At 68.6% G+C, this 115,086-nt stretch carries 94 protein-coding genes, 1 tRNA gene, 3 rRNA genes and 1 pseudogene; 58 read left to right on the forward strand and 41 right to left on the reverse strand.

Features of this window, described 5'->3' with window-relative positions; all coding sequences use genetic code 11:
* Positions 1 to 80 precede the first annotated feature (80 nt).
* From hemL to OHA03_RS16450, 8 genes are all read left to right on the forward strand, one after another.
* Entirely contained in the window at positions 81 to 1,388 is a 1,308-nt protein-coding gene (gene hemL, locus OHA03_RS16415) for a glutamate-1-semialdehyde 2,1-aminomutase (protein ID WP_267004590.1), read from the forward strand.
* Entirely contained in the window at positions 1,385 to 2,071 is a 687-nt protein-coding gene (locus OHA03_RS16420; RefSeq protein ID WP_267004591.1) for a histidine phosphatase family protein, read from the forward strand. The genes hemL and OHA03_RS16420 overlap by 4 nt, the downstream gene beginning before the upstream one ends.
* Before the next feature lie 191 nt (positions 2,072 to 2,262).
* Positions 2,263 to 3,507 (forward strand): hypothetical protein, encoded by a 1,245-nt coding sequence (locus tag OHA03_RS16425; RefSeq protein ID WP_267004592.1) that lies wholly within the window; start codon positions 2,263 to 2,265, stop codon positions 3,505 to 3,507.
* Between the two features lie 67 nt (positions 3,508 to 3,574).
* Positions 3,575 to 4,186 carry a TlpA disulfide reductase family protein gene (locus OHA03_RS16430; protein ID WP_093776288.1) on the forward strand — a complete coding sequence of 204 codons (612 nt, stop codon included), beginning with the start codon at positions 3,575 to 3,577 and terminating at the stop codon, positions 4,184 to 4,186.
* A gap of 31 nt (positions 4,187 to 4,217) precedes the next feature.
* Entirely contained in the window at positions 4,218 to 4,955 is a 738-nt protein-coding gene (locus OHA03_RS16435) for a cytochrome c biogenesis CcdA family protein (protein ID WP_078852814.1), read from the forward strand.
* Between the two features lie 5 nt (positions 4,956 to 4,960).
* Positions 4,961 to 6,706: a cytochrome c biogenesis protein ResB gene (locus OHA03_RS16440; protein ID WP_267004593.1), complete on the forward strand. Its 1,746-nt coding sequence runs from the start codon at positions 4,961 to 4,963 to the stop codon at positions 6,704 to 6,706.
* Positions 6,703 to 7,788 carry a c-type cytochrome biogenesis protein CcsB gene (gene ccsB / locus OHA03_RS16445; protein WP_267004594.1) on the forward strand — a complete coding sequence of 362 codons (1,086 nt, stop codon included), beginning with the start codon at positions 6,703 to 6,705 and terminating at the stop codon, positions 7,786 to 7,788. Before OHA03_RS16440 ends, ccsB begins: the two co-directional genes overlap by 4 nt.
* Positions 7,789 to 7,846: 58 nt before the next feature.
* Positions 7,847 to 8,386 (forward strand): SRPBCC domain-containing protein, encoded by a 540-nt coding sequence (locus OHA03_RS16450; protein WP_267004595.1) that lies wholly within the window; start codon positions 7,847 to 7,849, stop codon positions 8,384 to 8,386.
* A gap of 22 nt (positions 8,387 to 8,408) precedes the next feature.
* Here OHA03_RS16450 and OHA03_RS16455 read toward each other — a convergent pair whose 3' ends face one another.
* From OHA03_RS16455 to OHA03_RS16475, 5 genes are all read right to left on the reverse strand, one after another.
* Positions 8,409 to 9,974, reverse strand: coding sequence for a hypothetical protein (locus OHA03_RS16455; RefSeq protein WP_267004596.1), 1,566 nt, complete (start codon positions 9,972 to 9,974; stop codon positions 8,409 to 8,411).
* Positions 9,967 to 12,105 carry a hypothetical protein gene (locus OHA03_RS16460; protein ID WP_267004597.1) on the reverse strand — a complete coding sequence of 713 codons (2,139 nt, stop codon included), beginning with the start codon at positions 12,103 to 12,105 and terminating at the stop codon, positions 9,967 to 9,969. Before OHA03_RS16460 ends, OHA03_RS16455 begins: the two co-directional genes overlap by 8 nt.
* 129 nt (positions 12,106 to 12,234) lie before the next feature.
* On the reverse strand, positions 12,235 to 13,200 hold the full coding sequence (locus OHA03_RS16465) for an isopenicillin N synthase family oxygenase (protein WP_267004598.1): 966 nt from the start codon (positions 13,198 to 13,200) through the stop codon (positions 12,235 to 12,237).
* Positions 13,193 to 13,672: a nucleoside deaminase gene (locus tag OHA03_RS16470; protein WP_267004599.1), complete on the reverse strand. Its 480-nt coding sequence runs from the start codon at positions 13,670 to 13,672 to the stop codon at positions 13,193 to 13,195. The genes OHA03_RS16465 and OHA03_RS16470 overlap by 8 nt, the downstream gene beginning before the upstream one ends.
* A gap of 150 nt (positions 13,673 to 13,822) precedes the next feature.
* Entirely contained in the window at positions 13,823 to 14,227 is a 405-nt protein-coding gene (locus OHA03_RS16475; protein WP_267004600.1) for a PLD nuclease N-terminal domain-containing protein, read from the reverse strand.
* 88 nt (positions 14,228 to 14,315) lie between these two features.
* On the opposite strand from OHA03_RS16475, the gene OHA03_RS16480 reads away from it, so the two are divergent.
* Positions 14,316 to 15,773 carry a menaquinone biosynthesis decarboxylase gene (locus OHA03_RS16480; RefSeq protein ID WP_267004601.1) on the forward strand — a complete coding sequence of 486 codons (1,458 nt, stop codon included), beginning with the start codon at positions 14,316 to 14,318 and terminating at the stop codon, positions 15,771 to 15,773.
* Positions 15,770 to 16,687, forward strand: coding sequence for a menaquinone biosynthesis prenyltransferase MqnP (mqnP, locus tag OHA03_RS16485; protein WP_267004602.1), 918 nt, complete (start codon positions 15,770 to 15,772; stop codon positions 16,685 to 16,687). Before OHA03_RS16480 ends, mqnP begins: the two co-directional genes overlap by 4 nt.
* On the opposite strand, the gene OHA03_RS16490 is transcribed toward mqnP, so the two are convergent.
* Positions 16,677 to 17,285, reverse strand: a complete 609-nt coding sequence (locus tag OHA03_RS16490; RefSeq protein WP_267004603.1) for a rhomboid family intramembrane serine protease — start codon at positions 17,283 to 17,285, stop codon at positions 16,677 to 16,679. The two genes, mqnP and OHA03_RS16490, sit on opposite strands and share 11 nt — an antisense overlap.
* Before the next feature lie 140 nt (positions 17,286 to 17,425).
* On the opposite strand from OHA03_RS16490, the gene OHA03_RS16495 reads away from it, so the two are divergent.
* Positions 17,426 to 18,088: a UbiX family flavin prenyltransferase gene (locus OHA03_RS16495; RefSeq protein WP_030928013.1), complete on the forward strand. Its 663-nt coding sequence runs from the start codon at positions 17,426 to 17,428 to the stop codon at positions 18,086 to 18,088.
* Positions 18,089 to 18,111: 23 nt separating this feature from the next.
* On the opposite strand, the gene OHA03_RS16500 is transcribed toward OHA03_RS16495, so the two are convergent.
* Positions 18,112 to 18,246, reverse strand: coding sequence for a hypothetical protein (locus tag OHA03_RS16500; RefSeq protein ID WP_267004604.1), 135 nt, complete (start codon positions 18,244 to 18,246; stop codon positions 18,112 to 18,114).
* Between the two features lie 132 nt (positions 18,247 to 18,378).
* Between OHA03_RS16500 and OHA03_RS16505 the strand changes: the two genes are divergently transcribed.
* The 4 genes from OHA03_RS16505 (at position 18,379) to OHA03_RS16520 (ending at position 21,148) form a co-directional block, all read left to right on the forward strand.
* Positions 18,379 to 18,834 carry an Lrp/AsnC family transcriptional regulator gene (locus OHA03_RS16505; protein ID WP_030928011.1) on the forward strand — a complete coding sequence of 152 codons (456 nt, stop codon included), beginning with the start codon at positions 18,379 to 18,381 and terminating at the stop codon, positions 18,832 to 18,834.
* Positions 18,835 to 18,935: 101 nt separating this feature from the next.
* The gene (mqnE, locus tag OHA03_RS16510; protein ID WP_267004605.1) at positions 18,936 to 20,099 is read left to right on the forward strand and encodes an aminofutalosine synthase MqnE; all 1,164 of its coding nucleotides are present in this window, start codon (positions 18,936 to 18,938) and stop codon (positions 20,097 to 20,099) included.
* Positions 20,100 to 20,239: 140 nt separating this feature from the next.
* Complete coding sequence (locus tag OHA03_RS16515; RefSeq protein ID WP_267004606.1) at positions 20,240 to 20,764, forward strand: GNAT family N-acetyltransferase; 525 nt, start codon at positions 20,240 to 20,242, stop codon at positions 20,762 to 20,764.
* Between the two features lie 87 nt (positions 20,765 to 20,851).
* Positions 20,852 to 21,148, forward strand: coding sequence for a DUF4229 domain-containing protein (locus tag OHA03_RS16520; protein WP_267004607.1), 297 nt, complete (start codon positions 20,852 to 20,854; stop codon positions 21,146 to 21,148).
* Between the two features lie 261 nt (positions 21,149 to 21,409).
* Here OHA03_RS16520 and OHA03_RS16525 read toward each other — a convergent pair whose 3' ends face one another.
* Entirely contained in the window at positions 21,410 to 22,855 is a 1,446-nt protein-coding gene (locus tag OHA03_RS16525; RefSeq protein WP_267004608.1) for a recombinase family protein, read from the reverse strand.
* A gap of 66 nt (positions 22,856 to 22,921) precedes the next feature.
* On the opposite strand from OHA03_RS16525, the pseudogene OHA03_RS16530 reads away from it, so the two are divergent.
* Together OHA03_RS16530 and OHA03_RS16535 are read left to right on the forward strand one after the other, a co-directional pair.
* Positions 22,922 to 23,071, forward strand: a pseudogene (locus OHA03_RS16530) (dicarboxylate/amino acid:cation symporter); the annotation flags it as partial.
* A 270-nt stretch (positions 23,072 to 23,341) separates the two neighbouring features.
* Positions 23,342 to 23,977 carry a TetR/AcrR family transcriptional regulator gene (locus tag OHA03_RS16535; protein WP_267008065.1) on the forward strand — a complete coding sequence of 212 codons (636 nt, stop codon included), beginning with the start codon at positions 23,342 to 23,344 and terminating at the stop codon, positions 23,975 to 23,977.
* Between the two features lie 11 nt (positions 23,978 to 23,988).
* Here OHA03_RS16535 and OHA03_RS16540 read toward each other — a convergent pair whose 3' ends face one another.
* Both OHA03_RS16540 and OHA03_RS16545 read right to left on the reverse strand, forming a co-directional pair.
* Entirely contained in the window at positions 23,989 to 24,858 is an 870-nt protein-coding gene (locus OHA03_RS16540; RefSeq protein WP_267008066.1) for a MaoC family dehydratase, read from the reverse strand.
* A 5-nt stretch (positions 24,859 to 24,863) separates the two neighbouring features.
* Positions 24,864 to 26,192, reverse strand: a complete 1,329-nt coding sequence (locus OHA03_RS16545) for a 3-oxoacyl-ACP reductase (RefSeq protein ID WP_267004609.1) — start codon at positions 26,190 to 26,192, stop codon at positions 24,864 to 24,866.
* An 86-nt stretch (positions 26,193 to 26,278) separates the two neighbouring features.
* On the opposite strand from OHA03_RS16545, the gene OHA03_RS16550 reads away from it, so the two are divergent.
* The 3 genes from OHA03_RS16550 (at position 26,279) to OHA03_RS16560 (ending at position 30,684) form a co-directional block, all read left to right on the forward strand.
* Positions 26,279 to 27,547: an acetyl-CoA C-acetyltransferase gene (locus tag OHA03_RS16550; RefSeq protein WP_267004610.1), complete on the forward strand. Its 1,269-nt coding sequence runs from the start codon at positions 26,279 to 26,281 to the stop codon at positions 27,545 to 27,547.
* A gap of 114 nt (positions 27,548 to 27,661) precedes the next feature.
* The gene (locus tag OHA03_RS16555) at positions 27,662 to 29,584 is read left to right on the forward strand and encodes a long-chain fatty acid--CoA ligase (RefSeq protein ID WP_267004611.1); all 1,923 of its coding nucleotides are present in this window, start codon (positions 27,662 to 27,664) and stop codon (positions 29,582 to 29,584) included.
* 338 nt (positions 29,585 to 29,922) lie between these two features.
* Complete coding sequence (locus OHA03_RS16560) at positions 29,923 to 30,684, forward strand: class I SAM-dependent methyltransferase (RefSeq protein ID WP_267004612.1); 762 nt, start codon at positions 29,923 to 29,925, stop codon at positions 30,682 to 30,684.
* An 11-nt stretch (positions 30,685 to 30,695) separates the two neighbouring features.
* On the opposite strand, the gene OHA03_RS16565 is transcribed toward OHA03_RS16560, so the two are convergent.
* Entirely contained in the window at positions 30,696 to 31,133 is a 438-nt protein-coding gene (locus tag OHA03_RS16565) for a VOC family protein (RefSeq protein WP_267004613.1), read from the reverse strand.
* 279 nt (positions 31,134 to 31,412) lie between these two features.
* On the opposite strand from OHA03_RS16565, the gene OHA03_RS16570 reads away from it, so the two are divergent.
* The 6 genes from OHA03_RS16570 to OHA03_RS16595 all read left to right on the forward strand — a co-directional run bounded on the left by OHA03_RS16570 (position 31,413) and on the right by OHA03_RS16595 (position 39,562).
* Positions 31,413 to 32,360, forward strand: coding sequence for an LLM class F420-dependent oxidoreductase (locus OHA03_RS16570; RefSeq protein ID WP_267004614.1), 948 nt, complete (start codon positions 31,413 to 31,415; stop codon positions 32,358 to 32,360).
* An 11-nt stretch (positions 32,361 to 32,371) separates the two neighbouring features.
* Complete coding sequence (locus tag OHA03_RS16575; protein ID WP_267004615.1) at positions 32,372 to 33,157, forward strand: SDR family NAD(P)-dependent oxidoreductase; 786 nt, start codon at positions 32,372 to 32,374, stop codon at positions 33,155 to 33,157.
* A gap of 114 nt (positions 33,158 to 33,271) precedes the next feature.
* On the forward strand, positions 33,272 to 34,393 hold the full coding sequence (locus tag OHA03_RS16580) for an LLM class flavin-dependent oxidoreductase (protein ID WP_267004616.1): 1,122 nt from the start codon (positions 33,272 to 33,274) through the stop codon (positions 34,391 to 34,393).
* 156 nt (positions 34,394 to 34,549) lie between these two features.
* Positions 34,550 to 36,289 carry an amidohydrolase family protein gene (locus OHA03_RS16585; protein WP_267004617.1) on the forward strand — a complete coding sequence of 580 codons (1,740 nt, stop codon included), beginning with the start codon at positions 34,550 to 34,552 and terminating at the stop codon, positions 36,287 to 36,289.
* Positions 36,286 to 37,749: an aldehyde dehydrogenase family protein gene (locus tag OHA03_RS16590; RefSeq protein WP_267004618.1), complete on the forward strand. Its 1,464-nt coding sequence runs from the start codon at positions 36,286 to 36,288 to the stop codon at positions 37,747 to 37,749. Before OHA03_RS16585 ends, OHA03_RS16590 begins: the two co-directional genes overlap by 4 nt.
* A gap of 247 nt (positions 37,750 to 37,996) precedes the next feature.
* Positions 37,997 to 39,562: an APC family permease gene (locus OHA03_RS16595; protein WP_267004619.1), complete on the forward strand. Its 1,566-nt coding sequence runs from the start codon at positions 37,997 to 37,999 to the stop codon at positions 39,560 to 39,562.
* Positions 39,563 to 39,598: 36 nt separating this feature from the next.
* On the opposite strand, the gene OHA03_RS16600 is transcribed toward OHA03_RS16595, so the two are convergent.
* A complete protein-coding gene (locus tag OHA03_RS16600) occupies positions 39,599 to 40,018 on the reverse strand; it encodes a siderophore-interacting protein (RefSeq protein WP_267004620.1) in 420 nt (139 codons plus the stop codon).
* Positions 40,019 to 40,114: 96 nt separating this feature from the next.
* Here OHA03_RS16600 and OHA03_RS16605 point away from each other — a divergent pair, with 96 nt between their 5' ends.
* On the forward strand, positions 40,115 to 42,790 hold the full coding sequence (locus tag OHA03_RS16605) for a GNAT family N-acetyltransferase (protein WP_267004621.1): 2,676 nt from the start codon (positions 40,115 to 40,117) through the stop codon (positions 42,788 to 42,790).
* A 153-nt stretch (positions 42,791 to 42,943) separates the two neighbouring features.
* Here the strand turns inward: OHA03_RS16605 and OHA03_RS16610 are convergent, their stop codons facing one another.
* Positions 42,944 to 43,594: an endonuclease gene (locus OHA03_RS16610; RefSeq protein ID WP_267004622.1), complete on the reverse strand. Its 651-nt coding sequence runs from the start codon at positions 43,592 to 43,594 to the stop codon at positions 42,944 to 42,946.
* The gene (locus OHA03_RS16615; protein WP_267004623.1) at positions 43,591 to 44,229 is read right to left on the reverse strand and encodes a DNA polymerase ligase N-terminal domain-containing protein; all 639 of its coding nucleotides are present in this window, start codon (positions 44,227 to 44,229) and stop codon (positions 43,591 to 43,593) included. Before OHA03_RS16615 ends, OHA03_RS16610 begins: the two co-directional genes overlap by 4 nt.
* A gap of 208 nt (positions 44,230 to 44,437) precedes the next feature.
* On the opposite strand from OHA03_RS16615, the gene OHA03_RS16620 reads away from it, so the two are divergent.
* A complete protein-coding gene (locus tag OHA03_RS16620) occupies positions 44,438 to 45,781 on the forward strand; it encodes an MFS transporter (RefSeq protein ID WP_267004624.1) in 1,344 nt (447 codons plus the stop codon).
* Positions 45,782 to 45,810: 29 nt separating this feature from the next.
* Here OHA03_RS16620 and OHA03_RS16625 read toward each other — a convergent pair whose 3' ends face one another.
* From OHA03_RS16625 to OHA03_RS16635, 3 genes are all read right to left on the reverse strand, one after another.
* A complete protein-coding gene (locus OHA03_RS16625; RefSeq protein ID WP_267004625.1) occupies positions 45,811 to 46,335 on the reverse strand; it encodes a hypothetical protein in 525 nt (174 codons plus the stop codon).
* Positions 46,313 to 46,642: an alpha/beta hydrolase gene (locus OHA03_RS16630; protein WP_267004626.1), complete on the reverse strand. Its 330-nt coding sequence runs from the start codon at positions 46,640 to 46,642 to the stop codon at positions 46,313 to 46,315. The genes OHA03_RS16625 and OHA03_RS16630 overlap by 23 nt, the downstream gene beginning before the upstream one ends.
* A gap of 461 nt (positions 46,643 to 47,103) precedes the next feature.
* The gene (locus OHA03_RS16635) at positions 47,104 to 47,292 is read right to left on the reverse strand and encodes a hypothetical protein (RefSeq protein ID WP_267004627.1); all 189 of its coding nucleotides are present in this window, start codon (positions 47,290 to 47,292) and stop codon (positions 47,104 to 47,106) included.
* A gap of 7 nt (positions 47,293 to 47,299) precedes the next feature.
* Here OHA03_RS16635 and OHA03_RS16640 point away from each other — a divergent pair, with 7 nt between their 5' ends.
* Together OHA03_RS16640 and OHA03_RS16645 are read left to right on the forward strand one after the other, a co-directional pair.
* Positions 47,300 to 48,868, forward strand: a complete 1,569-nt coding sequence (locus OHA03_RS16640; protein ID WP_267004628.1) for an IS1182 family transposase — start codon at positions 47,300 to 47,302, stop codon at positions 48,866 to 48,868.
* A 242-nt stretch (positions 48,869 to 49,110) separates the two neighbouring features.
* Positions 49,111 to 50,598: an IS4 family transposase gene (locus OHA03_RS16645; protein WP_267000869.1), complete on the forward strand. Its 1,488-nt coding sequence runs from the start codon at positions 49,111 to 49,113 to the stop codon at positions 50,596 to 50,598.
* A 108-nt stretch (positions 50,599 to 50,706) separates the two neighbouring features.
* Here the strand turns inward: OHA03_RS16645 and OHA03_RS16650 are convergent, their stop codons facing one another.
* Positions 50,707 to 52,251 (reverse strand): CehA/McbA family metallohydrolase, encoded by a 1,545-nt coding sequence (locus tag OHA03_RS16650; protein ID WP_267004629.1) that lies wholly within the window; start codon positions 52,249 to 52,251, stop codon positions 50,707 to 50,709.
* Positions 52,252 to 52,432: 181 nt separating this feature from the next.
* Here OHA03_RS16650 and OHA03_RS16655 point away from each other — a divergent pair, with 181 nt between their 5' ends.
* The 3 genes from OHA03_RS16655 (at position 52,433) to OHA03_RS16665 (ending at position 54,503) form a co-directional block, all read left to right on the forward strand.
* Positions 52,433 to 53,278, forward strand: a complete 846-nt coding sequence (locus tag OHA03_RS16655; RefSeq protein ID WP_267004630.1) for an LLM class F420-dependent oxidoreductase — start codon at positions 52,433 to 52,435, stop codon at positions 53,276 to 53,278.
* A gap of 425 nt (positions 53,279 to 53,703) precedes the next feature.
* Complete coding sequence (locus tag OHA03_RS16660) at positions 53,704 to 54,150, forward strand: SRPBCC domain-containing protein (RefSeq protein ID WP_267004631.1); 447 nt, start codon at positions 53,704 to 53,706, stop codon at positions 54,148 to 54,150.
* Entirely contained in the window at positions 54,147 to 54,503 is a 357-nt protein-coding gene (locus OHA03_RS16665; RefSeq protein ID WP_267004632.1) for a helix-turn-helix transcriptional regulator, read from the forward strand. Before OHA03_RS16660 ends, OHA03_RS16665 begins: the two co-directional genes overlap by 4 nt.
* 127 nt (positions 54,504 to 54,630) lie before the next feature.
* Here the strand turns inward: OHA03_RS16665 and OHA03_RS16670 are convergent, their stop codons facing one another.
* Positions 54,631 to 56,223, reverse strand: a complete 1,593-nt coding sequence (locus tag OHA03_RS16670; protein ID WP_267004633.1) for a phosphodiester glycosidase family protein — start codon at positions 56,221 to 56,223, stop codon at positions 54,631 to 54,633.
* A 266-nt stretch (positions 56,224 to 56,489) separates the two neighbouring features.
* On the opposite strand from OHA03_RS16670, the gene OHA03_RS16675 reads away from it, so the two are divergent.
* Both OHA03_RS16675 and OHA03_RS16680 read left to right on the forward strand, forming a co-directional pair.
* The gene (locus OHA03_RS16675) at positions 56,490 to 59,072 is read left to right on the forward strand and encodes a bifunctional FO biosynthesis protein CofGH (protein WP_267004634.1); all 2,583 of its coding nucleotides are present in this window, start codon (positions 56,490 to 56,492) and stop codon (positions 59,070 to 59,072) included.
* 222 nt (positions 59,073 to 59,294) lie between these two features.
* Positions 59,295 to 60,410, forward strand: coding sequence for an ADP-ribosylglycohydrolase family protein (locus OHA03_RS16680; RefSeq protein WP_267004635.1), 1,116 nt, complete (start codon positions 59,295 to 59,297; stop codon positions 60,408 to 60,410).
* Between the two features lie 95 nt (positions 60,411 to 60,505).
* Here the strand turns inward: OHA03_RS16680 and OHA03_RS16685 are convergent, their stop codons facing one another.
* The 5 genes from OHA03_RS16685 to OHA03_RS16705 all read right to left on the reverse strand — a co-directional run bounded on the left by OHA03_RS16685 (position 60,506) and on the right by OHA03_RS16705 (position 65,821).
* A complete protein-coding gene (locus tag OHA03_RS16685; RefSeq protein ID WP_267004636.1) occupies positions 60,506 to 62,077 on the reverse strand; it encodes a sodium:solute symporter family protein in 1,572 nt (523 codons plus the stop codon).
* Positions 62,078 to 62,428: 351 nt separating this feature from the next.
* Positions 62,429 to 63,211: an SDR family oxidoreductase gene (locus tag OHA03_RS16690; RefSeq protein WP_267004637.1), complete on the reverse strand. Its 783-nt coding sequence runs from the start codon at positions 63,209 to 63,211 to the stop codon at positions 62,429 to 62,431.
* Positions 63,212 to 63,281: 70 nt separating this feature from the next.
* Complete coding sequence (locus tag OHA03_RS16695) at positions 63,282 to 64,124, reverse strand: recombinase family protein (RefSeq protein ID WP_267004638.1); 843 nt, start codon at positions 64,122 to 64,124, stop codon at positions 63,282 to 63,284.
* 58 nt (positions 64,125 to 64,182) lie between these two features.
* Positions 64,183 to 65,535, reverse strand: a complete 1,353-nt coding sequence (locus tag OHA03_RS16700) for an IS4 family transposase (protein WP_267004639.1) — start codon at positions 65,533 to 65,535, stop codon at positions 64,183 to 64,185.
* Between the two features lie 97 nt (positions 65,536 to 65,632).
* The gene (locus OHA03_RS16705; RefSeq protein ID WP_267004640.1) at positions 65,633 to 65,821 is read right to left on the reverse strand and encodes a hypothetical protein; all 189 of its coding nucleotides are present in this window, start codon (positions 65,819 to 65,821) and stop codon (positions 65,633 to 65,635) included.
* A 7-nt stretch (positions 65,822 to 65,828) separates the two neighbouring features.
* Between OHA03_RS16705 and OHA03_RS16710 the strand changes: the two genes are divergently transcribed.
* Entirely contained in the window at positions 65,829 to 67,397 is a 1,569-nt protein-coding gene (locus OHA03_RS16710) for an IS1182 family transposase (protein ID WP_267004641.1), read from the forward strand.
* A gap of 23 nt (positions 67,398 to 67,420) precedes the next feature.
* On the opposite strand, the gene OHA03_RS16715 is transcribed toward OHA03_RS16710, so the two are convergent.
* A complete protein-coding gene (locus OHA03_RS16715; protein WP_267004642.1) occupies positions 67,421 to 67,873 on the reverse strand; it encodes a recombinase family protein in 453 nt (150 codons plus the stop codon).
* 176 nt (positions 67,874 to 68,049) lie between these two features.
* On the opposite strand from OHA03_RS16715, the gene OHA03_RS16720 reads away from it, so the two are divergent.
* From OHA03_RS16720 to OHA03_RS16730, 3 genes are all read left to right on the forward strand, one after another.
* Positions 68,050 to 68,898 carry a hypothetical protein gene (locus OHA03_RS16720; protein WP_267004643.1) on the forward strand — a complete coding sequence of 283 codons (849 nt, stop codon included), beginning with the start codon at positions 68,050 to 68,052 and terminating at the stop codon, positions 68,896 to 68,898.
* Positions 68,899 to 69,031: 133 nt separating this feature from the next.
* The gene (locus tag OHA03_RS16725) at positions 69,032 to 69,448 is read left to right on the forward strand and encodes a hypothetical protein (RefSeq protein WP_267004644.1); all 417 of its coding nucleotides are present in this window, start codon (positions 69,032 to 69,034) and stop codon (positions 69,446 to 69,448) included.
* The gene (locus tag OHA03_RS16730) at positions 69,445 to 71,820 is read left to right on the forward strand and encodes a tetratricopeptide repeat protein (protein ID WP_267004645.1); all 2,376 of its coding nucleotides are present in this window, start codon (positions 69,445 to 69,447) and stop codon (positions 71,818 to 71,820) included. Before OHA03_RS16725 ends, OHA03_RS16730 begins: the two co-directional genes overlap by 4 nt.
* 96 nt (positions 71,821 to 71,916) lie before the next feature.
* Here the strand turns inward: OHA03_RS16730 and OHA03_RS16735 are convergent, their stop codons facing one another.
* From OHA03_RS16735 to OHA03_RS16745, 3 genes are all read right to left on the reverse strand, one after another.
* Positions 71,917 to 72,120 carry a DUF397 domain-containing protein gene (locus OHA03_RS16735; RefSeq protein ID WP_267004646.1) on the reverse strand — a complete coding sequence of 68 codons (204 nt, stop codon included), beginning with the start codon at positions 72,118 to 72,120 and terminating at the stop codon, positions 71,917 to 71,919.
* A gap of 197 nt (positions 72,121 to 72,317) precedes the next feature.
* The gene (locus tag OHA03_RS16740) at positions 72,318 to 73,175 is read right to left on the reverse strand and encodes a helix-turn-helix transcriptional regulator (protein WP_267004647.1); all 858 of its coding nucleotides are present in this window, start codon (positions 73,173 to 73,175) and stop codon (positions 72,318 to 72,320) included.
* Positions 73,176 to 73,389: 214 nt separating this feature from the next.
* Positions 73,390 to 74,112, reverse strand: coding sequence for a GPP34 family phosphoprotein (locus OHA03_RS16745; protein ID WP_267004648.1), 723 nt, complete (start codon positions 74,110 to 74,112; stop codon positions 73,390 to 73,392).
* 194 nt (positions 74,113 to 74,306) lie between these two features.
* On the opposite strand from OHA03_RS16745, the gene OHA03_RS16750 reads away from it, so the two are divergent.
* The 6 genes from OHA03_RS16750 to OHA03_RS16775 all read left to right on the forward strand — a co-directional run bounded on the left by OHA03_RS16750 (position 74,307) and on the right by OHA03_RS16775 (position 81,706).
* Positions 74,307 to 76,805 (forward strand): D-alanyl-D-alanine carboxypeptidase, encoded by a 2,499-nt coding sequence (locus tag OHA03_RS16750; RefSeq protein WP_267004649.1) that lies wholly within the window; start codon positions 74,307 to 74,309, stop codon positions 76,803 to 76,805.
* A 185-nt stretch (positions 76,806 to 76,990) separates the two neighbouring features.
* Entirely contained in the window at positions 76,991 to 78,874 is a 1,884-nt protein-coding gene (locus tag OHA03_RS16755) for an MFS transporter (protein WP_267004650.1), read from the forward strand.
* A 96-nt stretch (positions 78,875 to 78,970) separates the two neighbouring features.
* Complete coding sequence (locus tag OHA03_RS16760; RefSeq protein WP_267004651.1) at positions 78,971 to 79,924, forward strand: adhesin; 954 nt, start codon at positions 78,971 to 78,973, stop codon at positions 79,922 to 79,924.
* 66 nt (positions 79,925 to 79,990) lie between these two features.
* A complete protein-coding gene (locus tag OHA03_RS16765) occupies positions 79,991 to 80,272 on the forward strand; it encodes a hypothetical protein (protein WP_267004652.1) in 282 nt (93 codons plus the stop codon).
* Between the two features lie 154 nt (positions 80,273 to 80,426).
* Positions 80,427 to 80,882 carry a hypothetical protein gene (locus OHA03_RS16770; RefSeq protein ID WP_267008067.1) on the forward strand — a complete coding sequence of 152 codons (456 nt, stop codon included), beginning with the start codon at positions 80,427 to 80,429 and terminating at the stop codon, positions 80,880 to 80,882.
* On the forward strand, positions 80,879 to 81,706 hold the full coding sequence (locus tag OHA03_RS16775; protein WP_267004653.1) for an isocitrate lyase/phosphoenolpyruvate mutase family protein: 828 nt from the start codon (positions 80,879 to 80,881) through the stop codon (positions 81,704 to 81,706). The genes OHA03_RS16770 and OHA03_RS16775 overlap by 4 nt, the downstream gene beginning before the upstream one ends.
* Positions 81,707 to 81,716: 10 nt before the next feature.
* On the opposite strand, the gene OHA03_RS16780 is transcribed toward OHA03_RS16775, so the two are convergent.
* A complete protein-coding gene (locus OHA03_RS16780; RefSeq protein WP_267004654.1) occupies positions 81,717 to 83,162 on the reverse strand; it encodes an FG-GAP and VCBS repeat-containing protein in 1,446 nt (481 codons plus the stop codon).
* Positions 83,163 to 83,423: 261 nt separating this feature from the next.
* Positions 83,424 to 86,312, reverse strand: coding sequence for a BTAD domain-containing putative transcriptional regulator (locus tag OHA03_RS16785; protein ID WP_267004655.1), 2,889 nt, complete (start codon positions 86,310 to 86,312; stop codon positions 83,424 to 83,426).
* A gap of 237 nt (positions 86,313 to 86,549) precedes the next feature.
* On the opposite strand from OHA03_RS16785, the gene OHA03_RS16790 reads away from it, so the two are divergent.
* Positions 86,550 to 87,125 (forward strand): hypothetical protein, encoded by a 576-nt coding sequence (locus tag OHA03_RS16790; RefSeq protein ID WP_267004656.1) that lies wholly within the window; start codon positions 86,550 to 86,552, stop codon positions 87,123 to 87,125.
* Positions 87,126 to 87,218: 93 nt separating this feature from the next.
* Here OHA03_RS16790 and OHA03_RS47835 read toward each other — a convergent pair whose 3' ends face one another.
* Positions 87,219 to 88,559: a chaplin family protein gene (locus tag OHA03_RS47835; protein ID WP_323181217.1), complete on the reverse strand. Its 1,341-nt coding sequence runs from the start codon at positions 88,557 to 88,559 to the stop codon at positions 87,219 to 87,221.
* A gap of 695 nt (positions 88,560 to 89,254) precedes the next feature.
* On the opposite strand from OHA03_RS47835, the gene OHA03_RS16805 reads away from it, so the two are divergent.
* Complete coding sequence (locus OHA03_RS16805) at positions 89,255 to 89,617, forward strand: hypothetical protein (protein ID WP_267004657.1); 363 nt, start codon at positions 89,255 to 89,257, stop codon at positions 89,615 to 89,617.
* A gap of 473 nt (positions 89,618 to 90,090) precedes the next feature.
* Here OHA03_RS16805 and OHA03_RS16810 read toward each other — a convergent pair whose 3' ends face one another.
* Positions 90,091 to 90,462, reverse strand: coding sequence for a hypothetical protein (locus tag OHA03_RS16810; RefSeq protein WP_267004658.1), 372 nt, complete (start codon positions 90,460 to 90,462; stop codon positions 90,091 to 90,093).
* A gap of 221 nt (positions 90,463 to 90,683) precedes the next feature.
* Complete coding sequence (locus tag OHA03_RS16815) at positions 90,684 to 90,890, reverse strand: hypothetical protein (RefSeq protein WP_267004659.1); 207 nt, start codon at positions 90,888 to 90,890, stop codon at positions 90,684 to 90,686.
* A 98-nt stretch (positions 90,891 to 90,988) separates the two neighbouring features.
* Here OHA03_RS16815 and OHA03_RS16820 point away from each other — a divergent pair, with 98 nt between their 5' ends.
* The 5 genes from OHA03_RS16820 (at position 90,989) to rrf (ending at position 99,967) form a co-directional block, all read left to right on the forward strand.
* Positions 90,989 to 92,392: a hypothetical protein gene (locus OHA03_RS16820; RefSeq protein WP_267004660.1), complete on the forward strand. Its 1,404-nt coding sequence runs from the start codon at positions 90,989 to 90,991 to the stop codon at positions 92,390 to 92,392.
* Between the two features lie 544 nt (positions 92,393 to 92,936).
* On the forward strand, positions 92,937 to 94,142 hold the full coding sequence (locus OHA03_RS16825) for an ISAs1 family transposase (RefSeq protein ID WP_267004661.1): 1,206 nt from the start codon (positions 92,937 to 92,939) through the stop codon (positions 94,140 to 94,142).
* A 679-nt stretch (positions 94,143 to 94,821) separates the two neighbouring features.
* Positions 94,822 to 96,347: ribosomal RNA gene (locus OHA03_RS16830) — 16S ribosomal RNA — on the forward strand.
* A gap of 302 nt (positions 96,348 to 96,649) precedes the next feature.
* Positions 96,650 to 99,771, forward strand: a 23S ribosomal RNA gene (locus tag OHA03_RS16835).
* A 79-nt stretch (positions 99,772 to 99,850) separates the two neighbouring features.
* Positions 99,851 to 99,967 (forward strand): 5S ribosomal RNA (gene rrf / locus OHA03_RS16840).
* The 16S, 23S and 5S rRNA genes sit together here, the layout of an rRNA operon.
* Before the next feature lie 340 nt (positions 99,968 to 100,307).
* On the opposite strand, the gene OHA03_RS16845 is transcribed toward rrf, so the two are convergent.
* From OHA03_RS16845 to OHA03_RS16870, 6 genes are all read right to left on the reverse strand, one after another.
* Positions 100,308 to 101,126: a hypothetical protein gene (locus tag OHA03_RS16845; protein WP_267004662.1), complete on the reverse strand. Its 819-nt coding sequence runs from the start codon at positions 101,124 to 101,126 to the stop codon at positions 100,308 to 100,310.
* An 808-nt stretch (positions 101,127 to 101,934) separates the two neighbouring features.
* Positions 101,935 to 102,363: a hypothetical protein gene (locus OHA03_RS16850; protein ID WP_267004663.1), complete on the reverse strand. Its 429-nt coding sequence runs from the start codon at positions 102,361 to 102,363 to the stop codon at positions 101,935 to 101,937.
* Between the two features lie 2,438 nt (positions 102,364 to 104,801).
* Positions 104,802 to 104,990, reverse strand: a complete 189-nt coding sequence (locus tag OHA03_RS16855; protein WP_267004664.1) for a hypothetical protein — start codon at positions 104,988 to 104,990, stop codon at positions 104,802 to 104,804.
* 516 nt (positions 104,991 to 105,506) lie between these two features.
* Complete coding sequence (locus OHA03_RS16860) at positions 105,507 to 106,061, reverse strand: hypothetical protein (RefSeq protein ID WP_267004665.1); 555 nt, start codon at positions 106,059 to 106,061, stop codon at positions 105,507 to 105,509.
* 176 nt (positions 106,062 to 106,237) lie between these two features.
* Entirely contained in the window at positions 106,238 to 107,470 is a 1,233-nt protein-coding gene (locus tag OHA03_RS16865; RefSeq protein WP_267004666.1) for an XRE family transcriptional regulator, read from the reverse strand.
* Between the two features lie 156 nt (positions 107,471 to 107,626).
* A complete protein-coding gene (locus OHA03_RS16870) occupies positions 107,627 to 107,998 on the reverse strand; it encodes a winged helix-turn-helix domain-containing protein (protein WP_267004667.1) in 372 nt (123 codons plus the stop codon).
* A 174-nt stretch (positions 107,999 to 108,172) separates the two neighbouring features.
* Here OHA03_RS16870 and OHA03_RS16875 point away from each other — a divergent pair, with 174 nt between their 5' ends.
* The 5 genes from OHA03_RS16875 to OHA03_RS16895 are packed head-to-tail and all read left to right on the forward strand — an operon-like array spanning position 108,173 to position 111,591.
* On the forward strand, positions 108,173 to 108,427 hold the full coding sequence (locus OHA03_RS16875; protein ID WP_267004668.1) for a hypothetical protein: 255 nt from the start codon (positions 108,173 to 108,175) through the stop codon (positions 108,425 to 108,427).
* Positions 108,424 to 108,813 carry an XRE family transcriptional regulator gene (locus OHA03_RS16880; RefSeq protein WP_267004669.1) on the forward strand — a complete coding sequence of 130 codons (390 nt, stop codon included), beginning with the start codon at positions 108,424 to 108,426 and terminating at the stop codon, positions 108,811 to 108,813. Before OHA03_RS16875 ends, OHA03_RS16880 begins: the two co-directional genes overlap by 4 nt.
* Positions 108,814 to 108,839: 26 nt before the next feature.
* A complete protein-coding gene (gene repSA / locus OHA03_RS16885) occupies positions 108,840 to 110,252 on the forward strand; it encodes a replication initiator protein RepSA (RefSeq protein WP_323181330.1) in 1,413 nt (470 codons plus the stop codon).
* A gap of 2 nt (positions 110,253 to 110,254) precedes the next feature.
* Complete coding sequence (locus OHA03_RS16890; protein ID WP_267004670.1) at positions 110,255 to 110,464, forward strand: excisionase family DNA-binding protein; 210 nt, start codon at positions 110,255 to 110,257, stop codon at positions 110,462 to 110,464.
* A complete protein-coding gene (locus tag OHA03_RS16895) occupies positions 110,464 to 111,591 on the forward strand; it encodes a site-specific integrase (protein ID WP_267004671.1) in 1,128 nt (375 codons plus the stop codon). Before OHA03_RS16890 ends, OHA03_RS16895 begins: the two co-directional genes overlap by 1 nt.
* A gap of 81 nt (positions 111,592 to 111,672) precedes the next feature.
* Here the strand turns inward: OHA03_RS16895 and OHA03_RS16900 are convergent.
* A tRNA-Arg gene (locus tag OHA03_RS16900) sits at positions 111,673 to 111,745 on the reverse strand.
* Between the two features lie 193 nt (positions 111,746 to 111,938).
* On the opposite strand from OHA03_RS16900, the gene OHA03_RS16905 reads away from it, so the two are divergent.
* The gene (locus OHA03_RS16905; protein WP_267004672.1) at positions 111,939 to 113,693 is read left to right on the forward strand and encodes a class I adenylate-forming enzyme family protein; all 1,755 of its coding nucleotides are present in this window, start codon (positions 111,939 to 111,941) and stop codon (positions 113,691 to 113,693) included.
* Between the two features lie 27 nt (positions 113,694 to 113,720).
* Here OHA03_RS16905 and OHA03_RS16910 read toward each other — a convergent pair whose 3' ends face one another.
* Positions 113,721 to 114,998, reverse strand: coding sequence for a M6 family metalloprotease domain-containing protein (locus tag OHA03_RS16910; protein WP_267004673.1), 1,278 nt, complete (start codon positions 114,996 to 114,998; stop codon positions 113,721 to 113,723).
* Between the last annotated feature and the right edge of the window lie 88 nt (positions 114,999 to 115,086).

Here is a 115,086-nt window from a genome sequence, read left to right on the forward strand (position 1 = left end):
GGAGATCACGCTTCCTGCTCACTGGCGGCCGGATTTCCGGCCCGGCCCCCCGACCCCCCGAATCGCAGATCAGGACCAAAGTGCCGTATTCATACGAAGCCCCAGTTTCGCAGACGCTTTTCGACCGCGCGTCCCTCGTGACGCCCGGCGGCGTGAACTCTCCCGTACGCGCCTTCCGGGCCGTGGGCGGTACGCCCCGCTTCATGGTGTCCGGTACCGGTCCGTACCTCACCGACGCCGACGGTCGTGAGTATGTCGACCTCGTGTGCTCGTGGGGGCCGATGATCCTCGGCCATTCCCACCCCGAGGTCATCGCCGCAGTCCAGGAGGCTGTCGCCCGCGGCACCTCGTTCGGTACGCCCGGTGAGGGCGAGGTCGCGCTCGCCGAGGAGATCGTGGCCCGGATCGAGCCGGTGGAGCAGGTGCGGCTGGTGTCGTCCGGCACCGAGGCGACCATGTCCGCGATCCGGCTGGCGCGCGGGTTCACCGGCCGCGCGAAGGTCGTGAAGTTCGCCGGCTGCTACCACGGGCACGTCGATGCGCTGCTCGCCGCCGCCGGGTCCGGGGTCGCGACCTTCGGTCTTCCGGACACCCCCGGGGTCACGGGCGCGCAGGCCGGCGACACGATCGTGCTGCCGTACAACGACCTGGAGGCCGTGCGGACCGCGTTCGCCGCGCACCCCGGCGAGATCGCCTGTGTGATCACCGAGGCGTCGCCGGGCAACATGGGCGTCGTGCCGCCGGTGGACGGCTTCAACGCCGGGCTCAAGGAGATCTGCGCCGCCAACGGTGCGCTGTACATCTCCGACGAGGTCATGACCGGATTCCGTACCTCGAAGGCCGGCTGGTTCGGCGTCGACGGGGTGCGGCCCGACCTGATGACCTTCGGCAAGGTCATGGGCGGCGGCTTCCCGGCCGCGGCCTTCGGCGGGCGCGCCGATGTGATGGCGCACCTCGCCCCGGTCGGCCCCGTGTACCAGGCGGGCACCCTCTCCGGTAACCCGGTCGCCACCGCCGCCGGGCTCGCCCAGCTGCGGCTGCTCGACGATGCTGCGTACGCGAAGGTCGACGCGGTCTCCGCGGAGATCCAGGCCCTGGTGAGCGAGGCGTTCACCAAGGAGGGCGTCGCGCACACGGTGTCCGCGGCCAGCAACATGTTCTCCGTGTTCTTCACGGACCAGCCGGTGCGGAACTACGAGGACGCCAAGAAGCAGGAAGCCTTCCGCTTCACCGCCTTCTTCCACTCGATGCTGGCGCAGGGCGTCTATCTGCCGCCGTCCGCGTTCGAGTCCTGGTTCGTCTCCACCACCCACGACACGCAGGCCGTCGAGCGGATCGCCGCCGCGCTGCCCGCCGCCGCCCGTGCCGCATCGGAGGCCACCGCATGAGCCCGGCCGACAAGGACATCACCGTCGTCCATCTGATGCGTCACGGGGAGGTGCACAACCCCGAGGGTGTGCTCTACGGGCGCCGCCCCGGCTACCACCTCTCCGAGCTCGGCCGGCAGATGGCCGACCGGGTGGCCGAGCACCTGGAGAAGCGCGACATCACCCATGTCGTCGCCTCCCCGCTGGAGCGCGCCCAGGAGACGGCGACACCGATCGCCAAGACGCACGGCGTCGACCTGGCCACGGACGAGCGGCTGATCGAGGCGGCCAACGTCTTCGAGGGCAAGACCTTCGGGGTCGGCGACGGCGCGCTGCGCAAGCCGGACAACTGGAAGCACCTCACCAACCCGTTCCGCCCGTCCTGGGGCGAGCCGTACATCGAGCAGGTCGTACGGATGATGGGCGCCCTCGACGCCGCGCGCGACGCGGCCCGCGGGCACGAGGCGGTCTGCGTCAGCCATCAGCTGCCGATCTGGATCGTCCGGAGCTTCGTCGAGCGGCGGCGGCTCTGGCACGACCCGCGCAAGCGGCAGTGCACGCTCGCCTCGCTGACCACCTTCACGTACCAGGGCGACAAGATCGTCTCCGTCGGCTACACCGAGCCGGCCCGCGATCTGGTGCCTGCGCATCTGCTGGCAGGTGCCAAGCCGGTGAAGGGGAAGTCCAAGGCGTTCGGCGCCTAGATCCTTCTCTCTGCCAACTCTGCGGGCCCCGCCGATCCTTCGGCCGGGGCCCGCGCCGCGTCCGGCCGGCTTCGGGTCGGGTCGCGCCAGGAGTCATGCGCCGATCGGCGGAACCGCCGTGCTGTTTCACCCATCTAAGCCTTTGCCAGTTTGTATGGAGTTGGGCCAAAACGACCGCAGATGGGGACGCCATGCGCGATATCAGCCGAAGGAGTCTGCTCACAGCCGGACTGGGAGCAGCGGCTGCCATCGGGATGGCGGGCTGCGGTTCCCCGGACTCCGCCGTGAGGGGCGGGTCGAGCCCCGGGGAGCGGGCGGGCGGCAAGGCCGAGGGAAGCGGTGCCGGGGACGACGACGTGCGGGAGATCGGCGACGGTTCCACCGCTGACACCGGAGCGCAGCCGAACCAGCCTTCCGCGCCGGTCCCGCTGGAACCCGGGCAGACCCCGCCGCAGTTCGTGATCTTTTCCTGGGACGGGGCGGGCGAGGTCGGCACCGGGCTCTTCGCGCGTTTTCTCGAACTCGCCAAGGACCACGACGCGTCGATGACCTTCTTCCTCTCCGGGCTCTATCTGCTGCCCGAGTCGAAGAGATCCCTGTATCGACCGCCGAACAACGCCATCGGCGCCTCCGACATCGGGTATCTCACCGATGACCACATCAAGGCGACGCTGGACCAGGTGCGCCGGGCCTGGCTCGACGGTCATGAGATAGGCACGCACTTCAACGGGCATTTCTGCGCCGGCTCCGGATCGGTCGCCCACTGGACGCCCGGCCAGTGGGAGAACGAAGTCGATCAGGCGGTCTCCTTCGTCACCGAATGGCGCACCAATACTGGTTGGACCGATCTCGACCCGCTGCCTTTCGACTACCGCAAGGAACTCATAGGCGCCCGCACGCCCTGTCTGCTCGGCCAGGACAATCTGCTGCCCACTGCGCGCAAACTAGGGTGGCGCTACGACGCGAGTTCGCCCGGCGGCACCCAGATCTGGCCGGAGAAGCGCCAGGGGCTGTGGGATCTTCCGCTCCAGGGCATACCGTTCCCCGGGCACTCGTTCGAAGTGCTGTCGATGGACTACAACATCCTTGCCAACCAGTCGAAGAACTCCACCCAGGGAATACCGTCGCGCTTTCCGGCCTGGCGTGAGCAGGCCATACAGTCGTACCTCGCCGGTTTCGAGCGGGCGTACAAGACGAATCGTGCGCCCTTCTACATCGGCAACCACTTCGAGGTGTGGAACGGCGGCATCTATATGGATGCGGTCGAGGAGACCATCAAAAGGATCGCGGGGAAGCCGGATGTGCGGCTCGTCTCGTTCCGGCAGTTCGTCGACTGGCTCGATGTCCAGGACCCGGCCGTGCTTGCGAAGCTCCGTACCCTCGAGGTCGGCGAGTCGCCCGGCGGTGGCTGGAACACCTTCTTTAAACAGGCCTGACAACGGTCTTTACGGGCACCGAGGGGGGTGCGCAAGATCCCCGAAACCGCCATGCGAAACTTTTCACATGAGCTTTGGCCGCGCACCCCGACGCCGCTTCACCCTGCTCGCCGCCCCCGCAGCGGCCGCCGCACTGGCGCTGACCCTGACCGCCTGCGGTGGTGACGGCAACAAGGCCGGCGGTGGCGGCAACTCCCACTTCGTCACCGGCAGTGGCGGGATCTCCACCGTGGCCAAGGCGGACCGCCAGGACGCGCCGAAGCTCGACGGAGCGACGCTGGACGGCAAGCCCCTCGACGTCGCCGACTACAAGGGCAAGGTCGTCGTACTGAACGTATGGGGCTCGTGGTGCGGCCCCTGCCGGCTGGAGGCCAAGCACTTCGCGAAGGTGTCGAAGGAGACCGCGAGCCAGGGTGTCCAGTTCATCGGGATCAACACCCGGGACGCCGAGAAGGGCCCGGCGGTGAACTTCGAGAAGGACAACAGCATCACCTACCCGAGCTTCTTCGACCCGATCGGCAAGCTCATCCTGCGCTTCCCCAAGGGCACGCTGAACCCGCAGGCCATTCCGTCGACCGTGGTCATCGACCGGGACGGGAAGATCGCGGCCCGCACCCTCGTCGCCCTCGACGACGTCAAGCTCCACAAGATGATCGACCCGCTGATCGCGGAGAAGTGATCACGTGCTCACGCTCGCCGCGACCACGGGCATGAACACGACCGTGTTCAACGGGGCCCTTCTGGTGGCCCTGCCCATCGCCGTACTCGGCGGACTGGTCTCGTTCTTCTCGCCGTGCGTGCTGCCGCTGGTGCCCGGCTACCTCTCGTACGTCACCGGGGTCAGCGGGACCGATCTGGCCCAGGCCAGACGGGGGCGCATGGTCGTCGGCGCCTCGCTCTTCGTACTCGGCTTCTCCGCCGTGTTCGTCTCCGGTGGCGCGCTCTTCGGCTATTTCGGGCAGCGGCTGCAGGATCACAGCGAGGTCATCTCCAAGATTCTCGGCGTCCTGATGATCCTGATGGGCGTCTTCTTCATGGGGCTCATGCCCTGGATGACCCAGCGTGAATTCCGCATCCACAAGCGGCCGGTGTCCGGCCTCGCCGGAGCGCCGCTGCTCGGGGTGCTGTTCGGGGTCGGCTGGACGCCGTGCCTCGGCCCGACGCTCACTTCTGTGCAGACGCTCGCCCTCGAGCAGGGGACCGCCGGGCGCGGGGCCGTACTGACCCTGGCGTACTGTCTCGGACTCGGCCTGCCGTTCGTGCTGGCCGCAGTCGCCTTCCGCAAGGCGCTCGGTGCCTTCGGATGGGTCAAGCGCCACTACGTATGGGTCATGCGGATCGGCGGCGCGATGATGATCGTGACCGGACTGCTCCTGCTGACCGGTGTGTGGAGCAGCATGATGCAGGAACTGCAGGGCTGGTCCAACGGCTTCACGGTGGGGATCTGAGTTCCATGAGCAACACCAAGACCGACGCGGCCGAAGAGCGCGCGAACGAGCGCGAGCGCGAGAGCCGACAGGAGCGGGAGAACGCGGCCGAGCTCGGCGCGGCCGGCTCGCAGCTCTCCACGGCACCGCGCGAAGAAGCCCTGGCCGCACTGCCCGCCATGGGCGTCATCGGCTGGGCGCGCTGGTTCTGGCGCCAGCTCACCTCGATGCGGGTCGCGCTGATCCTGCTCTTCCTGCTCTCGCTCGGGGCCATCCCCGGCTCGCTGATCCCGCAGAACAGCGTGGACGAGCTGAAGGTGCAGACCTTCAAGGAAGCCCACACCACCGTCACGCCGATCTACGAGAAGCTCCAGTTCTTCGACGTCTACAGCTCGGTGTGGTTCTCCGCGATCTACATCCTGCTGTTCGTCTCCCTCATCGGCTGCATCGTGCCGCGCACCGGCCAGTTCGTCGGCCAGCTGCGCAGCCGCCCGCCGGGCGCCCCCAAGAGGCTGACCCGGCTGCCCGCGTACACGACGTGGCGCACCGACGCCGAGCCGGAGCAGGTCCGCGAGGCCGCGCTCGCGATGATGCGCAAGCGGCGCTTCCGGGCGCACGCGGACGGCGATGCGGTCGCCGCCGAGAAGGGCTATCTGCGCGAGGCCGGGAACCTGATGTTCCATGTCGCGCTGATCGTCATGCTGGTCGCCTTCGCCACCGGGCAGCTCTTCAAGTCCGAGGGCGGCAAGCTGATCGTCCAGGGCGACGGTTTCTCCAACACGCTGACCCAGTACGACGACTTCAAGTCCGGATCGCTCTACGACACGGACTCGCTCGCCCCGTTCAGCTTCACCCTCGACAAGTTCGTCGGCACGTACGAGCGCAACGGTCCGCAGGTCGGCACCCCACGCAAGTACGAGGCCCACGTCACGTACTCCGAGGGCGCGTACGGCAAGCCGAAGAAGGCCGTCATCAAGGTCAACGAGCCGCTGGTGGTCGACGGCTCCAAGGTCTATCTGATCGGGCACGGCTACGCCCCGGTCGTCTCCGTCAAGGACGGCAAGGGCAAGGAGGTCTACAAGGCCGCCGTTCCGCTGCTGCCGATCGACAGCAATGTCACCTCGACCGGTGCGATCAAGGTGATGGACGGTTACCGCGACAAGAACGGCAAGAAGGACCAGCTGGGCTTCCAGGCGTTCTTCGTGCCGACGTTCGCGGGCAACGGCAAGGGGACGATGTTCTCCCAGTTCCCGGCCGCGGACTTCCCGGTACTGGCCCTCAACGGGTACCACGGCAGCCTCGGTGTCGACTCCGGTCTGCCGCAGAACGTGTACCAGCTGAACACCTCGAAGATGGAGGCGTTCAAGGACAGCAAGGGCGACAAGCTGAAGCAGCGGCTGCTGCCCGGCGAGACGATGAAGCTGCCGGACGGCGCCGGATCGATCACCTTCGAGGGCATCGAGCAGTGGGCCAGCTTCCAGATCTCGCAACAGCCCGCCAGCGGCTGGGCGCTCACCGGAGCCATCGGGGCCATCGCCGGTCTGGCCGGGTCGCTGTTCATCCAGCGGCGCCGGGTCTGGGTCCGGGCCGTACGCGGAGCGGACGGCGTCACCGTCGTCGAGATGGCGGGCCTGGGCCGCAGCGAGTCCGCGAAGCTTCCCGAGGAACTGGCCGATCTCGCGGTCACACTCCATGACATGGCGCCCACCGCGCCCGACGACGCATCCGCCGAAGCACTTTCCGAAGAACCTGCCGAAGGGGCTGAGAAGTGAATCTCGCCGCCGCAACCAACGAGAATCTGGCGCACACCAGCAATGTGCTGATCTATTCGTCGATGGCCGTCTACACCATCGCCTTCTTCGCGCACATCGCGGAGTGGGTGTTCGGCAGCCGCAGCAAGGTCGGCCGCACCGCCGCCGCGCTGACCGGGGCCGCCGACGCCTCCTCGGCGAAGATCCAGGTCCAGGTCGCGCAGAAGGGCGGCGCCACCGCCGTACTGGACCGTCCGAAGATCATTACGCGTTCCGCCGCCGGTTCGCGTGACGTCCCGGACGGGCCCGGCGCCGCCGGCGGCACGTTCAAGGGCGATCTGTGGGGGCGGATCGCGGTCTCCATGACCGTGCTCGCCTTCCTTGTCCAGGCCGCCGGGGTCGTCGCCCGCGCGCTGTCCGTGCAGCGTGCCCCCTGGGGCAACATGTACGAGTTCTCGATCACCTTCTCCACGGTGGCCGTCGCCGCGTACCTGATCCTCCTCGCGCTGAAGAAGAACGTCCGCTGGATGGGCCTGCTGCTGGTCACGACCGTCCTGCTGGACCTCGGCATCGCGACCACCGTGCTCTACACCTCCAGCGACCAGCTGGTGCCCGCACTGCACTCGTACTGGCTGTGGATCCACGTCTCCACCGCCATCATCTGCGGTGCCGTCTTCTACATCGGTGCGGTCGGCACACTGCTGTATCTGTTCCGCGACAGCTACGAGAGCAAGCTCGCGAACGGCGTCGAGCCCGGCTCGTTCGCCCAGTCCGTGCTGTCCCGGCTGCCCGCCGCGGCGACCCTCGACAAGTTCTCGTACCGTGTCAACGCCGCCGTCTTCCCGCTGTGGACGTTCACGATCATCGCCGGTGCGATCTGGGCGGGCGACGCCTGGGGCCGCTACTGGGGCTGGGACCCCAAGGAGGTCTGGTCCTTCATCACCTGGGTCGCGTACGCCTGCTACCTGCACGCCCGCGCCACCGCAGGCTGGAAGGGCCGCAAGGCCGCCTACCTGGCGCTGATCGCCTTCGGCTGCTGGCTCTTCAACTACTACGGCGTGAACATCTTCGTCACCGGCAAGCACTCCTACGCCGGCGTCTGAGCCTCCCGCCCTCATCCGTACGGGTGCGGAACCCGCCCCGTCGGGCCACGCTGGAATCATGAGCGACACGCACACAGTGGTCGAACGTGGTGCCGCAGAGACCGACGGCGACCGCCACATCCTGCGGTTCACGCTCCGGCTGCCCCACTCCGTGTCACGGGTGTGGGCAGCCGTTGCCAGTTCCGACGGGCTGCGGGACTGGCTCGCCGCCGCCGAACCGTTCGAACCGCGCATCGGCGGTGCGATCACGCTGCGCTGGCTCAACACGGACCGGGACGGGAACGCCACGGTCGCCTCCGGCACCGTCACCGCCTGGGACATCGAGCGGGTCGCCGAATACACCCTCGAAGGGGTGCACGGCCGGATCCGCTTCCACCTGGAGCCGCCACGCGGCGACCATGTGGTGCTGCGCTTCACCAATGAGTTCCGCGGCGACGACGCGCTGCGACTGGACTGCCTGGCGGGCTGGCACAACCACTTCGAGTACCTGGTGGAGGCGCTGGACGGGCGTCCTGCCGACTGGTCCGCCTGGACGCTCACGCGATGGCAGGAGCTGCGGGACGGATACGCGGCGGACGGCGGCCGGGGCAGGGACTGACGGTCCGGGCGGCGGTGGGCGGTCAGGGTGCGGACGACGGGGGCAGGCAGTTCCGCGCCGGGGGCTTCCCCTCCGGCCAGGCGATCGCCACGAACCGCTGCGAGGCGTCCTCCCGCGCCAGCTCCACCACCGGCACCGCCTTGTTGTACGGGTTGCCGTGGTTGTCCAGGCAGATCCAGCCGCTGGCCCCCGACACCCGCAACGACGCCTTCACCCGTGGCCACTGCTCGCCCACGTCAGCGGGCTCCGGAAGGTGCTTGCCGCCCGTGGTCGCCTGCCGGATGCCGTGCACGGCCGTCGCCATTGCGTCGTACGCGATGATCACCTGGCCGTCGGTCAGATCCTGGTGACCGGTCGGGCCGATCGGACCCACCGGCTTCTTCCCTACCACCTCCAGCAGATCCAGGAACTCCTGGTAGTCCGCGGGGGAGCCACCCGTCCTCTCCTTCGCCCCGCCCTTTTCCGCCGCCCAGGCGTCCGGGTGCGCGAGCGAGGCGTAGCGGACCGTCACCTTCCGGCGCAGCGTGTTCCGGTCGAGCTTCTTGTCGCCGCCGAGATACGAGCCCTCGTCGCCGGTGAGTACGGTGAACGCCCGGTCCTGACAGCCGCGGGCCCCGAGCGCGTTGATGAACTGCCGCAGTTGCGTGTGGCGCCCGGCGAAGAACACCGTCTCCGCGCCCGAGTCGCAGATCAGATGCGTGATCTGCTGGAACGTGTTGGCCGTGGTGCCCTCGTCGGTCGGGTCCTTCGGCGAGGTGAAGAGCTGCGGCTCGTACCGGGTGCCCTTCACCAGCGAGGCGAACGCCGCCTTCAGCGTGTCCGTGTAGTGGTCCCCGGTACGGGTGTCCTGGACCAGCAGCGCCCTGTCGGCCCGCACCTTGCCGAACTGGGCGAGGGCGCGCGCCTCGTCCCGGTTGGTCGGGGAGACCCGGGCCAGCCCCGGGAACGGGTCGCCCTTCGGGCCGTTGGCTATGTCGTCAGCGGTGATCGTCGAACCGACGACCGCGATGCGCGCGGAGGTCAGCTCCTTGACCGCCGACTTCACCTGCGTACTGCTGGTGGCGACCCCCGACACGGCCCGCAGCCGGTCCGGGGCACCCGTCATCGTCTTGAGACGGTCCACCGTGGGACGCCAGAGCAGGTTGTTCTTCCCGGTGTTGGCGAGCAGCAGACGGATCTTCGGCACCTGGTCGTTCGACAGATGGTTGGCCCGGTACTGCTCGGCGAACGCACCTTGCAGCTCCCGCCGCATCTTCGTGCCCATCGATCCGTCGGTCGAGGTCAGGGGCAGCAGCAGCGCGACCGACACGTACCGGCCCGGCTTCAGTCCGGCGTTCTCCCGCCCGATCGCCGCGGCGACATCGGTCAGCTTCGGCATCCCGAAGCCGTAGCCGGAGCCGGAGACACCGATGCACTCGTCACTGCCCTGCGGACGCTCGACGCCCGGCACGCACCGCCGGTTCTCCGGGGCGGTGAGCCGGCTGATGCCGTACCACCCCGAGGTGATCACGAGCGCCCCCACCACGATCGTCGTGACGAGCTTCTGCCGGGCCGTGTACCAGACGCGATAACGCAGCGGATTACGCATACGAGCCACTGTCCCCCTGTGTCCGTCCTGGTCCGTGCGCGCCGGCCGGCGGGTGGACCGGCGGCCCCGGTGGCATGGAGAGCGGCCGCCACGCCCTGATGTCCTGCGGCCAGTGCGTCGCCGCGTCCCAGAGCACACTGTTGCCCGTCGGATGCCTGCCGGACAGCTGCCGCAGCTCGAACGCCATCTTCTCGGTCACCTCGTCGTCCGGCAGCGCCAACGGATCGGAGAGCAGCCAGACGGCGTGCAGCAGCCGGCGCAGCTGCAGCTGGAGTTCCGTCGCCCGCTCGTCGAGCCCGGCGAGCCCCGTCTCCTCGTCCGGCGACACATCGGCCGGTTCCTGCCCCAGGGCGATCGCCCGCCGCGGATCGGGGCCGGAGCTGCCGGGCGCGCGCGGATACGGCGCCGCGGCGATGAACCGCAGTGCGCCCAGCCAGCGCATCACGTCGGTGAGCGCGAACTGCACCCGTAGATGGGTCACACACGCCCCGGCCCCGCCCAGCACCAGCTCCTGGTGCAGGCGGTGCGGGACGCTCGGGAAGCTGCCCCCGGGCACATAGGCCGCGCGGAGCGACTCGTGCACCGCACGCCACATCGCGTAATGCGGATGGTCACCGTCCTGGAACCGCAGCCGGTGCAGCAGCAGCGACCGCAGCAGCGGATCGGCGACGAAGTAGTCGGGGCCGACCTGCCAGTCCTGCGCCCGCAGCACATCCCGTACGAGCAGCGCCACATCGCCGTCCATCGAGACCCCGCGCAGCCGCGTCCTCGCCAGCAGCCGGGCGGACTCCTCGCCGTGCGCGGCGGCCAGCACACTCAGGACGTCCGGACGCTGCCCCGGCAGCAGCTGCTTCAGCAGCTCGTCCGCCACCCGCACCGGTGGCCGGTCCTCCCGCAGTTCCACCGTGCGGTCGAACAGCGCCCCGGGCACCAGTGCCGCCGGTTCCCCCGCCTCGCCCGCCGCCTGCGCGAACAGCGCCACCCCGAGCGGGCGCCCGCCCGTCAGCCGGTGCACACCGCGGGCCAGTCCGGCCGGGGTGCGGCCCGCCGGATCGAACCGGTCGAACGCCGCCTGCACCTGCGTGGCGCTCAGCGGGGTGAGGTCCACCGCGAGGATCCCGGACGTCACCTCCGTGGACCTGGCCCAGTGCGAAGCGTGCGCCACCTCGGGCAGCCGGTGCCGCACCGCATGGCTCAGCCCCTCGTGGTCACGGGCGCGCGACGAGGCGAACACGGCGATCTGATCGCGACCCCCGGCGCCGCGCTGCCGCAGCAGCGGCTCGACCAGCTGCCGCCCCAGCGCCGTGTGCGCATTGTCGAGCAGCAGCACCGGACGGCCCCGGCGGGCGCCGCGCGCCATACCCCGGTAGGCCCGGACCAGGTCCTCGACCAGCGCCAGCACCAGATGGTCCTCGGCCCGGCGGCGCAGATCACCGCCGCGCTCGAAGTCGACGGCCAGCTGTCGCAGCCCGATCCGGCCGTTGCCGCCCGCCTGCGGATAGCTCCCGTACCAGTCCGCCGACCGTCGCTGGAACCGGCTGAACGTCTCCTCCAGCACCGTCTCCACGGTCGCCTCCGCGACCAGCCCCGCCAGCGGAACCATCGAGTCGAACGCGCTCGCCGCCAGCTTCGTCAGCACCTTCGCGACCCAGCCGGTCGCCGCGCCCCCCTTGGTGTCGACCGTGGCCAGCACCGGACCGAGCGACTGGAGATCCCGCTGTGCCCGGGTGTCGTCCTCCCGGCTCCAGGAGATCGAGGCGACCGCCACCAGCCCGAGACTCAGCCGCGGGAACTGCACCGGCCGCGCTCCATGCACCCGCACCGTCAACTGCGCTGCGAGCTCCGGCAGTGCGCCGGTGACCGGGGTCCAGCCGGGGCCGGGGTCCTCGGGCGGGACGACCGCCTCGCAGTCGACCAGGGCGACCGGGGTGATCTCCCGGTACACATGGCGCAGCTGCTTGAGTACCGCGGTCTTGCCCATGCCGCGCCCACCGGTCAGCACGACGACGGGCGGATCGTCGCGGTGCTCGTAGGCGGCCCTGGCGGAGCCGGTAGGGGTGAGACCTGTCAGACGCGCCGCAAGTCCGTCGTTGCCGAAGATCGCCTCGCGCCCGTACAGCTCTCTGTCCACAGCACCCCCAGCGCCGACACCACTTCTGAACTGTCACACCGTCAACATCAGGATATCGATGGCGTGTTGGAGGGGAGTGAAGATTTTCGAACGATACGGGGGGTGCCGTCGGCCGGCCGCGGACTCTCGTCAGCCGACGGAGATCGCGTCCAGTTTCGCGCGCAGATACGTGTGGGAGTCCACCGGCTCGTGGGTGACCCGGCCGGTCGGCGCGGGCACCGACTCGACCGTGGTGCGCGGGTCGCACTCATAGAAATAGACGAGCGACATCAGCTCCTCGGCGGGGGCGTCGGAGGGCGGCGGCAGCACCCGGTGCCGGCCCGAGCGCCAGCGGTCGCCCGTCCAGCGTGCCATCAGGTCCCCGATGTTTATGGTGAAGGCCTCGGGGTCGTACGGGGCGTCCTCCCAGCCGCCGTCGTCCGTGAAGATCTGCAGCCCGCCCTTGCCGGCCTGCCGGTCGAGGACCGTGACGGTACCGAAGTCGGTGTGCGGGCCGATCCGGAACTGACCCGGCTCCGGCTCCCCGACCACCTCCGTGCCCGGATACCAGTTGATGTTGAAACCCCAGGTGGGATGCGTGGTGTGCCGGGTGAAGAAGTCCTCGGGCTCACCGAGCGCCGCACCGAGCAGCTCCAGCAGCCGGTCCGAGAGCGTCCGCATCTGCGCGAGGTACTCCGTCACCGGGGCCCTCAGTCCGGGCGCCTCACGGGGCCAGGTGTTGGGCAGGAACCACTCGGCGTCGATCGCCGGGTCGCCGGTGGGGTCCTCGGCGGCGAAGGAGAGCGACTCCTTGAGGTCCGGGGGCGTCTGCGTACCCTCCGCACAGCCGTTGGCCTCTGCGCCGGGGCCGAGCCAGCCGCGGCCGCCGACCTTGACGGCGTACGGCTCCTTCACCGCGGCGGGCAGCCGGAAGAACCCGCGTGCGGCGTCGCGGATCGCGGTCCGCGGAGCGGGGTCCACGCCGTGCCCGGTGACCAGCAGGAAGCCCGCCGCCCGTAGCGCCGCGTCGACAGTCGCGGCGGTCTCGCGGCGGACCTGGGCGTCGCCGGAGAGCCACGGCCGCAGATCGATGGTGGGAATCGTGGGCTCACTCATCGCCGATGTCCTCGTTCCATACATCCGGGTGGTCCTGGATGAAGGCGCGCATCATGGCGGTGCACTCGGCGTCGTCGAGGAGCACGACCTCGACGCCGTGCCGGGCCAGCCAGTCGTGCCCGCCGTGGAAGGTGGCCGCCTCGCCGATGACCACCCTGGAGATCCCGAACTGGCGGACCAGGCCGCTGCAGTACCAGCACGGCGAAAGAGTGGTCACCATCGTCGTGCCACGGTACGAGCGCTGCCGCCCGGCGGCACGGAAGGCCGCGGTCTCCGCGTGCATGGACGGATCGCCGTCCTGGACGCGGCGGTTGTGACCGCGGCCGAGGAGCGAGCCGTCCGCCCCGTACAGCGCGGCGCCGATCGGAATGCCGCCCTCGGCCAGTCCGGCGCGGGCCTCCGCGACGGCGGTCGCGAGGCGCTCCCTGTCGACGTCACGGCCGGTGCCCTCGGCGTCGCCCCTGCCCTTCATGCCGTTCACTCTCCCGGTCACGGAACAGCGGGGCAACATGCCGTCCCCGGTCGCTCTTCGTCCTCGGCCGCCGGACGGGCCCGATTTCCGAGCGGGGCCCGGCCCTGGAACGCGAACCGACAGCTGCTGTATCCGTGAACCCGCGTGCGGTTACGAGGCGGGCGGAGCGGACCCCTCCGGCCCGGCCCCGCTCTCGCGGCGCTTGAGCTCCTCCTCGCGGCGGCGCAGATCCGCCTCCCAGTCCTTGAGGAGCGACTCGTCCTTCTTGTTCTCCTCCTTCAGAGCCTTCAGGAATTCCGGATTGTCGTCCGGCGCCACCCACTCATGGCGGTGGTTGCGGTGCCATTCCGACGGCGTACGGCCCCCGGCGGGCGCGTGGCGCATCTTGCCCGCGCCGAGCCACACGAGCGGGCCCACGATCCAGAACAGCAGAATGATGAAGACCCAGGCGATCTTCGGCAGATGCTTGGCCTCGTCCTCCGGGGTGTTCAGGCAGTCGATGAACGCGTAGATCGTCAGTGCCAGAGGCAGGAGATAGATCAAGGCCCGGAACATGGTGAAGGGTCCCCCCGCGAAGAGATGGCGGGGCGCTGTCCCGCCCCGGTGACGGGGCCAGGGTAGCCCGTGGCCGATACTTGTCCGCATGGCTTACGACGATCTTCGTTCCCTCCTCCGGGCGCTGGAGCGCGAGGGCGAGCTCAAGCGCATCAAGGCCGAGGTCGACCCCTATCTGGAGGTCGGCGAGATCGTCGACCGGGTGAACAAGGCGGGCGGGCCCGCGCTGCTCTTCGAGAACGTCAAGGGCGCGTCCATGCCCCTGGCCATGAATGTCTTCGGGACCGACCGACGGCTGCTGAAGGCGCTCGGGCTGAAGTCGTACGCCGACATCAGCGACAAGATCGGCGGCCTCCTCAAGCCGGAGCTGCCGCACGGCTTCGTCGGGGTGCGCGAGGCGTTCGGGAAGCTCGGCTCGATGGTGCACGTACCGCCGAAGAAGGTGAAGTCGGACAACGCCCCCGTGCAGGAGGTCGTCCTCACCGGCGACGACGTGGACCTGGATCAGCTGCCTGCACTCTTCACCTGGCCCGAGGACGGCGGCTCCTTCTTCAACCTGGGGCTCACCCACACCAAGCACCCGGAGACCGGCGTACGGAACCTGGGGCTCTACCGGCTCCAGCGCCACGACCGGCGCACCATCGGGATGCACTGGCAGATCCACAAGGACAGCCGCAACCACTACCAGGTCGCCGCCAAGCGCGGCGAGCGGCTGCCCGTCGCGATCGCGTTCGGGGCGCCGCCCGCGGTGACGTACGCCTCCACGGCCCCGCTGCCCGGGGACATCGACGAGTACCTCTTCGCCGGATTCATCCAGGGCAAGCGGATCGAGATGGTCGACTGCAAGACAGTGCCGCTGCAGGTCCCGGCGCACGCGGAGGTCGTCGTCGAGGGGTGGCTGGAACCCGGGAAGATGCTTCCCGAGGGGCCGTTCGGCGACCACACCGGGTTCTACACGCCGCAGGAGCCCTTCCCCGCGCTCACCATCGACTGCGTGACCATGCGGAAGCGTCCGCTGCTCCAGTCGATCGTGGTGGGCCGGCCGCCGACCGAGGACGGCCCGCTGGGGCGGGCCACCGAGCGGTTCTTCCTGCCGCTCCTGAAGATCATCGTGCCGGACATCGTGGACTACCACCTGCCCGAGTCCGGCGGCTTCCACAACTGTGCGATCGTCTCGATCGACAAGAAGTACCCGAAGCACGCCCAGAAGGTGATGAGTGCCATCTGGGGCGCGCACATGATGTCGCTGACCAAGCTGATCGTCGTCGTGGACTCCGACTGCGACGTCCACGATCTGCACGAGGTCTCCTGGCGGGCGCTGGGCAATACCGACTACGCCCGGGACCTCACCGTCACCGAAGGCCCGGTCGACCATCTCGACCACGCCTCCTACCAGCAGTTCTGGGGTGGCAAGGCGGGCATCGACGCGACGAAGAAGTGGCCCGAGGAGGGCTACACCCGGGACGGGGGCTGGCCGAACATGGTCGAGTCCGACCCGGAGACGGCGGCGAAGGTCGACCGCCGGTGGAAGGAGTACGGGCTGTGAGTGCGGCCGAAGCGGCGCTGGGCCCCGGGCCCGCGCAACCGACCGGCAGGGTCAAGGCGTTCTTGCGGCTCGTGATGATCGAGCACTCGGTCTTCGCGCTGCCCTTCGCCTACATCGCCGCGCTGAGCGCGATGTTCCAGCTCGACGAGAACATCCACTGGGGGCGGCTGCTGCTCATCACCGTCGCGATGGTCGGGCTGCGCACGTTCGCGATGGCCGCGAACCGGATCATCGACCGCGAGATCGACGCCCGGAACCCACGTACCGCCAACCGTGAGCTGGTCACCGGTGCCGTCACCGTGAGGTCGGCGTGGACGGGTGCGCTCGTCGCCGTCGTCGTCTTCCTCGGGGCCGCCGCCCTGCTGAACCCGCTCTGTCTGGCGCTCGCGCCGATCGCCGTCGTACCGATGGTCGTCTACCCGTACGGCAAGCGGTTCACCCACTACCCGCACGCCATCCTCGGTATCGCGCAGGCCATGGGGCCCATCGGCGCCTGGCTCGCGGTCACCGGCAGCTGGTCGTGGGACGCGGTGATCCTCGGCCTCGCGGTCGGTGTCTGGATCGGTGGCTTCGACCTGATCTTCGGCTGCCAGGACGTCCAGGCGGACCGCGCGCACGGCGTGCTCTCGGTCCCGGCCCGCTTCGGCATCCCTGCGGCGCTCTGGGGTGCCCGGGTCTGCCACGCGGTGACGACCGGCCTGCTGGTCTGGTTCGGGCTCGCGACCGGTGTGGAGCTCTTCTACTGGATCGGCATGGTGATCGTCGCCGTGGCGTTCGTGTACGAGCACCGCGTGGTGCGGCCGCACGACCTGTCCCGGCTGAACCGGGCGTTCTTCTCCGTCAACGGGTTCATCGGGATCGCGCTGTTCGCATGCGCCCTGCTGGATCTGCTGGTGCGCGGCCTCACACCGTAGAAGCAGGGGGCACGGGGCGGGTGGCGCGGCGCGGGCGGCGGAACGCGAACGCCGCGCCCACCCCTCCGATCAGCCCGAACAGATGGCCCTGCCAGCTGATCCCGGAGTCGGTCGGCAGGACGCCCCACAGCAGTGAGCCGTAGACCACGGCGATCACGACGCCCACCACTATGTCGAGCGGTCTGCGGTCGACGAAGCCGCGGACCAGCAGGTAGCCGAAGAGGCCGAAGACGACGCCGGACGCGCCGAGCGTGACCGTGTGCGGCGGCGCGGTCAGCCAGACGCCGAGGCCGCTGGCAATGATCACGGTGAGGACGACGGCGGCGAAGCGGCGTATCCCGCCGAGGGCGGCGATGAAGCCGAGGATCAGCAGCGGGAGGGTGTTGGAGGCGACATGCTCCCACCCGCTGTGCAGGAACGCGGCGGGCACGATGTCGAGGAGCTCGCCCGGCTCGCGCGGGGTGATGCCGTAGGTGTCGAGCGCCTGGCCGGTCGCCTTGTCGATGGATTCGAGCACCCACAGCAGTGCGATCCAGCCCAGCATCAGCGCGCCGGCCGTCAACGCCCGCGCGGAGGTGCCTGTACGGGTACCGGTCATGGCCGCCCCCCTGTCCGTTCACAGCCGTCCGCGGCCCTGTCCCTGGCCTGTCCTTCATCTGTCGGAACGCCCGAAACCCCTCGCTCGGTTCCGCAGGCCGTGCGCCGGATAGGCTCGGGTGTGTGGAATCCGGGACTTCAGTGAGTCAGCAGCAGCGGCAGCCTTGGATTGTCGGGGTTTCCGGTGCTTCGGGCACACCATTCGCCGCTGCCGTGCTGCGTGGTCTGCTGGCCGCGGGGGAGAGCGTCGATCTGGTGGTGAGCCGGGCCTCGCGGCTGACGCTGCTGGACGAGACCGGGATCGCCTTCCGTGACGCGCACTGGCAGGAGGACCTGCGGAGCTGGCTGGCGCGCGGGGCGGACGGGAAGCCGCACACCTTCGATGTGGAGGTCGACCGGGTGCGGCACTGGGCGGCCGGTGATCTCGCGGCCGGGCCGTCCTCGGGCTCGTACCCGGCGAAGGGGATGCTGATCGTGCCGGCCTCGACGGCCTGTGTGGCCGGAGTGGCGCTCGGGCTTTCGAAGGATCTGCTGCAGCGGGCCGCGAGCGTGACGCTCAAGGAGCGGCGGAAGCTGGTCGTCGCGGTGCGCGAGACTCCGCTGAACGGTCAGACACTCAAGCATCTGGTGGCCCTGGACGAGGCGGGCGCCGTGGTGCTGCCCGCCTCTCCGGCGTTCTATGCGGGCGCGACGCACATCCAGGACCTGGTGGACTTCGTCGCGGGGCGGGTGCTCGACGCGGCAGGGGTGCCGCATCGGCTGTACCGCCGGTGGGAGGGGGAGCTCGGTGGCTCCCGTGACTGAGGCCGGGCCGGTGGGGCCGGGGGTCAGCGCTTCTTCGGGGCGCGCTGGATGCGGGTCTTGTCGACCTCTCGCGCGGCGGCGGGCTGGTGGGCACGCGAGCGGTTGGCCAGGTCCTGCAGCTCGCGCATCCGGGCGTAGGCCATCTCGATCGTGTACACGGTGTCTTCACTCCTGAGGATTCGAAAGAACTTCTTTGAATATCTGAAAGATCTGCAGGGCATGGACCCTGTATGCCTTAGATTCTATACGTAAACTCGCGGTACTGCTGAACAATGGAAGGTTTCAGTCATATGGACGCGGTGGACAGGCAGCTCATCCAGGCCCTCAGGGAGAACGGCAGGGCCTCGTACGCCGAGCTCGGGCGGCTCGTCGGGCTCTCCGGGCCCAGCGTCACCGACCGCATCAACCGGCTGGAAACCGCCGGTGTCATCACCGGCTACCGCGCCACCGTCGACGCCGCTTCGCTCGGTCTCGGGGTCACCGCCCTGATCGGCATCTCGCTCTCCGACGCCGCCGACCACGAGGACGTCGCACGCCGGCTCAAGGACCTCGCGGAGATCGAGGACTGCTGGTTCATCGCGGGCGACGACTCGTACATGCTCAAGGTGCGCGTCGGTGACGTCGACGGCCTGGAGAAGACCATTCGCAGGCTCAGCGGTACGAAGGGCGTCTCCCGCACCCGCACCACGATCGTGCTCTCCACGAAGTGGGAGAACCGGGTCGGGGAACTTCCCGAGGAGTCGTAGGCGTAACGTGGTGGAGCCCCCGGGTGACCGGGGGTTCCACCGGGTGTCCGGGGGAGCGCACGTATCGCACAGCACGTCAGAGACATCTGGGAGGCAGCCGCATGGACGTCGGGCTCAAGCGCGAGCTGGAGGAGAAGGTCCGCGCAGGGGAGCGGCTGACCCGTGAGGACGGCATCGCCCTCTACGCGTCGGACGATCTGGCCTGGCTCGGCGGCCTCGCCCACGAGGTGCGCACGCGCAAGAACGGCGACGTCGTGCACTTCAACGTCAACCGGCACCTCAACATGACGAACGTGTGCACCGCGTCGTGTGCGTACTGCTCGTTCCAGCGCAAGCCGGGCGAGAAGGACGCGTACACCATGCGCATCGAGGAGGCCGTCCGTCTCGCGAAGGCGATGGAGGGCGAGAACCTCACCGAGCTGCACATCGTCAACGGGCTCCACCCCACGCTGCCGTGGCGCTACTACCCGCGCTCCCTCAGCGCGCTGAAGGAAGCCCTTCCGCAGGTCTCCCTCAAGGCGTTCACCGCCACCGAGATCCACCACTTCGAGACCATCTCCGGGCTCTCCGCCTCCGAGATCCTCGACGAGCTGATCGAAGCCGGTCTGGAGTCGCTGACGGGCGGCGGCGCGGAGATCTTCGACTGGGAGGTCCGCCAGCACATCGTGGACCACAACACCCACTGGGAAGACTGGTCGCGCATCCACCGCCTCGCGCACGAGAAGGGTCTGAAGACCCCGGCGACGATGCTGTACGGGCACATCGAGGAGCCGCGTCACCGCGTCGACCATGTGCTGCGGCTGCGTGAACTGCAGGACGAGACCGGCGGCTTCCAGGTCTTCATCCCGCTGCGCTACCAGCACGACTTCGTCGACATGAAGGACGGCAAGGTCCGCAACAAGCTGCAGGCGCGGACGACGATGGCGACCGGCGCCGAGGCGTTGAAGACGTTCGCCGTCTCGCGTCTCCTCTTCGACAACGTCCCGCACGTCAAGGTCTTCTGGGTGATGCACGGGGTGCAGACCGCCCAGCTCGCGCTCCAGCACGGCGCGGACGACATGGACGGTTCGGTCGTCGAGTACAAGATCACGCACGACGCGGACAACTACGGCACGCCGAACAAGCTCGGCCGCGAGGACCTGCTGGACCTGATCCGGGACGCCGGCTTCCGCCCCGTCGAGCGGAACACCCGGTACGAGATCATCCGCGAGTACCCGGGGCCGGACGCGGAGCGCCGCGAGTCGCCGCAGCCGATGCGGGTCTGACGCGGCCGGTTCGCTCCGCCGTCGAACTGCCCGGCGCGGATCTCTCTGTACGAAAGCCCCGGCCGCCGTCCCCGGCCGGGGCTTTCTCGCGTTGTGGACGGTGTTTGAGGCAACGGTGCTGTAATGGCTAATCTGCCGCTATGGCGCTTACATTTGAGGTGGATCCCAAGTTCGACAGCACTCTGCGGGACGGCATCTGCGCACTCTGGGCCGATGTCTCCAACGCGGGTGGTGCCGTCGGCTTTGTGCCACCCGTCACCACCGAGGACGTCCGGCCCGAGCTGGTCAAGCACCTCGTCTCGATGGCCGAGGGCCGCACCCGGCTGCTGGTCGGCTACGACGAGAAGGGCGCCGTCGCCGCCACGGCCTTTCTCGTCCGCAACACCCACCGGCTGATGTCCCACTGGCTCTGGCTCTACACGGTGATGGTCCACCCCGGTCACCAGGGCAAGGGCTACGGCCGCGAGCTGATGACCGCCGCGGCGGATGCCGCCCGCGGGACCGACGGGATAGAGGCCATCCGCCTCACCTGCCGGGGCGGCACCGGGGCCGACCGCTTCTATGCGACGTGCGGATACAAGGAGGTCGGCCGGGTGCCCGGCGCGATCCGGGTTGCCGACGGGGACGACCGCGACGACATCATCATGCTGCTCCCGCTGGGGTGACTCGCGGGCCCGCCCGCCGAAGTGATCGAATTCGGGGCATGCTTCACTGGTCGGGCAGGGTTGTCGTACGTAGAGAGAAGGCCAGCCGTGTCCGCTGCCAAGCCGAGCGCAACGATCCGGTACACGCTGATGCGCCTCAGCATCTTCGTCGGCTGTCTCGCCGTCGTCGCGGTGGCTGTCACCTACGGTCTGCTGCCCTCCGGGCTCGGCGGATCCAACGTCATGTGGGTCATCCTGCTCGCCCTGCTGCTCTCCGCACCCCTCAGCTACATCCTGCTGCGCAAGCAGCGCGACGAGATGTCCGCACAGATCGCCCCCAAGATCGACCGCGCCAAGGCCCGGCTGGCGGCGAACCAGGACCAGGAGGACGGCGTCGCCCCGTAGTGCCGCGGTGTCGCGGTACCGCGTGAAGCCCGCGTGAGGGCGAGGTAAGGGTTACGTAAGGTTCCTTGCACGCGCATCGCATTCGTTCGAAGCCCCAGTGCCGGAGCACGCGCTCCTGTGCTGGGGTTTCTGCGTTCCGTCTCACGGGACGCGACAGCCAGCGACGATCGCAGCGAGGCGCCCATGGCTGATGTCCCCACGCAGCCTCTACCTGACTGGGTCGCAGAGATCCTCAACCACCGGGTTCCAGTGTCAAGCCGATCAACCGTCCGAAGAACCCTCGCCAGCCGCGCCGGCCGGGGTGACCTCAATCGATGTGATCTCGGGAGGCCTACGCCGACCGCGGCCGATGCTGAACACGTCAACGTGGTCGATCACCGTCGCCGCGATGGCTCGGCGGCGCTCAAGGTTTTCGATGTCGTCGTCCTTCCAGATTGTTAGTACGTCGGTCTCGGCGCGGGATCGGCGGATGACCATCGCGGCCTCGCGGGTACGCAGAGTCTGGACTTCCTCACGGAGGTGGGCCAGGGAGTCGAAGTAGTCCTCATCCTCCATCTGCCCTTCCTTCCAACGGGTCCGAAGTGCACGGATGCGCGTCTCCAACAGGCCGATCTCGCCCGTGAGGTCCTCGGCCGGCACTTCCTCCTGCTGAGGGATCCGCGCCTTGAGGGCCGCTTCGACCACCTCGTTGAGCCGCTCCTCGATCCATACGTACTTGCGGCTGACCTTCCCGCAACCAAGGCGGCCGTCCTTGCCTCGCTGGCCCGAGTGACAGAACGTCCGCCGGAATGTCCGCCCCTGGATGGTTGCCCACTGGACGCGCAGGGCCGACCCGCAGTATCCGCAGCGGAGGAATCCGGAGTACAAATGTTTCCGCTTGCCGGAGCCCTGCGCCGCCGGTGTGGCTCGGCTGTCGAGTAGGGCCCGGACGTTCTCCCACTGCTCCCGAGTCAGTGGAGCGCCGTAGATGCTGTCTCCGATGTCCTGACCCTTGTAGGTGACGATTCCGCCGGTCCGCTCGGACCGGTACACGCGCTTCACGGACTGGATCGTCCAAGCGCCACCCTGCGGGGTCGTAGCTCCCTCGGAATTCCAGTAGCGAGCCACGTCACCAGGCGTCTTCGGGATTCGATCCATCAGCATCCGACAGCCCTCGCGGATGAGCTCGGCCTCGGCTTCGTCCAGCTCCTGGAAGTGTGAATCCGTCTTGAAGCCGAACTGCCTCCTCCCGCCTGCGTGCGGCTTGCCCTGCTCCCTGCGCTGCAGAAGCGAGTTGTTGATCCGCTCCGACATGCGCTCGGTCTCCTGCTGAGCCACGGCGCCCTTGATCGTCAGGATCATGCGTCCGTTGGCGGTCGACGTGTCCTCGCCCTCTGTCGTGGCGAACGCGAAACCGTGTTCCTTCTGCACCTCCAGGAAGCTGGTCAGTTCGCTGATCCGGCGCGTCAGCCGGTCGATGGAGTAGACGGCGATGCCGTCGATGAGGCCGTCGCGGACGTCGCGGAGCATCTCCGTGTACTGGGGGCGGTGGCGCTTGCTGGTGGTAGACGCCGACACGTCGTTCTCGGGGTAGAGCTTGAGGACGCCCCACCCCATTCGCTCGCACAGCTCCCGGCACGCCTTCTCCTGGCGCTGGATGCCGAGCTCCTGGCCCTTGCGGTCCTTGCTGATCCGGACGTAGATCCCTACACGCTTCGGCTTGGCCATGTCCCACCCCCTGGTCGCGGACGACGTAACTGCACTCTGACCAACGTGCATACACACAATGTGGTTACGTACGTGGCCGGCCAGGCGCTGGTCCCGGTGATTGTCTCGGCACGCGAGAAGATCCTCGACCTCGACGCGTACAACTCGGCCTCGTCCTCCCCGGTCGACGACGAGGTGCGCGACGCGGAGCCGGTGAGCGTGCCGGTCGCCGCGTGACGGCCACACCTTCGGCGAGCGCCCCCGGCCCTTCGAGGACCGGGGGCGCTCGCTGTTGTACGCGTACGAACGGGCCGGCATCGATGCCCCACCGCAGGGGGAGCAGGAGCGCGGGAGGACGTGACTTTCGGTGGAGGGTGAAACCGGCCACTGGACGGCCCGGGAAGGCTTCTCCGTACGACGCGTGAGGAGCCTGCGCCGTAGTCTTTCCGAGGAGTGGCGCAGTGGGGTGGGAGGAAGTCGGACGTGGGTGCTGTGAAGAGCAAACGGATGCCGCGTGCCGTGCGCGAGCAGCAGATGATGGACGCCGCGGTGCAGACTTTCGGGCAGCGTGGCTACCGGGCCGCCTCGATGGACGAGATCGCGGAGCTGGCCGGCGTGTCCAAGCCGTTGGTCTATCTGTACCTGAATTCCAAGGAGGAGCTCTTCACCTCCTGTATCCAGCGCGAGGCAAAGGCGCTGGTCGCAGCGGTGCGGTCGGGAGTGGAGCCGGGGCTGCCGGCGGACCGGCAACTGTGGGCCGGGCTACGGGCATTCTTCGCGCACACCGCGGAGAACCCGGACGGCTGGGCGGTGTTGCACCGGCAGGCACGTACGCACGGGGAGCCGTTCGTCACCGAGGTCATGGTGATGCGGGACGAGATCGTTGCGTTCGTGACGGGTCTGATCGGCGCCGCGGCGCGCGAGGCGCACCACGATCCGGCGCTCCCCGACCGCGATGTGTCGGGCCTGGCGCAGGCGCTCGTGGGGGCCGCGGAGTCGCTCGCCGGCTGGGCGAACGACACCCCGGGCGTCTCGGCGAAGGAAGCCGCGGCCACGCTGATGAACTTCTCGTGGGCCGGCCTGGAGAACCTCATGCACGGCCGCCCGTGGGCGCCGCGGGCCCAGGTGGCCGCCCGCACATAGCGGCCGGCCGGTCAGGACCGCGGCTGCACACCGTCCCGTGCCGTCGACCCGGTGAGGTGGACGCGGCCGCCGCTGCGGAGCTGGAAGGCGGTGCCTGCGCCGTCCACCGCGTACGTCACGGTCGCCGGGAGCAGGACGGGGGCCCTGAAGTCGGCCCGGACGTAACTGATCCTGCCCGGTTCGGCGGACTCGGCCAGACAGCGGGCGACCGTCCACATGCCGTGTGCGATGGCCCTCGGGAAGCCGAACAGCCGGGCGGTGAGCGGATACAGGTGGATCGGGTTCCGGTCACCCGAAGCGGCGCCGTAGCGACGGCCCAGATCGCCGGGCAGCCGCCACTCGGCGACGGCGGGGAGTTCGACCGCGGGGAGGGCGGGGGGCCCGGCCTCGGGAGCGGGCGAGGCCCCGCGTGTCGAGTGGCGGGAAAGATAGCCGCTGCGGGACTCCCACACCAGCTCGCCGCCCGATCGCGCCTCGGTCACCATCGTCACCTCGGTGCCCCGCCGATGGGGCGCCAACCCATCCGCGTGCACGCTGAGTTCGAGCATTTCCGTGGGGTGCGGCGCCCGGTGCCGGGTGATCTCGATCCATGTGTGGACCAGCCCGACAACGGGAAGCGGGAAGCTCCGTCCGGTCATCAGCCGCATCGCGAGCGGGAAGCCCAGCACATGGGGGTACGTCAGCGGCAGCGGGCCCGACTCGGAGAAGCCGCAGATCCTGCTGTACGCGGCGAGGGGGCCGGGTGCGATCCGTACGTCCCGGACGACCAGGCGGTCGGCAGGCAGCGCGGCGCCGGGCCGGCCCGCCCGCTTGAATGGGGACGTGACGGCGCCCCGCACCAGTGATGCCGTCAGACCCCGGGAAGTGGCAGTGGCCGACATCGACGTCACGCCCCGAGCAGGCTCTGGCCGCAGACCCGCACGACCTGGCCGTTCACGGCCGCCGAAGCGGGCTGGGCGAACCATGCGGTCGTCTCCGCGACATCGACCGGAAGGCCGCCCTGGGCGAGGGAGTTCATCCGGCGGCCCGCCTCCCGGATGAAGAGGGGGACGGCGGCGGTCATCTTGGTCTCGATGAAGCCGGGGGCGACCGCATTGACCGTGACGCCGTGGTCGGCGGCGGCTCGCGGGGCCAGGGAGCGGACCAGGCCGATGATGCCCGCCTTGCTGGCCGCGTAGTTCGTCTGACCGTTGTTGCCCGCGATGCCGGCGATGGACGCGGTGGCGACGATCCGGCCGCCCCGGTTGATGGTGCCCGCCTCGAGCAGCGCATCCGTGGTGCGCAGCACGCTGTCGAGGTTGACCTCGACGACCTGGGCCCAGCGGTCGACGGGCATGTTGGCGAGCCGCCGGTCGCGGGTGATGCCCGCGTTGTGGACGAGAATGTCCAGGCCGTCGGGGGCCGCGGCGGCGATCCGCTCGGCGGCGTCGTCCGCGGTGATGTCGAGCGGCAGTGCCGACGCACCGAGCCGGTCGGCGGTACGCGCCAACTCGTCCCGGGACTGCGGGACGTCGAGGCAGATGACCTGCGCTCCGTCCCGTGCCAGGACCGACGCGACCGAGGCGCCGATGCCCCGCGCCGCACCGGTGACCAGCGCGGTGCGTCCGGCGAGCGGCGCGGCCGGGTCGGCGGCCGGACCGGGTGCGGCGCCGGTGAGTTCGACGACCTGGCCGCTGATGTACGCGGACCGGGGGGAGAGCAGGAACCGGAGGGTGGATTCCGCCGAAGCGGCCGCATCCGGTTCGATCCGGAGCAGCTGGACGGTGGCGCCCCTGCCGATCTCCTTGCCGAGCGAGCGCACGAACCCTTCGAGAGCCTGCTGGGCGGCCGCCTGATGATGGTCGTCCGCCGACGGCCGTACCCCGACGATCACGATCCGGCCGCCCGGCGCCAGCGAACGCACGACAGGATGCAGCGCGGCGTGCACGTCCCCGAGCCCGGCTGCGGTGGCAACTGCCGTCGCGTCCACCACGATTCCCGCAGGGCGGGGTGCCTGTCCGGCGCTCCGGACCACCGTGAGGCCGGTCGTGGCGAGAACCGCACCCAACTCCTGTGCGACGGCGGAGTCCCCGGCCGTGAGGTGCAGCAGCGGGCCGTCCAGTGACTGCGTCTCCAGCGACCAGCGGCGCAGCCGCGCCGGCTGCGGAAGACCGAGCTTCCGGGTCAGAAATCGGCCGGGTGCTGTGCCGGTGAAGTGCAGATAGCGGTCGGCCATTGTCCAGACTCCCTGCGCGGTCGTAGATTTTACTGCGGAGTAAGGTTACTCAAGAGTCAGGAGCAGGTCGAGATGAGTTGGTCGAGATGATCCCTCTTGCTCTCCCGCAGCCGCGCCGGGTCGCGGTCATCGGCGGAAGCCGCATCCCGTTCGCGCGCTCCGACGGCCCGTACGCACACTCCTCCAACCAGGAGATGCTCACCGCCGCGCTGAACGGTCTGGTCGAGCGGTTCGGGCTTCAGGGGCAGCAGGTCGGCGAGTTCGTCGCAGGCGCCGTCCTCAAGCACAGCCGGGACTTCAACCTGGCCCGCGAGACCGTCCTCGGCTCGGCGCTCGACCCGCGCACCCCCGCGTACGACATCCAGCAGGCCTGCGGCACCGGCCTCCAGGCCGTCATCGCCGCCGCCAACAAGATCACGCTCGGCGCGGTCGACTCCGCGATCGCGGGCGGCACGGACACCACGAGCGACGCACCCCTCGGCGTCAACGACCAGCTGCGCAGACTGTTGCTGGCGGCCCGGCGGGCCAAGTCGACCGGCGGACGGATCAAGGCACTTACGGGGATACGGCCCCGGCATCTCGTCCCCGACATCCCGCGGAACGCCGAACCCCGCACCGGGCTTTCGATGGGCGAACACGCGGCGATCACCGCGCGTCGGTGGGACATCGGCCGCGCCGAGCAGGACCTTCTCGCCGCCACCAGCCACCAGCGGCTCGCCGCCGCGTACGAACGGGGCCTCCTGCACGACCTGGTCGTCCCCCACCTCGGCCTGGCCCGCGATCAGAACCTCCGCCCCGGCTCCACCGTGGAGAAACTCGCCACCCTGGAGCCGGTGTTCGGCGCCGACCACCCCGACGCGACGATGACCGCGGGCAACTCGACCCCGCTCACCGACGGCGCCGCCACCGTGCTGCTGGCGAGCGACGAGTGGGCCGAGGCGCACGGCCTGGAGCCGCTCGCGTATCTCTCGCTGTACGAGACCGCCGCCGTCGACCACGTGGGCGGCGATGACGGGCTGCTGATGGCTCCGGCATACGCCGTACCGCGGATGCTGGAGCGCGCCGGGCTCACCATCGAGGACTTCGACCTCTTCGAGATCCACGAGGCCTTCGCTTCCCAGGTGCTCGCCACCCTGGCCGCCTGGGAGAAGCAGGGGCTCGCCCCGGTCGACCGGGACAGGCTCAATGTGGCCGGATCGTCCCTCGCCACCGGGCATCCGTTCGCCGCGACCGGAGCGCGGATCGTCGCCACCCTCGCCGAACTGCTCGCCGAGCGGGAAGCCCCGGGCCGCGGGCTGATCTCGATCTGCGCCGCGGGCGGCCAGGGAGTCACCGCGATCCTGGAACGCCCCTGATTCCCAAGCCCTTTCAGCGATCGCGTACAACTTCAAGCCCGCTCGGCGGCCGAGGACGAAACGGCCGCCGGACGGACCGGCCGAACCGCCGTTCCCCCTGTTGAGGAGCCGCTCGTGTCCACGCCAGCCTCTGCCCCCGCACCTGCCGCGACGCCCGCCGTACCCGCCCTGGTCGAGCCGACGAAGGTCAGGGCGGCGGACGGATCGGTACGGCAGGTCTCCGTACCGCCGATCGCGCCGCCCGTCCGGCGCGGGTCGCTCGCCGAGATCCCGTTCGACAACGCCCGCGAGGCCCCGGGCGACGCCGTCCTCAGCCGCAAGCAGCCGGACGGCAGCTGGCAGGACGTGACGGCCGAACAGTTCGCCGGCGAGGTGCTTGCCGTCGCCAAGGGCCTGATCGCGGAGGGCCTGCGGGCCGGCGACCGGATCGCGATCATGGCCCGTACGACGTACGAATGGACGCTGCTCGACTTCGCGGGCTGGGCCGCCGGACTCGTCACCGTCCCCATCTACCCCACGTCGTCCGCCTTCCAGGCCCGCTGGATCCTCCAGGACTCGGGCGCCGTCGCCTGCGCCGTGGAGACGGCGGACGAGGGCCGGCTGATCAGCCAGGAACGTAAGCAGCTCGGCGATCTCGCCCACCTGTGGCAGTTCGACACCGGCGCACTCGGCCGGCTGAAGGCGCTCGGCAGGGACGTCCCCGACGAGGCGGTCGCCGCCCGCCGGGCCACCCTGGAACCGGAGACACCCGCCACCCTCATCTACACCTCGGGCACCACCGGACGCCCCAAGGGCTGCGTCCTGACCCACGGCAACTTCTTCGCCGAGGTCGACAACGCCATCGAACTCCTCCACCCCGTCTTCAAATCGGTCAGCAAGGAACCGGCCTCGACCCTCCTCTTCCTGCCGCTGTCGCACGTCTTCGGGCGGATGGTCGCGATCGGCTGTCTGCGCGCCCGGGTCCGGCTCGGTCATGCCCCGTCCATCCGGACCGAGGACCTCCTCGCCGACCTGGCGGGCTTCCGGCCCTCGTTCCTGCTGGCCATCCCGTACGTACTGGAGAAGGTCTACAACACCGGCCGGGCCACCGCCGAGAAGATGGGCCGTGCCTCGTCGTTCGACCGCGCCGCGAGGATCGCCCAGCGGTACGGACAGGCCGTCGAGGCCGCCGAACACGGCACGGGACCCGGACCGGGCTGGGGCCTGCGGGCCGCCCGGGCCCTGTACGACCCGCTGGTCTACCGCCGCATCCGGGCGGCCCTCGGCGGACACGTCCGGTACGCGATCTGCGGCGGCTCCCCGCTCGGGCGCCGGCTCGCATCCTTCTACGCGGGCGCGGGCATCGAGATCTTCGAGGGGTACGGGCTGACGGAGACCACTGCCGCCGCCACCGTCACCCCACCGCTCAAACCGCGCCTCGGCACGGTCGGCTGGCCGCTGCCGGGCACCGCCGTGCGGATCGCGGACGACGGCGAGGTGCTGCTCAGCGGCGGGCAGGTGTTCCGCGGCTACTGGGACACCGAACGCGGCGCGCCCGTCCCCGCACTGGACGGCGGCTGGTTCGCCACCGGCGACCTGGGCGCCCTCGACGAGGACGGCTACCTCACCATCACCGGCCGCAAGAAGGAAATCATCATGACGACGGGCGGCAAGAACGTCGCCCCGGCGCCGCTGGAGGACTGGCTGCGCGCCCACCCGCTGGTCAGCCAGTGCATGGTGGTCGGCGACAACCGCCCGTTCATCACCGCCCTGGTCACCCTGGAGCCTGACGGGCTCCTGCACTGGCGGCAGATGCGCAAGAAGCAGGACGTGCCGATCCGGGAACTGGTGGCGGACGAGGAGCTGCGCGGTGCGCTCCAGCGCGCGGTCGACGAGGCCAACCGCCTGGTCTCGCGCGCCGAGTCGATCCGCAAATTCGTCGTGCTGCCGGTGGACTTCACGGAGGAGGGCGGGCATCTGACGCCGTCGCTGAAGCTGAAGCGGGATGCGATCCTGCGGGACTTCGAGGCGGAGATCGAGGCGCTGTACCGGAGGTAGGCGGACGATCCCGGCGGGGCGGACCGGGCAGACCGGGCGGCCGGGCAGGCCGGTTCGGGACGATGTGGAGCGGCTGGGAGGGCCCGGCGGGGTACCGAGCCCGACGACGCGTGGCTGCCATGGAATTCGTTGAGAAACCTGCGTGAGCGTGACCGGGAATGCCACCGTGACGACCTTCGGCAAGGGCGTGGGCGACCGTGCGGGACGGTTGTGGGTGAGGCCCCCGCCGCTCCCGGACGGCCCGCCCGGACGTCCCTTCGTGGCCTTTCCATACGATCGCTGAGCTGGGCTTTTGTGTCGTTCGGCACTACCGTTTCCCCATCGTGGAAGGGGATCCGATGGACCGGAACATACGCACGATCGACGACGTCCTGAAGCTGATGGACGGCCTGTTCGCGCCGGAGGCCGATCGCTGGACGGCGGACGGGGCCGGCTGGTGGGACGGGTTCTACGGCGACCGCTCGAAGCCGGTGCCGTTCTTCGTGGCGAAGCCGGACGAGAACCTGGTCTCGTACCTCGACCGGTCCTTGATCACGCCGGGCCGGGCGCTCGACCTCGGGTGCGGCCCCGGCCGTAACGCTGTCCATCTCGCCTCTCTGGGTTTCCAGGTGGACGCCGTCGACCTCTCCCCGGCAGCCATCTCCTGGGCCGAGGAGCGCGCCCGTGAGGCCGGGGCCGACATCCGGTTCCGCTGCGGTGACGCCTTCGCACTCACCGAGGCCGAGTCGGGCGGCCCGTACGACCTGGTTTATGACTCCGGCTGCTTCCACCACCTGCCGCCGCACCGCCGCATCAGCTATCTCGCCCTGCTCGACCGCGCCCTCGCCCCCGGCGGCCACCTCGCCCTCACCTGCTTCGCAGCCGGAGGGATGGGCTCCGAACTCTCCGACGCGGAGTTCTACCGCCAGTCCGGCCTCCACGGCGGACTCGCCTACACGCCGGAGTCCCTGCGCCGGATCTTTTCCGACCTGACGGAGGTCGAACTGCGCCGCATGCATGACGAGCCGCCCGAGTCGCCGTACTTCGGTGAGCCGTTCCTGTGGACGGCCCTGTTCCGCCGCGACGCGCAGACACCGGCCGGTGGGTCACCCACGGTGTGACGGAGCCGGAGTCAGAGCACGCAGAACTCGTTGCCCTCCGGGTCGGCCATCTCCACGTGATCGGGGCGGCCGTCCATGTCGTGCTCGCGCACCACGGTCGCGCCGGCGGCGGTCAGGCGCGCGACCGTCTCGGTCACGCGCGGCCACCGCACCTCCCACGGGGTCTCGCGGCCGCCGCCGGCCTGTACGTCCAGGTGCACGCGGTTCTTCGCCACCTTCGGCTCCGGCACCTTCAGGAAGGACAGTGTCGGCCCCACCCCGTCCGGATCCGACAGGTAGGCGCCGTCGTCCCACTCCTCCTCCGGGATGCCGTGGTGGGCGAACCATTCCTCCCAGCTCCCGAAATCGGGGGGCGGAGGCTTCGGCACGTAGCCGAGGGCGAGCGCCCAGAATTCCGCCAGCCTGGCCGGGTGCGCGCAGTCGAGCGTCACGGTCCACCTGGTCGACATGGTTCCTCCTGGGTCCGGGGCGATGAGGGGGACCGTATCGCGCGCCTCTGACACCCGGGCGGCACCGGCCTCGCGCCGGGCGTGATCTCGATCGACCGAGGGTGGTACCGGTTTCGACCGCCGGCCACGGCTGTCCGGCGACCACCCCGGGCGATGGATCCGCTGTTCTCCCCTTCCTCTTGTCTGATGCACCGTCAGGTACGACGATGGCACCCGCCTCGAAAAATGACGGAACGTCAGATCAGGTCGGGGCGGACACGGAGGAAGGGAGGCGACCCGGTGCCGATACTGCCCGCCGGGCGGCTGTCGTACGGGATGCAGCTCCCGGTCCAGTCGCAGAGCACCATCTATACGGAAGCGTGGGAGGCCTCGGCCGGGCCCGGTGATCTCGCCGAGATCGCCCGCACCGCCGACCGCACCGGCTTCGCCTATCTGGCGAGCTGCGACCACGTCGCGATCCCTCGGCGGCTCGCCGAGGTCATGAGCACCGTCTGGTACGACCCGGTGGCCACCCTCGCCTTCCTTGCGGGGATCACCGAACACGTTCTGCTGATGAGCCATGTCGCCGTCGTCGGGCTGCGCCACCCGCTCGCCACCGCGAAGCAGTACGCCACCCTCGACCATCTGTCCGGTGGCCGGCTGATCCTCGGGGTCGGGGCCGGGCATGTGCGGGAGGAGTTCGAGGCGCTCGGGGCGGACTTCGACGGGCGCGGCGGTGTGCTCGACGAGACCATCGACGCGCTGAAGGCCGCGCTCGGGCCGGAGGAGTACCCGGAGTTCGCCGGGGAGCGGTTCTCGTTCAGCGGGCTGGGGCAGCGGCCGCGGCCCGCGCAGGAGCGGGTGCCCGTCTGGGTGGGCGGTTCCTCGCCCGCCGCGCTGCGCCGGGCCGCGCTGCGCGGGGACGGCTGGCTGCCGCAGGGGGACCCCAGGGACCGGCTGCCGCAGCAGATCGCCGGCGTGCGGGCGTTGCGGGAGGAGGCCGGTATCGAGGAGCCGCTGGTTGTCGGTGCCATCACCGAGCCGCTGTACGTGGGGGAACCGGCGTGGGCCGTGGGGCGGCGCACGCTCAGCGGGAAGCCGGAGGCCCTCGCCGAGTCGCTGCGCGCGTACGGGGCGATGGGCGTGCACCAGATCCAGGTGCGGTTCCGTAGCCGTAGCCGTAGCGAACTGACCGATCAGATGGCGGCGTTCGCCGCCGATGTCGCTCCATACCTCGACCAGCAGTAGGGAGTAGGGACATGGGCAAGCTGGATGGGCGCACCGTCCTCATCAGCGGCGCGGCGCGCGGGCAGGGCGAGCAGGAGGCGCGGCTCTTCGTCGCCGAGGGCGCCCGGGTGGTGATCGCCGATGTGCTCGACGACCAGGGGGAGGCCCTGGCGAAGGAGCTGGGGGAGGGGGTCGCCCGGTTCGTGCATCTCGATGTGAGCCGCGAGGAGGAGTGGCGGCGCGCCGTGGCCGCCGCCAAGGACGCCTTCGGGAGGATCGACGGTCTGGTCAACAACGCGGGGATCCTGCGGTTCAACGAGCTGGTGTCCACGCCTCTGGAGGAGTTTCAGCAGGTCGTGCAGGTCAACCAGGTCGGCGCCTTCCTGGGGATCAAGAACGTCGCGCCCGAGATCGAGGCCGCGGGCGGCGGGACCATCGTCAACACCGCCTCGTACACGGGGCTCACCGGGATGGCCTTCGTGGGGGCGTACGCGGCGACCAAGCATGCCGTGCTGGGGCTGACCCGGGTCGCGGCGGTCGAGCTCGCGGCGAAGGGGATACGGGTCAATGCCGTCTGCCCCGGGGCCGTGGACACCGCCATGACCAATCCGGCCGCGCTGGACCCGGCCGCGGACCCGGAGGAGTCCAGGGCGGCGGTGGCCGGGCTGTACAAGAAGCTCGTGCCCCTCGGGCGGATCGGGAAACCGGAGGAGGTGGCGGCCCTGGCGCTCTTCCTGACCTCGGACGACTCCTCGTACATCACCGGGCAGCCGTTCGTCATCGACGGCGGGTGGCTGGCAGGTGTCAGCCTTTTCTGAGGGCGTCAATAGCTGACGGGACGTCAGCTATTGACGGGTCGGACCGTCGGTGGAACAGTCGGTCGCATCACAATCTGACGATGTGTCAGAAATGATTGAGGACGGTGAACCCCCTTGGAATTCGGGCTGTTTGTACAGGGGTACGTACCCGCCGCGCGCGCCGAGGTCGACCCCGAGGCGGAGCACAAGGCGCTGATCGAGGAGACCGAGTACGTCATCCAGGCGGACAAGTCCGGCTTCAAGTACGCCTGGGCCTCCGAGCACCACTTCCTGGAGGAGTACTCGCATCTCTCGGCCAACGACGTGTACCTGGGATACCTCGCGCACGCCACCGAACGGATCCACCTCGGCTCCGGCATCTTCAACCCCCTCGCCCCCGTCAACCACCCCGTGAAGGTGGCCGAGAAGGTCGCCATGCTCGACCATCTGTCGGAGGGGAGATTCGAGTTCGGCTCGGGGCGCGGGGCCGGCAGCCACGAGATCCTCGGGTTCATGCCGGGCGTCACCGACATGAACCACACCAAGGAACTCTGGGAAGAGACCATCGCCGAGTTCCCCAAGATGTGGCTCCAGGACGAGTACGTCGGCTTCCAGGGCAAGCACTGGTCGCTGCCGCCCCGCAAGATCCTGCCGAAGCCGTACGGGAAGTCGCACCCGGCGATGTGGTACGCGGCCGGGTCGCCGTCCTCGTACGCCATGGCCGCCAAGAAGGGGCTCGGCGTGCTGGGGTTCAGCGTGCAGAAAGTCTCCGACATGGAGTGGGTCGTCGATTCGTACAAGACGGCCGTCAAGGACGCGGAGCCGGTCGGTGACTTCGTCAACGACAACGTCATGGTGACGTCGACGGCCATATGCGCCGAGACGCACGCCGAGGCCGTGGAGATCGCGGTCGGCGGCGGGCTCAACTACCTGCAGTCGCTGCTGTTCCGCTACCACGACACGTTCCCGAGGCCCGAAGGCATTCCGGAGTGGCCGGAGCTGCTGCCGGAGTACAGCGAGGAGATCATCGAGCTGCTGATCGCCGAGGAGCTGATGATCTGCGGTGACCCGGACGAGGTGCTGCGCCAGTGCCGGCGGTGGGAGCAGGCGGGGGCGGATCAGTTGAGCTTCGGGCTGCCGATCGGGATCAGCCGTGAGGACACGATGAACTCGATCCGGCTGATCGGTGAGCATGTGATTCCGAAGATCGATACGGATCCGGTGCACCGGACGACGCGGTTCCGCACGGCGGCCTAGGCGGGGGCTGCCTGCCCCCGGATCCCCGCTCCTCGATCGCCGGAGGGGCCTGAGCTGGAGCGGCGTCTTCCCGGACCGCCGCTCCGCGAGCCGGGGTGCGTACCGCGGTCGTACGCACCCCGGCTGCATCCCGTACAGATCAGAAGGGAACCCGACATGCTCGACCACCTCATCCGCGGAGCGACGGTCGTGGACGGCACCGGTGCTCCCTCGTACGTCGCCGACCTCGGCATCCGCGACGGCCGCATCGCCGTCATCGCCGAACCCGGCACCCTCACCGAGGAGGCCGTGACCTCGGAGGACGCCACCGGACTCGTGCTCGCCCCCGGCTTCGTCGACCCCCACACCCACTACGACGCCCAGCTCTTCTGGGACCCGTACGCCACCCCGTCCATGAACCACGGCGTCACCACCGTCGCCGGTGGCAACTGCGGGTTCACCCTCGCCCCGCTCCACCCCGACCGGCCCGACGACGCCGACTACACCCGCCGCATGATGTCCAAGGTCGAAGGGATGGCCCTCAAGGCCCTGGAGGAAGGCGTCGACTGGTCCTGGTCCACCTTCCGCGAATACCTCGACGCCCTCGAAGGGCGGATCGCCGTCAACGCCGGGTTCATGGTCGGCCACTGCGCCCTGCGCCGGCACGTCATGGGCGCCGACGCGGTCGGCGGACAGCCCGGGCGCGCCCAGCTCGACGCGATGCTGCGGCTCCTCCACGACGCCATGGACGCCGGGGCCTGGGGGCTCTCCACCACCCAGTCCGCCACCCACTCCGACGGCGACGGCAAGCCCGTCGCCTCCCGGCACGCACTGCCCGAAGAGCTCCTCGCTCTCTCCCGCGCCGTCGGCGAACACGAGGGCACCCAGCTCGAAGCGATTGTCGCGGGCTGCCTCGACCAGTTCTCCGACGACGAGATCGACCTCCTCGTCGACATGACCGCCGCCGCCGGCCGCCCCCTCAACTGGAACGTCCTCACCGTCGACGCAGCCGTCCCCGAACGCGTACCGCGCCAGCTCGTCCCCAGCGAACGCGCCCGCCGCGCGGGCGGCCGGATCGTCGCCCTCACCATGCCGATCCTCACCCCCATGAACATGTCGCTCGGCACCTTCTGCGCCCTCAACCTCATCCCCGGCTGGGGCGAGATCCTCTCCTTCCCCGTCCCCGAACGGATCGAGCGGCTCCGCGACGCCTCCACCCGCGCCGAGATGCTCCGCCGCGCCGACAGCAAGGAGGCCGGTGTCTTCCGGCGCCTCGCCGACTTCGGCCGGTACGTCATCGGAGACACGTACAGCGCGGCGAACGAGGGCCTCAGCGGGCGCGTGGTACGCGACATCGCCGCCGAGCGCGGCCAGGACCCGTTCCACTGCCTCGTGGAGATCTGCGCCGCCGACGAGCTGCGTACGGTGCTGTGGCCCATGCCCACCGACAACGACCCGGACTCGTGGGCGCTGCGGCAGCGGACCTGGCAGCACGAGGACGTCCTGCTCGGCGGTTCCGACGCGGGCGCCCATCTGGACCGGATGTGCGGTGCCCCGTACACCACCCGCTTCCTCGGTGACTGCCTGCGCGGCCGGAAACTCGTCCCCCTCGAACAGGCCGTCAAGATGCTCAGCGATGACCCCGCCCAGCTCTTCGGGCTGCGCGACCGGGGCAGGATCCAGGAAGGCTTCCACGCCGACCTCGTCCTCTTCGACCCCGAGCGCATCGACGCCGGGCCCGCCACCCTCGTACACGATCTGCCCGGCGACAGTCCACGCCTCGACTCGAAGGCCATCGGCATCGTGTCGGTCCGCGTCAACGGCGTCGAGACGCTGCGCGACGACAAGGTGACCGGCGCGGTCCCCGGCACGGTGCTCCGCTCCGGCCGCGACACCCGGACGGTGAGCACGCAATGACCACCGCACCCCAACGCCTCTTCATCGGCGGAGAGTGGACCGAACCCGACCACGGCCACTACGAGGTGATCAACCCGGCCACGGAGCAGGCTGTCGGTCTCGCACCCGAGGCGAGCCGCGAGCAGGTGTACGCGGCGGCCGCCGCGGCCCGCGAGGCCTTCCCCGCATGGTCCCGCACCTGCCCCGAGGAGCGGGCCGCGATCCTCGACCGCGCAGCCGACCTGATGCACCGCGACTTCGCCGCCAACGCCGCACTCGCCCGGGCGGAGAGCGGCGCGACGACGGGAACGGCCCGGTCCATGCAGGTCGCCGTCGGCGCGGCCCGCTTCCGGCGGTACGCGAGGGGCGCCCTGGAGCCGGTCGAGGAGGCGATCGCGCCGCAGATCAACGAGGCCGGTCCGATGGGCCGGGCCGGTGTCTTCGGCGCGGTCGCCGTACGCCAGCCGGTCGGCGTCGTCACCTGCATCACCTCGTACAACAATCCGTGGGCCAACCCGGCCGGCAAGGTCGCCCCCGCGCTCGCCATGGGCAACACGGTCGTCGTGAAACCCGCCCCGCAGGACCCGCTCTCCGTCTACCGGATGGCCGAGGCCCTCGCCGAGGCGGGCGTGCCGCCGGGCGTCGTCAACGTCGTCACGGGTTCGGGCCCCGAGGCCGGAGAGGCGGCCGTCGACTCACCGGACGTCGACATGGTCAGCTTCACCGGCTCCACGTCCGTCGGACAGCGCATCGCCGAGGTGTGCGGGCGAGGGATGAAGCGGCAGCTGATGGAGCTGGGCGGCAAGGGCGCCGCGGTCGTCCTCGACGATGCCGACCTGGACGCGGCGGTGGCGGGCATCGGCACGACGTTCTCCTTCTACAGCGGACAGATCTGTACGGCTCCGACGCGCGTCCTCGTCCAGCGCGGCAGCCACGACGCGCTGATCGAGAAGCTCGTCGCCTATGCGGGTCGTCTGGCGGTCGGCGACCCGGCGGCGCCGGGCACGGTCGTCGGGCCGGTCATCTCCGCCGCACACCGCGACCGCATCGAGTCGTACGTCGAGCTCGGCCGGAAGGAGGGTGCGCGGGTGGTCACGGGCGGCGCGCGGCCCTCCCACGTCGACCGCGGCTTCTACGTCGCGCCGACGCTCCTCGCCGGCTGCACCAACGACATGCGGGTCGTCCGGGAGGAGATCTTCGGCCCGGTCGTCGTGGTCGTCCCCTTCGACGATGAGGAGGAAGGCATCGCACTCGCCAACGACAGCGACTACGGACTGATCGACTACGTGTGGTCCGGGGACGTGGCCCGGGCCTTCCGGGTGGCGCGGCGGCTGCGCGCCGGCGGGGTCGGGGTGAACACGATCGGCCGGAACATGGAGGCCCCGTTCGGCGGGTTCAAGAGGAGCGGAGTCGGGCGCGACGTCGGCTCGTACGCGCTGCACGCGTACAGCGAACTGCAGGCGATCGTCTGGCCGGGCTGAGCATCGACGCGGTGCGGCCGTCCGTTATGCGGACAGGTGCGGGAAAATTTTGAACCGGCACAAAGTGGACGCTGCTGCGGTTCTCGCACGGGATTCCGATCGAGGGTCGGCCCTCTATTGGCAGGCGCAATGCTCGATTCACCTTCAATTCATGGATTCGCGGCCACAATTCGGCCGATGATCCAAGAGGGAAGTCTCGGAGTTCAGCCCTCCGGATGTGGATATCGCAGCGCATACCGTCCCCTGTATGACTCAGCTGGACGCGCGGCCCCGGGCCGGAGACGTGGGACGGGGCACGGCCCCGGCCGACGGCGGTGTACGCGGCAAGGGACTCGGCGGGAACTCCGTCGGCCTGATGGGCAGCGCCGTCATCGGCATCTCGACCGTCGCTCCCGTCTACTGCCTGACCTCCACTCTCGGCTCCACCGCGGGCGAGGTCGGCGTCCAGATGCCCGCTGTCTTCCTGGCCGGCTTCCTGCCGATGCTGCTGGTCGCGTTTGCGTACCGTGAACTCAACCAGGTCATGCCGGACTGCGGCACCTCCTTCACCTGGACGGTGAAGGCGTTCGGCCCGCGCATCGGCTGGATGTGCGGCTGGGGCCTGGTCATCGCGACGATCATCGTCCTGTCGAACCTGGCAGGCGTGGCGACCTCGTACTTCTGGCTGCTCGCCGGCGAGATCACCGGCAGTGGCTCGATCGCCGCCCTGGACGACAGCAAGCCCGTCCACATCCTCACCTGTCTCCTCCTGATCGCGGCCGCCACCGCGATCAGTTACCGCGGGATGACCACCACGAAGGGCATCCAGTACGCGCTGGTGGGACTCCAACTCGTGGTCCTCGCACTGTTCGTGGCGATGGCGGTACAGAAGGGAGCGAGCGGCGACTTCGCGACGTCGGTCGACTTCTCGTGGTCGTGGCTGAACCCGTTCGCGGTCGAATCGTTCTCCGCGTTCACGGCCGGCCTCTCGCTTGCGATCTTCGTCTACTGGGGATGGGACACCTGCCTGACTGCCAACGAGGAGACGACCGGCAGCGAGGAGACGCCGGGGCGTGCCGCCCTCATCGCGATGGTCGTCCTGGTCGGCTCCTACCTGGCGACCGGCGTCGCCGCCCAGATGGCCGTCGGCTCCGGCACCACCGGTCTCGGCCTGGCCAACCCGGACACCTCCGACAACGTCTTCGCCGCACTGGCCGGCCCGATCATGGGCCCCGGCCTCGGCATCCTGCTGTTTGTCGCCGTCCTCGCCTCGGCCGCCGCGAGCCTCCAGACCACCTTCATCCCGGTGGCCCGTACGGTGCTGGCGATGTCCACGTACGAGGCCCTGCCCGTCTCGTACGCGCGGGTGCACCCGCGCTTCAAGACGCCCGGGAAGGCGACGGTCACGGCGGGTGTCGCGACCGGCGTCTTCTACACGGTCATGACCCTGGTCAGCGAGCACGTCCTGGTCGACACGATCTACGCGCTCGGCCTCATGATCTGCTTCTACTACGCGCTGACGGCGTTCGCCTGCGCCTGGTACTTCCGCGCCGAACTCACCCGCTCCGCCCGCGACCTGGTCTTCAAGGGCCTCTTCCCGGTCGTCGGCGGCATCCTGCTCACCGCGGTGTTCTGCAAGACGCTCTACGACATGTGGGACCCGGCCTACGGCTCCGGCTCGTCGGTCCTCGGCGTCGGCTCGGTGTTCGTGATCGCCGTCGGACTGCTGCTGCTCGGTGTGGTGCTGATGGTGGCGATGCAGCGCAGGAGCCCCTCGTTCTTCCGCGGCGAGGTGCTGACGAAGGAGACTCCGGCGCTGGTCGTCGAGGACTGAGCGGCTGCCTGCGGGCGTATACGGCGCGGGCGGTTCTCAGGCAGCCGTGCGCCAGTAACCCAGCGCGTTCACCCGCTCCTTGGCGACAGCCAGCTCCTTGCGTACGTACGTGGCCGGCGAGCGCGTCGTCGCCGTGTCGCAGGCGTCGCCGGGCTGCGCCTTTCGTGCCCAGTCGCTCGCGGTGCCCTCGTGCAGGGCGAATTCGAGACTGAACGTCCCGGCGGCCGGGTCCGGGTCGACCAGGGTGTAGGCGCGCTGGTGCGGTTTGCCCGCCTGCTCGAACCAGATCCTGACCCACATCGTCGGGTGTGCGCCGCCGGTCGCGGCGAGCAGTCCGCCGTCGGGCAGGTGCACCCGGCGGAAGTCGTCGGTGACCTGTTCGGCCCCGGTCACGGTGAACTCGAAGTCCCTCCCGCACATCAGCTTGAGGACGGCGCCCTCCCAGCCATGCCCCACAACTGTCTCCTCCCCGGGGAACCATCTCGGATTCGCTTTTAGGTTAGGCTAACCTAAATTTTTGGGGCTGAAGAGGCGAGCGAGGGCGGGAACGGCATGCGCAACGAGGTCTACCGGGATGACTGGGGCATACCCCATCTGCGAGCGGCCGGTGTCCGCGAACTCGCCCATGCCCAGGGGCGCAACGTCGCCCTGGACCGTGCTTGGCAGATCGAGGTCGAACGGCACCGGGTACAGGGCACGACGGCCGCCTTCCTCGGTGCGGAGGCCGTGGAGTGGGACCGGTTCGCCCGCCGGGCCCGGCTGGACGACACCGCCCGCCGCTGCTTCGAACGCCTCGCTCCGGAGACCGCCGACTGGGTGCGGGCGTACGTCGACGGCGTCAACGCGGGACTGGGCGAAGGAGCGGGAGAGGCGCCCGAGTTCGCCGCCGCCGGGCTCGCCCCGGGCACCTGGCAGCCGTGGACCCCGCTGGGTGTCTGGCTCGCCACCCATATCCTGTTCGCGGGCTTCCCCACCAAGCTCTGGCGCGAGGAGGTCGCCCGCCGGCTGGGCGACGACGCGATCGAACTCTTCGCCACCGACGGTCCCGGCACCTCCGGCAGCAACGGCTGGCTCGTCACCGCCGAGCGCACCGCGACCGGGGCGCCGATCATCGCGGGCGACCCGCACCGGTTCATCGAGGACCCCGGCGTCTACCAGCAGATCCGGCTCGCCTGCCCCGAGTTCGACGTGGTGGGCCTCGCCGTACCCGGCGTTCCCGGCATCGCGCACTTCGGGCACACCGGGGAGGTCGCCTGGGCGATCACCAACGCCATGGCCGACTACCAGGACCTCTACCGGGAACGGCTGCGGCGTACGCCGGCCGGTGGGGTGCAGGCGCTCGGCCCCGACGGCTGGGAGCCGGCCGCCGCCCACACCGAGACCATCGAGGTGGCGGGCGCCGCCCCCGTGACCGTCGAGGTCGTCGAGACCGGCCGCGGCCCGGTGATCATCGGTGGCCCGGACACCGGTGAGGAAGCCGTCAGCCTCCGCCACCCGCCCCGCGTCACCGCTGAAATCGGCTTCGACGCCCTGCCCGCGCTGCTCCGCTCCCGCACGGTCGCCGACCTCGACGTCGCCCTGGACCGCTGGGTGGAGCCCGTCAATGTGGTCCTGGCGGCGGACACGGAGGGCGCGACGCTGCACCGGGTCGCCGGACACGTGCCGCTGCGCCCGCACACGAACCGGCTGCGCACCGTGCCCGCCTGGGACGCCGCGTACGCCTGGCGGAGCGACCACGCACCGATGGCGCGCGCGGACGTCCACGGCACGGCGGTGATGGCCAACCAGCGGGGGATCGCCGCCCCGCTCGGCGTCGAGTTCGCACCTCCGCACCGCGCCGACCGAATACAGGAACTGCTCGACGAGTCGGCCCGCTGGACCGCCAAGAACATGGCGGCTCTCCACATGGACACCCATCTCGCCTCGGCCGGGCCCCTGTTGAGGCTGCTGGAAGAGGTGGTGGGGCTCGACGGCCCGGAGGTCGTACGGCAGCGCGACCGGCTGCTGCGCTGGGACCGGAGGATGGACGCCGACAGCACGGACGCCACGCTGTACGCGGCGCTGCGCGCCGAGGTCGTGCACCGGCTGGCGGCCCACCCGGCGCTCGCTCCGCTGCACGGTTCGGCGCACTCGGATCCGTACCCGGAACTGTTCTACCCGTGGCTGGCGACGGTGCCGAGGATCGCGTACGCCCTGGAGGGCCTGCTGACGGGGGAGGACGGGCCGCTGACGCACGCGGACCGGGTGGCGGTGGTCGCGGGCGCGATGGAAGCCGTCGCCGGCGCGGAAGTGAGAGGTCCCTGGGGCGAGTTGCACCGGTTCTCGCCCTGGCAGGCGCTGCCCGGCACCGGCTCCGACCCCGACGAGAGCCGGCCGGGGCTCGCGGGCGACCACGACTGTGTGCTGTCCACGTCCAGCGTCCCCGGCGTCACCGACCGCAGCGCTCGCGGCCCCGCCGCCCGCTACGTGTGGGACCTGGCGCGGCGCGAGGACAGCCTCTGGGTGGTCCCCTTCGGGGCGTCCGGAGTCCCCGGAGGTGCGCACCACCGTGATCAACTGCCGCTGTGGGTACGGGGGGAGCTCGTCCCCGTCGTCACGGACTGGAATCTGCTGCACCGAGAAGAGGAGAGACCTGACGTGAGTGCCGGGACAGGCGCCGGGGCGAGAGCCGAGTCCGCCGTGTTCGAACGGAAGGTCGACGGCTTCGGTACCGTGTCCCTCGTCCCCGTCGACCCGGCCCGCGACCTCGACGTGCTCCACGCCTGGGTCACCGAGGACCGCGCCCGCTTCTGGGGCATGGGTGGGTACAGCCGCGAACAGGTGCTGGAGACCTATGAGTTCCTGGACTCGCTCACCACGCACCATGCCTACCTCGCGTACCGCGGCGGCGTCCCGGTCGCGCTCTTCCAGACGTACGAGCCGGACGCCGACCCGCTCGGCGAGTGCTACGACGTACAGCCCGGCGACCACGGTGTCCACCTGCTGATCGAGCCCGCCGGCCCCGCCGGACCCGAACCGGGCTTCACCGGTGCGCTGTTCTCCGTGCTCATCGACTACGTCTTCAGCGACCCCGCCCATCTGCGGGTCGTCGTCGAGCCCGACGCCCGCAACGCGAAGGGGGTCGCCCGGATGGTCCGGGCCGGTTTCGAGCTGGGCCCGGAGATCGACAAGCCGGAGAAGCGGGCCCGGCTCGCGTTCCTGAGCCGGACGGCTGCCGCGGGGGCGTAGGGGGCCGACGGGCTGCCGGCCGGCCCACCCCGCCGGAAACGGGTGCCGGGCCCGCGCCGACGGGCAGCCCTGGGGCAAGACGCTCTCCGGGCCTGCGCCGACGGGCCGCCCTCGGGCAACATGCGCTCCGGGCCCGCGCCGACGGGCCGCCCCTCAGGCCCGCACTCCGGCCTCCTCGACGATGTGCTTGTCCAGTGCGGCGCGCACCAGAGCCGCTGCGAGCACGGCCGGGCCGCGGTCGTCGACCTGCTCGGCCAGCCGTGCGAGCTCTGCCGGCGAGGCGGGCAGCCCCAGTTTCTCGGCGCCCTGAAGAGCCTTCGCGTCCAGGAACGGTGCCGTCTCCGGCCACACGGCCTGCACTTCGCGCACGAAGATGTCCGCACCGGCCGGGCCCATGCCCGGGGTTCTGCGCAGCCCCGCCCGCAAGATGTCCAGGTCGCCGTCGGCCTCCTTGCGCAGCCGCCGCAGATCACCGCCGTACTCGACCAGCAGGAGCTGTGCACCGTCGCCGAGCTGGGTGGCGGTGCGTTCGTCGTAGCGCTGGTAGCCGCCCTCGCCCAGCGCGTCGACGCGCTGCTGCCATGCCGACCCGATCATCCGTTCCGGCGACCGCATGCCGTGGGCGAACAGCGCGCGTGCCGCCGCCACCGCCGCGGACGCCCGGATGCGGGCGCTCAGCAGTTCGCTGAGTACGAGGAGTTGGTACAGCGACTGCGGTGTGTTCTGCAGCTGGATACCGGCCTCGGCGGCATAGGTGGTGCCGTAGCGGCTGAGAAGGAACTCCATGGTCCTGCGGGCGGTCATGAAGGCCCGCCTCCTTCCTCGGCGGCGACCTGCTGCAGAGTGCGCCCCGTACGGGCCGAACGTGCCCGGTAGGGGTCGGGTGTGCCCGGCCCGTCATGGGTGGCGCGCCCGTCCCTGGCCTTGATCAGCAGCCATATCTCCTCGCCCGGGGCATCGCTCCCACCGCCTCCCTTGAAGCGGGTGAGGGCGAACTCGCCGTGCAGCTTGGTGCCGTCGAGCCAGAAGGTCGCGTGCCCGTCCTCCAGGGACTGCTCGAACGGCACAGGTGCGCCCCAGCGGTCGTGACTGAGCGGTCGGTAGGTGCCCTGGTCCCAGACGATCACCGTGCCGCCGCCGTACTCGCCCTTCGCGATGACTCCCTCGAACGTGCGGTACTCCAGCGGGTGGTCCTCCGTAGGGACGGCCAACCGCTTCTCGCGCGGGTTCTCCGAAGGGCCGCGCGGCACCGCCCATGACTTCAGTACGCCGTCGACCTCCAGGCGGAAGTCGAAGTGCATGCGCCGCGCCTGGTGGATCTGGACGACGAAGCAGGGTGCCGTACCCGTCCGTCCGTCGTCGCCGCGTGGCTCCGCAGTCGCGTCGAAGTGCCGTTTGCCGCGGTAGTCCCGGAGCCGGTCGTCGTTTTCGCCGGTCATGTCCGGACACCTCCTCCCGACAGGCCCGCCCGGTGCCCCCCCTTCCACTGTGTCGCGCCCGGCGGTGAAGCGCACAGGGACGGCGTGGGTCGGCATCGCGCATGTATGTTGACATCAAGTATCTTGACATCGAGATGACTCTCCCGCAGGCTCCTCTCTTGACTCATTGATCTCTTGATGTCGAGGCATATCCGAGAGGGGGCACTCGATGCGGCGCGGCAACGGGAGCGGGGCACCGGAGACCCGGAAGGGCCGGCAGGGCCTGCCGGCCCGGCTGCGCAATCCGCCGGGCGGCCGCAACGCGCGGGTCATGCTGCTCGCCCTGGCCCTGGACCGGACCGGCTCCGGGCTGTGGGCCGCGTCCTCGGTCCTGTATCTCACCTTCGTGACGCAACTGAGCGCCCAACAGATCGGCGTGCTGCTGGGCGTGGCCGGAGTGGCGGGCATCGCCGGCTCACCGCTGGCCGGACGTCTGGCCGGCTGCTTCCCGGTGCGCCCGCTGCTGATCGGCTGCCACTTGCTCCGTCTGGTGACGCTCGTCCTGGTGCTGGTGTGCACCGGCTTCGAGGCGCTGCTGCCCGTCATCGCCGTCACATACCTGGGCGACAGGGCGGCGAAGATGCTGGAGATGCTGTTCGCCACCAGGACGGCGGGCGAGCGGCGCGCGGCCTACCAGGCGCTGTCCCGCAGCGTGGCCAACGGGGGATATGCCCTCGGCGCGGGGATTGCGGCCATCGGCCTGGCCGTGGGGACCACCGACGCCTACCGGGCCCTGATCCTGGGCAACGCGCTGTCCTTCGTCATCGCCGCGGCGCTGGTATGGCGCACGAGCGAGCCGAGGGACAAGGTCATCGAGGTGGCACGGTCCGACGGCTCGGCAGCCGGGGCCCCGGCCGGGAAGCAGCCGCCCGTCCGCCGGGCCGACCCGTGGCGCGACCGCGGTTATCTCACGTTCGTGCTGCTGGACATTCCGATGAATCTCGACGACTCCATCCTCAACGTCGGCCTGCCGCTGTGGCTGGTGAACCACACCTCGGCGCCGCACGCCCTCGCCCCGGCCTTCCTGATCATCAACACCGTGACGGTCGTGGTGCTGCAGATCAGCGTGTCGGCGCGGGCCGAGGGTCCGCGCCGGGCCACCCGGGCGGTGCTGCTGTACGGGGCCATGATGTTCGTGTGCTGTGCGTTCCTGGCAGCGGCCACCCGGGGCGGGACCTGGGCGGCCACTGCCGCCCTGTTCGCCGCGGCGCTGGTGGTCACCCTGGCGGAGCTGATGCGCTCGGTGAGTTCCTGGGAGCTGGCGGTCCTCCTCGCGCCCCAGGACGCCCGCGCCGCGTATCTGGGGGTGGCGGGGATGTCCCAGTCCATCCAGAAGTCCGCCGGGCCACCGCTGCTGACCGGCGCGGTGATGGCCGCCGGACCCGCGGGCTGGCTGGTGCTGGGTGCGCTGGTCGCGGGCCTCTCGGTGGTCCAACGACGAGCCTGCACGCGACGGCTTCGTACCCTCGCGCCGCCTGCCCCGAAGAGAACCACCCCCGCGCCGGTGTCCTAGGGGCAGCCCGCAGGGCAGGCCGTGTTGCCTCACGGTGGGCTATTTCGGCCGGTAGCAAGCTGATTCGACGGTGACCTCCAGGAGGTCCGAGGCGTTTCCGACTTTGCTCGCCTTGTGCAACCGTACGTCGACTGCGAATTCACCCCCCTTGGACTCCGCGACGATCTGCGGACTCTCTTGCTGGCGTCCACGCCGTCCTGGACGATCTTCCAGCCGTCTTTCGGGAGCTCGACCCGCAGGCGATCCGTGCCCTTTTGCATATCGGCAAAGGGGGCCTTGTAGATGCTCCAGGGGTGGCGTGCGCGGTAGACCTCCTCGTCGGAGTCGTAGTCCGAGCAACGCGACGTCATCGCACCCGTCTCCGTGACCTTCCCCCTGACGTCGAGGATCTCGAGAATCCGGCTGGACGTCCTCTCGACGCCCGCCTTCACGGTATCGCCGTCCTGCGTCTTCACCGCCGCCACTTTTCCGTTCGAGCACGCTATCGTCAGCGCGCACGTCGCGATAATGAATGCGAGTTTCGAAATTCTCCTATTCAAGTTGTACCTTGTCATATTGGCCGGCGATGACGGCTGCCTGATTGCGTATGCTGAGAGAGCTATCGTCGAAGCTTCCGGTGTGTCCGCCGGAGTCGCTCTCCATGATGTTCCCGCCGAAGGATTCGTCGGTGGGAATGACCCCGTTGTCACCGAGCCCCATCAGTCGACCGCCCTGCCGGACCACCTGATCGTCCCAGGGGGCGCCCATTGCCCACACGTGGTCGGCTCCGACACCCAGGTCCGCCGCGCGATCCGCCTGGACACCGGGACTGCCCGCAAAGACGAAGTCGTTGGCGTCAAGCGCAATCAAACGCGCATGCATCGCGCATCTTTGGCGATCAATGCCTTGGCATTGGCGACCCATGCTCTGGACGTCTCGGTGAGCTCCGCCCAGCGGTTGGGTGCCGGACGTTCTTGTACGCGAATCAGCATCGGTTTATCCGCCCGTAGCCACCGGGCGGATTGGAGGGGCACCATAGACGGCGCAGGCAGGAACCGGCATGGGCTCCATTCAAGTCGCCGTCCACTGTCCTCAGAAGCGGAGACGTACTTATCTCCACTTGAGTACGCCTGCACCTGCACTGTGCCGACCGGTGCTGCGGCGCTCGCTCCACCCCAACCGGCGCGGCAAGGACGGCCAACTACACCGCGAGACCGTCTACTTCCTCGCCCACGCCTCCGCTGGCACCCCGCTTCCGGGCGGGTGGCAACCGATACCCTGCCCGCAGAAAGTGCCTTCCGCTTGGACCGACAGAACCCCTCGACAAGGTTCATCGTCCCAGTTCAGAACAATGCCGGGACTCTGTTGGCGATCTTGTGTGGGGTGCTGACAGGTCGTCCGTTCGGCGGTTCGCTGGAGTGGAGCGGGGTGGTTTCGGGGAGAGGGGCGGAGATGTCCTTGCGGGCCAGGAGTTTCCAGCGCATACCGACGCGGACAATGGTGACGGCGTGGGCGGCGTGTCCGAAGGGCACGCCGGCGATGCTGATACGGGACCGGCTGGATGTGGTGTTCGAGGACGGCGAGTTCGCTGACCTGTATCCGAAGGACGGTCGTCCGGGACTGTCACCTGGGCAGTTGGCGCTGGTGTCGGTGCTGCAGTTCGCGGAGAACCTCTCGGACCGCGCGGCCGCGAACGCGGTCCGCACCAGGATCGACTGGAAGTACGCCCTGGGCCTGGAGTTGAACGATCCCGGCTTCGACCACTCGGTGCTGTGCGAGTTCCGGGCCAGGCTGACCCAGGACGACGCGGCCGACCGGCTGCTGCGAGTGATGCTGCATCGGCTGACCGAGGCCGGGCTGCTTAAATCCGGCGGTCGGCAACGCACGGATGCGACCCATGTGCTTGCGGCGGTGCGCACGCTCAGCCGGCTGGAGCTGGTCGGCGAGAGCCTGCGGGCCGCCCTCGAGCAGCTCGCCCAGGCGGACCCGGACTGGCTGCTGCCGCTGGTCGAGCCGGAGTGGGACAAGCGCTACGGGCGCAAGATCGAGATCGGCAAGGTGCCCGGCGGGAAGGCCGGGGTCACCGCGCTGGCCGAGACCTTCGGCCGGGACGGACACAAGGTCCTGGCCGCCGCGTGGGCGGCCGACGCCCCTCCCCAGCTCCGGGCGTTGGCGCAGGTGGAAATCCTGCGCCAGGTCTGGGTGCACCACTACGTCTGGGATACCCGCGGGCGGCTGCGCTGGCGCGACGGACACGCGCTGCCTCCGGCATCGCTGCGGTTCGACTCCCCGTACGACACCGACGCGCACTACTGCGTCAAACGTGACACCGCCTGGTCCGGCTACCGCACTCACTTCACCGAGACGTGCACGTCAGACCTGCCGGAGGTGGTCGTGCATGTGGCCACCACGATCGCCCCGGTCCAGGACGGCGAACTCACCGCCCAGATCCACGACGATCTGGCCCAGGTCGGCCTCATCCCGGCCGAGCACGCCGTCGACGCCGCCTACATCAGCCCCGCGCAGATTGAACGCGCTCACCGGGTACACAGCATCACCCTGCTCGGCCCGGTCGTGCCCGACCACAGCCACCAGGCCAAAAGCGGGGCCGGCTTCGACAAGGCCGCCTTCGCCATCGACTGGGACCGCTGCCAGGCCACCTGCCCCCAGGGCACCGTCAGCCGCGAGTGGCGTCCCCTGCACATCAGCGGCCACAACTACATCCAGGTCAAGTTCGACAAGGCCACCTGCCTGGCCTGCCCCGTCCGACCCCAGTGCACCAAGGCGGTCAGTGGTCCGCGCTCGCTCGCACTGCTGCCCACCCGCGAACTGCACGAGATCCAGCAGCGCAACCGCCTCGACCAGCGCACCGAAGACTGGCAGCGCCGCTACGCGATCCGCGCCGGCATCGAAGCCACCCTCTCCCAGAACGTCCGCACCTGCGGCCTGCGCCGGACACGCTACCGAGGCCTGCCCAAGACGCACGTCCAGCACGTACTGACCGGCCTGGCCTGCAACGTCACCCGCATCACCGACTGGATCGCCGACCCTACGCGCCCCCGGCGAGCACCCAGCCACTTCCACGCCCTCTGCACCGCCGTCACCTGACCCCCACAAGATCACCAACAGAGTCACGCCGGTGAGTTAGCGCGTCGGTGCAGGTCAGGCACTTGATAGTGCGGGGTTTGGTTGGGAATATCCCCTGGTGACGTTGCGTGATCCGTCACTTCTGGTGACGTGTCGGCGGAGGCCGGGACACGGCAACGGAGTTCCCGGTAGGACAGAAGATCGACCAAGATCCGACTGTCCGCGAGGGAACTCCGTTGGGTACTCAGTGTGCCATCGTCCGCATGTCGTCTGCCATCACCGAGGGCAGCCAGGCCCCGTTGAACAGGCTGGTGACCCCCACGGACCGGCGCTTTGGCGAGCACGTCCGTCTCGGCGTGTTGACCGAGGAGATCAGCCCTGAACTGGTTGACGAGGTCGTGGAGTTGACCGGCTGCGGCGAGCGTCGCCGCCGGCTGTTGCCCGCCCGGGCGGTGGTCTACTTCATCCTGGCGTTGTGCCTGTTCAGCAGCTCCGACAGTGCCGGGCCGCCGGGATACCGGTCGGTCCTGCGCACGTTGACGGAGAAGCTGCGGCATCTGCCAGGCCTGTGTGTGCAGCGCTTGCCCACCAGCTCGGCCCTGACACGGGCCCGGCAGCGGCTGGGCGACAAGCCGCTGCAGGCGCTGTTCGAGCGGCGGTGCGGCACGCTGGCCACGACCGTCACTCCGGGCGCGTTCGCCTTCGGGCTGCGGCTGGTCGCCTGGGACGGCACCGCGCTGGATGTCCCCGACACCCCGGCAAACGCTGCTGAGTTCGGTTTCACCGGCAAGGGTGGTGTCAACCAGAGCGGACACCCACAGGTCCGCCTGATGGCCCTGACCGAATGCGGCACCCACGCCCTGGTCGACGCGGCCTTCGACGCCGTGGCCAGGTTCAGCGAGCACAAGCTCGCCCGCCGGCTGCTGGCCTCCCTGCGAGGGGACATGCTGCTGCTGGCCGACCGCAACTTCGCCGGATACCAGCTGTGGGGCCTGGCCCGCGCCACCGGCGCCCACCTGGCCTGGCGGATCAAGAAGAACCTGGTCTTCGTGCCGCTGCGGGTGCTGTCCGACGGGTCCTACCTGTCCATCATGCGCACGCCCGCGGAGAACATCCGCCACGGTCAGGCCCGCGCGGCCGGACGCACCCTGACCGAGCCGCCCCGGGGACACCTGGTACGGATCATCGAGTACACCGTGACCATCCACCCACAGGCCGGCCCACCCCGCACCGAGACGTTCCGGCTGGTCACCAGCCTGCTGGACCACCGCCTCGCCCCGGCCCACCAGCTGGCGAGGGCATATCACCAGCGGTGGGAGATCGAAAACGGATTCGCGGAACTGAAGAACCGCCTGCGCGGCGCCGGATTCATCCTGCGCTCCAAGGCGCCCGAGCTGATCTACCAGGAGATCTACGCCCTTCTCACCGTCTACCAGGCACTATGCGCACTGCAGACGCGCGCGGCAGAACACGGCGGGACCGATCCTGACCGGATCTCCTTCACCGTCACGGTGCAGCTCGCCCGGCTGGCCGTCGCCGCCCAGGCCGCAGCCGACGTCACCACACTGGCCGCCGCCCGCCGCGAAGCCACCACAGAGCTCTTGGCCGCCCTCCTGCCGCCCCGGCGCAACCGGCAGTGCCAGCGCATCAAGAAGCCGTCCAAGAACACCTTCGAGGTCAGAAAACGGGACCAGACCCGCACTCCCAGTAACGTCCGCTACACACTCAAAGTCACCAAGCACCCCACCTGACCTGCACCGACGCGCTAACTCACCGGCATTGCAGTTCAGAAGGTACTTTCGTGCTTCCGCCCCGCTTCCGCCTCATCCCGACCGAAACGGCGAGGCCAGGGGCTGCCCCTAACCCTCCAGGAACACGGGATTGGTGAGCGCCGCCGGCGCTCCCGGCAGCCCCGGCACGGTCGACGGGTGGCGGACCTCGGCGCGGACATAGGCGGCGTACGCCGGAGTCGTATGCCACTCCACCGTGCCCGAGCCCGACTCCGGCAGCGCTGTGGTGAACAGCGTGCCCTGGTCCGTGACGAAGTGGACGGTGCAGCCGGGCGCCCCGGTCACCTCCAGCCGTACGGTGACCGGGCTGTCCGCGTCGGCCCGCAGCCGCTCACCGATCCCCGCGTGTCCGCCGCGCCCGCCCGAGGCGCCGAAGGAGAGGCTGACGGCGGACGACTCGGTGATGTACGAGTGCCCGGACCGGATGCCTGCGACGATCGCGTCGCGCGAGAGCTCCTCGGCGAGGACGACGGTCTGCGGCAGCCCCACCTTGTCCGGCTCGCGGTGCGCGTCGCTGTTGCCCATCGCCGGGACCCAGGGTTTCGACGCGCGGACGGCCGCCACGAGAGAGTTGTCCCACTCGGCGAGCGCGATCTCGTCCTCCGGGGTGTACGGCCCGTTCCACACCTCCACCGCGTCGGCCTCGCCGAACCCGAACTTCCAGTGGCAGCCGATGCAGGTGGCGTGCGGATGGGCGGGGACGACCAGGCCACCCGCCCGGCGGACGGCCTTCGCGTAGTGCCCGAAGCGGTTGTCGCGGGCCCGGTAGCGCCAGTCGACGAAGGTGCCCGGGTCCGTGGCGAGCGCGATCACATGACCGTTGCGGGTGGTGATCTCCTCACCCGTCAGGATGAGCAGGTCGTCGCCCCACAGCCCCTGCCACGCGCTGTGCGCGGTGTGGGTGTTGTGCTCGCTGCTGTTGATGAAGTCGAGCCCGGCGGCGCGCGCGGCGGTGGCGATCTCGGCGGGGGTGCGCTTGCCGTCCGAGTGGACGGAGTGCAGATGGCAGTCGCCGCGGTACCAGGCGCGGCCCCGGCCCTTGGCGCGCTCGGGCGGGTACCCGGGCGCCGACGTGGTGCCGGGCTCGCCGAACCGGAGGGTGATCGTAACCTCGTACGGGAGCCCTTCGGGCGCGACGGTGTACGGGCCCAGCGCGATGGTCCAGGTCCCGGCCCGTACCGGACCCGCGACATAACCGGGTGTCGCCTCGTCCGCCCGGATGAAGAAGCCGGCACGCGCCCCGCCGGACCAGCCACGGAATCCGCGCCCGCCCAGTTCCGTGCCGCCCTCGTCGAAGATGCCGATGTCCAGGGCGTTGCCCTGGGTGCCGGCCGGGACGGGCGTCTTCTCGTACGTGTACGAGACGGCGATCTCCCGTACCCCGTGCGGCACTTCGACGGGCAGGTAGACGAAGTCGGGCGACCCGGTCGGCAGGGTGCCGCGCACGGTCATCGTCAGATCGGCCTGGTCCGTACCGCCACCCTTGCCGTTGTCCTCGCCGGGCGCGGCGTTCGCGAAGCTCACAGTGGACAACGTTAGGGCGGTGGCGGCGGTCCCGACGAGAAGGCCACGCCTGCCGAGCGGGCCGTTCTGCGGGGTGTGCGATCCGGTCATGCGAGTGGCTCCCCGGGGTGTCGTGAGTGACGAGGGTGACGGACCTGAACCCTGCTATGGGGCCATGAACTCACGGCAAACGGAAGAAGGTTGACGGACAGGAACCGGGACCCGAGAGGCCCTGGGCGTCCTGACCGGCACCGCATAGGTTGGGGCCAGACGACGACGGAGGTGCCCTCGCATGCGGATCGCCACAACGATCTTCCTCACCGACGAGACGATCACGCCGGTACGGCTCGCGCGCGAACTCGAACAGCGCGGATTCGCCGGGCTCTATCTGCCCGAGCACACCCACATCCCGGTGACCAGGGACACCCCCTACCCGGCGGGCGGCGAACTTCCGCCCGAGTACGGCCGCACCCTCGACCCGTTCGTCGCCCTCGGCCAGGCCGCCGCGGTCACGGAACGCCTCACGCTCGGCACCGGCATCACGCTGATCGCCCAGCACGACCCGATCGACCTGGCGAAGCAGATCGCCACGCTCGACCATCTCTCCGGCGGCCGGTTCACGCTCGGCCTCGGCTTCGGGTGGAACGTCGAGGAGGCTGCGGACCACGGGGTGACCTGGTCGACGCGGCGGGAGCTGGGCCGCGACCGGATGGCGCTGATGCGCGCCCTGTGGGCGGACGAACCCACCGCGTACGAGGGCGAGTTCGGATCGGTTCGGGCCAGTCGTGCGCACCCGAAGCCGGTCCAGAAACCGCGCGGCCCGGTGTCCGGCCCGCGCACCCTGATCGGCGGCGCGGCCGGCCCCAAGCTGTTCGCCCACATCGCGGAGTACGCGGACGGCTGGCTGCCGATCGGCGGCCGGGGGCTCACGGAGTCGGTGCCCGTGCTGCTCGCGGCCTGGGAGTCGGCGGGCCGCGACCCGGAGCAGCTCCAGGTGGTGCCGTACGCGGTGCTGCCGAGCGCGGGGAAGCTGGCGCACTACGCGGAGCTGGGCGTCGAGGAGGTCGTGCTGCAGCTGCCCCCGGCGGTGGAGGCGGAGGTACTGCGCACGCTGGACGACTACGCGCAGTACCTGTGACCTCGGTAGGCCTGCACGGACGATCTCCACTTCGACGCTCATGCCGGGGAGGGAGCTGTCGGTTGTCGACGCCGTCGGGCGGTTGCTGCCTCCCTCACCGCCCGCCGCAGGGGCCACGCGAGCGGCTCGGTCACCAGCAGCGCGACCGAGGCGGTCGCCCGCTGACCGGACAGGGAGAGCGTCAGCGGTACGTATGCAGAAGGAGGCGCCCCACCGGTGGTGGGGCGCCTTTTCGCGTCAGGTCGGTGAGACCGGACCAGCGTTCGCCCATGGTGACGGGCTGGGTCCCATGGCTTACGGCAGCCCCGGAGCAGGTTGCCGCCCAGAAGCGGCACTCGACATCAGTGCAACCCTGGGGTTGCGACTGGAGTCGCGATGTGCAACTCTGGGGTTGCATTCAATGGCGGCGATGAAGGAGTCCCCTCATGAGCGAACAACGGATCGAGCGCGAAACCCTGATCGCGGCATCCCTGGAGCGGGTCTGGTCGCTGGTGACCGAACCCGGGTTCTGGGTGGCGGACCCGGCGAGCCTCCACGGCACCGTGGCCGAAGAAGGCGAGTCGGTGCTGGCGAAGAACGCCGAGTACGGCGACTTCCCGGTGCGCGTGGAGAAGGTCGAGCCGCCGACGTACGTGGCGTACCGCTGGGCCAGCGCGTTTCCCGGGGAAGAACTGCGCGAGGACAACAGCACCCTCGTGGAGTTCACGTTGACTCCGGAGGGCGACAAGACCAGGCTCCGCGTCGTCGAGAGCGGTTTCGAGGCGCTGGCCGGGTCCGAGGAGCTGCGCACCCAGGCACTGAAGGACAACAGCGGCGGCTGGCCACAGGTGTTCGACGCGCTCAGGACGCGTGCCGAACAGTCATCCGTGTGACGGACGAACGCCGCAGCCCTGGCGAAGCGGTCGACAGCGTTCTCGGCGCGCTGGCCGACCCGATGCGACGTCAACTGCTCGATCTGCTCGCCGCGCAGGGCGAGGTCAGCGCGACGACGCTCGCCGAACGAGTGCCCGTGTCGCGGCAGGCGGTGGTCAAGCACCTCGCCGTCCTGGAAGCCGCCGGACTGGTCTCCGGCAGACGGGTCGGGCGCGAGGTGCGGTACGCGGTGCGGCCCGCGGCGCTGGACGCGACGGCGCGGTGGATGGCCGCGCTCGCGGCCGACTGGGATCGGCGCTTGGCGCACATCAAGCGCGTCGCTGAGGCGGCGGAGCGGGACTCGCGCCAGTAGCGCGGCGCGGCGTGCGCCGGACAGGCCGGATCGGCGCCGGTCACGGCGGATGGGGGGCGGCGGGTCACGCGTGACGACGGGGCCGTCGGCCCGGTCACGCGTGACCGGGCCGACGGCCGCCGCTGGGTCAGGGCAGCACCAGGATCGCGTCGCCGACCGGGCGCTCGCCCGCCGCGTCGGACGGGTGGTTGATCATCTTGTCGCCGACGACCATCGTCGTCGAGCCACCGCCGTCCAGGTTGACGGCGCTCTCCATGCCGAGGGAGTCGGCCACCGCGGCGCTCTCCGCGATGGACAGACCGAGGCTGTCGACCGCGCGGCCGTCGACCGTGGCCAGCATGATCCGGCCGTGCCCGTCCACGCCGGCGATCGTGCGCGGGTTCCGCTTGGCCGCCCAGCCGTAGTAGAAGCTCGGGTCGCCGGGCCGGACCATGCCGTCGGCCTGCGGCGTCACATGGGGACGGCCGTCGCGGACGAGTTCCGGGCCACCGTTGACGGCCATCTGCGGGGCGTGGGCGGGTCGTCCCCGCTGGTCGGTCAGGTGGCCGCTGACGGCGAGGCGGGCGCCCAGAGGGGCCATCGCGCGCAGGGCGGCGGCCTGGGTACCGGTGCCCTGGACCGAGCGGGCGCCGTCCGGGAGCGCACCGCCACGGGGCTCGCGGACCTCGGTCACCCGGCCCTGCCGGTCGAGGACGGCTTCCACGCCGGGGCCGGACGGGGTGCCGGTGCCGTAGTCCGCGGTGAAGGCGACGAGTTCGTCGGTGTCCGTGCAGGTCGTGTCGTGGAGCGGGTGGCTGGTGGGCCGGTCGTCGTGGGTGCCGCCGCAGTTGCGGATGAGGCCGGGGACGCGGTTGATTCCGTCGAGCGCCAGCGCGGCGCCGCCCCTGCTGACCTTGCCGGTCCAGCTGTACCGGTCGACGCCGGCGTGCTGCGCGTCGGCGGTGAACGTGAACACCGGCCGGCCGTTGGTGGACTCGCTCAGCAGCCGTCCGTCGTAGACACCCAGACCTGCCGGGTCGCCGGGCGCGCCGGCGGCGGGGTCGAGCACGAAGAACCCGGCGTTGACTCCCGCAGTCGCGTTTCGGGCCCGGGCGAGCACGCTGGTGGTCTCGCGCCGCTCGATGTCCGGCCCGAAGTCGCCGACGAGGTCGCCGCGGAACGTCTTGGGGTCGATGGTGAGTACCTGAACGTGCCACGGACCGCGGTCGGTCGAGGCGCCGTCCCACCCGGTGAAGACGGCGGAGGCGGTGAAACCCGCGGCCCGCACCCGCGCGAGGAGCGTGTTGGTGGCAGCCTTGTCGGTGTCCAGCCCGATCCGTACCCGGAAGCCGAGGCTGCCGCCGGCGAAGTCGGCCACGGCAGGGGTCGTGACCTCCTCGACGCGAGCGGCGAATCCCTTGCCGGACAGGGCGCCGGCGAGAGCGTCGGCATGCGCCCGGTCGGCCACGGCGGTGGGCGGCGCGTCGGGGTCGGGGTCGTTGCCGCCACCGGGGACGGCGACCTCGACGGTCCAGCCGTCGGCCGGATCGGACTCGCCGCGAACGATCGTGGTCAGGGTGACGCCCGGCTGGAACGTCTCGACAGTACGTGTCTCGGGAAGGCCGCGCGGGCCGAGCGGCAGCCCGTGGTCCCGATCGGCGGCCGCCGTCGGCCCGCCGACGGTCCCGGCCACGAGGGCTATCGCTGCTACGACTGCGAACTTCCTGGGTCCGACACGCATATGACACCTCGTCCTTGATCCGTGATGGCGGCCTCACCTAAACACGGGAGCCCATGGCCCGGTAAGCCCTTTCCGGGATCGGATGCGCTTCGAGCCGGGTCCGGTCCGGTCCGCGACGGTTCCGGCAACGGTCCTGTCCCCGGTCGCCCGCCGCGCCGGACGGGTGCCGGCCGCGTCGGCCGGGAGCGGCCGTCACGCGGGGCAGGGGTCCCGGCCGCCCCGCAGGCGTCCGTCCCGCTCGCCCGCATCGCTCGTATGCTCGGTTCATGACCGATCTTCAGCGCGGACGCCCGACCACCAACTCCATGCGGCGCGCTCTCAAGCGGGCCCGTGACGGGGTCGCTCTCGATGTGACCGAGGCCGCCGTCCTGCTCCAGGCGCGCGGCGACGACCTGACGGACCTCGCGGCGTCCGCCGCCCGGGTGCGGGACGCAGGCCTGGAAGCCGCGGGCCGGCCGGGCGTCATCACGTACTCGCGCAAGGTCTTCATCCCGCTGACCCGGCTGTGCCGCGACAAGTGCCACTACTGCACCTTCGTCACTGTCCCCGGCAAGCTCCGCAAGGCCGGGCACGGGATGTTCCTGTCGCCCGACGAGGCGCTGGACATCGCCCGCAAGGGCGCCGCGATGGGCTGCAAGGAAGCGCTGTTCACGCTCGGCGACCGGCCCGAGGACCGCTGGCCGGAGGCGCGGGAGTGGCTGGAGGCCGAGGGTTACGACGACACCCTGGCGTACGTACGGGCCATGGCGATCCGGGTCCTGGAGGAGACCGGACTCCTCCCGCACCTCAACCCCGGCGTGCTGACCTGGACCGATCTGCAGCGGCTCAAGCCCGTCGCCCCCTCCATGGGCATGATGCTGGAGACGACGGCCACCCGCCTGTGGTCCGAGCCGGGCGGCCCGCACCACGGCTCCCCGGACAAGGAGCCCGCGGTGCGACTGCGGGTGCTGGAGGACGCGGGCCGTTCCAACGTCCCGTTCACCACCGGGATCCTGATCGGGATCGGTGAGTCGTACGAGGAACGCGCCGACTCCCTCTTCGAGCTCCGCAAGACCGCCCGCGCCTACCACGGCATCCAGGAGGTCATCGTCCAGAACTTCCGCGCCAAACCCGACACGGCGATGCGCGGGATGCCGGACGCCGAACTGGAGGAGCTGGCCGCGGCCATCGCCGTGGCCCGCCACATCCTCGGCCCGTCCGCCCGCATCCAGGCCCCGCCGAACCTCGTCGACGCCGAGTACGCACTGCTCATCGGCGCCGGGATCGACGACTGGGGCGGTGTCTCACCGCTCACCCCGGACCATGTGAACCCCGAACGGCCCTGGCCGCACATCGACGAACTCGCCGCAAAGACCGCCGAGTCGGGCTTCTCCCTGCGCGAACGGCTCACCATCTACCCGGAGTTCATCCAGCGCGGCGAGCCGTGGCTCGACCCCCGCCTCCTCCCGCACGTCCGGGCGCTCGCCGACCCGGAGACGGGTCTCGCGAAGGAAGGGACGATTCCGGCCGGGCTGCCCTGGCAGGAGCCCGACGAGGGCTTCAACGCCTCCGGCCGCACCGATCTGCACCGCACCATCGACACCGAGGGTCGCACCGGCGACCGCCGCGACGACTTCGACGAGGTGTACGGGGACTGGGAGGCGCTGCGCGAGGCCGCCGCGCCCGGCATGGTCCCGTCCCGGATCGACACGGATGTGAAGTCCGCGCTGGCCGCCGCCGCCGACGATCCGACGAAACTCACCGACGACGAGGCACTCGCCCTGCTCCACGCCGACGGGCCGGCTCTCGACGCACTGTGCCGGATCGCCGACGAGCTACGGCGCGACGTGGTCGGCGACGACGTCACGTACATCGTCACGCGGAACATCAACTTCACCAACGTCTGCTACACCGGCTGCCGCTTCTGCGCCTTCGCCCAGCGGCGCACGGACGCCGACGCGTACACCCTGTCGCTGGACCAGGTCGCCGACCGGGCCGCACAGGCGTGGGACGTCGGCGCCGTCGAGGTGTGCATGCAGGGCGGTATCCACCCGGACCTGCCCGGCACCGCGTACTTCGACATCGCACGCGCGGTGAAGGAACGCGTGCCCGGCATGCATGTGCACGCCTTCTCGCCGATGGAGGTCGTCAACGGTGCCACCCGCACCGGGATGTCCGTCCGCGACTGGCTGACCGCTGCGAAGGAGGCCGGGCTCGACTCCATCCCCGGCACCGCCGCCGAAATCCTCGACGACGAGGTCCGCTGGGTCCTCACCAAGGGGAAACTGCCGACGGCCACCTGGCTCGACGTCATCAGGACCGCCCACGAGGTGGGGCTGCGATCGTCGTCGACGATGATGTACGGCCACGTCGACCAGCCCCGCCACTGGCTCGGTCATCTGAGGACCCTGGCCCGCCTCCAGCAGGAGACCGGTGGTTTCACGGAGTTCGTGACGCTGCCGTTCATCCACACCAACGCCCCCGTCTACCTCGCGGGCATCGCCCGGCCGGGCCCGACCGACCGCGACAACCGGGCCGTCACCGCCATGGCCCGGCTCCTTCTGCACCCGCACATCACCAACATCCAGACCAGCTGGGTCAAGCTCGGTACGGAGGGCGCGGCCGAAATGCTGCGTTCGGGCGCGAACGACCTCGGCGGCACGCTGATGGAGGAGACCATCTCCCGGATGGCGGGTTCGAGTTACGGCTCGTACCGGTCGGTCCAGGACCTGATCGCCATCGCGCAGCTGGCGGGCCGGCCGGCGAAGCCGCGTACGACGCTGTACGGGGAAGTGCCGCAGGAGCGGGTGACGGCCGCCGCCGCCTCGGACGGGCATCTGCCGGAACTGCTGCCGGTCCTGTCGGACTGACCCGTGGTTCCGCTGTGCGAGCACGTTGCGAGCGAGACGTTGCCACGGCCCATGGACGACTGTTGCCCCGCGGTACGGAAATCCCCGCAGATTGCCGTTCAAAAGTGACCGCGAGAGCCACTCCGTACATACCGTTCCGGTCCTCAACCGGCCGTTCCCCGTTCGATTACAGTGCTGCGGAGTCGGAGCTGCGCAGCCGTACGAGGACGGGGAAGGGGCACGGTGAGCACAGGAGCCACAGCTGTCTGGGGCCGTGTCGAACAGCAGGACTTCCGCAGCCGGGTACGTGGCTGTCTGCTGGGCGGAGCCATCGGTGACGCGCTCGGTGCGGCCGTCACCGGTCTCTCGCTCGAAGAGATCCGCGCGGCCCACGGCGCCGACGCCGTCACCGACTTCGTCCCCGTCCACGGCAGACGGGGCGCGGTCACCGCGGTCACCCAGCTCAACCTGTTCACCGTCGACGGGCTGATCCGCGCCCAGGTCCGCCGCGACACCGGCGCCTGGCACCCGCCCACCGATGTGCACCGGGCCCATCTGCGCTGGGTCGCCACCCAGCACGACTGGGGGCCCGACGAGCGCCGCCAGGAGAACGGCTGGCTCGCCCGGGAGGAGTGGCTGTACGCGCGCCGCGCCCCCACCCGGGAATGTCTCACCGGGTTCGGCGACGCCACGATGGGCACCCTCGACCGGCCCAAGAACCCCACCGCACGCGACTCGGCGGCCCTCACCCGGTCCGCCCCGTTCGGGCTGCTGGTCGGGTGGGAGCCGCAGCTCGTCCTCCAGTTGGCCGTCGAATGCGCCGCCCAGACCCACGGTCACCCCACCGCCCTGCTCTCCGCGGGCGCCCTCGCCGTCATGGTGCACGGCCTGGCCCGCGGCGAGACCCTGGACGGCGCCGTGCAGCAGGCCCTCGCGCTGCTCGCCGAGCGCCCCGGCCATGAACAGGTCACCGATGCGCTCAAGCAGGCCCTCGGCTCCGTACGCCAGGGGATCCCGGGCCCGGCCCTCATCGAGGCGCTGGGCGACACGGACTCCGCGGAGGAGGTGCTGGCCGTCGCTGTGTACTGCGCCCTGGTCGGCGAGGACGTGCGGCACGGGCTGCGGCTCGCGGTGAACCACGGCGGCCCTTCCGCGGCCACCGGGGCCCTGTGCGGGGCCCTCCTCGGCGCGCTGCACGGCGAGACCGCGCTGCCGCCGGCCTGGCTCGCCGAACTGGAGGGCAGGGCCACCCTCCTCGAACTCGCCGACGACTTCGCCATGGAGATGACCCAGGGTCCGGCCCTGCACAGCCCGTCGGCCGCCGCACCGGGCTGGCTGACCCGCTACCCGCGCGGGTGAACCGCGCCGCGGGCCGACCCGCGGAGCACGTACGAGGGGCGGGGTACGGACACCGCCGTGTCCGTCCCCCGCCCCCTCGGCTCCGTGCGGGCGGATCAGTCCTTCACGCCCTCCGCGACGGTGGTGTCGCCGGCACCGGCCTGCGCCGGAACCGTCGCGCCGGTCGATGAACCGTCGCCGTCCGTGTTGATCTGCTCGATCAGCGCGTCGCGCTCCGGGGTGTCCTCCGGCTTGATGAAGCCGATCGCGATGTAGAGCACCAGCGAGATCGCCAGCGGCAGCGCCACCTGGTACTGGAGCGCGACACTCGTCTTCACCGAACCGTCGAAGTTGTAGTTGGTGAAGTAGAACGCCAGCAGACCCGCAGCCCAGCTGACGAGCGCCGCCGTCGGACCCGACTTACGGAACCTGCGCAGCAGGCCCAGCATGAACGGGATGGCGATCGGACCCATCAGACCGGCCACCCACTTGATGACGACGGAGATGATGTCCTTGAACGTCGGCGAGTTGATCTGGGTGGCGAGCGCCATCGACAGACCGAGGAAGCCGAGCGTGGACACCCGGGCCGCCAGCAGACCGGTGCGGCTGCTCCAGGTGCGGGCCGCCTTCGAGAGGACCGGGGCGATGTCCCGGGTGAAGACCGCCGCGATGGCGTTGGCGTCCGAGGAGCACATGGCCATCGTGTGCGAGAAGAAGCCGACGACGACCAGACCCAGCAGGCCGTGCGGCAGCAGCTGCTCGGTCATCAGGGCGTAGCTGTCGGAGGCGTCCGGCTTCTGGGCGTGGACCAGCAGCGGGGCGCACCACATCGGGAAGAACAGGACCGTCGGCCAGACCAGCCACAGAATGGCGGAGAGCCGGGCGGAGCGGGTTGCGGAGGCGGCGGAGTCCGTGGCCATGTAGCGCTGGGCCTGGTTCCACATGCCGCCGTTGTACTCGAACGTCTTGATGAAGAGGTATGCCAGCAGGAAGGTCACCGTGTACGGGCCCGCCGTGGGGTCGGTGTGGCCCTCGGGAAGTTTGTCCCAGACCGTCCACAGCGTGCTGATACCGTCCAGCTTGGCCATGGCGGTGACGAGCATCGCGATCCCGGCGAAGAGCTGGATGATGAACTGCCCGAGCTCTGTGAGCGCGTCGGCCCACAGTCCGCCGACCGTGCAGTACACGGCGGTGATGCAGCCGGTGATGAAGATGCCCTGGGTGATCGAGATGCCGGTGAAGACGGAGAGCAGGGTGGCGATGGCCGCCCACTTGGCGCCGACGTCCACGATCTTCAGCAGCAGGCCCGACCAGGCGAGCGCCTGCTGCGTCGGGATGTTGTAGCGGTTCTTGAGGTACTCGAGCGGCGAGGCGACGTGCAGTCGCGAGCGCAGCCGGTTGAGCCGCGGTGCGAAGAGCTGGGCGCCGATGCCGATGCCGATGGCGATCGGCAGCGACCAGGTCACGAACGACGTGATGCCGAACTGGTACGCGATGCCGGCGTAACCGGTGAACATCACCGCGCTGTAGCCGGACATGTGGTGCGAGATGCCGGACAGCCACCACGGCATCTTGCCGCCGGCCGTGAAGAAGTCGCTGACGTTGTCCACACGCTTGTGGGACCAGAGTCCGATCGCGATCATCACGCCGAAGTAGCCGATGAGCACGACCCAGTCGAGACTGTTCATGTGCCCCCTCCTGGGGTCCGCCTTATGAACGGGGTTACGCACTTCGTCAGTACGGCCGCCCAGCGGGGCCCCGTGCGGGAGCGGGGACATCGGGGATTGAACCGGTTGTTCGGTACCTCGGTCAAGGTTTTTCGCGATCAGGGATGTGAACGCCAATCAGTAAGTCGAACGATTTTACTTGTTCTTGACTCACGGGGGCGTTGTCGTGAACGTGACGGCGGCCACACGATGAGCGGGCACTTCGTCAGGCTGTGCAGAGCAATCACGAGCACTGGAGAGCGCAGAAAGACCGCACGGGATGCGGGTCCCGTGCGGCCGAGAAGGAGGAGAACTGCCCTTGACGACAGCGGATCAGCGCATCAGCTCGCCGGCGTTGACCAGCAGGGACTGCCCGGTGATCGACCGGGCGCGGTCGGAGGCCAGGAACACCGCGGCCTCCGCCACGTCACCGTCCGTGGCCAGCTCGGGCAGTGCCATCCGTTCGGCGAGCCTGCCGAGTACGTCGGCCTCCGGTATGCCCTCGGAGTGCGCGGTGAACCGGACGTAGGCCTGCACCGGCGGGCCCCACATCCAGCCGGGCAGCACCGTGTTGACCCGGATCCGGTGCGGGCCGAACTCCCGCGCCATGGAGTACATCGCCGAGGTGAGCGCGCCCTTCGACGCCGCGTACGCCGCCTGCCGCACCTGGGACGGTGCGGCGACCGACGACTGCGTACCGATGACGACCACGGAGCCTCCCCGTTCCTTGAGGCCGGGCAGGCAGGCGCGCGTCATCCGCAGCGTGCCGAGCAGATTGACGTCGATCACCGACTGCCAGGTGGCGAGGTCGGCGTCCTCGACGCCGCCGAAGTAGCTGTCCCGGGCGGCGACATGGACCACCGCGTCGATCCGCCCGAACCGCTCCAGCGCCAGCGCGGCAAGCGCCTCGCACTGCGCCTCGTCGGTGATGTCGGTGGCCAGATGGGCGGTGTGCCGGCCCTCGGGATCGATCTCGGCGGCCGACTTGGCGAGCCGCTCCGCGGTGCGCGCCCCGAGGACCGCACTGCCGCCGTCCCGTACCACCGTCTCCGCGATCCGGTGCCCGAGCCCGGCTCCGACCCCGGACACCACGACGGTCTTCCCCGCGAGCAACATCGGTGCCTCCCGGCCCTGGCAGTTTTCCTGACGGGGCGTCAGAGTAGGGCTGGATGTCGACGGAGGGAAGTCACTCGGCCCACTGGGGGCGGATGTGCGCGGGGTTGAAAGGTGTCCTGCCCTTTCCGGAAGGCATGACGTATACGGCCGTGAATGCCTCGCCCGCGATGGTGCGACGCTGTTCAAAACTGCCGTTCTTCCACTCTTGCTCGTAGTTGTGGGCCGGTCGTCCCGCTGGTCGCGTCATGGCGTCCGCCGGCCGATGCTCCAGAGCGTCCAGGTCGGCATTCATGGAGGAAAGTGACTGATAGTAGTCGTCTGGACGCATATCGCGCACATGGGCGGCGTCCTTGGCCCAGGCGGCGATGAGCTCCTGTTTGCGGGTGCTGACAGCTGAGATGCGGGAGTGGATGTCGGCCACCGGTTCGGCGGGCTCTCCGGCGAGCGAAGGGTTCGAGGCTCGAGTGCGCCCCCAGCCGTCTCTCTGGCGGGGATTTCCCGTGCGATGCTTCCCCTGGTAGGAAACGAACCCGCAGTAGCGTGGGTTGGTAATGATCGCCTTTATGGTGGCCGGCGCCCACTTGACCCCCTGTGGTGACGGGATTTTCTCTCGGTTGAGTTCGCGGGCGATCCCCGTGATTGACGTGCCGGCTGCGAACCGTTCGTAGATGCGCCGTGCGATCCGCGCGCGATCCCGGCGGAGCGTTCCGTCGGGGTTCCATGCGTAGGGCGTACGTCCGGTCAACTCGCCTGCCGAAGCGTCCGCCAGGTGGCTTCGGGCGACCCTTCGGGATGTGTCTTCCGAAGCTTTGAGGGCCATGATGCACAGCATCCGGGCCATGTGCCGGTCGGAGTCGTGGATCAGATTGAGGTCACCCGTGACGCCCGTTGCGGGACGCTTGGTGTGTTCCACTACGTCGATCAGGTCTTCTAGATCCAACGCCGTTCAGTTAGGGCGGGGGTGGGTGGCGTCAAGGGTCCGTGGTGAGCATGTTGATGCTGATGGTGGCCTTGTAGGTGGTCCGGTCGATGGCGGGTCCGCGGGCGTTGTACTTGGAGATCGCTCGTTTGACGATGCGGTCTTTCGTGCGGACCCGCCGCTGGGGCAGGAGTTGGGCCAGCACGTGGCGGCCGATGACTCCGACCAGGTCGATGATGGTGTCCGCGATGATGCCCGCGGCCAGGATGAGCTGGTCGCGGGCGGCGGACAGCGCGACGGTGAAGCCGGCCCGGTCCGGGTCGGTGCCCGGGACGCTGTCGGTGGCATCCGTCATCGCTGTCCGCAGCGCCTGGTAGGCGACCAGTAGCGCCCAGACCTCCTGCTCGACCCCGGCCGGGGTGCGGGCGCGCAGGACCCGCCCGCCCAGGATCGTGGATTTCAGCTCCGCGTAGGCCGTCTCGATCTCCCAGCGTTCGTGGTAGAGCCGGATGAGTTCGCAGGCTGGGTGCGCCGACGGGTCGGTGAGAGTGGTCAGCAGCCGGTAGTGGCCGATACGGACGCCTTGGGAGGTGGCGATGCTGATCTCGGCGTCGATCACCCGGACGGTCGGCGCGCCGAGCCGGGCAAGGAAGGTTCCGTCGCCGCAGCGGGCCACCGGCGGCAGTTTCCGACCGGACTTGCACCGAACCAGTAGATGCGCGCCTGTGGCGGCGAAGCGGTTCAGCAGGTCTGCGGCGGCAAAGTTCCGGTCGCCCAGGAGCAGCATCCCGGGGCGCAGATCGCCGGTCAGACGGCTGGCGTATTCCAGCTCGCCGGTGGTGGCCGGGCCGAACGCCGCCCCGATCACCGCCCGGGTCCCGCAGGCCACCAGTGCAGTCAGCCGGATCTGCGGATAGCCCCCAGCCCCGCTGTTGCACCGCTGTTTGGAGAACACGGCGAGATTCGCCGGGGCGTCCGGCACCGACAGCAGCGTGCCGTCGACCGCCACCACCAGCAGCCCGCGCCACCTCGTCGCCGCCGCCGTCGTGGCCACCGGGCCGCGGACCAGATTGAACAGTGCCTTCAACGGCGCGGCCCCCAGACGCTGGCGGGCCTGTCGTAACGCGCTGCCGCTCGGTCTGGCGGGCGCCAGGCCCGCCAGACCGGCGCACAACCGGTCGAAAACCTGCCGATAGCCCAGCTCAGCGAACAACGCCCCGGCCAGCAGCAGATACACCGTGACTCGCGCCGGTACCAGCCGGACCCGCCGCTGAAAGGTCCCGGTCGCCGCCAGCACGTCATCGACCATCTCGAACGGCACGATCCGGGTCAGCTCGCCGATATGGCCAGGCGCGAACACCCCGGCCGCTACCTTGACCGTCCTTGTTATGGCAGCCTGTTCCAACAGCGGAGCTCCTGTGGTGAGGATGTCTTGGAGGACAAACCTCTTCTACAGCAGCTCCGCTGCCTCGTTCACCGGCCTTGACACACAGCCCCCACGCCTAACTGAACGGCGTGACTCTGTTGGCGATCTTGTGTGGGGTGCTGACAGGTCGTCCGTTCGGCGGTTCGCTGGAGTGGAGCGGGGTGGTTTCGGGGAGAGGGGCGGAGATGTCCTTGCGGGCCAGGAGTTTCCAGCGCATACCGACGCGGACAATGGTGACGGCGTGGGCGGCGTGTCCGAAGGGCACGCCGGCGATGCTGATACGGGACCGGCTGGATGTGGTGTTCGAGGACGGCGAGTTCGCTGACCTGTATCCGAAGGACGGTCGTCCGGGACTGTCACCTGGGCAGTTGGCGCTGGTGTCGGTGCTGCAGTTCGCGGAGAACCTCTCGGACCGCGCGGCCGCGAACGCGGTCCGCACCAGGATCGACTGGAAGTACGCCCTGGGCCTGGAGTTGAACGATCCCGGCTTCGACCACTCGGTGCTGTGCGAGTTCCGGGCCAGGCTGGCCCAGGACGACGCGGCCGACCGGCTGCTGCGAGTGATGCTGCATCGGCTGACCGAGGCCGGGCTGCTTAAATCCGGCGGTCGGCAACGCACGGATGCGACCCATGTGCTTGCGGCGGTGCGCACGCTCAGCCGGCTGGAGCTGGTCGGCGAGAGCCTGCGGGCCGCCCTCGAGCAGCTCGCCCAGGCGGACCCGGACTGGCTGCTGCCGCTGGTCGAGCCGGAGTGGGACAAGCGCTACGGGCGCAAGATCGAGATCGGCAAGGTGCCCGGCGGGAAGGCCGGGGTCACCGCGCTGGCCGAGACCTTCGGCCGGGACGGACACAAGGTCCTGGCCGCCGCGTGGGCGGCCGACGCCCCTCCCCAGCTCCGGGCGTTGGCGCAGGTGGAAATCCTGCGCCAGGTCTGGGTGCACCACTACGTCTGGGATACCCGCGGGCGGCTGCGCTGGCGCGACGGACACGCGCTGCCTCCGGCATCGCTGCGGTTCGACTCCCCGTACGACACCGACGCGCACTACTGCGTCAAACGTGACACCGCCTGGTCCGGCTACCGCACTCACTTCACCGAGACGTGCACGTCAGACCTGCCGGAGGTGGTCGTGCATGTGGCCACCACGATCGCCCCGGTCCAGGACGGCGAACTCACCGCCCAGATCCACGACGATCTGGCCCAGGTCGGCCTCATCCCGGCCGAGCACGCCGTCGACGCCGCCTACATCAGCCCCGCGCAGATTGAACGCGCTCACCGGGTACACAGCATCACCCTGCTCGGCCCGGTCGTGCCCGACCACAGCCACCAGGCCAAAAGCGGGGCCGGCTTCGACAAGGCCGCCTTCGCCATCGACTGGGACCGCTGCCAGGCCACCTGCCCCCAGGGCACCGTCAGCCGCGAGTGGCGTCCCCTGCACATCAGCGGCCACAACTACATCCAGGTCAAGTTCGACAAGGCCACCTGCCTGGCCTGCCCCGTCCGACCCCAGTGCACCAAGGCGGTCAGTGGTCCGCGCTCGCTCGCACTGCTGCCCACCCGCGAACTGCACGAGATCCAGCAGCGCAACCGCCTCGACCAGCGCACCGAAGACTGGCAGCGCCGCTACGCGATCCGCGCCGGCATCGAAGCCACCCTCTCCCAGAACGTCCGCACCTGCGGCCTGCGCCGGACACGCTACCGAGGCCTGCCCAAGACGCACGTCCAGCACGTACTGACCGGCCTGGCCTGCAACGTCACCCGCATCACCGACTGGATCGCCGACCCTACGCGCCCCCGGCGAGCACCCAGCCACTTCCACGCCCTCTGCACCGCCGTCACCTGACCCCCACAAGATCACCAACAGAGTCACGGCGTTGCTTCTAGATCCCGTGGCTGTCGCGCAAGTCGATCGATGTCGTAGAAGATGACGCCGTCGATGCGGCCTGCGAGCAGGTCGCCGAGCATGCGCCGGAACTCGGGGCGCACCACTATCCAGTCGACTGACCCGTCCGCCTGTATCACTCGCTTTTTCTTGAAGGCCCCTGTGTCGTTCTCCCGGTAGGTCTCGGCGAACGGGCCCCAGCCGAGCCTGATCCGCTTCAGTCCTGCGTCATGGAGCTGCAGTTCGAGGCTCCGCTCGTCGCCGCTTCTGTCGCACGAGGTGCGCAGGTAGCACCCGGGGCGGCGAGGGGCGAACTCGCGAAGTGAGTCGCCGATGGCGAGCGTGACCGAGGAGCGGTTCCGTACGCGCTCCGGGATCAGGATGCCTTCCAGCAGCAGGTCGGCGTGCGTGGGGGCCGGGTTGCGGCGCGGGTTCATGGAGCCTCCCGGTAGTACGTTCATGGCACCCCTGAACGTAGTCATTGCCCGCGAATGAACCGGCGCATTGGATGCCGCTCATGCAGACGAACGTTCGATCGCACGGGCATTCCCATTGATCCGCAGCTGACGTACCGTCAGAACGCATGCATCGAGGTGGAGGGGGAGTGGGTGCGATGGGTGACGGCGATGAGGGGACCTACCCAGACCTGTACGCCAAGTTGGCCTCGGTCGGTCCGTACCGGGTGGAGGTGGGACATGCGTTGATCACCATGGTCGAGCCTCACGCCGGGCATGAGCATGCCTACCACAGATGGTACGAAGACGATCACTACTACGCGGGCGCGATGGCGATGCCCTGGATGTTCGCCGGACGGCGCTGGGTGGCCACCCGGGAGCTCCAGGAGCTGCGCTACCCGGAGAGGTCGGCGGTGGCGCAGCCGGTCGGCGCCGGGTGCTACCTGTCCACGTACTGGGTGACGGACGGGCGCTACGACGACCACATGAAGTGGACCGTCGGGATCAACAAGCGGCTGAATCGGGACGGCCGCGTCTATCAGGACCGTACCCATGTGTTCACCGCGTTCCAGGACCACGAGGCGACGGTCTACCGGGACGGCGCCGCAGGCCCCAGGGATTACCACGCCCTCGACCACCCGTACCGCGGACTGGTGCTCCAAGTGATCGACGCCGAAGGCGCCGGGCAGCGGGCCGAGCTGCTGGAGTGGCTGCGCTCCCGGCATCTGCCGAAGCGGCTCGGCGGCTCACCGGCGGCGATGGTGACCGTCTTCCGCCCCACGCCGCTGCCGGGCGATCGGATGACCTATGTGAAGCAGGTCGAGGGCGTCGACACCAGGCTGACCCTTCTCTGGTTCCTCCAGGAGGACCCACGGGACTGCTGGGCGGAGCATTTCACCGGGCTCGACGCGGCGGTCGCGGAATCCGGCCTGGGCCGGGTCGAGCTGGTGGCGCCGTTCATTCCGACCGTGCCCGGCACCGACCGGTATGTGGATCAACTGCGTTGATTCCGAGCATGGGTTGGCATTCAACGCCCCGGACCCACGCCCGATGGTGGGCCTACCTGACAGCGCGATCTGCCGCACATATTGTGGCTGTTCGACCCAGGTGCTGACGGGTATTGGCGGAACGGGGGCTTGGATGGAAGCGCAGATGATCGAGCTGGCACGGGCTGCGGGGACCGCTGTGGTCACGCTCATGGCCACCGATGCATGGGAGAGGGCACGAGAGGGGGTCGTTGCCCTGTGGCGACGGGCCAGCCCCGCGCGCGCTGAGGGGGTCCTGAACGAACTGGATGCAGCTCGGGATGATCTTCTCGCGGCCAGGGAAACTGGAGACGAACTGACTGAGCAGGAGCTTCGAGAGGCATGGACGGGCCGCGTTCGGCGCCTTCTCAGTGAAAGGCCCGAGGTGGCCTCGGACTTGCGTCAGATTCTGTCGGAACTTGATCCCGTACTGCGGGACGGTGCACCGCGCACCGTGCGGATGCGTGCCGAAGCGTCTGGTAGCGGCCGTGTCTACCAGGCAGGGCGCGACCAGCACATCACCGAGCGGTGAGCCGGGCCGAAAAGGACCCAGAGCATCTGATGCAGGGGTGGGCATCAGACCAGGGCCGTGTGTACCTGGCGACCGGCGACCAGCACATCACTGAACACGTCACTGAACACCACTACCATCACCCTTCGGACGAGAGCTCGTCCATCTTCGGCCCGTCAATGCAGCGAACGGTGGTGGGGGCGCAGCCCAGTCATCGGTTCGACTGGCCGGCCCCGGCTTCGGTGCGCACTCCGCTCGTCGGGCGGACTCCTCCGGTCCTTCGGGACCGGACGGACCTTGTGAGCAGACTGATGGACGCCGTTCAGAATGAGAGCGGGGGAATTCACGTCCTTCACGGGCTGGGTGGCTGTGGCAAGACGGCTGTGGCCCAGGGTGTCTTCAACGCAGTCACACGCCAAGGCGACCGCATAGGCCTGTGGGTCAACGCCTCCGAACGAACCACCCTCCGAGCAGGAATGCTTGCAGTGGCCGCCGACCGTGGTGCTGAGTCATACGAGCTTGCTGCTGCGTATGACGGACAGCGCGCGTCGGCTGACCTTGTCTGGCATTATCTGCACTGCTCGTCGCAGCCATGGGTCCTGGTTCTGGACAATGCGGATGACCCTGCAGCCCTCGAAGAAGGCACGTGGCTGAGGCCGAGTTCGCAAGGCGCCGTTATCGTGACCACCCGCCAGGCCAGCTCGCATGTATGGAATGGAGCAGAGCTGCACCGCGTGGGCGTACTGCCTGTGGAAGATGCGGCATTGGTGCTGCGCGACCTGGCTCCTGCGGCCGGCACTCTGGAAGAGGCCGAAACCGTGGCCCGAAGACTCGATTGCCTTCCGCTTGCACTGACCTTGGCCGGATCCTTCCTGTCTCGTCAACTTCTGGAGAGTTGGTCCATGAGCGATTACAGGCGGCACTTGGACAGCAACCCCACCGAGCTCATCGACCGAGGAGTGGCGCCAGGGAGCTCGGAGAAGAATGCGCGGCAACTCGTCGGCCGGACATGGGAGATTACGCTGAGAGCTCTCGCCGAAGAGGGAATCCCCGAGTGTGTTTCGTTGCTACGTCTGCTGTCCTGTTGGAGCTCTGACCCGGTTCCGCTTTCGCTGCTGCTTCCCTCGTCTGTTGATGCCGCCGGTCTGAGCGCCTTCGATCCGCCACTGCCTGGGCATCGGATCGAGATGGCGCTCCGCGGCCTACTGGATCATTCGATGGTTTCGCTCGTCGAGTCGGAGGAGAGCGGCGAGGTAGTGCGGTGTATCAAGACGCACGGCGTTCTTCTCGACAGCGTGGCGGCTGCGGCGCCGAAGGATCAGAGGCCGCTCCTGGTCGAGGCGGCAGCGCGTCTGCTCGGCGGTGAGATCCCTTCCGAGGTGTGCGGAGCGCAGGCGGTAGGCCGTGTTCGCCGCCTTGTCCCGCATGCGGCGCACCTGCTTCGGCGCGTGGAGGATGCTGCCACAGGACTCAACGCGGTCGAGGTCACAACTTTGGTGGCCAAGCACGTTTTTGAGAGCGGAGACTACCAAGCCTCCCTCTTTTTGGCTCAGGCTGCCGCGGAGACGGCGCAGACGCACCTGGGCCCGGATCATCCACTGACATTCCGTGCGGAGCATCGTGCGGCCGTGGCCCTGTTCAGGCTCGGCCGCTTCGAGGAGTCCGAGACCCTGCACCGGAGAGTTCTTGACGGGCGGGAAAGGGTACTCGGGGCGCAGCACGCGGAAACCATGGAGAGTCGCCAGGATATCCATGAGCCGCTCGGCCAGCTGGGAAGAGTGGAGGATTGCATTGCGGTTCTGAGGGAGACGGAGGGAATTCGCAGCAGAGTTCTTGGTGACACCCATCCGGACACGCTCTATGCTCGAGCGCTTCTCATCGAATACTTGGCTGTTGCCGATATTGTCGAGGAATTTGACAGAATGGGGTCGGCAACTGTGGCCGCCTGTGAGGAGATTCTTGGATGTGACTCCCTGGCCACCGTGACTGGTCGCCACAATCTCGCCTACGGTCTGTATCATTTCGGTAGGTACGAGCAGGCTGAGCCGATTGCCCGAAGGGCCTTGTCGGACCGTGAACGTGTGCACGGCGCTGCTCACCCACTGACTCTCTCAGCCACGGTCCTCCTGAGCTGGATCCTTGCTGAGCGGGGATCGCTGGAGGAGTCCATCTCATTCGGGCGTCTCGCAGTGGCTGGCCAGGAGCGGGCTCTCGGGCCCGAGCACCCTTATCTGCTCTCGAATCGAGCGAGACTGGCTGCTTCTCTCGCTGCCTTCGGTCAGTTGGACGAGGCGCAGGCGCTTGCACGGCTCAATTTGCCGCTGTGTGAGCGCGTACTGGGGGTGGACAGTTCTGTCACGGCGAGGACCCGCAGCCTGCTGGTTGGCCAGTAGGCGGGCAACCAGCCCTCTCGGCCAGGACGGCGGGCCAGTCGAGAGGGCTTGACTCAGGCTGCGGCTCACGCGATCGGACAGCCGCACCGTTCAGCCTCAGTGCTGAGTGGTGCGGCTGACGTCCAAGAGGAACATCGACCATGTCTTCGTGGTGAAGTCGAGGACTCCGCTGCGCGGATTCTTCGAATCGCGAACCAACACGGCGTGGTGTCCTGCCGTCTTAACCTCTACACAATCTCCATTTACGGCGGAATATGAGGACTTAGTCCATTCCGTCAGTGCGTCACGCCGAATCGCCATAATGACTCCGATGGTTGTGCCAGTTGTTGGGCGTAGTGCGCCCGGCCGCTGCGCTCAGCGACCTAAGGGCGACGCTACGCCGCAACATCATCGGAGGTGAGTGCCGTTCACTCGTACGGATGGCATATATCTTTGAGATCTTCCCGGCTAGGGTTGTGTAGGTGTATGGTCCGCCCCGCCTTAACGGGGCGTATCGCTCACAAGCCGCAGCTTTCCGCTGCCCTGAGAATGAACTCGCGGGATTGCTCCGCGCTTAGCGCCTTGGCCCGCAGGTGCTCGTACATCACTGTGTAGCTCTGAACGTCGTTCGCCTTCTCCAGGTACAGGTCGCTCGTGACGCCCTCAAGGTAAACGACGCTTGCGTCCATGGCCTCCTGAAACTCAAGGATGGCGAACTTTCCGTACATGCCCGGATGTGCTCCGACGGCATACGGCAAGACCTGAAGCGTCACGTGTGGCAGTTCACTCAGCTCTGCCAGGTGCGACAGCTGGTCAGCCATGATCTGCGGATTGCCGACGACGCGACGCAGCAGCGCCTCATCGATCACCGCCCAGAAGCGGAGTGGGTTGACCGGATCGGTTAGGCGATCCTGGCGCTTGAGACGGATCTGAATGCGTTTGTCGATCTCGCTGGGTGTGGCCTCCGGCCACATCCCTTCGATCACCGCCTGCGCGTACTGTCGTGTCTGCAGCAGACCGGGAACGATCAGCGATTCGTACACGCGCAGCGAAGCCGCGTCGGTCTCCAGGCCGATGTAGACGCTGTACGGGATGTCGCCGAAGGCGTGCCACCAGCCCTGCTGGCGGGAGTCCTTGGCCATCTGCATGAGCGAGTCGACGATCCGGTGGTCCTCGACCTCGTACACCCCGCAGAGATCGCGGACGTCGCGCTGACTGATGGACCGGCGGCCGTTCTCCAGGCGGCTGATCTTCGACTGCGAGACCAGCAGCCGCTCCGCCACCTCCTCGGCCGTCATGCCCTTGAGCTCGCGCAGGCGGCGCAATTCCTGACCCAACCGGCGTCGCCTGACGGTGGGATTGACGTTGGTCGGCACGGAAACGGCACCTCCGGCTGTGTAGCTGTGCGTATCTACTGCTCAGCAGATTGCCACCCATGGGTCGGGTCGCGCTGGGAAATGGCCACACGCAGGCGCGCGGGGCAGCCGGTGGACCGGCTGCCCCGCGCGTGGTGCGGCTCCCGAACCGGGTCTTGGGGACGTCGGCGCGGCGGTATTCGGTTGTCCCGTCGGTGCGGTGCGGTCCGCTGCCCTAGTGGGCCGCGGTGTGCACCATGCTGTCGCGGCGTGACTGCGACTGCACTTGCGGTTGCAACGGCGCTCCCGCCACCTGGTTGCGGCGCGGCTGTGCGACCGCCCCGTTCTGGACGTCCATCACGGCGTGCGCCACGAGGCCGCCCATCGGGTCGTGTCTGATCAGATCCCGGAGCCGGGAGCGCGATGAGCGCCCCTCGTTCCCGGGGTAGAGGTGCTTGCCGAGTCCGACCGCGTGGGCCAGTGCGGCGAGCGCCGCGGTCCGCGGGTCCGGCGGTACGCCGGTGCGGATCGCACTGTCCAGCCGGGATCTGATCTCCCGGCTGATTGCCGTGTCCGTCGCCTGGTAGCGAGTCGTCGGCAGCACCCCGCACATCTGTCCCGCCACGGCATGCACCATGCCGCAACGCTCCAGATGCGAGAGATAGGTCTGACGCAGCCCCAGCCGGGGCCCGCCAATCCAGTGGACGGCCCGGACCGGGCTGCCGCGTCGGCGCAGCAGTTCCAGTGCGGAGTCCAGTGTCGGATCTCCTGTCGGCCGTGGCATCACCACGGCGATACGATCCCCATCAGGGGCTATCCGTCCTGCCAGAGCCAGCTCCACTAGCTGAGCTCCGGCGAGGCCGAGGTCGAGCGACTGCGGCTGCGCTGTGGTACCCGTGGTCGGGTCCAGAGCGAGCAGCAGAAGCTCCTCCGGAATTGTTCTGCGGCTCCTGCCCATCCATGCCTCCCCGCGTGGATGAATGACAGGGTGACCCCTCTCACATTGGTCTGTCGAGAGCGCCTGGGTACTTCGTACGGGAACCAGTAGGTATGTCGTTCTCGTCTAGCAGCCCGGCCGAGGGTTCACACAGGACACTGGTAGCTGGTTCGGACAGTGCGGGGGCGTCCCCGCGGCGCATGGAGGAGGCATCGGTGGCGGGCGAGTCCCCCGACAGGTCGGAGCAGCAGAAGTCGTCGGGCGCGGCTCGGAGCGAACGCGATCCGCGGCTGACCGTCTTCCGTGAAGCGGCAGCCGCGGCGGATGCCGGAACCGCGACTGGAACCGGCGGCAATCCGGATACGGCAACGGCGGTGTTCCGTACGAGGCCTGCGGAGGCCGGTGAGGACGAGGGGCAGGACTCTCGCGACGGCCTCGGCAGGAACCTCGACGGGTCGAGGAACGGCTCTCACGGCTCCCGCGGTCCCGAGAGGACCGAGAAGGCCCCTGAGGCCCCGGAGACGGCCTCCGCGCCGGAGGAGCCGGAGGAGTCCGAGGAGAGCGCCCGGGCCCCGGAGACGGCCGGGTCGGCCGATGGGGCGGGAACCGGGACCGCACCCGAGGAGAGCGACGTGCGGTTGCGTGCCGCGGTCGCCGCCTGGGTGGGGAAGGGCACCGCCGGCGCGAAGACGGCCGAGCAGGCCGAGAAGGGCGAGAAGCCCGACACGGTCGCGGTCACCGAGAGCGACGACGTCACGGGGAGCGACACCCCCGAGCCCGTCGACGAGGCGGGTGACAGCGGGACGACGTCGGTCGGCGCGACCGGGGACGGGCAGGACGAGCCGGTCGCGTCGGGCGCAGCCGATGCCGGCGCCGAGGACGAGGACGACGCCGACGAGGCACGTGCTGAGGGTGCCGGGAAGCCTTCGGCGTCCGACGACGCCGAGGCAGCGGACGAGGGTCCGGGCGAGAACGCGGACGAGGCAGAGGACGAGGAATCCGACGGCGCCGCCGACGAGGCCCGGGTCCCCGGTGCCTCCGAGGAGAGCCCCGAGGGCGCGGAGAGCGTCAAGGCAGCCGATGCCGCCGAGACGTCCGAGGCCGCCGAGTCTGCCGGGCCCGCCGAGGAAAAGCGCACAGTCGATCAGCCCACGGCTGTCTTCAGGACGGTCCGGCCGAACCGGGTCGACCAGCCGACGACCGCGCTGAAGATCACCCCGCCCGCGTCGAAGCCGGAGCAGAAGCCTCAGCAGAAGCCGGAGGCCGAGCCCGGGAGTGCCGCCGAGCGCACCAGCCAGTTCGTGCCGCTGCGCCGTGACGAAGCGCGGCCCGCCCCCGCCGTCCGCAAGCCCGAGACACCCGCAGCCGCACCCGCGTCGGCCGCCGCCCCGTCGCTCAGCGGCGCCGAGCGGACCCGGCAGCAGCCGATGCCGCCCCGGCCGCCGCTCGACCTGCTGGCCGAGCTGACGAACACGCCTCCGCCGCCGGAGACGCCCGTCCGTACGGCCGTGCGCCGGGTCAAGATCTGGACCCCGCTCGTGCTCCTCCTGCTGATCGTCTTTGCGATCGTGCAGGCGGTGCGCCCGCTGCCGACGCCCGAGCTCCGGCTGACGGCGCAGCCGACGTACACCTTCGAAGGCGGCAAGCCGTCACTGCCGTGGCCGAACGAGGGCCAGGGCTACATGGCGGCGACCGGCCTCGGCACAGTGGACTCGTTCGGCGAGCAGAAGGCTGTGCCGATCGGCAGTGTGGCCAAGGCGATGACCGCGTACGTCGTGCTCAAGGACCACCCGCTGAAGAAGGGCCAGGCCGGTCCGTCCATCACGGTCGACGCCAAGGGGGAGTCGGACGGCAAGCTGGACGCCGCGGGCGAGTCGACGCTCAACACCGTGAAGGCGGGGGACAAGCTCACCGAGCAGGAGGCCCTCTCGGCCATAATGATCCCGTCCGCGAACAACATCGCGCGGCTGCTGGCGCGTTGGGACGCGGGTTCCGAGAAGGCGTTCGTCAAGAAGATGAATGACACCGCCAAGTCGCTCGGCATGAAGAACACCACGTACACCGACCCGTCCGGACTCACCGCGACCACGGTGAGTTCGGCCGAGGACCAGGTGAAGCTCGGCCAGAAACTGGTGGAGATCCCGGCGCTGATGGCGATCACCAAGCTGCCGTCGTGGACCGACCCGTCGGGCAAGAACTGGCGGAACTACAACACCCTCGTTCCGTACAACGGCGCCCTCGGCATCAAGACCGGCTCCACGAGCAAGGCGGGCGGCAACCTGCTCTTCGCCGCGCACAAGATGGTCGGCGACACCGACCAGCTGATCGTCGGCGCGGTGCTGGGCCAGCACAAGGCGCCCATCATCGACACGGTCAACGCGGTCAGCAAGGACGTGATGGTCGCGACCGAGGACCTGCTGAAGAGCGGGAAGGTGGTCAAGAAGGGCGATGTCGTCGGCGCGGTCGACGACGGGTTCGGCGGTACCACCCCGGTCGTCGCGACCGAGGACGTGGCGGCGGTCGGCTGGCCCGGTCTGACGGTCAAGCTCGAACTGACCGACGACGGGAAGACGCTCCAGCACTCGGCGGCCGCCGGAACCCACGTCGGTACGCTCACCGTCGGCGAGGGCTCCAGTCAGGTGAAGGTGGCGGTGGCGCTGCAGAGTGATCTGAGGGACCCGTCCTTCGGCGAGAAGCTGACCCGAATCAGCTGACGCGGACGGGGGAGGGGGTGCTGTTCCGCGGCATCCCCTCCCCCGTTTTTTCGGTGCCGTACGGGCACCGCCTTCCCCTTTGGGTACGTGTTAGCGTCCCCGGACAACCGGGGAGCGCCGGACGGCGTCCTCACAGGTGGTACGGAGACGGGGAACGGGGCCGGCGGAGACGGGGAGAAGCCGTAGTGACCACCGCGGAGCCGAGACCCGGCTGTGAGGCGGCCGGGAACAGCGATGTGCGAGGCGACGTGACGAGCGGCAGTGGTGGCAGCATGAATGTCCGGCTGCCCGCCCCGCGTACCCCGGAACCGTGGGCCGCGGCGCCGAAGCCGCCCGCGCCGACCCGCAGTCGGCAGGCCCGCACCCGGCAGCTGCTGCGCCACCCCGTCACCGTTGCGACGGCGGCCGCCGCGGTCACCCACATCCTCTGGTTCTTCTTCTTCGCGAACAGTGGCGGCGACCTCGCGGCCCAGGACGCCTGGGCCGAGTTCGTCGGCCGGCATCCCGGTACCGCGTACAACCTCGCCTGGTACGGGGGCATGCACCCCGTCTCGTACAGCGTGGTCTCGCCGTATCTGATGTCCGTGCTCGGCGTCCGTACGACGATGATGATCGCCGGGACGGTGTCGGCGGGACTGACTGCGTTGATCGTGGTGCGGGTCCGGGCCGTACGCAATCCGCTCGCCTGCTCGCTCGCCGGAGTGTTCGCGTACCTGTGCAACGCGCTGTCCGGGCGGGTGACGTTCGGGCTCGGCATGATGTTCGCGCTGGGCGCGGTGGCCGCGGTGTTCTGCTGGCCGTACCGGTGGCGCCACAAGCGCTGGGCGAAGGCGGCCTTCGCCGCGCCGCTCGCCGGGCTGGCCACGGCGGGCAGCCCCGTCGCGGGGCTGTTCCTCGGTGTGGTGGCCGCCGCGCTGTTCCTGAACAAGCGGCGCCCCGGCGCGTACGCGCTGGGCCTGGCGCCGGTCGTCGTCGTCGCGCTGTCGGCGTGGCTGTTCCCGTTCTCCGGCACGCAGCCGATGTCGCTCGCGACGCTGTCCCTGCCGTTCGTCTTCGCCGTTCTCGTCCTCGTCCTCGTGCCGAACGAGTGGCGCACGGTCCGCACCGCTGCCGCCGTCTACGGGGCCGGGACGCTGCTGACCTATGTGGTCGACTCGCAGATCGGCTCGAACGTCACGCGGATGGCGATGCTGTTCGCCGGGGTGGTGCTGCTCGCCGCGCTGCCGTACACCGTGCCGCGTTCGCGGCGCTGGTACGCACTGATCCTGGCATTCGTCGGCATGAACATCTGGATCGGCGTCAAGGGCGTCGACGACATCGTCCGTACCGCCCCCGCCGCCTCCTGGACGCGGGAACTGGCCCCGCTGGTCAACGAGCTCCAGGAGGTCGGCGCGGAACGCGGCAGGGTCGAGGTGGTGCCCGCCAGCAGCCACCGCGAGGCGTCCGCGCTCGCCCCGTACGTCAATCTGGCCCGCGGCTGGAACCGGCAGGCCGACATGGAGCGCAACCCGCTCTTCTACGACGACACGCTGGACCCCGTGAACTACCGCCAGTGGCTCGACCGCTGGGCGGTGCACTACGTGGTGCTGCCCAAGGGGGAGCCGGACTCCACCGGCGCGGTACAGGAGGCGGCGCTGGTCCAGAAGGGCCAGCCGTATCTGAAGGCCATCTGGTCCGACTCCAACTGGCAGCTCTTCGCGGTCGACAGCCCGGTGCCGCTGGCCGACCCGCCGGCGACGGTGGACCGGGCCGGTGCGGGTGAGCTGACCATCCATGTGAAGCGGGCGGGCCGGGTGCTGATCCGGATCCCGTACTCGCGCTGGCTCGCCCTGGTCGACGGCGAGGGCAAGAGCGTGGAGCGGCCGCAGGAGACCGAGGCGTCCAAGCGGCGCGCGGACCAGGACAGCCCGCGGACCTTCGTCAACACGAACGGTTGCCTGCTCAAGGTGGACGAGGACGAGGACGGCGACGAGTGGACGGAACTGCTCGCGCCGCGCCCCGGGGTGTACCGGCTGGCGGCCCCGTACCAGCTGTCGCCCGGTACACCGTGCCCGGAGGAGCTGCGCTGAGGAGGGCGCCGACAGGGAGCCGCGGACAAGGAGAGAGCGAGCAAATCGTGCACGGTCTCTCCCTCCGGGGGCGTAGCCCTGGCATGGTGTGCTGCCATGAGGTGCCAACGGTGCGGCAGTGAACAGCGGGGCGTGCTGCCGGGATTGGTCTGTCCGGACTGCGGATCGGTGGCCCGCCCGGTCGGCGGGGACGGTTCCTGGATCGCCCGTGAGACGTTCGCGGGCCGGGTCTCCACGCTGCCACGGAGTAGAAAGGCCCTGCTGGTGGCCGGAGTCGTGGTGGTGGCCGGCTCGCTGGTCACGGGCGCCTCGCTGCTCGCTTCGGGCGGCGACGACAGCGGCCGCCGTACGGGGGCGGTGGGGCGCGTGGGTGTCCCGCGGGACGGCATCGGGGGCGGCGCCCCGACCCGGATCGGCCCGTCCGGAACGGAGAGCCCGGACCCGGCGCCCGCCTCCTCGAATTCGTCGTCACCACCGTCGCCTCGGCATCCGGCGCCCAGCCCGCCCCGTACCTCCGAATTCCCATCGGGCAAAGGCGGTTACACGTACACCGCCTGGGCCGGGCCCGGCTGCTCGACGGGCGAGTACCACGAGCACGGCCGGTTCGAGGACGGTGACGACGGCTGGTACACGGTCGACTCCGGCGGCTACCGGGGCAGTACGTGCGACGGGCGGTTCAGCGCCGTGCCGATGTCGGGCAGCACGACCCAGGACCGGGGCAACACCGCCACCTGGTCCTGGCACCTGGGCGGCGGCTACCGCGAGTGCGCGCTGACCGTCTTCGTGCCGGACAGTGGCCGCGACCGCGATGTGGCGGGGAACCCCACCGTGTACCGGGTGCTCTCGAATCCGGACGACGCGGACTCCGCGTATACGGGCTTCGCCGTACGCCAGACCGCGCACCGCGGCACCCCCGTCGATGTGAGCAGCTACCCGGTCAAGGGCAACACGTTCGCGGTGCAGCTGATCGACCGGGGGCGCGACTGGGGTGACGCGGAACTGGTGGGCGCGCATCACGCCGCGGCGCAGTTGAGGGTGAACTGCCGCTGAGGCCGACTGCCGAGGTGTCGTGCGGAACGGCAGGTATCCGTCCGACTCGGGAGCCATAGTGGACGCATGAGCCTGACCACCGACGGCGAGCCGCCCGGCCCTGTACGGTTCCACCTTTTGTGCGATCGCCGGGGTTGCCAGTCGCGGACCGTGTTCGACATGGTCATCGCGGACCCGCCGCCGGACATCGAGTCCGACCTGTTCGGCCACGTCCTCCACAGCGCGACCACTGCCTCCCCGTACATCGAGGAGCTCGGCTGGAAGTACGTCCAGCAGGAGGGCTACTGGTGCCCGAGCTGCGCAGCCCCGGGCCGTCGGCCGAGAGCGAGGGGCGTCACGTCGTCCTGAGGGGCGCAGCGCATCGCGGCACGGTTCGGCGACCACCGAAGAGTCCCGCCTCTAGCGTCGGACCATGACGACAACGACCGGCTCCACCTCCGGCACCGCACCCGACTCCACCCCGGTGACCGACGACCGCGACCCCGCCGGGATCGTCGCGGACATGGTCGACCACGTGCTGGCCATCGCCGCGACCTGGACGGCCTGGGACGGGCGTCCCATCCCCGCCGACGACCGCGTCCACACCCCGCACAAGGCGATCCGCCGCGTCGCCGACCATCTGGTCGACCACCTTGCCGAGATGGAGGCGCGGCTGGTGGGGGAGGAGACGCAGCCGGACCACTGGCATGCCTCGGCGGCCACCACCGAGGCGGACCTCGCCCCGTTCACCGGGGCCGATCTCGACGAGGCCCGCAGCCGGCTGACCCGACTGGCCAGGATCTGGGTGAACCGCCTCGACGCGCTGACGCCCGAGCAGCTGGACCGTTCTCCCGGAGTCGGCTGGACGTTTCGCCAACTCGCCTTCCACACAGCGGAATCGACCTATTACGCGGAGGCCGTAGGAGACCTCACACCCGACCGCATGCCCGAGCGCGCCGAACGGACCCCGACACCATGACCGACTTCGCAGCCTTCACGGCGTTCACTTCCCTGCACCGTGCGACGACCGCGTCACCGTTGCTGCTCCCCAACGCCTGGGACCACGCCTCGGCGACGGCCCTGTGCGAGCAGGGCTTCCCCGCCGTCGGCACCACAAGCCTCGCGGTGGCCGCGGCGGCCGGACTGCCCGACGGTACGGGAGCGACCCGCGCGGAGACCGTGCTTCTGGCCCGGCGACTGGGCGCCGGGCCGTACCTGCTCTCGGTGGACGCCGAGGGCGGGTTCAGCGACGACCCGGCCGAGGTGGCCGAGCTGGCCCGTGAACTGGCGGCGGCAGGGGCGGTCGGTATCAACCTGGAGGACGGCAGGGGCGACGGCAGCCTCACCCCGGTGGAGCTGCACGCGGCGAAGATCGCGGCGGTGAAGGCCGCCGTCCCGCATCTCTTCGTGAACGCCCGCACCGACACGCACTGGCTCGGCGGCCGGGAGGCGACGGTGGCCGCAGCGACGGGCCGGCTCGATGCATATCAACAGGCGGGCGCGGATGGCGTGTTCGTCCCCGGCCTGACCGACCCCACCGCGATCGCGGCCCTGGTGAGGAGCCTGGAGACGCCCCTCAACATCCTTTACTCCCCGTCCGGGCCCACGGTCGCCCAGCTCGGCGAACTGGGGGTGCGCAGGGTGAGTCTCGGCTCGCTGCTGTACCGGGCGGCGCTGGGGGAGGCGATGGTCGTGGCGGCGAACATCCGGTCGGGCCGGCCGGTGGACGGGGACGTACCGACGTACGCACAGGTGCAGAGCCTGAGCGTACGTGGGCACGACCCGGGCCCGGGCTCCTGCTGAGCCCGGGCGATCAGTTGGCGAAATCGTCGCCGAAGTAGGAGATCCCGGCAGGCCCGCCGACCGATCCCGGGCCGAAGGCCGTCGATCCGGTCGCCGTGATGTCGCTGGTCCCCGTCTTGAACAGCCAGACCGAACCGACGCCGTTGTTCTCAGCGGAAGCACCGGCCACCAGTTCCGCGCGGCCGTCGTTGTTGCTGTCCGTGACCCATACGGAGCCGCCGAACTCGTCACGGGCCTCGGCGGCGCCGGGGACCCCCGCCGTGTCCTGGGAGAAGCTCTTCGAACCGGTGCCGGTCAGTCCCTTGGCCGAGCCGCGCAGCACGGTGACCGAGCCGGCCGACTGCTTGGATCCGAGGGCTTCGCCCGAGGCGCCGACGGCGACATCGGCGTACCCGTCGCCGTTGGTGTCACCCGCGGACACGCTCCACCCGAAGCGGTCGTTCTTCTCGGCGGTGCCCGGGACCGAGGCGGTGTCCTGGGTGATCCGGACAGGGGTCCGGGTGGACAGGCCGGAGGCGCTTCCGTACGTCACGGTGACCGCACCGCCCGGACCGCCGTTCGGCTCCTCGGCGGACTTCTCCATGAAGTTGCCGGTGATGATGTCCCCGTAACCGTCCTTGTCCACGTCGGCGATGGCCGCCGCGTAGCCGCCGGCGAGCTTGCTCGACGCCTTGAGGCCGGTGGAGCTGCCCTTGTAGAGGACGCTGCGGGTGGCGTACACGTTGCCGCTCTCCTGCTGGCCCATGACGAGGAGGTCGGCCGCACCGTCCCCGTTGACGTTGCCGGCGACGAGCTTGTCCGGGTAGATGCCGGTGGCGGCGGTGGTGTCGATGCCGACGAGGGCAGCGGCCTTGCCGGTACGGGAGATGGGGCCCTTGAAGATGTTCAGGCTCGGGGTGGAGTTGTTGCCGGCGGCGAGGTCGGTGTGTCCGTCGCCGTCGAAGTCGCCGGCCGCCAGGGCCCAGCCGAGTTCGTTCCGGTACTTGGGCAGCGGGGACGCGATGTCGGTGCCGGTCGTGAGGCCGGTCGCCCCGCCCCAGATGACGGTGAGGACACCGAACGAGTCGGTGGAGCCGATCCGCTCGGAGTGCACGCCGACCACGAGGTCGGTGTACCCGTCGCCGTCGAGGTCGCCCGTGGTGAGCCGGTCACCGAAGTAGTCACCGGCCTCCGGAGTGCCGGGGATGCCCGTGGTGGCCTGGCTGATGACCTTGTGCTTGGACTTGTCGAGGCCGCTCTTGGTGCCGTAGACGACCGTGACGTAACCGGCCCCTTCCCTGCCCGAGATCTTGCCGATGGGCGCGGCTATGACGAGGTCGCGGTAACCGTCGCCGTTGAAGTCGCCCTGCAGCCTGGAAGGCGCGGCGGAGGCGCTGCCCGCGCCGGCGACGAGCAGCGCGCCGGTGAGCGCGGCCGCGGCGGCGGTAGCGGTGGCGATACGGAGGCTCTGGTGCATGCGGATCTTCTTGTCCTGCGGCAGGCCGGATGCCGGTGGTACGGCATCGGAATTCGGTTGATCGGTCGGCGCCGGTGCACATGTGGGCAGGCGTTCGGGCGCGTACGCGTGTACCCACGTCGCTCGGTGCAGATGAGGACTGCTGGAGGGCCTCCAGGGTTGTACGGGACAGGTGTGCCGTCACGTATCCCTCATCCGGGGACCCCTCAGCCGACCGGAACCCGCCACCTCGGCGCGACTGTCCGTCCGTGGCGTGGGCCTCTACCGGGGCTCGCGGTCTTCGATCCCCTCGGTCGCCGGTGCACGGTCGGCGCGGTGCGCACGGGAGCCGTGCACGTCGAGCACGGCCTGGAACTGCTTGCCCGCCTCGCGGACGCGGCCTGCCGCCAGGTAGGCGCGGCCCAGGCGGCTACGGATGTCCATCTCCAGCCAGTCGTAACTGGGTTCGGTGAGGGGGGACAGCAACTGGAGCTGTACGAGGGCCTGATGATGGAGGGCCATGGCCGCGCTCAGGTTTCCCTCGCCCTGCTCCGCCGTGCCCAGCCGGGTCAGGCTGCGCGCACAGAGGAAGATGTCCCCGGCCTGCTCGACCAGGTGGACCGCCTCGCGGAGCGAGCCCTTGGCCTCACCGTAGTGGCCGAGGCGGAGGTGGACGTCGGCGGCGCAGCTCAAGGGTCTGCCGAGCATGCGCGGCCTGCCGTCCGTCTCGGCATGGGCGTAGGCGTCGGCGAAGCAGGCCAGCGCCTCCTCGTTCCGTTTCCCGAAATAGTGGGCGAGGCCGAGGATGACGAGCGCCATCGAGGCGACCCAGTCCCTGCGCAGTCGCTTGGCCAGGTCCACCGCCGCGGTGACATGGCGAATCGCCCGGTCGCCCTCGCCCACACTCAGGTCGAGAGCGCCCAGCCCGGCGTGGGTCCGGGCCTCTTCGCACGGGTAGGGGCGGCGCCGGCCGAGGTCCAGTGCCTCGGTGAAGTAGGTGCGCGCCTGCGCGTACCGGCGTTGGTGTACGGCGGTGTAGCCCAAGCAGTTCCGCAGTGCGAGGACCATCCGCTCGTCGGTGGCCCCGTCCACGTGGTCGAGCGCGATCTCAAGAGCCGTCTGGCACTCGTGGTAGCGGCCTTGCCGTACGAAGTAGTCGACCAGCGCCTCGGCAATCCAGCAGGCGTAGTCGGCCTCGCCGAGGGCCGCGGCATGTCCGACGACGTCGGCGAGCTCTCCACCGGCCGCGTCCAGCCAGGCCTCCGCCTCCTGCCAGGTCGTGAACGGTGCTCCATCGGGCTGAGGTCCGGTGGGGAAGCCGCGGGAGCCCCAGTCACTGGCGATCCGGGCCGCGTCCAGGTGAAGGCGGAGTGCGGCTGTGCGCGCGGCGGCGGCTTCGGCGGGCGCTGCTTCCGCGAGGTGTCGTGCGTGCATGCGAACCAGGTCGTGCAATCGGTAGCGGCCCGGACGCGGCTGCTGCAGAAGACTCGTGTCGACCAGGCTTTCCAGGATCTGCTCGGTGGCGTGGGACGGCCCATTGAGCATGGCCGCCACCGTCAGCACGTCGAACTCGACCGTCGGCGCCAGGCCCAGGGCGCGGAAAACGCGCTGCTGCTCGGGTGCGAGATGTTCGTACGACAGGCTGAAGGCCGCCTCCACACTGCGATCCCCGACGCTCAGTTCGCCGAGCCGGTTCTCATCGCCTGCCATGCGGCCCGCCAGGTACCCCACCGTCCAGGTGCTGCGGTTCTGCAGCCGCGACCCGGCGATGCGCAGTGCCAGCGGCAGCCCGTCGCAGAGCCCGACCAGCTGCTGCGTCGCCTCCGGCTCCCGGCCCGCGCGCTCCTCTCCGATGATGTGCGCGAGCAGGGACACCGCGTCCCCGCTGTCCAGGGGCTCCAGGGTGACCCGTCGGTCGGCGTCCACTTCGGCCAGCCGCCGTCGGCCGGCCACCAGCAGCCTGCTTCCCGCTCCGGCCGGCAGCAGCGGTCGTATCTGGTCGGCGTCCAGGGCGTCGTCCAGCACGAGGAGCAGTCGCAGCGGGCTGGTTGCCGCGCGCCAGACGGCGGTGAGCTCCTCGAGGTCGCTCGGCAACTCGCCTTTGGCTGCGCCGAGCGATCGGAGCAGTCGCTGCAGCGCCTGCTCCGGCGATTGGCGGCGCTGTGTGCTGTGCGCGCGCAGGTCCACGAACAGGCAGCCGTCCGGGTAATGGGCGCTGAGCTCCCGGGCCGCGCGCACGACGAGCGCGGTCTTGCCGACCCCGGCCGTACCGTCCACCGTCACGATCGATACGGATCCGGGCGCGGAAGGCGCGATCAGCTGCGCCAGCTCGGCCTCCCGCCCGATCAGGCGGCCGGCGTCGCCCGGCAGTTCATTGACTGTGCGGCCGAGCCGGGGCCGGGTGGAAGGAGCGGCGGAGCGCGCCGTGGCCGGACCGAGAAGGCGTTCGTCGTCCCGGCGCAGCACCGCTTCATGCACGCGACGGAGCTCATCGCCGGGATCGACCCCGAGCTCGTCGCGCAGCCGCTCGCACTTTTCCTGATAGACAGTCAGTGCCTCCGCCTGACGTTCGCTGCCGTACAGGGCGCGCATGCGCAACGCCACCAGCGACTCGTCGTACGGACTGGACGCCGACAGGGCGGCGAGGCCGTCCAGGGCATCGGCGTATCGGCCGAGCAGAACCAGGCACTCGAGCCGTTCCACTCGAACCCTGAGCAGGCGCTCCAGCAGCCGCTGCCGTTCGACGTCGGCGAACGGTCCGGGCAGCCCGGCCAGTGGCTCGCCGTCGAACAGGGCGAGTGCGGCCGACAACCGGTCCACCGCGGTGGCCGGGTCGCCGGAGGCCTTCGCGCGCCGAGCGTCGTCGATGTGCTCGGCCAGGTCTGCCGCATCGAGCTGGACACCGTCGGCGACGAGACGGTACCCGCCCCCTTCCCCGCGGATCAACGAATCCGCCGGCCCGGTGCCCTCCGCGTCGAGGACCCGCCGCAACTCGTAGATGTAGCTGGGCAGTACCTTGCGGCCGGTCTTCGGTGGCTCGGCCCCCCAGATCCCGTCGAGCAACTGCTCGTGGCTCACCAGGAAGCCCGGACGCAACGCCAGCGCGGCCAGCACGGCCTGTCGCCGGACGGGCCCCAGGGGCAGCTGCGCCCCGCCACGCCAGGCCCGCACCGGCCCGAGCACGGCAAGCCGGAGCCGTCGACAAGAACCCGCGCCCACCCGAAGCCTCCGCTCCGCTCCGCGCATCATCAGAATTTCATTCGCATTGCAGCGTGTGCCGCCATGGTTTGCAAGTGCCCATCGAAATTCCGGGGTTCAACCGCAGGGGAGCACCGGAGGGCGCGCTGTGCCGGGCGGCGGCCGTTGGCCGGGGAAATGGCCGCCGCCCCCCGAGGAAGGAACACGGACGTGACCGTCATCGACAGGTCTCTCACGAGGTTGCTGAAACAGCGGAGGCTCTTCCTCACGCGCGAGCGGAGCGATGCCGCGGAGATCGTGTACGTATGCGTGGACGACGGGCTCCCCGGTGGCTATCCGGTCGGCTACGTCATCCCGTCCCGTGCGGGGACCTGGTTCGCGTACGCCCGAGCCCGTCCCGGCCGCGTCTTCGCCAACGACCAGGTGGACGCCGGACTGCTGAGTGTCGAAGAGGCCGTGCGCGCCGTCCTCGATCACGCCCGCTACGGGGACGTCCTGTTCGCCCTGGAACAGCGAGCCGGCTCCGGCGCCACGTACACCGCCGAGGTGCGCCGGGCCCACGCCACCTGGCTCGCCGCGCTCGCCGAGCCCGAAGGCATCACTCACCTCGGCAACGGCAGGGTTCGCTTCACCGGCCCCGCCGTCGCGTATCTGCGCGGTCTTCCGGAACGCCTCGGCTGCCACGTGGACGACGAGGACCGGATCCGGCTGGCGGGGGAGTCGTACCGGTTGGTCCGCGAGACCCGGCACACCGGCGAAGCACGCCCTGACGGAGGAATGGGCTGACCGAGGCCGAGTTGGTGGCCGCGGCCCCGGCGGCGGGGCGGCGGGGATCTCGGACACGGCACGCGGAGCCGGCTCGGTGAGCGACCTGGTCCGCTAGCCGTTGACGCAGGTGTTGCCCGCCGCAGGATTGAGCACTCCGATGACGTTCACCGTGTTGCCGCACACGTTGACGGGGATGTCCACCGGCGCCTGTACGACGTTGCCGGACAGCAGACCGGGCGAGCCCGTCGCGGTGCCCACGGCTGAGTCCTTCGCCTCGACGGTCAGGGTCGTGGGGTCCGGGAGATTCAGGCCGACCGTGGTGATCCCGTCAGGGCGGTTGACGTAGGTTCCCGCCTCGTCGGCGGTGACATTCACCGTGACCGTGCAGGACTCCGTGCCGACGGCCAGGTCGCCGCCGTCCAGAGTCACCGACGAGCCGCCCGGCTCAGCGGTGACGGTGCCGTTGCCGCAGGTCGTCGACGCGTTGGCGTCCGAGGCCATGCTCACGCCGTCGGGCAGGCTGTCGGTGAAGCCGAAGTCGTTCTTCGCCGCCAGTTCACCGGTGTTGGTCACCGTCATCGTGAGCGTCGATGTGTCGCCCTCGTCGATGGTGGCAGGACTGAACGCCTTGTCCAGCTGCGGAGTCGCATCCAGGATCCGAATGTTGTCGAAGGCGTGGTCATTACCGCCCCAGCTGCCTTGCCCATTGACCATCTTGATGCCCAACTCGGTGCCGTTGAACAGTACGGCCCTGTCGCTGGCGAACGACCCGGCCATGAGCCCACTTCTTCCTCCGGGGTAGGGGTGGGAGTTGGGGTCGGTGCAGGGATTGATGGGGGTGGTGAAGGTCGGGATGTCCGGACCGCCGCCAGTGAGGTAGAACTTCAGCAGCGAATCCTCGTAATCGCAATTATCTGCCGCCACGTCCACCGCGAAGGTGAAGTAGCGGTTCGGCTTCGCGATCGGGATCGGCTGCTCGGTCCGGAATTCCACCCGGTCGGCACCAGGGTCTACATTGTCGCTGTACGCCGATACTGCGTGGTTGGCCGGCGGATTCGTCCCGCCGATCTGCCCCAGCACATCGGCCATGTCCTTCAGTTGCGGCACCCACCGGCAGCCAGGCTGATCAGCACCGGTCCGGCTCAGGATGATGCCGTTGCACTGTCCGTGGTCAAGCCACGGTGGGTCGGCCGTGTACGTCTCGTTCAGCGGTGGAGCCCCAACGTAGTCCTCCAGGAAGACCGGGGTCTCGCCTGCCTGCTCGAAGTCCTCGAGGAACACCGTGGCCGGAGCCTGCGGGACCCCCGGAGTGCCGGGAGCGTGAGTGACGTTCACACCCGCCGGCGTGACCACGGCCTGGGCCTGACCGGCCAGCGGAGCACTCGCGATCGCGAGAGCCACCACGGACACCGATGCAGTGCTCCAGGAAAGCTTCACTGCGGAAATTGCCACCACCTCATTTCCAATCACCACAGCGCACAGGGAACAACGGCGGACATAGGCAGCCCAATCCACTTGCATGCACGCTGAAATACAGGTTGCTCAAATTTCAGCACACGCACCCCGGAACCCGAAGGCCGGCGAGCTGGGTGGTTGCATTCCTCACTGCATTGGTCGAGCTGAGAATTAACCCTATGAGGCGATATCGGAATTCCATAAATGCAACGAGCGGGACATTTCTCGGGCCCTTCCCCTTCTCTGTGAGATAAATAGGATTTTTCTCCTGGCGGTGGCCCGGATTTCCGCCCGGCAAGCGGGGGGGTACCGCCGTATGGCCCACGTGGGGTTTTGGGAAGAGAAAGGCGGGCTGCTTGGGTGGTGGCGTCGCCCGGACCACGGGAGATGCGCCCCCGGCCGGCCACGGCCGGGCGACAATCCGCCCCCCGACTCGGGAGGGGGCGGACGGCTGGGTTTGCCCGCACTGCAGGCCGGGATGCGCGGGGCCCAGTCCGGCATGAGGATCGGTGTACGAGTGAACGGGAGTCGTTGTTCGACGACTTTGGGAGTCACTTCGCATACTGCGACGGTGATCAATGTCGATGAGTTCGGGAGTCACTCACGGCCCCAGGCGGTACCAGCGCCTAGCTTCATCACGGGGCCCGGTGCCGGATTCCGGGTTCGACTCCCATCGAAAGGATCAGCCCTTCATGGATGACGACACCTGGGTCGAACGAGGCCAGAAGATCGGCACCACGAACGAGCTGCGGGAGTACGTCGCCGCGATCCGCGCAGAGGTGCACCACATGCAGACGGGGCTGGGCCGCGCCGCGTGGGGCGTGCTCAAGGGGCGTTCCTGGCTCGACACTCCACGTGACGAGCGCTTCGACCACGCCGACGTTCTGCGGGAGCAGTTGGACATGACCGTCACCCCGGCCGGGATGGCCGCCAAGGACGCCGTGTACCGGCAGTCGCTCGCGGCTCTCCTCGTCGCCCTGGACGCGGTTGAACGCGTGACCCTCACCGCCTGGCTCGCCGACATCAACGCCAAGGACCCCGACCGGCCGGCGTGAGCCGCGCCCCGGGTTCTCCTCGTGGTTTCAGGACGGACCACGCGGGGCCCGCCCTCGATGTCGAAGATTTCGGGTGTCAGCAACCCGCATCGCGTAGCGGTGCCCCGCTTGTCGCCCGAGGTCATTGCCGTCAAAACGCTCCGGACCATCCCGATCCGAGGCGTTTTCCCTGGTCACGCTTGTGCCCCCGGCAGGGTTCGAACCTGCGACACCCGCTTTAGGAGTTCAGGCGGGGCGCCATGGTCACTTGCCGCTGCACAGCCAACCCGGCTACTGACGGACGCCCATAGTCACTGCTGTCCGGCGCCGTTGATGTCAGCATTGGATGTCAGCAAAACGGGTCTGCATCCAAGGCGATCACGCTGAGACCCAGAGATGTGAGGTGCCCGCGTCTGGACCGGCGACACCGCCATGCCGATGCCTGCTCCCCGTACCGCCAGGGGCAGGCATCGGCGTCTGTAGTCGTGGGGGACTCAAATGACGAGAAGTACGGCAACTGTGACGATCAAGAAGGTGAACCAGAAGACTGCCTGCTGCCTGCCCGTCATTGTTTGCATCTGCTGTCCTGAACGTGCCAGGGCGAACTGACGGCGGAGATACGGGGCGAAGATGATCCTCAGCACCGCAAAGGTGATCATGATGGCCGTGAACCAGACCACCGGATGCGCATCCTCGTCTCCCGCCGTATCGAAGAAGAGGAAGGCGCCGCCGGCAAGGGGTATCAAGGGTAGGAGTAGCTTCTTCTTCGCCGTCGTCGCAACGGGGTGTATGGCTATCATAAAGACAACGCCGGAAATGACGGCGCCTATCCACCACTGCTCAGGGGGCAGTGTCCTTGTCAGCACGACTCCTACCTTCTTCGGAATTGCGGATCCGGGTCAGTTCAGCTGAGGGGCCATGGAGCACCAGTTCAGAAGAACCCGTACGTGGATGGGATCTGACCTGCGGATACCCTGACTTGCGGCTTTGCCGGAAGCGCTCCGCCATATCCGTTGGTTCCCCGCTGGTCGTCCTGGTGTCGGGGACGTGCCGGGCAGGCATATGGTTCCGGGTATAGGCATGGGCTCTACAGCGTTTCGTCTCGGGCCAGGATCAGGCTGACCGAGCCCTCTTCGAGATTGATGCCGCCCTCAAGATGCTCGTGGTACCCGTCGCTGAGTTCGGGATCAGCGAGCCCTATGAGTCGCTCAGCCAGGTCCCGCAACCCTGCGGCATTGGCTGCAACGGTGATTTCGGTTGCTGAGCCCTGCACCTTGATCCGGGGTTCGTCCATGCGAGCACGCTACAGCTGACCTTCACCACCCATACCAACTCACCACTCACCCCAGCTTCCATCCCGTCCGCCTTCGGCCCACACGTCGTGGAGCGGGCGTGGTTTACGCCGCCGATGTCTACGCCAAACTCCTCAAGAGCCAGAGGCTGCTGGCAGATGCCGCGCCGCTCCTCACTACCGAGGAGCTCCCCGCCCTCCGGCACGCGGAGCCTGGGAAAACCGCGTGGACCGCCTCCGACCTCGTGTGCCTCGATGAACTGGAATGGCTGCTCAACGGATCCGACGGCCGTCGCGCATACGCCCACATCGTGGTCGACGAGGCACAGGACCTGACGCCTATGCAAGCGCGGGCCTTGGGCCGCCGCTGCCCTTCTGGTTCGCTTACCGTACTCGGCGACCTGGCGCAGGCCTCCGGGCCGCACGCGTACCATTCGTGGCGCGAGCTGGTCACGTTGCTCACCGCTGGCTCGCCATGGACCGTCGAGGTCCTGAAGACCGGCTTCCGCCTGCCCCCGGAGGTCGCCGACTTTGTCGCGCCCCTCGCCCGGGCCGCCGCACCCCGTGTGCCCGTAGCGCGCTCTGTCCGTCCCAGGCGTGACGGCCGGACCGTGGCCATGGCACAGGTGACCGGCCCGGACCTGCTCGCAGAAGCCACCGCACTGCACGTCATGGGGATAACCGAATTGCAGGACGGGAGATCCACCGCCGTCATCGCCCCGCAGGACGACACGCTCATCACTGCCCTGCGGGAGGCGCTCGCGCAGGCATCGCCGACCACACCCGTACCGGTCTTGCACCCCGCAGACGCCAAGGGCATCGAGTTCGACCACGTCGTGGTGGTGGAACCCGCTGCCATTTCGGCCGGCACGCCCTCCGGCCTACGGGCTCTGTACGTGGCGCTGACGCGCTGCACCCAGACGCTCAGCGTCATCCACCACGCTGCTCTCCCCGCCGTACTCGGGGGCACCCCCCTGGCGTCGAGCGCAGCCGTACCCTCAGCCGAGCCCACGCCTCCCGCTGCCCCCACCCCCGAGGAAACACTGCCTGCCATGTCGTCTACACCTGCCGAATCGGCCACCTCTATACCGTCATCCGGCTTCCAGGAGTTCCTGCAAGCGGCGGTAGCAGCCGACCGCAGGGAATCCGTCCACGAGCGGCTGCGGCACAACCTTCTTGCTCAGCTCTGGGAGAGCGGGGAGCCCGAAGACAGCACCACCGCGGACATCATCCGCTCCAACGACAGCGGCACCCACCTCTTCGAGGTGCTGCACGCCGAGCAGCCGACGTACCTCGATCTGCGCGAGGCTGCAACGCGCACAGCGGAAATCCGCTTCGGTCTGACTCGGCCCATCGATCGCACCTTCCTTGTATGCGCAGCCGCTCCGGTCGAACCTTGGGCAATCGCGACCGTAGAAGGAGCCTTCGACGTCTCGGTGATCTGGTGGGACAACGGGATCTGGCAGGGCGCCGAGACCCACACTGCCGTACCCGGCCGAGGGTGATCTGCTGCGGAAGGACCATCGGCCGGCGCCGATACGACCCCGCCACACGTCGTGTCGCTTCGGGCCGCAGGTCCGACGCTCACGCCTCGGCGGTGACGTCAGGCCGCGGCCCGAACGCCCGCCCGCACCGCGGGTGGGAGATGGGCCACGTGGCGGAGTCCTCCACGGTGCGCAGCGTCCTCGCGGCCTTGTCCGGGGCTTGGTGGCTGGTCCAACCGCACGCGGCGCCATCGAACACTTGCATCCACTGCACGCCGGCCTCCCGGGACCGGTTTCGGGTGCCCGCGTTGTAGGCCACGGCCGACTTAACCTGGACTGACCGGCGGTCGGGCGGGGACACGCGGGGCCGGGGACAGGCCGGAAAACGGCTTGACCTGACGGAGTTGACACCAGGGGCATTGCGTGATTGGGATTGGTCCGGTTCGCCGGTCTCGTGAGTGACGTGGCGTCATGTCCGTTGTGGGGCAAGGGGCCCGGGAGAGCAGAGCAGGCACGGTGCTGGTGATCATGTGGTTGTCGAGACCCATGAGAACCGAGCGAGACCGTGCCTGCCCGAACATCATCGCCCATCCCTTCCGCACTGGAGAAACTGGGTTCCCCGACTGATCCCCTCACCTCAAGCGATGTCGCTGACCTGCGGCGTTTCCTGATCCTGGTCGCCGATCCCCGCGATGCGCGAGGACTGCGGTATCCGGCCCTCGCGTTGCTGTGCGCAGCCGTCTCGGCGGTGCTGACCGGGGCTCGCTCGCTCATCGCGATCAGCGAGTGGATCACGGATGCCCCGCAGCATGTGCTGGGCGTCCTCGGCTTCGCTGCCGATCCACTTACCGGTCTGCGGCCGGTGCCGCACGCCGCAACCGTGCGCCGCCTGCTGCAGCGTGTGGACGGTGACGCGCTGGACGCGGCGATCAGCGCGTATCTGCAGGCCAGAACGCCGCCCCCGGTCGAGCCGGAGGCGGAGAAAGGGCCGGTGCGACGGGTGATCGCGGTCGACGGCAAGGTGGTCCGCGGATCGCGAACCGCAACGGCCGCGGCGATCCAGCTGCTGGCGGCGATGGACCACCACGGCGTGGTCCTGGCCCAGCGGCAGGTCGCTTCCAAGAGCAACGAGATCCCCTCCTTCGCGCCGTTGCTGGACGGTCTCGAGCTGGAGAACACGGTGGTGACCGCCGACGCACTGCACACCCAGCACGACCACGGGGCCTATCTGACCAGTCGCGGCGCGCACTACGTGGCCGTCGTGAAGAAGAACCATCCGGGCCTGTACGCCCAGGTCAGGAAGCTGCCCTGGCGAGACATCCCGCTCGGGCACCGCACTCGCGACCACGCCCACCACCGCGACGAGATCCGCCGGCTCAAGGTCGCCGCGTTCAGCCACCTCGACTACCCCGGCGCCCGCCAGGCGATCCAAGTCGTACGGTGGCGACGCGACTTGAGCACCGGGAAGCTGACCATCGAGCGCGTCTACCTGATCACCAGCCTGAGCGTCTTCGACGCCACCTGCACCGAGCTCGCCACCTGGATCAGAGGCCACTGGGGAATCGAGAACCTCCTGCACCACGTGCGGGACCGCACGTTCCGCGAGGACGACTCCAAGGTCCGCACCGGCACCCTGCCTCGCGCCATGGCCTCCCTGCGCAACCTCGCCATCAGCGTCTTCCGCCAGGACGGCCAGACCAACATCGCCGCCGCCCTCCGCCACACCGGCCGCGACTACCACCGGCCCCTACGAACCCTCGGTCTCACGTGACGAACCCAGACAGATCTCGATCATGCAATGACCCTGGAGTTGACACACCCCTCCCTGATCCGTAAGGTCCTTCGAGTTGTCACGGGGCCGGAACGGTTCTGCGACAACCGATCCCGCCGCGAATGCGGCAACTCAAACTCAGCACGATCTCCCACTCGGGATGATTTCGGCATGCCGGAATTCATTTCGAGGACGCGATTATGAATCGCCGGGAGGATTCCGCTAGGGTTTGGGTGTCGGAACGGCCCAACGGCCGGGATGACAAACCCCGCTGACTGGGAATCAGGCCCGAGAGGATCTGATAGAGTCGGACTCGCCGGAAAGGGAAACGCGAAAGCGGAAACCTGGAAAGCGAAACCCGCTTCGACCGGGAATCGGACACGAAAGAGTCTGATAGAGTCGGAAACGCAAGACCGAAGGGAAATGCCCGGAGGAAAGCCCGTGAGGGTGAGTACGAAGGAAGCGTCCGTTCCTTGAGAACTCAACAGCGTGCCAAAAGTCAACGCCAGATATGTTGATACCCCGGCCTGTTTCGGCAGGTTGGTGGTTCCTTTGAAAGTCCTGCTGGGCCCTTGTGGTTCCGGTGGGCAATTTACACAGCGAGGACGTTGTGGATGACCGGTCCTATTCCGACTGGTTGTTCCGCTCTCGTGTGTGTCGTCCCGATTACGGGAAAACATTCACGGAGAGTTTGATCCTGGCTCAGGACGAACGCTGGCGGCGTGCTTAACACATGCAAGTCGAACGATGAAGCCTTTCGGGGTGGATTAGTGGCGAACGGGTGAGTAACACGTGGGCAATCTGCCCTTCACTCTGGGACAAGCCCTGGAAACGGGGTCTAATACCGGATAATACTCTGTCCCGCATGGGACGGGGTTGAAAGCTCCGGCGGTGAAGGATGAGCCCGCGGCCTATCAGCTTGTTGGTGGGGTGATGGCCTACCAAGGCGACGACGGGTAGCCGGCCTGAGAGGGCGACCGGCCACACTGGGACTGAGACACGGCCCAGACTCCTACGGGAGGCAGCAGTGGGGAATATTGCACAATGGGCGAAAGCCTGATGCAGCGACGCCGCGTGAGGGATGACGGCCTTCGGGTTGTAAACCTCTTTCAGCAGGGAAGAAGCGAGAGTGACGGTACCTGCAGAAGAAGCGCCGGCTAACTACGTGCCAGCAGCCGCGGTAATACGTAGGGCGCAAGCGTTGTCCGGAATTATTGGGCGTAAAGAGCTCGTAGGCGGCTTGTTGCGTCGGTTGTGAAAGCCCGGGGCTTAACCCCGGGTCTGCAGTCGATACGGGCAGGCTAGAGTGTGGTAGGGGAGATCGGAATTCCTGGTGTAGCGGTGAAATGCGCAGATATCAGGAGGAACACCGGTGGCGAAGGCGGATCTCTGGGCCATTACTGACGCTGAGGAGCGAAAGCGTGGGGAGCGAACAGGATTAGATACCCTGGTAGTCCACGCCGTAAACGTTGGGAACTAGGTGTTGGCGACATTCCACGTCGTCGGTGCCGCAGCTAACGCATTAAGTTCCCCGCCTGGGGAGTACGGCCGCAAGGCTAAAACTCAAAGGAATTGACGGGGGCCCGCACAAGCAGCGGAGCATGTGGCTTAATTCGACGCAACGCGAAGAACCTTACCAAGGCTTGACATATACCGGAAAGCATCAGAGATGGTGCCCCCCTTGTGGTCGGTATACAGGTGGTGCATGGCTGTCGTCAGCTCGTGTCGTGAGATGTTGGGTTAAGTCCCGCAACGAGCGCAACCCTTGTTCTGTGTTGCCAGCATGCCCTTCGGGGTGATGGGGACTCACAGGAGACTGCCGGGGTCAACTCGGAGGAAGGTGGGGACGACGTCAAGTCATCATGCCCCTTATGTCTTGGGCTGCACACGTGCTACAATGGCCGGTACAATGAGCTGCGATGCCGCGAGGCGGAGCGAATCTCAAAAAGCCGGTCTCAGTTCGGATTGGGGTCTGCAACTCGACCCCATGAAGTCGGAGTTGCTAGTAATCGCAGATCAGCATTGCTGCGGTGAATACGTTCCCGGGCCTTGTACACACCGCCCGTCACGTCACGAAAGTCGGTAACACCCGAAGCCGGTGGCCCAACCCCTTGTGGGAGGGAGCTGTCGAAGGTGGGACTGGCGATTGGGACGAAGTCGTAACAAGGTAGCCGTACCGGAAGGTGCGGCTGGATCACCTCCTTTCTAAGGAGCACTTCTTACCAAGCTTGCTTGGTCAGAGGCCACTACGTCGGCAAATGTTCGACGGTGGTTGCTCATGGGTGGAACGTTGACTATTCGGCACGGTTCTTCGGGATCACTAGTACTGCTTCGGCGTGGAACGTGAATCGTGGAGGGTCGTGTCGGGCACGTTGTTGGGTGTCTGAGGGTACGGGCTCGTTCGAGTCTGTCCTTCGGTTGCCGGCCCCAGTGAACTCGCCTGTAAGGGTGGGGTGATGGGTGGCTGGTCGTTGTTTGAGAACTGCACAGTGGACGCGAGCATCTGTGGCCAAGTTTTTAAGGGCGCACGGTGGATGCCTTGGCACCAGGAACCGATGAAGGACGTGGGAGGCCACGATAGGCCCCGGGGAGCTGTCAACCGAGCTTTGATCCGGGGGTGTCCGAATGGGGAAACCCGGCAGTCGTCATGGGCTGTCACCCGCTGCTGAACACATAGGCAGTGTGGAGGGAACGAGGGGAAGTGAAACATCTCAGTACCCTCAGGAAGAGAAAACAACCGTGATTCCGGGAGTAGTGGCGAGCGAAACTGGATGAGGCCAAACCGTATGCGTGTGATACCCGGCAGGGGTTGCGCATGCGGGGTTGTGGGATCTCTTTTTCACAGTCTGCCGGCTGTGAGGCGAGTCAGAAACCGTTGATGTAGGCGAAGGACATGCGAAAGGTCCGGCGTAGAGGGTAAGACCCCCGTAGCTGAAACATTAACGGCTCGTTTAAGAGACACCCAAGTAGCACGGGGCCCGAGAAATCCCGTGTGAATCTGGCGGGACCACCCGCTAAGCCTAAATATTCCCTGGTGACCGATAGCGGATAGTACCGTGAGGGAATGGTGAAAAGTACCGCGGGAGCGGAGTGAAATAGTACCTGAAACCGTGTGCCTACAAGCCGTGGGAGCGTCGCATGCAAGCTTGCTTGCATGTCGTGACTGCGTGCCTTTTGAAGAATGAGCCTGCGAGTTTGCGGTGTGTTGCGAGGTTAACCCGTGTGGGGAAGCCGTAGCGAAAGCGAGTCCGAATAGGGCGTTTTAGTAGCACGCTCAAGACCCGAAGCGGAGTGATCTAGCCATGGGCAGGTTGAAGCGGAGGTAAGACTTCGTGGAGGACCGAACCCACCAGGGTTGAAAACCTGGGGGATGACCTGTGGTTAGGGGTGAAAGGCCAATCAAACTCCGTGATAGCTGGTTCTCCCCGAAATGCATTTAGGTGCAGCGTCGTGTGTTTCTTGCCGGAGGTAGAGCACTGGATAGGCGATGGGCCCTACCGGGTTACTGACCTTAGCCAAACTCCGAATGCCGGTAAGTGAGAGCACGGCAGTGAGACTGTGGGGGATAAGCTCCATGGTCGAGAGGGAAACAGCCCAGAGCATCGACTAAGGCCCCTAAGCGTACGCTAAGTGGGAAAGGATGTGGAGTCGCAGAGACAACCAGGAGGTTGGCTTAGAAGCAGCCACCCTTGAAAGAGTGCGTAATAGCTCACTGGTCAAGTGATTCCGCGCCGACAATGTAGCGGGGCTCAAGCGTACCGCCGAAGTCGTGTCATTCCAGCATTAAGGGCCAACGCCTGCTGGGATGGGTAGGGGAGCGTCGTGTGCCGGGTGAAGCAGCCGCGGAAGCGAGTTGTGGACGGTTCACGAGTGAGAATGCAGGCATGAGTAGCGATACACACGTGAGAAACGTGTGCGCCGATTGACTAAGGGTTCCTGGGTCAAGCTGATCTGCCCAGGGTAAGTCGGGACCTAAGGCGAGGCCGACAGGCGTAGTCGATGGACAACCGGTTGATATTCCGGTACCCGCTTTGAAACGCCCAATACTGAATCAGGCGATGCTAAGTCCGTGAAGCCGGCCCGATCTCTTCGGAGTTGAGGGTAGTGGTGGAGCCGACGAACCAGACTTGTACTAGGTAAGCGATGGGGTGACGCAGGAAGGTAGTCCAGCCCGGGCGGTGGTAGTCCCGGGGTAAGGGTGTAGGGCGTGTGATAGGCAAATCCGTCACACATGAGCCTGAGACCTGATGCCGAGCCGATTGTGGTGAAGTGGATGATCCTATGCTGTCGAGAAAAGCCTCTAGCGAGTTTCATGGCGGCCCGTACCCTAAACCGACTCAGGTGGTCAGGTAGAGAATACCGAGGCGTTCGGGTGAACTATGGTTAAGGAACTCGGCAAAATGCCCCCGTAACTTCGGGAGAAGGGGGCCATCACTGGTGATTGGATTTACTCCATGAGCTGGGGGTGGCCGCAGAGACCAGCGAGAAGCGACTGTTTACTAAAAACACAGGTCCGTGCGAAGCCGTAAGGCGATGTATACGGACTGACGCCTGCCCGGTGCTGGAACGTTAAGGGGACCGGTTAGCTGACTTTCGGGTCGGCGAAGCTGAGAACTTAAGCGCCAGTAAACGGCGGTGGTAACTATAACCATCCTAAGGTAGCGAAATTCCTTGTCGGGTAAGTTCCGACCTGCACGAATGGCGTAACGACTTCTCGACTGTCTCAACCATAGGCCCGGTGAAATTGCACTACGAGTAAAGATGCTCGTTTCGCGCAGCAGGACGGAAAGACCCCGGGACCTTTACTACAGTTTGATATTGGTGTTCGGTTCGGCTTGTGTAGGATAGGTGGGAGACTTTGAAGCAGCCACGCCAGTGGTTGTGGAGTCGCCGTTGAAATACCACTCTGGTCGTGCTGGATGTCTAACCTGGGTCCGTGATCCGGATCAGGGACAGTGTCTGATGGGTAGTTTAACTGGGGCGGTTGCCTCCTAAAGAGTAACGGAGGCGCCCAAAGGTTCCCTCAGCCTGGTTGGCAATCAGGTGTTGAGTGTAAGTGCACAAGGGAGCTTGACTGTGAGACCGACGGGTCGAGCAGGGACGAAAGTCGGGACTAGTGATCCGGCAGTGGCTTGTGGAAGCGCTGTCGCTCAACGGATAAAAGGTACCCCGGGGATAACAGGCTGATCTTCCCCAAGAGTCCATATCGACGGGATGGTTTGGCACCTCGATGTCGGCTCGTCGCATCCTGGGGCTGGAGTCGGTCCCAAGGGTTGGGCTGTTCGCCCATTAAAGCGGTACGCGAGCTGGGTTTAGAACGTCGTGAGACAGTTCGGTCCCTATCCGCTGCGCGCGTAGGAATATTGAGAAGGGCTGTCCCTAGTACGAGAGGACCGGGACGGACGAACCTCTGGTGTGCCAGTTGTCCTGCCAAGGGCATGGCTGGTTGGCTACGTTCGGAAAGGATAACCGCTGAAAGCATCTAAGCGGGAAGCCTGCTTCGAGATGAGTATTCCCACCCCCTTTGAGGGGTTAAGGCTCCCAGTAGACGACTGGGTTGATAGGCCAGATGTGGAAGCCCGGCAACGGGTGGAGCTGACTGGTACTAATAGGCCGAGGGCTTGTCCTCAGTTGCTCGCGTCCACTGTGTTAGTTCTGAAATAACGAACGGCCGTGTTGTTGCCCGGTGTTGGTTAATTTCATAGTGTTTCGGTGGTCATTGCGTTAGGGAAACGCCCGGTTACATTCCGAACCCGGAAGCTAAGCCTTTCAGCGCCGATGGTACTGCAGGGGGGACCCTGTGGGAGAGTAGGACGCCGCCGAACAATTATTCCGGGAAAGCCCCGCACCTCTGGTGCGGGGCTTTCCTGCATTCACGGGGCATTGCTCAGTCCGGCGGAGACCATATGTACGGGGTCGTCGTGGTCACTGCGTGAAAGCCGAGGCGGCGCAGAATCGGTGCTTAAGCGTGGCAAGTGTGACGACATATATGGCGTTAAGGAGCACCCCGCAGCACCTCCGAGTGCCATGGATTCTTATGCAGCCGCATCGACATACGAAGAGCTGGCTGTCCGCGGCCCCGCAGAACAAGCACGACGACCAACAGCTCATCACACATTCACGACCGCAGGTGAATTGAGGTCAAGGCTCCTATTCGCCGCCCGGTTATGCGAGGACGCGGAGTTGGGCGTGCACCTTCCACCGGGTGCCATAGGTGAAGGCGACGCGGAAGGCGTAACAGCGTTCGTCTGCCGGGTTCCACGCGATGCCTTTGCCGTGTGGGCGGACCAGAGGCCGCACTCCGAGGACTGCAGTGGATGGCTCGCAGACGAGATCCCATGCGTGCTTGGGAAGGGCGAGGCTTGCCAATCGTGGAAGGAGCACGTCGGGCGCGCTGGCGTCGTGGGCGTGGAAGCAGCTGACCACGCCGTCGAGTAGGGCCTTGACGATCCCTGCCGAGCGCCGACCGGGAAGGTCAGGACCCTCCAAGGACAGGTCCAGTACGAATGAGTCTGCCACTTGCTCGGCCGCAGGCCTTCCGGTTCGTATCGTTGTGCGCGGGCGCAGTCGCATCCACCATTCCCCTGGCGTCCGCGGGAGCACGTCGCCAAGGTCGGCAGCGAGATTACCGATCACGCAGGTGGCTCCTGGGTCGGGATCAGGTATGGCCGAGGCGAGGGCGTAGCGCAGATGGTGCCGACCGTCGGCGCTGCTGCCGCGTCGGCAGACCAGCCCCGGGCCGAGCAGATGCCCATGGGCCCCCGCTCCGACGTTGTACAGCAGAACGTTTTCCACATCGACGAACGCGTCGTCCGGGGCGTCGTACTCAGCTATCAGCCCGTGCCCACCCTCCGGCTCAAGCGCCCGCAGCGCCAGTCGCAGTTCGCCCCGGAACCTACGCTGCCATCCCCTGGGCTCGAACGGCAGCCGCGCCACGCTCCAGGCTGAGACTGTGCTCCGACTCGCCTCAATCTCATAATCCATCCCAGCATCGTCACCAACGCATGCGCACCTGACCAGGGCGGTACTTCCTACGATTGCGCTTATATGGAGCGGTAACCGGTCCGCAAAGTGGGCCAGTGCGAGGTTGTGCCGGGTGGCGCCCGACGACAGCCGCTAGACCGTCCAAAGGAGGGGGCGTCAGAGGCAGCAGCCGAGGGGCCGCTCGAGGCCTGGCTTCCCCGACACAGCAGCTGGCAACAGCAACAGAGAATCAGTGACTACGTGCCAACCCGCACCCGTACCCTCTGGCACGAGAAGCGAGGATGTTGGACCGTGCCCAACCAGCACTTCCTACGGCTGGCTGGTGAGTTGATGGGCCGGAACGAGCAGATCATGGTCGGCCGCGAGTGCAACCCCTACGAGGCTTGTACGTCGAGCTGCAAGAAGGCGCAGGGACCGCTCTGCACATGTTCTTGCCGGGCTAAGTACCACGGAGGGGGCCGATGGCGGAGCGGCTGGACGACCATCGCTGAGTTCGACACGCGGCATGAAATGCGCTCGTGGCACGGGGTTGTCGTGACGAAGGCGCGCTGAACTCGAGATCATTTAGTCAACGGGGGCGTTGCGTCGCCCCTCGGAGATACGCCCCCCGGGGGTAGCGCCTCTGGCAGTCTGCGTGCGCCCAGTCCGGGCCGCTGAGGACAGGCTGGCTGCTCGGGTGTTTTCGACAACTGATGTATGAACGTTTATGCATCCGGTGACGGACCGACAGGTTGGCGGCCGCGGGTCCTCTCGGGGGACCCCTTGACAGGCTCGCCCGAGAGGACCTGGCACTAGTCTCTGGCGAACGTCACGCCTGGCGCTTCGCGACCTCTTCTCGCAATTCCTGCAGGCGGCGCCCGCTGGGGACGTGCGTGTATTGGCCCCACCCGTTGATTTCACTCCCGGTCTGCGCCTTCAGTGCGGGGGAAGGTTGGGGGAATGCCCGGCCGTCGGGGATTTCGATCCAGCCGTCAGCTGTGATGGTGGCTTCGTGGGTCCGCTTGAGTCGCGACTGGTGGTGGCGCACCTTGTCTCCGGCGGCGGCCAGGCCGGCTTCGATGACGGGCATCAGGGCGCCGGTCTTGCGGCCGCCCGGCTTGTCGGCGGGCGGCTTCTTGCCCTTCAGGAGTTCACGACGCAGGACGTCATTCGGGGCATCGACGAGAGGTTCACTGTGACGCTGCAAGTAGGCGAATACCTCATCGTCGACCTCGATGGTCCGCATGGACTTGGGCATGCAACACCTCCACGTTGAACTTTAGAACTCCAAGTCTGCCAGATTTAAAGTTTGGGGTGCAAGTCCTGGTGTTGTACTCGTCGGTGCTGTCTGTGGGGGAGGGCAGGGAGTGGTGGGGTTGCCGGCGACCGGCTTGGCGTTGGCGTGCTCGCGGGTGGGACGCGACTTGCTATCGGTGGCGGTGGTGTCGGCCTTGGCAGGTCGGCTTGGCACGGCGGGTCCGCATCGGCATGACCTTGGCGGTGGGCCCGGCCTGGGCCTGGCGGCCTGGTCGGCGGCGGCCTGAGGGTCGGTCTCGACCTCGGGTGTGGGTGCTTCCCAGGGCGTACAGGGGCTTGGCCTGAGGGACGGCAGCAGGCAGTCGGAGGTGGCGTTGTAGAGGACGACCGCAGGGTTCTTGTCGGGCTCGAGGGCGCCGATGTTGGGGGGTGTGTCAACCGTGGCCGTGCGGGGAGGGGGGCGAAGCCGGGGGAGGTGCCCAGCGTTCTCATGGGAGTCGGCTACGACGTTCCCACGGAGGACGCTGCCTTCCGGCGCGTTCCCATTCGTTCCCATGCAAGCCCAAAAAGCCCCTCGGAGATCACTTCCGAGGGGCCTTTCTGATACATCGTGCCTGGTCAGGCATGGTGCCCCCGGCAGGATTCGAACCTGCGACACCCGCTTTAGGGGAGACCCTATAGCTGTCCCCATCTGTGGTGATCTTCCCCGGGATTCACCGTTCCTGCTGGTCAGCGAAGTGGGACCTTCCGTCCCTGTCGGATCCTTCCCGGCCTTTACACGGCCTTCCGTTCCCATGACGTTCCCATGAGGGCCTCCAGGAGTCCGTGGGAACGAGGGCGGGGGAGTCGGCTGAGGTCAGTTGCGGTCGTCGAAACGGTGAGCACCGCAGACCCCTTGGGGGCGACAAAGGCCCCGCCCCCACCCGGCTCTCCTTGCAATGGCACCACCCCTTCGAGGGAGCCGTGAGCCGTGTGTGGGCCACCGAGGACGGTTGACCTAGCAAAGCGCGCTCCGATGCGGATAATCCAATGATCAGGGTGTTCCCGACCACGGGGGGGAAACGCCCATGAAGGTTCCGGTCCTGCTCAGTCGCCTGCTTGTGGAGCTGAAGCAGCGAGTCTGCGAGCTTCGATGGACTCCACTTGCGATGCGGCATCGTCGACGGGGGAGCCGGCGTCGACGACCATTCCTACCTCCGTTTCCAGGGCCGGTGGGGCACATCATGCAGCACCAGCACGGTGTTCTCAGGTATTAACTGACGAGTGGTCAGCAGGCGGCGGCACCGCTTGCGTCTGTCGGCGGGGGAGGCGTCATGGACCTGGCCCCGGTTCGACGACACCCGCCGGAAGGGCCTCGGCGCAACCTGCAACCCTCAGGGTCGGTAAACCAGGGAGCACGGCGGGCATTTCGCGCACATGAAGTACGAGGCCTGAGGTACGGGATGCCGGGCGGGTGCGCACCAGGGCGACCAAAGCGGTGCATACCGCTTTCTTCAGTTCTCCAGTACATACGAGCTAGGCGTTTCCGCCGCCACTCAACACCGTCCAAGCAGTCCGCCGGGGCCAGAAATACCCCACAGGTCCCAATGAAACTGCGCAAAATGCCATGATGTGATCGACGGTCAGTAACCCTTGGTTACTCATCGTGCCGTTCCCATCGGGTTCCCATCTGGGACAAATATGGACCCTCCGTGATTCGCGAAGGGTCCATATGTCCTATTATCGGGTACTTTCTGGTGCCCCCGGCAGGATTCGAACCTGCGACACCCGCTTTAGGAGCGTGGTGGGGCGATCTGGGGTCTGACCTGCGGGATGCCGACTTCGGCGTCTGCTGGCTGTGGCCTCCGTCAGCAGCCGCAGTTCCCCGTGAGTCCCCGCTCGATCTGGCGCGGTTGTGGCACGGGGCAGCGTCGATCGCCGCTGTTCGCGCCTTCTGGTGTCAGCTGCTGACGTCGGGAACCGGGGCGCTCGACGAGTTCGGGCTACTTGCCCGCCGGATCATCTCCACAACGTGCACCGCCTGCTCCGGGTAGGCCCATAGCCGTACGGGCCCCGCAGACGATTCACACTCGATCACCAGCGCTTTGGTCGGGACCCACAACATTTCGCGGAAGGTCGCTTGGTGTGCGCGGATGTAGCGTAGATCTTTCGGGAGTTCGCGCAGCCGCGTCCTCGACCAGCGAGGCTTCCATTGGAACTTGCCTCCGGCGCGTACCTGGCCAAGGCTGTATCGGGGCCCCTCGTCTGGCAGGTTGGCCCCGACTTGGAAGAAGACTGTTTCCCCTGCTTCGGTCTGAGTGGCTGTTCGCCGCGCTCGCCGCGCCAGGAGAAGCCTCCCGATCACGCCGCCGATGAGGGCAGCGCAGAGTCCCTGAATCATGCGTGAAGATTACAAGCGGCCAACTCATTGCCAAGGGGTTCGGCGCACCTCGGACCTGATCAGCGCTTCTGCTTGTAGCGGTCGACGAGTTGTCCGGCGACGATGACGATCCCTGCGAGGAGTGCACTCGTGTACCAGCTCTTCGGGCTGCCAAGCACCTGGGCAAGCGACCAGAACATCACGGTGCCAACGATCCAGGCTACGGCCCAGACCAAGGATTCCGGCACGACCGGGCGTGGGATCTTCACGGGGTGAGGCTACGTGCCGCCGGCCCCGCACCCGACCTCTTTCCTCAACCCACTACTTCCCCAGCTCCCATCCCGTCCGCCGTCGACCCACACACCGTGGAGCGGGCGTGGTTCATGGCGTCCAGGTGGAGCGCGCCACTGTACGAACGACCTGGACGCCATGGGCCGCGTCTGCTCGGCTCTGCCTGGGTCGACGGTGGACGGGATGGGAGCCCACAACGCTCACCACGATCCGGTCGGCACCCGCGAACGGCGCCCCGTCCATCCCGGAGTCTGAGCGCCCCCGCCGGAGGCATGTTCTTGACCCGCGGATGAGTTCTCGCTTTAGCCCGCAGCACGTAGCGCGCCGCCTGGCGCGGCCAGCCGGGGCGAAGACAGAGGCAGGCCGCGCCGCTGAGGCGGCGCGCACCCGCGCCGTGCGCGGGTCTTGATGAGGTAGAGAAACCTGTAACAGGCCTACTAGAGGTTGTCCCGCAATGACTGAACGCAGAGCTGCCTGATGGGCTGGCGTGCGGCTCAGCCGGTGGCCCGTGAAGTGTCCAGGGACCGGGCGAAGTCGGTGAGCTCGCGGAAGTCGTCCTCGCGCAGACCGATCCGCGGGTTGACGTGGTGCAGAAGCCCACGCCCACGGTGGTGGGCGGTCACGTACGACTGGTCCAGATCACTCTGTTCATCGTCCACCCAGGCGAAGGGACGCCCGTTAGCGTGGTCAACCAGCCGACCGGTCTTCCAGTGGACCCCGTCGGGGCGGTCTTGGAACAGGACGTCGCTGAAGTCAACGAAGGGGAGTTCGGGTAGGCCGAGCACCGGCGCGATCCATCGGTTGGCGTCATCCATCCATGAGGTAGCCCAGCAAAGTTCGTAGCCAAGCCGGAGCAGAGCTCGCCCGTGCTTTGGGTTGAGCCACACCCGTAGGGGTCGCCGTCGGGCCGAAAGTCCCCTGTGTCCCTCGTGGATCCCGCTGTCCTGGGGCACTCTGAGCGTGGTGTAGCCGTCTGGGCGCTTCTCCGGCTTGGCCGCATAGGGATTGAGGGGCCCATCCACATCGAGGAACAACAGTGGTCGGTTCACGATCCCCCGCTCTTGCTCAGTGTCGGCTGCGCTGTGGAAGCGTAGCTCCACCGATCGTCTCGGCGTCGGGCCGGTCTGATGATCCCGGTGTGGTGAATGTGATCACGGCATCGGAGCCGATCAGCACGATCGCCATCCGGCCGTGAGGCCGGGCCGGACGGCTCACCGGGCAGCTCCTAGCTGGCGCGAGTGAGCGCGGTCAGGTGATCCAGGTACTCGCGGCCTGCCGTCTCCGTGGCGTAGTCCCGGTTGATGATGGCCGCCAGTTCTCGGCTGACCATGAGCAGGGAGGGCAGAGACTGCCGGTCCCCCTTCAGTGCCCACTCGCCGTAGTTGACGGCCTGGTCCAAGTCGCCTTGCCGGGCTGCCACCACGCCGAGGGTGATCCGCGCCTCCGCCATGCGCATCGGTGAGCGCTCGGAGCCGTCGAAGTCCGTGCCCGCCCGGATCACCTCGTGGGCGAGGTTCTCGGCGAAGCGGTCCTCTCCCAGCAGGCGGTAGCAGTCCATCGCGTAGAAATCGAACTTCGCCGGGTCCACCACAAAGTGGTGATCAAGGTTCTCGGGGTACGGCATCCCTTCGAGGAGCTTCCGCCCTCGGTCCAACGCCACTTCCGTCTGCCGCCGGTCTCCCAGCCGCGCCCACCCCTTCGCCTCCTGGGCGGCAAGCTGTACCGCCACCCCGTGCTTGGGGGACGCGTCGGTCCCGGCCTGCGAGGCTGCCAGGATTCCGCGGTAGTCGCCCGTCGTGAGGGCGAACCATGCGCGCATCTCGTGGGCCCAACCGGAGATCTCCGGGTTGTCCGCCTCACGAGCTAAAGACAGTGCTGCCCTGCGGGTGCTCTCTGCCGCTGCGCGGTCGCCCATGTCGTACTCGACGCAGCCGATCAAGAGCGCGAGCCATCCGGACAGGGTGAGCACTTCGCGGTGCTGCGCGAGCGTGAGGCGTTGGGCCTGAAGCCCGGCAACGTGCTTGAGCCACTGCCTGCCCTCGGCGGCCAACTGCCCGCTTGGCAGGTATGGGTACTCCGAGCACAGCCGGTCGGTGGTGATCCGGAGCGCGTCAAGGGTGGCGGTGTCGACGTCGGATGCCTGCAACCGGCTGATGATGTCCAGTGTCTCCATGCCGCTCGCCGCGACGATCTCGGCGTTTCCATCTCGCTGCCCGGCAACGGGGAAGATCGCATGGGTCACGGTGCCGAAGGTGGCGGCAATGATCGGCTGGTAGAAGTCGCTCGGCATGACCTCGCCGGACTCCCACCGCTTCCATTGGCGGACCATGCTGGAGCCTTCGGGCAACGGCTTCGGCGAGTGGGCCCGGAGCGCGGCAACCACTTCGGCCTGTGACCACTGCCGGGCGTCTCGCTCGGAGGCAAGTCGTCGCGCCCATGCCGGCCGTTCGTCGCTCATGTGCTGCCCTCCCGTCGGGGTGCTTGCCTGTCGAGTCTGGCACTCCAAGAGCCGGTGACACGGGGGGTGACAGGGGGTTGGCACCAAGGCTGTCCCCCGGTGACACCACGCCTGTCCCTAGTTACTCAGTTGTGCTGACAGCAAGGTGGATCACTGTCAGGTACCGCTCAAGGGCTGGGTTCGCTTCTCCAACTCGGCGACGCGGGCGGCAAGTTGCTGAATCTCGGAGTGGATGGCGTTGATCTCATCTCGGCTAACCGGAGCGCTGGCGTCTTGCCCGGCCCCGTCTTCGCTCGGCCGGTCCTGCACGAAGTACCCGCGCGTCGGCACAGAGATGATCACGCCCTCATCTGCAAGCACCTTGAGCGCATTGCCCACGGTCACCGTCGTGACCTTGAACCGGTCTGCCAGGTCACGCAGTGATGCGAGCCGGTGCCCCGCCGGGAGCGGGGTGCTCTCGATCTCGTCGCGCAAGGCGTCGGCGATCTGCGCCTTCTTGGACCTGGGGTCGTGGGCTTCAACCGTCATGAGCCGAGACTACCCACCAGTGCGACTTAGCACAGCCTATGTCGCACTAACACTTGCGCCCTACTATGCTATATAGCAAGCTATGTCATGCAGTTAGCCGCAAACCCGGAGGGCGACGCATCTACCGCCAAGCAGTCCGCCGCCCTCCTTCGTCCCTCGAAGGGAGCTTCCATCATGCCCGCGACGCTCGTCGTCTTGCACCCTGCACCGTTAACCGCTCCGCTGTCCCGCACGGAAGACGGTGTCATCTACGAGCCCTCGCCGTGCCAGGCGTGTGGGGTCGCCGGTGGTGCGGACTGGATCAAGGTGGACGGCACCGGCGTCCTGGTCCACAACGCCCGTGGCCGGGAGCTCTGCCCGGTGGCCGTGTGCTTCGACTGGGAGACCGGTAGGCCGCTGCCCGCGCTGACTGAGGCGGTGGCCGCATGAACGCCTCGATCGTTCCTCTCGTCACTGGTCCCGCTCCGGTTCAGCCGCCTGCGCTGCGGGCTCCGGATACGCCGCTTGGCCGTGCCCGGCTGGCTCGGGGCTGGTCGCAGGTCAAGGTGGTGCGAGCGCTGATGCTCCTGGCCGATCACTGGGGCTGGGACATCGCGGCCGAGAACTCGCTCAAGGTCTTCGTCTCCCGCTGGGAGAACGACACCCACCGCCCGGGGCAGACGTATCAGGTCCTGCTCTGCGCGATCTTCCGTGCCACCCCGGCCGAACTCGGCTTCACCCGCCCCGCCGCGGCGTCCACGCTCAATGAGCGGCTGACGGCTCTGGAATCGGTCATCGAGGGCCTCACCGAGCGACTCGGGGAGGTGGCTGCGTGACCCTCCCTGCGCTGTCCTCGGCGGCCGTGGCTGACACCGCGGCTGCCGTGGGCATTGATCCCATGACCTTGGTCGACATGCTGCGCGTCGCCAACTCCCCGCGCTTCGAGCGCTGGAAAGAACAGGTACGGCGGACCGGCGGCTGTGCCCAGCCCATCCATCTGAGTGGCCACTGCCAGACCGTGGACACGCGCACGGGCGAGTTCTTCGAGTACTCGACCAGCAGCGAACCGGGCGGGCGGCTGCGGATCGCCTGCGGCAACCGCCGTGCCTCGCGCTGCCCGTCGTGCGCCTGGACCTACGCGGGGGACACCTACCACCTGATCATGGCCGGACTGGTCGGCGGCAAGGGCATCCCTGACACCGTGGCCGAACGCCCCCGCGTCTTCGCCACCCTGACCGCCCCGTCCTTCGGCCCGGTCCACAACCGGCCTGACTCCGGCCGCTGCCGCTGCGGCGCCGCCCACGCTGAGGACGATCCCGCCCTCGGTACCGCCATCAACCCGGAGCGCTACGACTACGCCGGGGCCGTGCTCTGGAACAACCACGCGGGAGCGCTGTGGCAGCGCTTCACCATCTACCTCCGCCGTGAGATCGCCGCCCGCGCCGGACTGACACAAGCGGCCTGCAAAGAAGAGGCGCGGGTCTCGTTCGGGAAGGTCGCCGAGTTCCAAAAGCGCGGCGCGGTCCACTTCCACGCGGTCATCCGCATCGACGGACCGGACGGGCCCGACACCCCGGCCCCGGCCTGGGCCACCGTCGAACTCCTCGACGACGCGATCCGGGCCGCCGCAGCACGCGCCACGGTTCCCGTCCCTTCTGCCGGCCGATTCCCCGCCCGGACCCTGCGCTGGGGAACACAGATCGACGTGCAGCCCATCGGCGCCCTTGAAGGCCAGACCGACGTCAGCGAACAGGCCGTGGGCGCCTACGTCGCCAAATACGCCACCAAGGCAGCAGAGACCACCGGCACCCTCGACCGCCGCATCGGGGAGCTCCGTGAACTCGACCTTCACCCCAACCTGCCCGACCACACCCGACGCCTGATCGAGGCCTGCTGGGAGCTGGACGCCGACTACCCGGAACGGCTGCTGGCGCACTGGTCCCACATGCTCGGCTTCCGCGGCCACTTCTCCACCAAAACACCCCGCTACTCGACCACCCTCGGAGCCCTGCGCGGAGCACGCGCCGACTGGCGGGCCCAGCAAGAACGCCGGGAACGCGGCCTCGATCCCCTCGACCAGGACGACGACCAGGCAGAGGGCTCGGGAGAGGACACGACGCTGGTCATCGCGCACTGGGAGTACGCCGGACAGGGTCACACCCCCGGCGAATCCTGGCTCGCCCAATCCATCGCCAACGAGATCAGGCAAAACCGCGAACTCGCCCGAGAGAACCGCACCGAACTGGAAACCTTCGACACCGTGGGGGAGTGGTGACCATGGAACGGCTGCTCACTGTTGACCAGGTCGCCGAACTCCTCGGCACCACCGTCCGGTTCCCCCGGCGGCTCATCGAGGAACGCCGAATCACCTTCGTGAAGGTAGGACGACACGTCCGCATCCCCGAGAGAGCCGTCACCGCCTTCATCGACGCCCACACCTTCGAGCCGGTCGCTCCTCGCTCGGCTGGCCTTCGGAGGGTCGCCTGATGGCCAACAGGAAGGGCAACCGCCGGCGCTTTGGTTCGGTCCGGCAACTCAAGTCCGGTCGTTGGCAGGCTCGCTACCGCGACCCTGTGACCGGACAGCTTCGCAGTGCCGAGCAGACCTACGCGACGAAGACGGACGCGGAAGTCGCGCTGACGCACATTGAGGCGGACATCTCGCGCGGCCAGTGGGAAGTCCCGGACAAGCGGGCCGTTCCGTTCGCCGAGTACGCCGATGCGTGGCTGCGGGACCGAAAGCTGGCTGCCCGCAGCAGGGAACGGAACGAGGCAGTGATCCGGCTGCACATCAGGCCGACGTTTGGTTCGGGATCTCTGGCCGACGTCACCACGTCCCGTGTCCGGGCCTGGCGTGGCCAACTGCTCGCGGCCGGGGTGGGGGAGCCGACCGTCGTCAAGGCGTATCAGGTCCTTCGAGCCATCATGAACACGGCCGTGGACGACGAACTCATCCGTCGTAACCCCTGCCGGGTCAAGGGCGCCGACCGGTACGACGTGCCCGAGCGACCGGTGTTGACCGTGGCCGAGGTGTACGCGGTGGCCGATGCCATGGCTCCCCGGTACCGGCTGCTCGTCCTGCTCGCGGCCTTCACCACGCTGCGGTTCGGTGAGCTGGCGTCCCTGCGCCGCCGGGACATCGACACCGCCGGGCGGGTGGTCCTGGTGCAGCGCGCCCAGGCCGAGATGCAGGACGGCAAGCTCTTCGACAAGGCTCCGAAGTCGGCGGCCGGCGTCCGACCCGTCGCGTTCCCGGACGAGATCCTGGCCGACGTCATCGAGCACCTGGAGCGCTACGCGGGGGCAGGCCGTGACGGCCACGTCTTCCTCGGCCCCCAGGGCGGACAGCTGCGGCGCAGCAACTTCCGGGACGACTGGATCAAGGCGCGCAAGGATGCGGGCATCGCTGCCGATGTCCACTTCCATGATCTGCGGCACACGGGAAACACCTTGGCCGCTGCCGGGGCGAGCACGCGTGAGCTGATGACGCGCATGGGGCACAGCACCGCCCGTGCCGCGCTGATCTACCAGCACATGACCGCTGACCGGGACCGTGCGATCGCCGATCGGCTGGGGTCGATGATCCGCAAACGGCAGGGAGACGCCGGGACGTAGTGGCACGTGTGTGGCACGGTCGCGATCATGCGAAAGGGCCAGTTCGAGAGGATCAACCCTCTGAACTGGCCCTTAGTGCTGTGCCCCCGGCAGGATTCGAACCTGCGACACCCGCTTTAGGAGAGCGGTGCTCTATCCCCTGAGCTACGAAGGCGGGGATCTACCGCTGACGGCAGTCCAGGACAGGGTAGCGGATGAGGCGCAGGGGTGATGGAGGCAGGCGGGCGGTGTATCGGCAAAGGCGCTGCCGGGCGCTCGCACGGTGTGGGGAGCGGGGTGTCTTGACGGGGCATGGGGGCGGGCATAGCGTCACGAAAGTACTGAGCAAGCGCTTAGAGAGGTCGTTCGTGCCGCACACCGACCCGATCCCCGCCGATCCGGCCCCCGACGCCGGTGCCTTGTCCGCTGCCGTCCGCATCGAGGCGGCGCTGACCGGACCCGGAGCCCCGTTCGCCGTCGTGCGGTTGCAGGACGGCCCGCAGGCCGGGGCGCTCGTGTACGCGGACGGGCCGAGGACCCTCCGCGAATTCGTGGAGACCACCTGGGCCTTCGGGGACCAGCCGTTCCTGATCGCCGCCGGGCGCAGCTACTCGTACGCGGAGTTCTTCGCCGCCGCGTCCGCGCTGGCGTGCCGGCTGACCGAGGTGTATGGGCTCCGCCCCGGCGACCGGGCCGTCGTCGCGATGCGCAACCACCCCGAGTGGCAGATCGCCTTCTGGGCCGCGCAGCTGGCCGGTCTCGTCGCCGTGCCGCTCAACGCCTGGTGGACCGAGGACGAGTTCACGTACGCGCTCGACGACTGCGGACCGAGGGTGCTGCTGGTGGACGGGGAGCGGCTGCCGCGCGTCTCCGCGTGGGCGGAGAAGACCGAGGCGCGCGTGGTCGTCTTCCACCACCGGGACGGCGAGGTTCCGCAGGGGGCCGAGCGATACGAGGACCTGCCCGCGCCCGACCCGCTCGCCGCGCCGCCCGAGGTGGAGATCCGCCCCGAGGACGATGCGACCATCATCTACACGTCGGGCACCACCGGACGGCCCAAGGGCGCCGTGGCCACCCAGCTCGCCCAGGTGGGCGCCGCACTCAACCCGCGGTTCCATGCGACCGCTTCCGCACTCCGCCGCGGGATCATTCCGGGACAGGGGCCCGCGCCGGTCACCCTGATGACCTTTCCGTTCTTCCATGTTGCCGCGTTCACCTCCTTCTACGCGGCCATGGCGGCGGGCGGGGCGCTCGTGCTCATGCGGAAGTGGGACGACCAGGAGGCGCTGCGGCTGATCCGCGAGCACGGCGTCACGCACTACGCGGGCGTCCCGGCCACGGCACTCCAGCTGCTCGCCGCCGCCGAGCGGGCGGGCGACGAGCTGGCGAGCCTGCAGATGCTGAACACCGGCGGGGCCGCCGCTCCGCCCGACCTGGTGGCGCAGCTCACCGCCCGGTACGGCGAGCGGATCGAGCCGCGCAACGGCTACGGCCTGACCGAGACCTGCGGCGGTGTTCTGGCCATCTTCGGCGCCGACTACCGGCTGCACCCGGGCAGTGTCGGCCGGCCGACCCCCACCACCGAGGTGCGGATCGCCGGTCCGGCGGGTGAGGCGCTGCCCGAGGGTGAGATCGGCGAGCTGTGGCTGCGCGGTCAGTCACTGGTCCGCGGCTACTGGCACAACGAGGCGGCGACGGCCGAGGCGTTCACGGACGGATGGTTGCGGACCGGCGATCTCGCGCTGGTGCGTGACGGGCGGGTGAGCGTCGTGGACCGGCTCAAGGACATGGTGATCCGCGGCGGTGAGAACGTGTACTGCGTGGAGGTCGAGGCCGTGCTCCACGATCATCCGGACGTCGAGGACGCGGCGGTGCTGGGCGTGGCGCACCCGGTCCTCGGAGAGGAGGTCGCCGCTGTCGTTCGGCTGCGGCCCGGTGCCACCGTCACGGCCGACGAGCTGCGGGCGCACGTAGGGCGGAGCCTGGCCGCGTTCAAGGTCCCGGCCCATGTCCTCGTACGCGAAGAGCCGCTTCCGCGTAACCCGACCGGGAAGATCCTCAAGCGCGAACTGCGCGGGCCGGTCGACGACGAGGTGCGGGGGAGGGGGGCGGAGAGCGGGTAGCAAGCGGGTAGTAGGGGAGAGGCGTGATCAGGAGCGGGTGATGCGGACCCGGTAGTTGCCCTTGGAGTCTTTGCCGACCACCGATATGCGTATCCCTTCGATCGGGTCGGCGAACGTCTGGCCGGGCTGGAACGGGGCGTCGGAGAGCTCGGCCTGCACATTGGGAGAGCGTGTGCAGCCTCTGCTGCCCTTGGTGCTGTCCGCGATGGAGATCGGCCCCTGGCCGGTGTCCACGTCGGAGCGCACCTTGTAGATGAGGACGCCGGGCCTGCAGACCGCCCCGTCGTTGCCCGCCTGGGTCCGTACCTCCACCGCGTAGCCCGACTCCGCGCTGAGCGGTACGAAGGCCAGCTTCAGACCGCCCCGGGTGGCCAGCGGCCCGAGGATGCGGTCGGTGGTGCCGGGTTTGGAGGCGCAGCTGATCTGGTTGTTGTCGAGCCAGCCGAGCTTCCACTTGTGCCAGCCGAGCAGATCGTTGTTGGCCCCCCAGTCCTCGGACATGATGTCCCAGTGCCCGACCGAGCCGCCGCCCTCCATGGTGTAGAGGTCGGGCAGGCCGAAGACATGACTGTTCTCGTGCGGGAGGACGCGGTAGCCGGTCTGCGCGTACGACCCGGAGCCGTCGTCCTGGCGGCTGTAGATGAAGGACGTGTTGGCGAGCGGGACGCCGTCCGCGAGCGGGGCGTCGGCGTTGCCCGAGAAGGTCACGGACAGGACGGTGTCCAGTGCGGAGGGTCCGGCGTTCGGTGTGACCAGAACGTTGACCAGGTCGTACTCGCGGAAGTCCACCCTCTGGTCGGCGATGGCCACGATGTCCTGGACCAGATGGCGGTAGCCCGGTTCGTACGGTGAGCCGCGCTCTATCCCGTACGCCGAGAACGGCAGGGGCATCCGCAGCCAGCTCTTCACGGGGGCTTCGGGCCGGTAGATGAGCCGGCCGTACGAACTGGTCCGGAACCAGGTGGTGGTCTGCGGGAAGAATTCGGAGAGCCGGTCCATCGCCGACCCGAGTCCCGGCGCGTCCGGGAAGTCGATCATCAGGTTGAGCGCGTGCACCTCGCCGGTGGACCGGGAGTAGCCGGCCTGGGTCGGCATGCCCTCCGACATCTGCACGCCCATCGTCGCGGATATCCGGCACGGTCCGAGCCCAGCCTGCTCCGCGGTGGCCACTGGTCCCGCGGAGGCGGGGCCGGAGAGGGAGAGCGTGCTGCTGGCCGAGGCTGTGGCGGCGATGACCAGCGTGGTTGCCCCGGCGAGTGCGAGGGTGCGGCGGCGACTGGGTATCCGGTGGCGGGGCTGCTGCATAGAGTCGCCTTCCGGGGTCCGCGGCAGCCGACGGGCCCTGGCTGCGCTCTGCTGATCACCCTCTGGCGGGCGGTGCGCGGCCGCGCGT

The organism is Streptomyces sp. NBC_00154 (assembly GCF_026342835.1).
Classification (GTDB): Bacteria; Actinomycetota; Actinomycetes; order Streptomycetales; family Streptomycetaceae; genus Streptomyces.

What these genes read in the sequence shown, in the direction of transcription:
- OHA03_RS16420 (WP_267004591.1), top strand. Translation starts at nt 1,385, where the DNA reads ATGAGCCCGGCCGACAAGGACATCACCGTCGTCCATCTGATGCGTCAC.
- OHA03_RS16425 (WP_267004592.1), top strand. Translation starts at nt 2,263, where the DNA reads ATGCGCGATATCAGCCGAAGGAGTCTGCTCACAGCCGGACTGGGAGCA.
- OHA03_RS16430 (WP_093776288.1), top strand. Translation starts at nt 3,575, where the DNA reads ATGAGCTTTGGCCGCGCACCCCGACGCCGCTTCACCCTGCTCGCCGCC.
- OHA03_RS16435 (WP_078852814.1), top strand. Translation starts at nt 4,218, where the DNA reads ATGAACACGACCGTGTTCAACGGGGCCCTTCTGGTGGCCCTGCCCATC.
- OHA03_RS16440 (WP_267004593.1), top strand. Translation starts at nt 4,961, where the DNA reads ATGAGCAACACCAAGACCGACGCGGCCGAAGAGCGCGCGAACGAGCGC.
- OHA03_RS16450 (WP_267004595.1), top strand. Translation starts at nt 7,847, where the DNA reads ATGAGCGACACGCACACAGTGGTCGAACGTGGTGCCGCAGAGACCGAC.
- OHA03_RS16455 (WP_267004596.1), bottom strand. Translation starts at nt 9,974, where the DNA reads ATGCGTAATCCGCTGCGTTATCGCGTCTGGTACACGGCCCGGCAGAAG.
- OHA03_RS16465 (WP_267004598.1), bottom strand. Translation starts at nt 13,200, where the DNA reads ATGAGTGAGCCCACGATTCCCACCATCGATCTGCGGCCGTGGCTCTCC.
- OHA03_RS16470 (WP_267004599.1), bottom strand. Translation starts at nt 13,672, where the DNA reads ATGAAGGGCAGGGGCGACGCCGAGGGCACCGGCCGTGACGTCGACAGG.
- OHA03_RS16475 (WP_267004600.1), bottom strand. Translation starts at nt 14,227, where the DNA reads ATGTTCCGGGCCTTGATCTATCTCCTGCCTCTGGCACTGACGATCTAC.
- OHA03_RS16480 (WP_267004601.1), top strand. Translation starts at nt 14,316, where the DNA reads ATGGCTTACGACGATCTTCGTTCCCTCCTCCGGGCGCTGGAGCGCGAG.
- OHA03_RS16490 (WP_267004603.1), bottom strand. Translation starts at nt 17,285, where the DNA reads ATGACCGGTACCCGTACAGGCACCTCCGCGCGGGCGTTGACGGCCGGC.
- OHA03_RS16505 (WP_030928011.1), top strand. Translation starts at nt 18,379, where the DNA reads ATGGACGCGGTGGACAGGCAGCTCATCCAGGCCCTCAGGGAGAACGGC.
- mqnE (WP_267004605.1), top strand. Translation starts at nt 18,936, where the DNA reads ATGGACGTCGGGCTCAAGCGCGAGCTGGAGGAGAAGGTCCGCGCAGGG.
- OHA03_RS16515 (WP_267004606.1), top strand. Translation starts at nt 20,240, where the DNA reads ATGGCGCTTACATTTGAGGTGGATCCCAAGTTCGACAGCACTCTGCGG.
- OHA03_RS16525 (WP_267004608.1), bottom strand. Translation starts at nt 22,855, where the DNA reads ATGGCCAAGCCGAAGCGTGTAGGGATCTACGTCCGGATCAGCAAGGAC.
- OHA03_RS16535 (WP_267008065.1), top strand. Translation starts at nt 23,342, where the DNA reads ATGCCGCGTGCCGTGCGCGAGCAGCAGATGATGGACGCCGCGGTGCAG.
- OHA03_RS16540 (WP_267008066.1), bottom strand. Translation starts at nt 24,858, where the DNA reads ATGTCGGCCACTGCCACTTCCCGGGGTCTGACGGCATCACTGGTGCGG.
- OHA03_RS16545 (WP_267004609.1), bottom strand. Translation starts at nt 26,192, where the DNA reads ATGGCCGACCGCTATCTGCACTTCACCGGCACAGCACCCGGCCGATTT.
- OHA03_RS16550 (WP_267004610.1), top strand. Translation starts at nt 26,279, where the DNA reads ATGATCCCTCTTGCTCTCCCGCAGCCGCGCCGGGTCGCGGTCATCGGC.
- OHA03_RS16560 (WP_267004612.1), top strand. Translation starts at nt 29,923, where the DNA reads ATGGACCGGAACATACGCACGATCGACGACGTCCTGAAGCTGATGGAC.
- OHA03_RS16565 (WP_267004613.1), bottom strand. Translation starts at nt 31,133, where the DNA reads ATGTCGACCAGGTGGACCGTGACGCTCGACTGCGCGCACCCGGCCAGG.
- OHA03_RS16575 (WP_267004615.1), top strand. Translation starts at nt 32,372, where the DNA reads ATGGGCAAGCTGGATGGGCGCACCGTCCTCATCAGCGGCGCGGCGCGC.
- OHA03_RS16585 (WP_267004617.1), top strand. Translation starts at nt 34,550, where the DNA reads ATGCTCGACCACCTCATCCGCGGAGCGACGGTCGTGGACGGCACCGGT.
- OHA03_RS16590 (WP_267004618.1), top strand. Translation starts at nt 36,286, where the DNA reads ATGACCACCGCACCCCAACGCCTCTTCATCGGCGGAGAGTGGACCGAA.
- OHA03_RS16595 (WP_267004619.1), top strand. Translation starts at nt 37,997, where the DNA reads ATGACTCAGCTGGACGCGCGGCCCCGGGCCGGAGACGTGGGACGGGGC.
- OHA03_RS16605 (WP_267004621.1), top strand. Translation starts at nt 40,115, where the DNA reads ATGCGCAACGAGGTCTACCGGGATGACTGGGGCATACCCCATCTGCGA.
- OHA03_RS16610 (WP_267004622.1), bottom strand. Translation starts at nt 43,594, where the DNA reads ATGACCGCCCGCAGGACCATGGAGTTCCTTCTCAGCCGCTACGGCACC.
- OHA03_RS16615 (WP_267004623.1), bottom strand. Translation starts at nt 44,229, where the DNA reads ATGACCGGCGAAAACGACGACCGGCTCCGGGACTACCGCGGCAAACGG.
- OHA03_RS16620 (WP_267004624.1), top strand. Translation starts at nt 44,438, where the DNA reads ATGCGGCGCGGCAACGGGAGCGGGGCACCGGAGACCCGGAAGGGCCGG.
- OHA03_RS16625 (WP_267004625.1), bottom strand. Translation starts at nt 46,335, where the DNA reads ATGACAAGGTACAACTTGAATAGGAGAATTTCGAAACTCGCATTCATT.
- OHA03_RS16630 (WP_267004626.1), bottom strand. Translation starts at nt 46,642, where the DNA reads ATGCATGCGCGTTTGATTGCGCTTGACGCCAACGACTTCGTCTTTGCG.
- OHA03_RS16640 (WP_267004628.1), top strand. Translation starts at nt 47,300, where the DNA reads ATGCTGATACGGGACCGGCTGGATGTGGTGTTCGAGGACGGCGAGTTC.
- OHA03_RS16645 (WP_267000869.1), top strand. Translation starts at nt 49,111, where the DNA reads ATGTCGTCTGCCATCACCGAGGGCAGCCAGGCCCCGTTGAACAGGCTG.
- OHA03_RS16650 (WP_267004629.1), bottom strand. Translation starts at nt 52,251, where the DNA reads ATGACCGGATCGCACACCCCGCAGAACGGCCCGCTCGGCAGGCGTGGC.
- OHA03_RS16655 (WP_267004630.1), top strand. Translation starts at nt 52,433, where the DNA reads ATGCGGATCGCCACAACGATCTTCCTCACCGACGAGACGATCACGCCG.
- OHA03_RS16660 (WP_267004631.1), top strand. Translation starts at nt 53,704, where the DNA reads ATGAGCGAACAACGGATCGAGCGCGAAACCCTGATCGCGGCATCCCTG.
- OHA03_RS16670 (WP_267004633.1), bottom strand. Translation starts at nt 56,223, where the DNA reads ATGCGTGTCGGACCCAGGAAGTTCGCAGTCGTAGCAGCGATAGCCCTC.
- OHA03_RS16675 (WP_267004634.1), top strand. Translation starts at nt 56,490, where the DNA reads ATGACCGATCTTCAGCGCGGACGCCCGACCACCAACTCCATGCGGCGC.
- OHA03_RS16685 (WP_267004636.1), bottom strand. Translation starts at nt 62,077, where the DNA reads ATGAACAGTCTCGACTGGGTCGTGCTCATCGGCTACTTCGGCGTGATG.
- OHA03_RS16690 (WP_267004637.1), bottom strand. Translation starts at nt 63,211, where the DNA reads ATGTTGCTCGCGGGGAAGACCGTCGTGGTGTCCGGGGTCGGAGCCGGG.
- OHA03_RS16710 (WP_267004641.1), top strand. Translation starts at nt 65,829, where the DNA reads ATGCTGATACGGGACCGGCTGGATGTGGTGTTCGAGGACGGCGAGTTC.
- OHA03_RS16715 (WP_267004642.1), bottom strand. Translation starts at nt 67,873, where the DNA reads ATGAACCCGCGCCGCAACCCGGCCCCCACGCACGCCGACCTGCTGCTG.
- OHA03_RS16720 (WP_267004643.1), top strand. Translation starts at nt 68,050, where the DNA reads ATGGGTGACGGCGATGAGGGGACCTACCCAGACCTGTACGCCAAGTTG.
- OHA03_RS16725 (WP_267004644.1), top strand. Translation starts at nt 69,032, where the DNA reads ATGGAAGCGCAGATGATCGAGCTGGCACGGGCTGCGGGGACCGCTGTG.
- OHA03_RS16735 (WP_267004646.1), bottom strand. Translation starts at nt 72,120, where the DNA reads ATGGCGATTCGGCGTGACGCACTGACGGAATGGACTAAGTCCTCATAT.
- OHA03_RS16745 (WP_267004648.1), bottom strand. Translation starts at nt 74,112, where the DNA reads ATGGGCAGGAGCCGCAGAACAATTCCGGAGGAGCTTCTGCTGCTCGCT.
- OHA03_RS16760 (WP_267004651.1), top strand. Translation starts at nt 78,971, where the DNA reads ATGAGGTGCCAACGGTGCGGCAGTGAACAGCGGGGCGTGCTGCCGGGA.
- OHA03_RS16765 (WP_267004652.1), top strand. Translation starts at nt 79,991, where the DNA reads ATGAGCCTGACCACCGACGGCGAGCCGCCCGGCCCTGTACGGTTCCAC.
- OHA03_RS16770 (WP_267008067.1), top strand. Translation starts at nt 80,427, where the DNA reads ATGGTCGACCACGTGCTGGCCATCGCCGCGACCTGGACGGCCTGGGAC.
- OHA03_RS16775 (WP_267004653.1), top strand. Translation starts at nt 80,879, where the DNA reads ATGACCGACTTCGCAGCCTTCACGGCGTTCACTTCCCTGCACCGTGCG.
- OHA03_RS16780 (WP_267004654.1), bottom strand. Translation starts at nt 83,162, where the DNA reads ATGCACCAGAGCCTCCGTATCGCCACCGCTACCGCCGCCGCGGCCGCG.
- OHA03_RS16805 (WP_267004657.1), top strand. Translation starts at nt 89,255, where the DNA reads ATGGATGACGACACCTGGGTCGAACGAGGCCAGAAGATCGGCACCACG.
- OHA03_RS16815 (WP_267004659.1), bottom strand. Translation starts at nt 90,890, where the DNA reads ATGGACGAACCCCGGATCAAGGTGCAGGGCTCAGCAACCGAAATCACC.
- OHA03_RS16845 (WP_267004662.1), bottom strand. Translation starts at nt 101,126, where the DNA reads ATGGATTATGAGATTGAGGCGAGTCGGAGCACAGTCTCAGCCTGGAGC.
- OHA03_RS16850 (WP_267004663.1), bottom strand. Translation starts at nt 102,363, where the DNA reads ATGCCCAAGTCCATGCGGACCATCGAGGTCGACGATGAGGTATTCGCC.
- OHA03_RS16865 (WP_267004666.1), bottom strand. Translation starts at nt 107,470, where the DNA reads ATGAGCGACGAACGGCCGGCATGGGCGCGACGACTTGCCTCCGAGCGA.
- OHA03_RS16870 (WP_267004667.1), bottom strand. Translation starts at nt 107,998, where the DNA reads ATGACGGTTGAAGCCCACGACCCCAGGTCCAAGAAGGCGCAGATCGCC.
- OHA03_RS16875 (WP_267004668.1), top strand. Translation starts at nt 108,173, where the DNA reads ATGCCCGCGACGCTCGTCGTCTTGCACCCTGCACCGTTAACCGCTCCG.
- OHA03_RS16880 (WP_267004669.1), top strand. Translation starts at nt 108,424, where the DNA reads ATGAACGCCTCGATCGTTCCTCTCGTCACTGGTCCCGCTCCGGTTCAG.
- OHA03_RS16890 (WP_267004670.1), top strand. Translation starts at nt 110,255, where the DNA reads ATGGAACGGCTGCTCACTGTTGACCAGGTCGCCGAACTCCTCGGCACC.
- OHA03_RS16895 (WP_267004671.1), top strand. Translation starts at nt 110,464, where the DNA reads ATGGCCAACAGGAAGGGCAACCGCCGGCGCTTTGGTTCGGTCCGGCAA.
- OHA03_RS16910 (WP_267004673.1), bottom strand. Translation starts at nt 114,998, where the DNA reads ATGCAGCAGCCCCGCCACCGGATACCCAGTCGCCGCCGCACCCTCGCA.